Here is a 110,988-nt window from a genome sequence, read left to right as displayed (position 1 = left end):
CATGATCGAGGTGCTCGGCGAACATTTCACCAATCATGGCGTGACCGTGGGCGAAACGATCCGTGTTGTCGATCATGATGTGCTGCCGGGGGTAAGCTCCGACGAGGGCGAAGGCGACGAATGGCCGGCCATTCGCGAACGGATACTCGCTGCCGACATCCTCGTGTTCGGGACCCCGATCTGGATGGGGCAAGCGTCGTCGGTGGCGAAGCGCGTGCTCGAGAGGATGGATGCCTTCCTCTCCGAAACCGACGAGGCGGGGCGAATGCCGAGCTATGGCAAAGTCGCGGTCGCGGCCATCGTCGGCAACGAGGATGGTGCGCACTGGGTGAGTTCTCAGCTGTTTCAGAGCCTGAACGACACGGGCTGGACGATTCCGGCCGTCGCCGCCTGCTATTGGGTGGGCGAGGCGATGCATGCGACCGACTTCAAGGATTTGGAGCACCGTCCGCGCAAGGTGACGCAGACTGCTGAGATGGTAGCGAGTAATGCAGCGCACCTGGCGGGGCTGCTCAAGGCGGATCCTTATCCCGGCTGAAGCACGAGCTTCCCGATGATCTCGCCGCGCTGCATCGCCTCGAAGGCCTCGCGCCAGCGGTCGAGGGGGAGGGTGCGGTCGACATGCGGCTTGATGCGGCCTTCGGCGGCGAGTGCGTCCACGGCATCGGCGATCCTCGCCCCGCGATCGGGGAAGCGCCGGGCATATTCGCCCGCGCGCACGCCGACCACCGAGAAGCCCTTGATCAGCGGGATATTGACCGCGATTTCGGGGATGCGACCGGCGACGAAGCCGATCACCAGCAGCTTGCCGCCGAAGGTCACACAGCGCGTGCTCTCGTCGAAGACGTCGCCGCCGACGGGGTCGTAGACGAGATCGCAGAGCCTTCCGTCTGTCAGCGTCGCGATATCCTCGCGGAAACGGCCGGTGTTGAGGATCGCTGCGTCGGGCCGTGCGATTGTGCGCAAGGCCTCGACTTTGTCCTCCCGGTGCGTGGCGGCAATGACCTTGGCCCCCATTGCCTTGGCGAGGTCGCAGGCGGCGAGGCCGACCCCGCCGCTCGCGCCATGAACCAGCACGGTTTGCCCGGCCTCGAGCCCGCCGATCTCGACCAGCGCGACATAGGCGGTGTGATAGGCCGCGCCCATCGCCGCCGCCGTGGGGAAATCGAGGCCGTCGGGAATCTTGCGCAGCGAGGCAGCGGGCAGGGCGACATAATCGGCAAAAGCGCCAGTCTTTGCCCCGCCGCGCACCCGGTCGCCGGGGATGAAGCCGCTATCGGCCGGTGCCTCGACCACCTCGCCCGCCATCTCCAGACCCGAGACGAAGGGCGGCTCGGGTTTGAACTGGTACTCGCCGCGCGTCATCAGCAGGTCGGGGTAATTGAGCGAGGCTGCGCGCACCCGCACCAGAACCTCGCCCTTGGGCCGCCCGATTTCGGCCAGCTCGACACCCGAGAGGTCGGGCGACAGCTCTCGCACGAGAACGGCCTTCATGGCGGTCAAAAATTGTCCTTGGCGGCGCGCAGGGCGGCGAAGGTCTCGGCGGGGCTGCTGCCGCCCCAGCGGTCGCGCAGATCGGCGTCGTCGGCGCGCAGGAAGGGGTTGGTCGCCAGCTCGCGCGACAGCAGTGTCGGCACCGTCGGCTCGCCGCGCTCGCGCTTCTCGTCGATGCGCGCGGCATAGAGCCTGAGCTCGGTATTGTCGGGATCGGCATGGAGCGCGAATTTCGCATTGGCCTGCGTATATTCATGCGCGCAATAGAGCATGGTGTTGTCGGGCAGGCTGCGGATGCGCTCGAGGCTGTGCCAGAACTGTTCCGCCTCGCCCTCGAACATCCGCCCGCAGCCCAGTGCGAAGACGCTGTCGCCGACGAAGGCCATGTCCGCCGCGGCAATGTGATAGGCGACATGGCCGTTGGTATGGCCCGAGACGTCGATCACGCGCGCGGTCCATTCGCCCAGCGTCACCGCGTCGCCATTGCCCACGACGCGGTCGATCGGGCTGAGCTTCTCGACCTCTTTCGGTGCCACGATGGTGGCCCCGGTTGCCTCCACGATAGCCTTGTTTCCGCCAGCGTGGTCTGGGTGCCAGTGCGTGTTCCAGATCTGCGTGATCCGCCAGCCCTTCGCCTCGGCCTGGCGCAGGTATTCCGCGCCATCGGGCGTATCGATCGCCGCGGTTTCGCCGCTGGCGGGATCGTGGAGGAGGTATCCGTAATTGTCGGACAGGCAGGGGAACTGGTGGACTTCGAGCATGGGTTTCATTGGCCCTATCGCGCTACGTTGCGACGGCAGCCTAGGCTCGATCCTGCACATAGGAAAGGCCCGCCGCTCGAGGTGAGCGACGGGCCTTGCCTGTTACCCGGAAGCGGGCGGGAAGAGCTTAGTCTTCCTTCTTCTTCAGCGCTTCGCCGAGGATGTCGCCGAGCGAGGCACCCGAATCCGACGAACCGAACTGTGCAACGGCTTCCTTCTCTTCGGCGATCTGGCGAGCCTTGATCGAGAAGTTCGGCTTCTTCGAACGATCGAAGCCGGTGACCATGGCGTCGACCTTGCTGCCGACCTGGAAGCGGTCGGGGCGCTGTTCGTCGCGGTCGCGGCCGAGGTCGCTGCGCTTGATGAAGCCGGTCGCGCCGTCTTCGCCAACCTGCACTTCGAGGCCGCCATCGCGGACTTCGAGGACGGTGACGGTGACGGTTTCGCCCTTGCGGAGCGAGCCCGAGGCACCGGCTTCGGTCGGCGCGCCCTTTTCGAGCTGCTTCATGCCGAGGCTGATGCGTTCCTTGTCGGTGTCGACGTCGAGCACGACGGCTTCGACCTGCTCGCCCTTGCGGTGCAGCGCGAGCGCGTCTTCACCCGAGATGCCCCAGGCGATGTCCGACATGTGGACCATGCCGTCGACGTCGCCGTCGAGGCCGATGAAGAGGCCGAACTCGGTGGCGTTCTTGACTTCGCCCGAGACCTTCGAGCCGACCGGGTGCTTCTCGGCGAACTCTTCCCAAGGGTTGCGCTGGGCCTGCTTGAGGCCGAGGCTGATGCGACGCTTCTCGCTGTCGACCTCGAGAACCATCACTTCGACTTCCTGCGAGGTCGAGACGATCTTGCCCGGGTGCACGTTCTTCTTGGTCCAGCTCATTTCCGAAACGTGGACCAGGCCCTCGATGCCCGGTTCGATTTCGACGAAGGCGCCGTATTCGGTAATGTTGGTGACGGTGCCCGTCAGCTTCATGCCGACCGGGTACTTGGCGGCGACGCCGTCCCACGGATCCGATTCCAGCTGCTTCATGCCGAGGCTGATGCGCTGCGTGTCTTCGTTGATGCGGATGATCTGGACGGTCACGGTCTGGCCGATCTCGATCATTTCGCTCGGGTGGTTGACGCGCTTGTAGCTCATGTCGGTGACGTGGAGCAGGCCGTCGATACCGCCGAGGTCGACGAAGGCGCCGTAGTCGGTGATGTTCTTGACCACGCCGTCGATCACCTGGCCTTCGGCCAGCTTGTCGATCAGCTCGCTGCGCTGTTCGGCGCGGGTTTCTTCCAGAACCGCGCGGCGCGAGACGACGATGTTACCGCGGCGGCGGTCCATCTTGAGGATCTGGAAGGGCTGGGCCATGTCCATCAGCGGGGTGACGTCGCGCACGGGGCGGATGTCGACCTGGCTGCCGGGCAGGAAGGCCACGGCGCCGTCGAGGTCGACGGTGAAGCCGCCCTTGACGCGGCCGAAGATGCGGCCTTCGACGCGCTTGCCTTCGCCGAACTCGCTTTCGAGCTTGTCCCAGGCGGCTTCGCGGCGGGCGCGGTCGCGCGACAGCATGGCTTCGCCGTCGGCGTTTTCGACGCGGTCGACATAGACTTCGACTTCGTCACCGACACCCGGTGCGACATCGCCTTCGCCGCGCTGGAATTCCTTGAGGTCGACGCGGCCTTCGCTCTTCAGGCCGACATCGATGTGCGCCATGCCGTTTTCGATGGCGGTGACGGTGCCCTTGACGACGCGGCCTTCGAAGCCGCCATCGTCGGCGCCGCCGAGCTGCTCGTCGAGCATTTTCGCGAAATCGTCGCGAGTGGGATTGGCTGCAGTTGCCATGGTTGTGTAGTCCTAACGTTCGTTTTGCTACCGGCCGCCGGTTTTCCCGGGGTCTTTACCCGTCTGCCTGCGCACCATTGCACGGGCCGTACGGGGCAAGAGGCCGATGCCGCGCGGGGCCGGTTGCCATCGCGCGGGTCCTTTCAATCGACAGATTGCGAGAACGGGCGCGCGCCTAGGCGAAACCGGCGCCGAAGGCAAGGAAATTGCTTCGTGCGCCGCTATGTAACCGGTTCATTAGGAAAATCTTTGGGGTTGCCGCGCCACAAGCCGAATTCGACCTACGAGAAGTCAAACGTGGATCCGGGCTACCCGACAAAGCGCAAATGAAACACAGGATCTTACCCCAGGATGTCACGGCGGGCATGTTCATCTGCGGCTTCGGCGGCGGCTGGCTGAACCATCCCTTCTGGGTCAAGCGGTTCGAAGTAAAGCCCCGCCATCTTCGAAGGCTGGCGGAATCGGCAGTGCCCTTCGTGATCATCGATGACGAGAAGGGGCCGGGACCGGCAGAAGCCGCGCAGGACAGCCCTTCCACAGCGAGCGCGAGCGCACAAGCTAGGCCGTGCGACGACGGGAAGGAGTCGATCCGGCCCCTGCGTTCGAGGAAGCCCGGCGGGCCGTCGCGCGGGTCTTACAGTGCCGCGCCTGCCCGCAACAGCAAGCGCGCCGAGGCCAAGCGGCTCCTCGCACGCTCGCTTGCGGTGACGCGCGAAACCTTTGCGAACATCCGGTCGGGCAAACCGATTCGCATGGCGGAGGTGAGCGATGTCGTCGAAGACATCGTCGGCTCGACCGCGCAATGCCCGCGCGCCCTGCTCGAGGTCCTGCGTCTCAAGCAGAAGGACGAATACACCTATCTCCATTCGGTCGCCGTCTGCACACTGATGATCAATGTCGCACGCCAGCTCGGCAAGGACGAGGCAGAGGTCTTCGACTACGGCCTGGCCGGCCTGTTCCACGATCTCGGAAAGATGTGTGTCGACCAGGCGATCCTCGACAAGCCCGGCAGCCTGGACGAAGCCGAATTCGACGCGGTTCGCACCCACCCGATCCAGGGCTACGACATTCTGGCTCGGACATCCGGAGTGCCCGCGATCGCGCTCGATGTCTGCCGCCACCATCACGAACGCCCCGACGGCAAGGGCTATCCTTCGGGCCTGTCCGGGGCGGAGCTGTCCGAAGCCGCGCGGCTCGGCGCGATCTGCGACGTCTATGACGCGCTGACCTCGGACCGCGCCTACAAGGACGCCTGGAGCCCCAGCAAGGCGATGACGGCGATGTGGGGCTGGGAAGGGCAGTTCGACCGCGAACTGCTGTTCGCCTTCATGCAGAGCGTGGGCGTGTATCCCGAAGGCCTCGTGGTCGAACTCGACGGCGACCGGCTTGGCCTCGTCCTTGCGCCCCGAAGCGATGGGCAGCGTTCGCGCGTGCTGGTGTTCTTCTGCACCGCCACCGGGAGGCCGATCGCAGCAAAGGATGCGAGCACCGCGGGCAAGCGCGACAGCGTGGCGATTCTCGCGCCCGCCGATCCGCAGGCCTACGGGATCGCTCCCGAGCTGTGCAGCGAAGCGCATTTACGCGGGGTCGAGTGGACGCGGAAGCCTGTCGCCACGCTCGCCGTCTGAAACGAAGCGCTCAGTCGCCGGTGTAGAGCATGGCGACATCGCAGCGTTCGTAGCGCGCGCCGTAATCGGCCATGATGCCTGCATCATGCGTGAAGCCGAGCTTTTCATAGAGGTGGATCGCCGCCGCACAGGTGTGGTTGGTCAGAAGATAGAGCTTCTCCGCGCCCAGTGCCTGCGCACGATCGATCATCCCCTGCAGCAGGAACTCGCCCGCCTTCAGCCCGCGCGCGCTTTCACGGACCCCCATCTTGGTCAGCTCGAAGGCGCCGGGGCCGGTCTTCTGCAACGCGCAGGTGCCGACGATGCCGAGCCCCGCGGCCTCGACGAAGAGGATGTCGCCTCCGGGATCGATGATACGCTCCTGCGGGTGTTCGAGGACCTCGCGATCGGTTTCCTCGAGCACGAACATGCTTTCGATCCATTCGGCGTTGATGTCGTGGAATTCGCGGGCGAGGGCGGGGGAATAATCGCGCAGGGTGAGGGCGGAGGGCTGTACCCGGGCCGCGCGTTCGGCGATCGATGCCTCGGCCAGCGCATCCTCGATGATCGCCAGCTGGCGAAAGAAATCGCCCTCGACCAGAGAGAGGATCTCTTCCGCCGCCGCGCCGACGCGAGGCCAGACCAGTTCCGCGATCCGGCGAGCCATGCGCTCGCCTTCGTCGGTGAGGGCGATCATCCGGCTGCGCTGGTCGTCGCAGGCGACATCGCCCGCGAGGCCCAACCGCTTGAGCTGGCTCACGGTGCGCGTCATCCCGGGCTGGCTGGTACCGCTCGCCTCGGCCAGCTGCCCGACCGTCCGGGGGCCGGTGCGCAGTGCCGCCATGGCCGCCATGTGCCCGGGTTGCAGCGGGATACCCGCGTCGCTCAGCACGCTGGCGGCCCCCGCCTGCATGCGCTCTCCCAGTCGTTTTAGCCTGCTGCCGAGGAAAGCGGGACCCATCTGCGCGACGACATCGACCATCCGAATCTCCATAACGTGATATATAACACGATATAGGTCATCGCGGAACTCGGCAAGCGCCTTGGTCGGACATTAGCCTTGGTCGGACATTATGAAATCGCTTGAGTGACCGCCTCGATCGCGGCGGCAATCGCCTCGTCCCTGCCCAGCGCGCTGGTATCGATGATCATCGCGTCGGCTGCCGGGACCAGCGGCGCGACCGCGCGCTTGCTGTCACGCTCGTCGCGGCGGCGCAGATCGTCCTGGATTTCGAGCAGCGTCACGCCCGCACCGCGCTCGCGCATCTCGAGGAAGCGGCGCTGCGCGCGTGCCTCGACGCTGGCGGTGACGAAGAGCTTGGCCTCGGCCTCGGGCGCGATGACCGTGCCGATGTCGCGCCCGTCGAGTACCGCGCCGCCCTCCTGCGTGGCAAAGCTGCGCTGCCGCTCGTAAAGCGCCTGGCGCACAGCCGGGTGGATCGAGACGCGGCTCGCGAGCCCGCCGACCTCCTCGCTGCGTAGCTGCGGATCGTCGAGCAGGCTGTCGGGAAAGCTCGTCGCCGCCAGTGCATCGCCGCCGTCGTCGGGGTCGCCCCCGTCGAGGAACACCTGCCGCCCCACGGCGCGATAGAGCAGGCCCGTATCGAGATGCGGCAGCCCGAAATGCGCCGCAAGCGCCTTGGCGATCGTGCCCTTTCCGCTGGCAGTCGGTCCATCGACGGCGATGATCATGCTTTCGTCCCCCGCGCCTTCAGCGCCTTGGCCAAGCCCCACAGGGCGATCGCCGCCCAGAAGCCTTCGAGCACCAGGCTCGGCCAGTTGGTGTGCACCAGCAGCGAAACGGTCAGCAACGCCGCGCCGGCGAGATTGGTGCCGTGCAGCACGTAGGGGTTCGGCTCGTCCTTCCAGGTGAGGTAGCCATAGGCGCCGATGATGCAGGCCATGCCGACGAAACCGACGAGCGTGTAGATGTCGAGGTCGATCACGATGCGGCCGCGTCGAGCAGCGCGGTGAAATTGGGGAAGCTCGTCGCGATCGGTTCGATATCGTCGATCTCCACCCCGTGGCGGCTGGCGAGGCCCGCCACGGCCATGCTCATCGCGATGCGGTGGTCGAGATGCGTCGCGACGCGGGCGTTGGCGGTGCCGCGGAGCGGTTCGCCGCCGCTGCCGGTGATCACGAGGCCGTCTTCGCGTTCTTCGAGCGTCACGCCAGCAGCCATCAGTGCGGCGGCCATGGCGAACAGGCGGTCGCTTTCCTTGACGCGCAATTCGTCGAGCCCGCTGGTCACGGTCGTGCCCTCGGCCATGGCGGCGGCCACGAAGAGGACGGGAAATTCGTCGATCATGCTCGGCGCGATGGCGGGGTCGACCTTTATGCCCTTCAGCTTCGCGTGCCGTACGCGCAGGTCGGCGACCGGCTCGCCACCGACCTCGCGTTCGTCGAGCTTCTCGATATCCGAGCCCATCTGCCCGAGCACGCGGAAGATCCCGTCGCGCGTCGGATTGAGCCCGACGTTTTCGATCACGAGGTCGCTGCCCGGCACCACGCTGGCGGCAACGGCGAAGAAGGCCGCGGAGGATGGATCGCCGGGCACGGTGATGTCGCAGGGGTGGAGGTCCGCGGGGCCATGGATCCGGATGATCCGCTCGCCATCCGCTTCCTCGACTGTCAGTTCGGCGCCGAAACCGCGCAGCATGCGCTCGGTGTGGTCGCGCGTCGGCACGGGTTCTAGGACCGTAGTGATGCCCGGCGTGTTGAGCCCGGCGAGCAGCACCGCACTCTTCACCTGAGCGCTGGCGACGGGCAGGCGATAGGTGACCGGAACGGCGGGCTGCATGCCCTCCATCACCAGCGGCAGCGTGCCGCCGGGGGAGGGCGTGAAGCTCGCGCCCATGGTCGAGAGTGGATCGATCACGCGCCCCATCGGGCGCTTCGAAAGGCTCGCGTCGCCGGTGAAGGCGGCGGTGATCCCGTGGCTGGCGACCAGCCCCATGAGCAGCCGCGTCGAGGTGCCCGAATTGCCCATGTCGAGCGCCTGTTCGGGCTGGAGCAGCCCGCCGACGCCGACCCCGTCGACCACCCAGTCGTCGCCTGACCGCTCGATCCGCGCACCCATGGCGCGCAGCGCGGCGGCGGTGGCGAGCACGTCCTCGCCCTCGAGCAGCCCCGAAATCCGGCTGCGGCCCACGGCCAGCGCACCGAACATCAGCGCACGGTGGCTGATCGACTTATCGCCCGGCACGCGGATGCGACCGGTCAGCGGGCCTGAGGGGAGAAAGCGATGGGCGGTCACGAAGGCATATCCATATGAAGGCGGCGCTTTGACAGCGCACATGGGTTCTGGCAAGGCGCGCGCGCTGTTGATTCCTGCCCGGCAGGTTCCCATCAATACAATTACGAATTCACGGCTCCGCGCAGGTCGCGTGGGGCGGCAAATCCAAGGATTACACATGGTCAAACCGGAATGGGGCACCAAGCGGACCTGCCCGAACTGCGGCACCCGCTTCTACGATCTGAACAAGGAAGATCCCGTCACCTGCATCGAATGCGGTGAGGAATGGACTCCCGAGCCCGTGCTCAAGTCGAAGCAGCCGATCCTCGCCGAGGACGAATCCAAGAAGAAGAAGGACGCCGAGGCGGACAGCGATCTGGGCGGCGACGACGATGACGATCTCGATATCGACATCGACGAAGACGATGATTCGCCCGACAACGAAGTCGATCTCGGTGGCGACGACGACCTCGGCGTCGAGACCAAATCGAAGGGCGACGACGACGACGTCGACGAAAGCTGACGTGGCTTAAATTAGCTGTTGCATTGCGGGAGGGCTGCTTATATTGGGCGCCTCCCGCAAGGGTGACGCACCTCCCAGGATGCGTCGTTTGAAAAATGGTTCGGGGCCTTAGCTCAGCTGGGAGAGCGCTACAATGGCATTGTAGAGGTCAGCGGTTCGATCCCGCTAGGCTCCACCATTTTCACCGGTTCTGGTGGTAGCAGGCCGTGGCGACGGCTGCGGCTTGCTTCCACCACACCCGGGCATGAGTTTGGGTTTCATCGGGGAATTCCCCACGCTGGCCGACGAGTTCTCGTCCGCCGGCGTTTTTCGCGTTTAATCGGGCCAGCCATGGTTCGATGAGGAGTAACAGGCATGTTCGACAATCTGTCCGACCGCCTCGGCAATGTCTTCGACCGCCTGAAGGGGCGCGGCGCGCTGTCCGAACAGGACGTGCGCGATGCGATGCGCGAGATTCGCGTGGCGCTGCTCGAGGCCGATGTCGCGCTGCCCGTTGTCCGCCGCTTCATCGATGCGGTCACCGAAAAGGCGATCGGGCAGGACGTCCTCAAGTCGGTCACCCCCGGCCAGCAGGTCGTCAAGATCGTCGACGACGAGCTCGTCGCCATGCTCGGCGGGGGCGAGGATGCCGATCCCAAGGATCGCGAGCTCAATTTCGCCGCCAAGCCGCCGGTCGTCATCATGATGGTCGGCCTGCAGGGCTCGGGCAAGACGACCACCACCGCCAAGCTCGGCCGGCTGATCAAGCAGAAGCACGGCAAGAAGGCGCTGATGGCGTCGCTCGACGTCAACCGTCCGGCCGCGCAGGAACAGCTCAAGGTCCTCGGCGAACAGGTCGAGGTCGCCACGCTGCCGATCGTCGAAGGCCAGCAGCCGGTCGATATCGCCCGCCGCGCGATGGAAAGCGCCAAGCTGCAGGCCGCCGACGTGCTGCTGCTCGACACCGCGGGCCGCCTCCACGTCGACGAAGCGCTGATGGCCGAGATGAAGGCCATCGCCAGCGTCTCCGCGCCGACTGAGGTGTTGCTGGTGGTCGACAGCCTGACCGGCCAGGACGCGGTCAATGTCGCACAGAGCTTCACCGGCGAAGTGCCGCTGACCGGCGTGGTGCTGACCCGCATGGACGGCGATGCACGCGGCGGTGCGGCGCTGTCGATGCGCTATGTCACCGGCAAGCCGATCAAGTTCGCCGGCACGGGCGAGAAGCTCGATGCGATCGAGGCCTTCGATCCCAAGCGCGTCGCCGGCCGCATCCTTGGCATGGGCGATGTCGTCAGCCTGGTCGAAAAGGCTGCCGAGACGATCAAGGCCGACGAGGCCGAGGCGCTCGCCAAGAAGATGGCGCAGGGCAAGTTCGATCTCGAAGACCTGCGCATGCAGCTCCGCCAGATGCAGAACATGGGCGGCCTCGGCATGCTCGCGGGCATGCTGCCGGGGATGAAGAAGGCCAAGGCGGCAATGGCGGCCTCGAACATGGACGACCGCGTGCTGCTGCATATGGATGCGATCATCGGCTCGATGACGCCCAAGGAACGCAAGCGCCCCGAACTGATGAACGCCAAGCGCAAGAAGCGCGTGGCGGCGGGCTCGGGCACCGACGTGCAGACCGTCAACAAGGTGCTCAAGATGCACCAGGAGATGGGCCGCGCGATGAAGCAGATCAAGAAGATGGGCGGCCTCAAGGGCCTCGGCGCGCTGTTCGGCGGCGGGGGCATGGGCGCCGCCATGCCGGGGCTCGGCGGTCCTGGCGGCGGCATGCCCGGAATGGGCGGCGGCAAGGGACCCGGCGTGGATATGAACACGCTCCCCCCCGACCTCCAGGACATGCTCAAGAAGAAATAAGTTTCAGACGTTTACATTCGAAAGGTTATATCAAATGGCAGTTGCAATCCGTCTTTCGCGTGGTGGTGCCAAGAAGCGCCCCTACTACCGCATCATCGTCGCCGACTCGCGTTCGGCGCGCGACGGCAAGTATCTCGAGCAGATCGGCACCTACAACCCGATGCTGCCGAAGGATTCGGGCGAGCGCGTGAAGCTCAACGAAGACCGCGCGCGTCACTGGCTGTCGGTCGGCGCCAAGCCGTCGGACCGCGTCCACCGCTTCCTCGATGCCGCCGGCATCCTCGAGCGTGCACCGCGCAACAACCCGAAGAAGGGCGAGCCGGGCGAAGCCGCCAAGGAACGCGCCGAGGAAAAGGCCGCCAAGGTCGCTGAAGCCGAGGAAGCCAAGAAGGCTGCCGAAGAAGAAGCCAAGGCTGCTGCCGAAGCTCCGGCCGAAGAAGCTGCCGCTGAAGAAGCGCCGGCCGAAGAAGCCGCTGCCGAAGAAGCTACCGAAGACAAGGGCGAGTAATCCCGCCCATGTCGGACAAGCCCGTCACGCTGGCAGCCGTCACCGGTGCACATGGCGTGGCGGGCGAAGTCCGCCTGAAGCTCTTCGGCGAGGGGGTCGATGCCCTCAAACCGCACAAGAGCTTCAATGAGGGATCGCTGACCCTCGTCAAGATCCGCAGCGACAACAAGGGCGGTGCCATCGCGCGCTTTGCCGAGGTCACGGATCGGACCGCGGCCGAGCAGCTGCGTGGCACCGCCCTTTCGGTGTCCCGGCAGGCCCTGCCCGAGCTGGCCGCGGACGAATTCTACCATTCCGACCTGCTCGACCTTGCCGTGGTCTCCGACAACGGCGAGCCCGTCGGCCGCGTCTGCGCGGTCGAGAATTTCGGGGCAACCGACATCGTCGAGATCGAGAAGCCCGACGGCAAGAAATTCATGGTTCCGCTGACCAAGCAGGCGGTGCCCGAATGGGATAGCGAACGGCTGATGGTTGCCGCCGGTTTCGTCGACTAGCGCCGCAGCGGCCGCTTCTCGGCCAGGTGGTTGCGGATCGTGGTGGCAGCGACGCCGGCCTGGCCCATCGCATGGCTGATCTGGTCGAGGCCGATCACCACGTCGCCCGCGGCGAACAGCCCCGGCACGCTGGTTTCGAGATGGTCGTCGACGAGTATGCAACCGTCCTCGCTCACTTTCGCGCCGCATTTTTCGGCCAGACCCGAACGCACCACCGAGCCTAGCGCGGGATAGAGGCTGTCGAAGCTCAGGCGACCCTCGACCGTGTCGAAGGCGATCCGCCCGTTCTCGATGGCGAAGGAACCACAGGGCCCCGCCACGCGCGCGATCCCGGCCTCGTCGAGCGCTTTCGAGCACTGCTCCGACAGATCGTGATCGCCATCGGGTGAAACCAGCGTCACGTCGCGCGTATAAGTGCGGATGAACTGCGCCTCCGCCGTGCCGTGGTCGCTTGTGCCGATCACCGCGACACGCTTGTCGGTCACTTCGTAGCCGTCGCAGACCGGGCAATAGCGGATCAGGCCGCGGCGCAGCGCCTCGTCGTGCAACTCGCCGTCGATCCCATCGGGCCGGATATTGACCACGCCTGTTGCCAGCAGGACGGTTCGCGCGCGATATTCCTCGTCGTCGCAGCAGACGGTGAAATGCTCGTCTTCGCGTTGGAGGTCGGTGACGCGTCTGGGCTCGCGCAGCGCGCCGTATTTGGCGGCCTGCTCGCGCATCCGCTCGAGCAGTTCCTCGCCGTTGATACCCTCGGGAAAGCCGGCATGGTTGTGGCTCGTCGGGATCCAGCTCGCACGGCTGGTGCCGCAATCGAACATGCGGATATCGAGGTAGTAGCGCGCGAGATAGATCGCCGCGGTCAACCCGGCCGGCCCTGCTCCCACGATGATGCAATCGTCGATCTCTTTGGCGTGCGTTTCCATTCCGCTGATACGCGCGGGATGGCAAAGGGTGCCGCCTGCGGCTAGCAGGCTGACATGACCATGCTCCCCGTCGCCATAGTCCAGGCCGCTCCGATCCCGCTCGCGATCGGCGACGGGATCGACAAGGCGGTGCGCCTCGCGCGCGCGGCGATCGATGGCGGGGCGAGGCTGGTGGCCTTCGGCGAGACCTTCCTCGGTGGCTACCCGCTGTGGCTCGACGAGGCGCCCGGTGCGGCGCTGTGGGATCATCCGGGGAGCAAGGCGCTGCACCGGATCCTGATGGATCAGGCGGTGGTGGCGGATGACGAGCGGCTGCTGCCCTTGCAGGAACTGTGCGACGCCAGCGGCGCGGTGATCAGCATCGGCGCGCACGAGCGGGTGCGTCGCAGCCTCTACAACAACCAGCTGACCTTCCGCCCCGGGCTGCCGGTGCTGGACCACCGCAAGCTGGTGCCGACGCATGGCGAGCGGCTGGTGTGGATGCGCGGCGACGGCTCGACGCTCGGCATCCACCAGGCCGAGTGGGGCCGCGTCGGCAGCCTGATCTGCTGGGAACACTGGATGCCGCTGGCGCGCGCGGCGATGCACAATCTCGGCGAGAGCGTGCATGTCGCTGCCTGGCCCACGGTGCGCGAGCAATATGCCATCGCCTCGCGGCATTACGCGATGGAGGGGCGCTGCTTCGTGCTCGCGGCAGGGCTGGTGCAATCGAAGGACGATCTGTTCGACGGGCTCGAGCGTGCGGGCGGAAGCGATGAAGCGCGCGAGTTGATGGCGGCGATTCCCGAAGACGTGCTCAACCGTGGTGGTTCGCTCATCGCCGCGCCCGACGCGCGGATCGTTGCGCAGGCGGGCGAGGGCGAGGAGACGCTGTTCGCAGAGCTCGATCTGACCGAGATCGAAGAAGGCTTGGCATCGCTCGATACCGACGGCCATTACTCGCGGCCTGACGTCTTCGAGCTGCGCGTCGATACGCGCGCCAGAAACGGGGTGGAGTGGAATGATTGACGATCCGGTGACCTTGAGCGCCGCCTATGCAAGCGGCTCCGTCGCGATCAGCTGGGCGATGGCGCGTTTTTCTCCGACGATCGGGCCGCGCTTCAGGCATGTGCTCGCGGGCGGCGGACCACTGGCCGTGGTCTTCGCCTTCCTGGTGGAAGGGCATCAGAGCGTGACGCTCCACGGGATGGACCTGCTGGCGGGGGGAGGTCTGGTCGGTCTCGGCATCGCAAGCTCGGTCGCCGTCTCGAAGATCGGGCCGGCCAGGCACGACAAGCGCTTGAGGCTGGGGCGGCGCTGAGGCGCCTTCCCCGAACGAACGGGATGGAACTCGGCGCGCCGAGCCGCTAGGGCGCGGCGATGTTCGCCGCCACCATCCTCACCCTCTATCCCGAGATGTTTCCAGGCCCGCTCGGCGTCTCGCTTGCCGGACGGGCGCTCGAGCGCGGCGATTGGTCCTGCGAGACCGTCCAGATCCGCGATTTCGCCACCGACAAGCATCGTACGGTCGACGATACGCCGGCCGGTGGCGGGGCGGGCATGGTGCTCAAGCCCGACGTCATCGGCGCGGCGCTGACGAGCGTGGGCGAGGGGCGCCCGATCCTCGCCATGACCCCGCGCGGCAAGCCGATCACGCAGGAGCGCATTCGCGAGATCGCCGCTGGACCAGGTGTCGCGATATTGTGCGGCCGCTTCGAGGGCTTCGACGAGCGGATTTTCGAGGCTTTCCCGCAGGTCGAGCAGGTCAGCCTGGCCGATATCGTCCTCTCGGGCGGAGAACCCGCCGCGCTGGCGATTCTCGACGCTTGCATTCGCTTGCTTCCCGGAGTAATGGGCGCGCCCACAAGCGGGCATGAGGAGTCGTTCGAGGACGGCCTTCTCGAATACCCGCAATATACCCGACCTCAGGAATGGGAAGGGCGCACGATCCCTGAAGTGCTGCGATCGGGGGATCATGCGAAAATCGCTGCTTGGCGCAAGGCAAGGAGCGAGGAAGACACACGGTTACGCAGGCCGGACCTTTGGGAGCGTTACAGTGACGCTCGGGACCGACCTGCCTCTGGCGCGCGGCGAAAAGACTAGGGATACGGTTCGATGAACCTCATTCAGCAGCTCGAAGCAGAAGCTATCGAGAACCTCGGGAAGGACATTCCCGAATTCCGCGCCGGTGACACCGTGCGCGTCGGCGTCAAGGTTGTCGAAGGCAACCGCGAACGCGTCCAGAATTTCGAAGGCGTTGTCATCGCTCGCTCCAACCGCGGCATGGGCAGCAACTTCACCGTGCGCAAGATGAGCTTCGGCGAAGGCGTGGAACGCGTGTTCCCGCTCTACTCGCCGATCGTCGACAGCATCACCGTGGTTCGCCGCGGTATCGTGCGTCGCGCGAAGCTCTACTACCTGCGCGGCCGCACCGGCAAGCGCGCGCGTATCGCCGAACGTCGCGACAACGCGCCCAAGGCGTAAGCACGAAACAGTTTCTCTTCGCGAGAAGTTTGGGGGCGGCCTTCCGACTGGGAAGGCCGCCCTTTTTCGTAGGGGCCGTGATCGTAGACGTGAATCTGGCTTCCCATGCGCAACCCCGCCCGGCCGCAGAGCCATAGTGGCCGCCCGGAGTATGCGCCTTTCTCGCGCTCAGGCGTTAGCCGGATCATACCATTCGCGCTTAACCTGAATTTAGGCATGATTGCCGCGCCTCGGCTTGCGCGGACGCACGCTATTCTCCATCACCCCGCGACATCCACGGGGAGAGATCTTTGCGTCACCTGACCTTCGCGGCAGCCCTTGCTCTGGGCACCTGCCTTGCTACGCCGCTCGCCGCCCAAACCACCGCGCAGAATACGGAGACCGCGCCAATGGAGCTGAGTTTCGAACGCGTCTTCGCCTCGCCCAGCCTCGACGGACCGACGCCGCGCATGGTGAAGCTGTCGCCCGACGGACGCTATCTCACGCTCCTGCGCAATCGTGCCGACGACCGGGAGCGCTACGACCTGTGGGCCTACGACCGCGAGGCGGGCGACTGGGCGATGCTCGTCGACAGCGAGAAACTAGGCTCGGGCCGCGAATTGTCCGAAGACGAGAAGATGCAGCGCGAACGCGCGCGCGTGGGCAATCTCAAGGGCATCATCGACTATCAGTGGACCAAGCAGGGCGATGGGGTCCTCGTGCCACTCGACGGCGATCTCTATCTCGCGAGCATCGGCGGTGAGGTGGAACGCCTGACCGACACCGAGGAGAGCGAACTCAATCCCTCGCTCAGCGGTACGAGCGCCTATGTCGGTTTCGTGCGCGATCGGCAGCTGTGGGTCGGCGAGGTGGGCGCGGAAGCTCGGCCGATCACTCCGCAGGAAGGTGAGAACGTGCGCTGGGGCGAGGCCGAATTCGTCGCGCAGGAGGAAATGGACCGCCATACCGGCTATTGGTGGAGCCCCGACGATCGCCGCATCGCGGTCGAGCGCTTCGACGAAAGCATGGTCGGCGTGGTCACGCGCGCGGCGATCGGTGCGACGGGGACCAAGGTCTACGACCAGCGCTACCCGGTTGCCGGCAGCGCCAATGCCGCGGTCGACCTCTTCGTGATGGACCCCGACGGCGGCAACCGCGTGAAGGTCGATCTCGGCGAGGAGAGCGACATCTATGTGGCCCGCGTCGATTGGGCGGCCGACGGCAGCGCGCTCTACGTCCAGCGCGAGAACCGCGCGCAGACCGTCCTCGACATGCTCGAGGTCGATCCCGCCACCGGCGCCAGCGAGGTGCTGTTCACCGAGCGCGCGGCCAAACCGGATTACTGGGTCAACCTTTCCAACAACTACAAATGGCTGAAGGACGGCAGCCTCATCTGGTGGTCCGAGCGCGACGGCTACGGTCATCTCTATCGCTACGCCGGGGGTGATTGGACCCAACTGACCCGCGGCGAATGGGTCGTCACCAAGCTCGTCGGGATCGACCAGCAGGCGGGCCGGGTCTTCTTCCAGGGGACGAAGGACGACGTGCTGGCTCAGCAGGTCTACGCGCTCGACCTCGCCGATCCGGGCGAGCCGAGGCTGCTGACCGACACCGAATACGCCAATTCGGCGACAATGGACGAGAAGGGCCGGACGCTCGTCGTCACGCGCTCGAACGATACGAGTCCGCCGCAGAGCTATATCGCCGACCAGCAGGGCAAACGCCTCGCCTGGATCGAGGAGAACGCGCTCGACGCCGATCACCCCTATGCTCCGTACCTCGCGAGCCACCGGCCGACGCAATACGGGACCGTTCCCGCCGAGGACGGGACGCCGCTTCATTGGGAAATGGTCACGCCCGAGCTCGAGCCGGGCAAGCGCTACCCGGTGTTCTTCTATCACTATGGCGGCCCGCACGCGCAGGTCGTCACCAAGGCCTGGGACGGGGGGCTGCGCCAGGCGATCGTCGACAAGGGCTATATCTGGTTCGCGCTCGACAATCGCGGCAGCGCCAATCGCGGGGTCGAATTCGAACAGCCGATCAGCCGCGCGATGGGCGGCGTCGAGGTGCGCGACCAGAAGGCCGGGGCCGAATTCCTCAAGACGCTCGACTTCGTCGATCCCGGCAAGATCGCGGTGGATGGCTGGTCCTACGGCGGCTACATGACATTGAAGCAATTGCAGGCCGATCCCGGCCTCTATGCCGCGGGGATAGCGGGCGCCCCGGTGACCAAATGGGAGCTCTACGACACCCATTACACCGAGCGCTACATGGGAACGCCGCAGGCGGATGGCGCCGCATACGAGGCATCGAGCGCCATTCCCGACGCCGCCAGGATCGCCGATCCGCTGCTCATCATCCACGGAATGGCCGACGACAACGTGGTGTTCGAGAACGCCACCGCGGTGATCGCGAGGATGCAGGAGAGCAACGTTCCCTTCGAAATGATGCTCTATCCCGGTTACACGCACCGCGTCGCGGGCGAGCAGATCTCGCCGCATCGCTACAACACCGTGTTCCGCTTTCTCGAAGCCCATGGCGTGACCCCGCCGCAATGAGCGGGACCGACCGAGGCGAGGCCCAGCTCGGCCCGGGCGGCGCCTGGGCGATGGCCGTCGGCGGCATGATTGGCGGGGGCATCTTCTCGACGCTCGGCGTGGTGATCTCGGTGGCGGGAAAATGGGCCTGGGTGAGCTTCCTCGTCGGCGGGCTCGTGGCTCTCGCATCGGGCCATTCCTATTCCGCGCTCACACGCCAGATCGACCGGCCCGGCGGGTCCTATGCCTATCTGCGCGAACTGGGGTGGAACAGGCTCGCGCGCGTCGTCGTGTGGCTGCTGGTGGTCGGCTATGTCTTTACCGTCGCAGTCTATGCAGTGACCTTCGGCTCCTACGCGGCCTTCGCTCTCGGTGCGCCCGGCTGGGCCAAGACGCTGGCCGCGATTGCCGCGATCATGGTGCTCGCCGGGATCAACCTAATGGGCGCGGCCGAGGCGACACTGCTCGAGAAGGTCGCTGTCTGGGGCAAGCTCGCCATCCTGCTGGGCCTCGCGGGCTTCGGCCTCGCGCATTGGGACACCGCACAGCTTGTCGCCGATCCGGGCAAGCCAGTGGGGTTGGCAGGTGCGCTGGTGGGCATGGGCGTGGTGTTCATGGCCTATGAGGGCTTCCAGCTGCTGAGCTACGATTACGACGAGATGGTCCATCCCTCGCGGACGATCGCCATCGCCATGCCAGCGGCGATCCTCGTCACCATGGCGACCTATATCCTCGTCGCGCTGGGAGCCGCCATGCTCGCGGGCGCACCCGAGATCGTCCGCCGGGAGGAGGTGGCGCTGGCGATCGCTGGGCGCGAAGCGCTGGGGCAAACGGGCTTCCTCGCGGTCTCGCTTGCCGCGGTGTTCTCCGCCGGATCGGCGATCAACGCGACCGTCTTCGCCACCGCTCGGCTGGCGCTGGGGGCGGCACGCGATGGCGAGATGCCCGCGCTCTTCGCTCGGCTCGACGGCAGCGGCGTGCCCTGGTTCGGCACTTTGGTCATCTCGGGCGCGGCGATCGTCCTGACCGTCGTGGGCGGGTTGGAGGTATTGGTCGAGGGCGGCAGCTTCGTCTTCCTGTCGATCTTCGCGCTGGTCAATGGAATCGCCTGGCATCGCCGGGCAGGGCGCCGCTGGATTGCCGCAGTCGGATTGGCCGGCTCGCTCGTCGGGGTGGTGATGCTGGTGCTCTATCTTGCAGGGATCGTCTGAGCTTTCACCCGCGCAATCGAATGTGCGCTTGCGGGCGCGCATGCAATCGCTATCTCGGCGGCACACTCATTGTGGAGATTTGAATTGGGTTATCGTGTTGCCGTGGTCGGTGCGACCGGGAATGTCGGGCGCGAAATGATGCAGGTGCTCGCCGAGCGCGAGTTCCCGATCGATGAGGTGGCGGCGGTCGCCAGCAGCCGTTCGCACGGCACCGAAGTCGAATTCGGCGACACCGGCAAGATGCTCAAATGCAAGAATATCGAGCATTTCGACTGGTCCGGCTGGGACATAGCGCTGTTCGCCGCGGGCAGCGGCCCGGCCAAGGAATACGCACCCAAGGCGGCGGCGGCCGGCTGCGTCGTGATCGACAATTCGTCGCTCTTCCGTATGGACCCGGACGTGCCGCTGATCGTGCCCGAGGTGAATCCGGATGCGATCCACGACTACAAGAAGCGCAACATCATCGCCAATCCCAACTGCTCGACCGCGCAGCTGGTGGTCGCGCTCAAGCCGCTGCATGACGCGGCGACGATCAAGCGTGTCGTCGTCTCGACCTACCAGTCGGTCTCGGGCGCGGGCAAGGCGGGGATGGACGAGCTGTTCCAGCAGAGCCGCGCGATCTTCGTCGGCGACCCGGTCGAGCCGGTGAAGTTCACCAAGCAGATCGCCTTCAACGTCATTCCGCACATCGACGTCTTCATGGATGACGGATCGACCAAGGAAGAGTGGAAGATGGTGGTCGAGACCAAGAAGATCCTCGATCCCAAGATCAAGCTGAACGCCACTTGCGTGCGCGTGCCGGTGTTCGTCGGCCATTCGGAAGCCGTGAACATCGAGTTCGAGAACGAGCTGAGCGCGGAGCAGGCGCAGGAAATCCTGCGCGAGGCGCCGGGGATCATGCTGATCGACAAGCGTGAGGACGAGGGATACGTGACCCCCGTCGAAAGCGCGGGCGACAGCGCGACCTATATCAGCCGTGTGCGCGACGATCCGACGGTCGACAACGGCATCACGCTGTGGTGCGTCTCGGACAACCTCCGCAAGGGCGCGGCGCTCAATGCGGTGCAGATCGCCGAGCTGCTCGGCCGCGAATGCCTCAAGAAGGGATGATCCGGAAAGCGCTTCTCGTCGCCCTGCCGCTGGCGCTTGCCGCCTGCGGTCAGTCCGAACCCGCACCCGAAACCACCGAGAGCGCCGCGCCGGCGGGCGACCCGCTGGCCGGGGTGCAGGTGGTGGTCGATGCCGACGGTCTCGGTGCGAAGGGCGCGGAGCCGCTACGCTTCGGGGCACCGCGCGACGAGGTCGATGGAGCGATCGCCAAGGCTCTCGGCTCCTCGCCCGAGACCTCGCGCAACGAGGAATGCGGCGCCGGGCCGATGGACTTCAGCCAGTTCGGCCCGCTGCAGCTCGCCTATATGGATGGCGCGCTGCGCGGCTGGTTCCTGCGCAAGGGCGAGGGCGTGGCGACGTCGGACGGAGTGCGGCCCGGTGTGACGACGCTGGAAGGCCTCAAGCTCGAACGGCAGGTGCGCGAACTCGATACGACGCTGCCGGGCGAATTCGAATACACCACTGCTGATTACGGCACGATCACCGGCTTTGCCGAGGACGGGAACACCGTCACCGCGCTCCAGGCCGGAGTCAGCTGCTTCTCTCGCTGATCACTCGCCCGGGGGCGGCATGGGTCCCGTTCTCGGCTTCGGCTTGCGCATGATGAAGGCCAGCGGGACGGCGGCCAGCGTGATCCACATCATCATCCAGAAATCGTCGATATAGGCGACCATCGCGGCCTGCCTGTTGGCTTCGAGATCGAGCATCCTGAGCGCGATCTCGCCGAGGTTCTGGTAGCGGTCGACCGTGCTGACATCGATCATGCTCGAGACCGAGGCGCCGGTAAGGTTCGAGGCGATGTCGGCATGCGCGGTCTGGAGATTGCGCGCCAGCATGACGGTGGTGAGCGAGATGCCCGCCGATGCACCGAGCGAGCGGAACAGGTTGAGCAGGCTCGACCCGTCGGTGCGCAGGCGCGGGGGCAGTGTGCCGAAGGCGCTGACGTTGAGCGGAATGAAGACGAGGCCCATGCCAAGCCCCTGGACGAGGCCCGAGGCGACGATGTGGAAACGGTCGACGCCGAGCGACCACTGCGCCATTTCGTAGAGCGAAACCGCGCAAATGATGAATCCGGTGGCCACCACGGGGCGCGGGTCGAGATTGCGGCGCATGGCCATGCCGGCGAACTGCATCGAGATCAGCACGCCGATGCCGCGCGGCATCAGCACCAGGCCGGTATCGATCACGTCGTAGCCCATCAGCTGCTGCAGCATCGGCGGCAGCAGCGCCATGGTGGCGAACATGACCACACCGATCGCCAGCATGAAGCCCATGGCGATGGCGAAATTGCGATCGAGGAACAGCGCGCGGTCGAACAGCCCGTCCTTCGCGCTGCCGAGATGGATCACCGCCATCCAGGTCGAGGAGATGAACAGGAAGGTCCACAGCCAGATCTCGTAGCTGTCGTACCAGTCGAGCGTCTGTCCGCGGTCGAGCAGCATCTGAAAACTCGCGAGCGCCACGCCGAGCAGGACGAAACCGGATAGGTCGAACTTCCGCCGGATCACCTCGCGGTGCGGCAATTGCGTGACGAGAATGGCGAGGCTGAGGATGCCGATCGGTAGGTTGACGTAGAACACCCAGCGCCAGTTGGCCTGTTCGGTCAGCCACCCGCCCAAGACCGGGCCGAGGATCGGGCCGATCATGATGCCCATGCCCCACAGCGCCATCATCTGCGCGTGCTTGCTCGGCTTGTTGGTGTCGAGCATGAAGGCCTGGCTGAGCGGCGCGATGAAGGCCCCGGTCACGCCTTGCAGGGCGCGGAAGATCACCATCTCCTGGAGGTTCTGCGCCATGCCGCAGAGCATCGAGGAAAGGATGAAACCTGCGACCGACAGGATGAACAGGCGGCGCGCGCCAACCCTGTCCGAGAGCCAGCCGGTGATCGGCAGCGCCACGGCACTCGCGATGATGTAGCTGGTCAGGACCCAGGTGATCGTCTCGGTGGTCGCACCGAGCGCCGTGCGCATGTGCGGGATCGCGACGTTCGCGATCGTGGTGTCGAGGACCTGCAGCAGCGAAGCTGCCATGATCCCGACGATCAGTATTCCCGGATTGGCAACGGGTAGCTGTGCGACGTCATGCGCCGGGTCGGGCGCTGTGGCGCCTCCTGCGGGGACGGCACGGCTGGCCATGGATCAGCGCTTCTTGCCATCGGTGTAGACGGTGATCTCGGTCGACAGCCCGGCGATCAGCGGGCGCGGGCTCTTTTCGTCGATGGCGATGCGCACCGGGACACGCTGGGTCACCTTGACCCAGTTGCCGGTCGCGTTCTGCGCGGGGATGACCGAGAACTCGCTCCCGGTGCCCGCACCGATCGATTCGACGTGACCCTTGAGCGTCAGGCCCGGATAGGCATCGAAATGCACTTCGGCGGGCTGGCCCACCTGCATGTCGGCGAGGTCGGTTTCCTTGAAGTTGGCTTCGACATAGCTGCTGCCGTCGGCGACCAGCGTGAGCACGGGGAGGCCCTGGACGACCTGCTGGCCGCGCTGGAGGCGCTCGGCCTGCGCGACGCGACCCGAACTCGGCGCGCGCACTTCGGTGCGGCGTAGCGAGAGCTCGGCAACGGCCTTCTGTGCCTTGCCGGCGGCGACCTGGGGGTTTTCCCCGGGGACGGCGCTGCCGGTGGCAAGCTTGGCGCGAGCGGCCTGCTGGCGCGCTTCGGCCTGGCGCAACTCCTCGCGCGCCTGATTGACGCGGTGGCGTGCCGCATCGTGATCGGCCTTGGTCACGAAGCCGCGCTTGAACAGCGCATCCTTGCGCTCGAAATCGGACTGGGCGAAGGCAATGTCCTCGCGCGCAGCGGCAATGTCGACACCCGAGAGGTCGGAGGAATTGGCCAGCGCGGTGACATTGGCCTGCGCCCCGGCGATGGCTGCATCCGCCTGCGCGATCTGCAGGCGATAGGGTTCGGGATCGATGCGGAACAGCAGGTCACCCTTCTGCACCGTGTCGCCTTCGCCGACGAAAACCTCGACGATCTCGCCACCCACCTGCGCGCTGACCGAGACCTTGTCCTGCTGGACATAGGCATTGTCGGTCGAAACCTTGCCCTGCAGCGAGAGCCAGTAGATCCCGCCGGCAATGAGCAGCGCCAAGGGCACGCTGAGCATCAGCGTCAGGCGGCCCCACTTGCGCTTGGGTGCGGGCGCTTCGACGGGTTCCACGGTATCGACCGGGATCTGCGGATCGGCCTCAGCCATTGGCGACATTCCTGATTTCACGTTCGGCCGTGAGATTGGCCGAGACTTTTTCGAGGAGCCGCGCGAGCATGTCTTGCTCCTGCGCGGTGAGACCCTCCGCCATGTCCTCGACCAGCGCATTGACGATCACGCGCAGCGGTTCGACGATCTCGCGGCTCTTGTCGGTAAGATGAAGCAGGCGAGCGCGGCGGTCGTTGGGGTCGAAGACGCGCTCGACCCAGCCGGCTTCCTCCATCCGGTCGACAATGCGGGTGAGGGTGATCGGCTCGACCTCGATCCGCTCGGCATAGAAGGCCTGATTGTTGTCCGGGAATTTCACCAGGCTCATCAGCAGTCGCGCCTGCACGGCGGTGAGGCCCAGGCTGCGGACGCGTTCGTCGAAGGTCTTCCTCAGCAGGCGACCGCTGTCCGACAGGAGATAGCCGATGTTCGTTTCCATGGCGTCGCATATAATAACATGGCTTATTATTGCAAGTTGCAATTAAAGAAAGCTCTGTGCGAGAAACTGCAATCCATGCTTAGAAGAGGGCCATGACGCTGACCGCCGATCTCTATTTCAGCTTCCGCTCGCCCTATAGCTTCCTCGCGGTCGGGCGGTACCGGGCACTCGCCGAAGAGTACGCAGTCGATATCGCGCTGCGGCCGGTCTATCCGCTGGCGATCCGGCAGCCCGACTTCTTCGAGCGCAACCATCCCAACTGGATGGCCTATACGATCCGCGACATGATGCGGGTGGCGCAGTTCCACGGGATCGCCTTCGGGCCGCCGCGCCCCGACCCGATCGTCCAGAACCCCGCCACGCGCGAGATCGCCGCAGACCAGCCCTATATCCGCCGCGTCACCCGTGTGGGGCAGGCAGCGGCACGGCGCGGCAAGGGGCTCGCCTTCGCGCATGAAGCAGGCCAGCTCATCTGGGGCGGTCAGGAGGGTTGGCACGAGGGCGACCACCTCGCGGGTGCGCTGGCCAGGGCGGGGCTTGATGCACAAGAAATCGAGGCTGAGGTGGCGGCTCAAGCGCAGGAACTCGACGCCGAGATCGCCGCTAACCAGGATGCTCTCGAAGCGGCGGGTCATTGGGGCGTGCCGACGCTGGTGTTCGACGGCGAACCCTTCTTCGGCCAGGACCGTATCGAGATGGCGCAATGGCGCATGGAGCAAAAGGGTTTGGCGAGGCGATGAAGGGCGAGCTGACCGGAGGATGCCTGTGCGGTGCCGTGCGTTATACCTTGCGCGACGGCTTCCGCCTCAATCCCTATGCCTGTCACTGCACCGATTGCCAGAGCCGGACCGGCTCGGCGTTCAGCGAACACATGCTGTTCACCCTGGCCGATCTCGACATATCCGGCGATCTGGATGCGGGCGAATACGACCAGCCGAGCGGAGCCCACTCGCGCATCTTCGGCTGTGCTAGGTGCAAGGCGCGGATCTATGCCGTCAACGATAGCCGCGACGGTCTCGCCAGCCTGCGCTGCGGGACGCTCGACGACAGTGCTTCATTCGTCCCTTCCGCTCATCTGTGGGTGAGGAGCAAGCAGCGGTGGATCCGCCTGCCGGAAGACGCGAAGGCGATGGACGAGCAACCGCGATCCAGCGAGGACTGGGTCGCATTCGTGGGGATTGCAGGACGATGAAGGAGACGAAGACCGGAGGCTGCCAGTGCGGCGCGGTGCGCTACACAGCGCAGATCGACCCCGAGCAGGCCTATCTCTGCCATTGCCGCATGTGCCAGCGTGCGACGGGCGGGGTCTCGATCGCCTTTATCGGCCTGCCGAAAAGCGACATGACGTGGGAAAGCGGTCCTGACTGGTACGCCAGTTCGCCCATCGCTCGGCGGCCCTTCTGCAGTCGATGTGGCACGCCGCTCGGTTTTGCCTTCAACGAGGGTGAAAACATGGACATCACCGTCGGCAGCCTCGACGAGCCCTATGGCATCGAACCGCATTGGCATTTCGCCTCGGAGAAGATTCACGAGGGCTGGATCGACACCTCGGGCCTCAAACGCATTCCCTTGAGCGAGCACATCGCGCTGAGCCAGCGCTGGATCGACGCGACCGGCGAGGTGCCCGAGTGAGGACAGAGTTTTTCGAGAGCTTCGACGGCACGCGGCTGGCGGTCCACCGGCATGGCGAAGGACGGCCCTTCCTCCTGCTCCACGGCCTGTTCTCGAGCGCCGCGATGAACTGGATCAAGTGGGGGCACCACGAGACGATCGCGGCGCAAGGCTTCGAAGTGATCATGCTCGATTTCCGCGTCCACGGGGAGAGCGCGGCACCGCACGATCCGGAGAAATATCCCTCGAACGTGCTGGTGCGCGACGTCGCGGCGCTGGTCGATCATCTTGGCCTTGCGGATTACGATCTCGGCGGTTTCTCGCTCGGTGCGCGCACCTCGCTGCATGCGGTGGCGCATGGCGTGCTCGAACCTGCGCGATTGGTGATTGGCGGCATGGGTACGGCGGGGCTTGGCGAGTGGCATCGCCGGGCGGCCAAGTTCCGCCGCGTGATCGACAAGTTCGACGAAATCCCCCGGGGCGATCCCGACTATTTCTCGATGCAATTCCTCAAGTCGCAGGGCGTCGATCGCGTGGCGGCACGCTTGCTGCTCGACACCATGCCCGATCTCGACCTCGCGCTGCTCGACAATATCGCCATGCCGACGCTGGTGGTCTGCGGCGACGAGGACCGCGACAATGGCTCGGCAGAGGAACTCGCCGAAATGCTGCCCGATGCTACCTTCGTCGAGGTTCCGGGCACGCATATGAGCAGCGTGACCAAGCCCGATCTGGGGCAGGCGATCGCCGACTGGCTGGCAGGGCAACAATGACCGGTCCGAAGCCCGATCTCCGCTGGTGGCTGTGGGGCCTTGCCGCCTTCGGCATAGTGATCGCGTTGAGCGTCTCCATCACTGTCTTCGGCGACGGCGTGACCTGGGGTATCGGCGAGCACCAGGCGGCGGGAAGCGCCGCGCGGGTCGATGAAATCCAGACGCAATGGCGCGCGGGCGGGGTCCGGAACCTGGCGATCGTCGCCATGCTCGGCGACCTCGTGTTCATCGGGATCTACGGCTGGGGCAGCTGGCGCGCCGGGCGCAGTTTCATGGCGATGCCCGGCGCTTTGGGGCTTTTGGGCGTCCTTATCGCGGCCTCGGCGGTGGTCTTCGTGCTCTGCGACTACACCGAAACACTGCTACAATTGGTTCAATTGCTGCGCGAGCGCGGGTCGGACGCGATGGCCGCGACCGCGGCAGCAGTGCGCCCGATCAAATCCGTTGCCTGGCTGGCGAGTTTCTTCGGCGTGCTGGCGGCGCTCGCGATCGGTCGCGTGGGCGGACGAACGCTTGATTAAGCGACGCTGCAGGTGCAATCCGGTAGCACGTGAAACCACATCGCAGAATTCACTCCTGAGAGGACAATCATGAAACTCGCTTCCGTCGCGCTTTCCGCGCTCGCCATCTCGCTCGCCACACCGGCGCTCGCCAACCATCACGAAGGCATGGACCACGCCCAGATGGACCATGACGCGATGGCACATCCGCTGACCCCGCAGGGCGCGGCCGACTGGGTCGCGATGGTCGAGAAGGAAATGGGCGATTTCGGCGTCGAATACGCCCGTATCTCGTGGGTCAACGCGACCTATATCACCGATGACACCGACGCGCTGGCCGCGAAATACGGGGCCGAAGCGACCGAGATGTCGGTCCGCTACGCCAATGAGGCGGCGAAATATGCGCAGGTGAAGGGGCTCGACCCCGAAGTCGCACGCAAGCTCGACATCCTGCGCAACGGCATCGTCATGCCCGCCCCGGTGCGCGACGGTGCGGCGACCGAACTCAACGAGATCGCGACCAGCCTCAACAGCCAGTACGGCAAGGGCAAGGGCACCCTGAACGGCAAGGAGATCAGCGGTAGCGACATCGAGGCCGAAATGGGCAATCTCGATCGCACGCCTGCAGAGCTGGCCGAGATGTGGACCAGCTGGCACGACAATGTCGGCGCGCCGATGCGTGACGACTACCTGCGCATGATCGCCATCGCCAACGACGGTTCGAAGGAGCTGGGCTTCGCCGATCTGGGCGCCATGTGGCGTTCGAACTACGACATGGACCCCGATGCCTTCGCCGCAGAGACCGAGCGCATGTGGCAGGAAGTGAAGCCGCTCTACATGGCGCTGCACACCTATGTCCGTTCGAAACTTAACGAAAAATACGGTGCCGAGGTTCAGCCTGCCACCGGGCCGATCCGCGCCGACCTGCTGGGCAACATGTGGGCTCAGGAATGGGGCAATATCTATCCGCTGGTGGCTCCCGCCGGCGCCGGCGACATCGGCTATGACCTGACCGATCTCATCGAGAAGAAAGGGCTCGACGAGATCCAGATGGTCAAGACGGGCGAGCAGTTCTTCTCCTCGCTCGGTTTCGAGCCGCTGCCGGGTACCTTCTGGGAACGGAGCCAGTTCACCAAGCCTGCCGACCGGGAAGTGGTGTGCCACGCCAGCGCTTGGGACGTCGACAATGTCGACGATCTGCGCATCAAGATGTGCATCAAGAAGAATGCGGACGACTTCATCACCATCCACCACGAGCTGGGCCACAACTACTACCAGCGCGCCTACAACACGCAGGACTACCTGCATCTGAACGGCGCCAACGACGGCTTCCACGAAGCCATCGGCGACATGGTGGCACTGTCGATCACGCCCGAATATCTCGTCCAGATCGACATGCTCGAGAAGAAGGACGTGCCGAGCGCCGACAAGGACATCGGCCTGCTGCTGCGCCAGGCGATGGACAAGGTCGCCTTCCTGCCCTTCGGCCTGATGGTCGATCGCTATCGCTGGGGTCTGTTCGACGGTTCGATCCCGGCGGACGAGCTCAACCAGGGATGGAACGACCTACGCCTGCAGTACCAGGGCATCGTTCCGCCGGTCGCGCGCGACGAGACCGGCTTCGACGCGGGTGCCAAGTACCACATCCCGGGCAACGTGCCCTACACCCGCTATTTCCTCGCGCGGATTCTGCAGTTCCAGTTCTTCAAGGCTGCCTGCGACCAGGCCGGCTGGGAGGGCCCGCTGCACCGCTGTTCGTTCTACGGCAACGAGGAGGTAGGCAAGAAGCTCAACGCCATGCTCGAAATGGGGGCCAGCAAGCCCTGGCCCGACGCGCTGGAAGCCTTCACCGGTGAGCGTCAGATGAGCGGCAAGGCGATGGTTGAATATTTCGCTCCGCTCAAGGCCTGGCTCGACGAGCAGAACAAGGGCCAGCCGCAGGGCTGGTAAGCGGCATGGCCGGGGCGGTGGCATCGGCCGCCGCCCCGCATTGCCAACCCGGGTGCCGAGCCGCTAACAGCTTGCATCATGGGAGAAAAGAAGACCAAGCTGGAGGTCGTGGGCTGGCGCGAGCTGGTTCACCTTCCCGATCTCGGCCTGCATGCGCTGCCGGCCAAGATCGATACGGGGGCACGCACCTCCTCGCTCCATGCGACGATCCTCGAGCAGTTCGAACGCGATGGCGAACGCTATGTCCGCTTTGCGGTCGATTTCGAACGCCAGCACGTGCGCCAGGTGTGCGAGGCGGTGCATATCGACTGGCGCGGGATAACCAGTTCGAACGGCGAGACCCAGTGCCGGATGATCGTCAAGACGCCGCTGCGTATCGGCAATGTCACATTTCGCGCCGAGGTCAGCCTGGCCGACCGGAGCGACATGAAATTCCCGATGCTGATCGGGCGATCTGCGCTAAGGCGCCGGTTCGTCGTCGACTCGGGTCATTCCTGGCTCCAGAGCCCGGGACGCGACGTTGAAAAAGGTCACACATCATGAAAATCGCGATGCTGGCGCGCAACGCCAATCTCTATTCGCACCAACGCCTTAAGGAGGCGGCGGAAGCGCGCGGGCACCATTTCGACATTCTCAACACGACGCGCTGCACGGTCCACATCGCGAGCCATCGACCCGAGGTCTACTACAATGGCGAGCCCTGCGTCGGATATGACGCGGTGATCCCGCGTATCGGCGCTTCGATCACCAATTACGGCCTCGCGATCCTGCGCCAGTTCGAAATGCGCGGCTGCTGGCCATTGAACGAAAGCGTCGCCATCGGCCGCAGCCGCGACAAGCTCAGGAGCATGCAGATCCTCGCCAAGCACGGGCTCGGCCTACCGCTGACCGCCTATGCCAACGATCCCAAGCAGGCCGAGGAGATCATCAAGGCGGTCAAGGGGCCGCCGGTGGTGATCAAGCTGCTCGAAGGCACGCAGGGCATCGGCGTTGTGCTCGCGGAGACGATGAGCAGCGCCAAGTCGGTGATCGAGGCCTTCCGCGGCGCCAACGTCAACATCCTGGTGCAGGAATTCATCAAGGAAGCCGGCGGCACCGACATCCGCGCGCTGGTGGTCGGCGGCAAGGTCGTCGCGGCGATGAAGCGCACCGGTGCGCCCGATGATTTCCGCAGCAACCTCCACCGCGGCGGCAGCGCGCAGCTGATCAAGATCACGCCAGAGGAACGCAGCACCGCGGTGCGCGCGGCCAAGCGCATGGGCCTCAACGTCTGCGGCGTCGACATGCTGCGCAGCAATCACGGCCCGGTGATCATGGAGGTCAATTCCTCGCCCGGTCTCGAAGGTATCGAGAACGCCACCGGCAAGGATATCGCCGGGATGATCATCGACTACATCGAAAAGAACGCGCGCGACGGCAAGACCAAGACCAAGGGAAAGGGCTGATGCGCGGGAAAATCATTGCAGCGCTTGCTCTCACATTGCTTGCGTCACCTTCGTTCGCTCAGTCCGCGGATCCAGCTCCGGTCGTTTCAGCCAACGAAACGATCCTGCGTGTGAGCGGCGAAGGCACATTGAGTGTCGCGCCGGAGATGGCCAAGATTTCCGTCGGTGTGAGCACGACCGGTGCGACAGCCTTGGATGCTCTGTCCGAAAACAATCGGAAATCCGGTAGTCTGGTAGAAGCTATCCGAGCAGCTGGGATTGCGGGTAAGGACGTGCAAACGAACGACCTTTCGGTAGAGCCTGAGTATGCTGAGGACGAAGAAGTCGATCGCATAATCGGTTGGCGCGCGACGAATACGCTAACTATCACAACTTCCGATCTCGAAAATCTAGGTGATCTCATCACAGTTTTGTTCGAGGCAGGTGGAAATACCGCAGACACACCCGATTTCGGCCTTACCGAACGATCGAAACTGCGTGCGACACGCCAAGCAGAGCGCAAAGCCTTGGAAGAGGCGCGTGACCAAGCGGAGGCGACAGCCGAAGCGTTGGGAATGAGAATTGCCCGCACTTTGCTGGTTTCAGATAGCAAGGTGAGTTTTACGGGTGGGGGTAGATATATTGTCGTTACTGGAAGTCGGATGGCGAGATCGGCCGTTCCGATCGAGCCGGGCCTGATTGAAGTCGAGGCCAAATACTCGGTGGAGTACGCTCTCGTACCACTTTAGGAGTTGCGGCACCTACGCATTCCGCGCCATGAGTCCGCCGTCGACCGGGATCACCGCTCCGGTGATGTAGCTCGCCGCGGGCAGTACCAGCGACAGCGTCATGTGCGCCACCTCCTCGGGGTCGCCGTAGCGCTTGAGCGCGGTGCGGCGCTTGGCGAAGATCACCTTGTGCTCGTCGGGCACCGCCTCGGTCATCGCGGTACGGATCGGGCCGGGACAGATGCAGTTGCAGGTAATGCCTTCGGGTCCGAGATCGACCGCAAGCCCGCGCGTCAGCCCGGTCACGCCGGTCTTGGCCGCGACATAGGGCGTGTCGCCGGGCGTCGCGCCCAGTCCCTCGGTGCTGGCGATATTGACGATCCGCGCGGCGTCGCTCTCGCGCAGATGCGGCAGTGCGGCGCGCACCATGCGCTGCTGCGCGGTGAGCATCACCGCGAGCGCGCGGTGCCAGATTTCCTCATAGGCATCCTCGTCGAGCGCGCAGAAACTCGACACGCCGGCATTGTTGACGAGGATGTCGATCCCGCCGAAATCCGCGGCGATCTGCGCGACGACGCGCGCGATCGTATCGCCATCCGCCACGTCGAGCGCATAAGCGCGGGCGTCCCCCCCGCATTCGCGCGCCACCTCCTCGCAGGCCACCAGGTCGAGATCGGTCACCGCCACCCTCGCGCCCTCGGCCGCGAACAGCAGGGCGGTCGCCCGCCCCATACCGCTCGCCGCCCCGGTGACGATGGCTATGCGCCCCGCGATCGAGCGCGAGCGGTTGGGCATATCGGTCATGTCTCTCTCCCTTGCGGGAGCGAGATTACCTAAACGGCGGTTCGTTGAAAGCGCGCAGTTTGCGGCTGTGGAGCCGCGGGCCTTCCTCGCGCAGCCGCTTGCAGGCGGTCACGCCGATCTGGAGGTGCGCGGCGATCGCTTCCTCGTAGAAGGCATTGGCCTGGCCCGGCAGCTTGATCTCGCCGTGGAGCGGCTTGTCCGAAACGCACAGCAGCGTGCCGTAGGGGACGCGGAAGCGATAGCCCTGGCCGGCGATGGTGGCGCTTTCCATATCGACGCCCACCGCGCGGCTGAGGCTCATGCGATGCGCCGAGCTGGTGTAGCGCAGCTCCCAGTTGCGGTCGTCGGTGGTGACGACGGTGCCGGTGCGCATGCGCTTCTTGAGGTCCGCGCCGTGTTCGCCCGATACTTCCTCGGCCGCACCGGCGAGCGCCTGCTGCACTTCGGCGATGGCGGGGAGGGGGATTTCGGGCGGGAGCACCGGGTCGAGCACATGGTCGTCGCGCAGATAGGCGTGCGCGAGCACGTAGTCGCCGATCTTCTGGCTCGGGCGCAGGCCGCCGCAGTGGCCGATCATCAGCCACGCCTCGGGCCGCAGCACGGCGAGGTGGTCGCAGATCGTCTTGGCGTTGGACGGACCGACGCCGATATTGACCAGCGTGATCCCTTCGCGGTTGGGGCCGACGAGGTGGTAGGCGGGCATCTGGTGCCGCCGCCAGGCTGTGTCCGACAGTTGCGCGCGGGCATTGTCGGTCTTCTCGGTCAGCATCAGGCCGCCCGCACCGGCGAGCGCGGTATAGCCGTTCGCGCCCAGCTGTTCGCCCGCCCAGTCGACGAATTCGTCGACATAGCGGTGGTAGTTGGTGAACAGGATGAAGCGCTGGAAGTGCTCGGTGCTGGTGCCGGTGTAATGCGCCAGCCGCGCGAGGCTGAAATCGGTGCGCAGCCCGTCGAACAGCGACAGCGGGATCGGGTCCTCGGCATTTTCGAGCACGATGCCGTCGGCCAGTTCGTCGCCGATATCGGCCAGCTCGGTCGAGGGAAAGTGCCGCGCGATGAGGTTGGGATCGACCCCGACAAGCTCGGCCCCGGCCTCGCCGTCGAGGACATAGGGGAAGGGGATTTCCTGCCGCGAGGAGCCGACTTCCATCTCGACTTCGTAATTCTCCTCGATCAGTTCGAGCTGCTCGCGCAGATAGTCGCGGAACAGCGCGGGGCGCGTGACCGTGGTGGCATAGAGCCCCGGCGCGTTGAGCCGGCCGAAGGCGCGGTTGCGGTCCTCGGGCTGGTCGCCGCCGCGAAAGCGCAGTCGCAGTTCGGGATAGGCATAGCTGCCGTCGCTGCGGCGTTCGGGCGCGGGCAATGTGCGCTCGCGGCCGAAGGCAATGACATCCTCGCGCAGCCGTTCGACGGCAGCGTCATACATTTTCTCGAGCCGGTCGAGAGTCTGGTCGATCGAATCCATGGGCGTTTCTCCTGCCTCTTATTGTTTTCGGTACTGTGTCGGCACCCCACATAGGATGCGCCGACGCTTCTTACAAAAAGGGCGCGGTGACCGAAGCCGCCGCGCCCTTTTCATGGTTCATTGCCGTACGAAGATCAGCCCTCGGCGGTCTCTTCGTTCGCTTCGGCCGCGTCTTCGAGCAGGTCGGCGGGAATTTCGCCGGGCTCGAGCGTCGGGTCGATGCGGTTGGCTTCGGCCTGTTCCTCGATCTCGCGCTGTTCGTCTTCGAACATCTGCGCCATCACATCGATGCCCTGGCTCTGGAGCTCGGCTTCGTCGTCCGAACGGGCGACGTTGGCCTTGATCGTGACCGAGACTTCGGGGTGAAGGTCGATGCGGACTTCATGCATGCCGATCGTCTTGATCGGGTCACCCATGATGACCTGCTTCTTGTCGATGTCGTGACCCTTCTCGGCGAGCGAGGCGGCGATGTCGCGGACATTGACCGAACCATAGAGCTGGCCGGTGTTCGACGAAGCGCGGATCAGGACGATTTCGACGCCCTGGACCTTTTCGCCGGCCTTCTCGGCATCGCTGCGGCGTTCCGCGTTTTCCTTTTCCAGGCGGTCGCGGTTCGCTTCGAAGACCTTCTTGTTGGCTTCGTTGGCGCGCAGGGCCTTCTTCTGCGGAAGCAGGAAGTTGCGGGCATAACCGTCCTTCACGGTGACCACGTCACCGATCGAGCCGAGCTTTTCGATCCTCTGAAGGAGAATGATATCCATGGATTTTCTCCTTACTTCACGATGTACGGCAGCAGGCCGATGTGACGCGAGCGCTTGATGGCCTTGGCCAGTTCACGCTGCTTCTTGGCGCTGACGGCGGTGATGCGGCTGGGGACGATCTTGCCACGTTCGGACATGAAGCCCTGAAGGAGGCGGACGTCCTTGTAGTCGATCTTGGGGGCGTTCTTGCCCGAGAACGGGCAGGACTTGCGGCGGCGGAAAAACGGACGGGCCATCAGTTACGCTCCTCGCGGTCGCGGCGCTTCTTCGCATCGCGCTCGTTCTTGCGCATCATGACGCTCGGGCCATCTTCGTGCTCGTCGACACGGATGGTCATGTAACGGATGACGTCTTCGTTGATGCGGGTCTGGCGCTCGAGCTCGGCCACGACGGCGCCGGGGCCCTCGATGTTGAGCATCACGAAATGCGCCTTGCGGTTGCGGTCGATCTTGTAGGCGAGATTCTTGAGGCCCCAGGTCTCCGTCTTGGTGACCTTGCCTTCGTTGTTCTCGACGATTTCGGTAGCCTGCGCTGCCAATGCATCGACCTGAGCCTGACTCAGATCCTGGCGCGCAAGGAACACGTGCTCGTAAAGAGCCATGTGGTCTTCCTTTCACTTCGGGCCGATCGCTGGCTGATCCGCGGGATTGCGGGGCCCCTCCGGCTTTCTTCGAATCCCTTGGGCGGAGCCGAGGGATGCGCGCACATAGCGGGATTGGCACATAATGCAAGCCGCGTTCTGGGCTTGGCAGCGGGGAACGAGGCGGGCAGGGGCACATTGCGACTGAAACGAAGGAGTATGTGCGTGCCCGGTGGACTTGTAGCCCTGCTCGACGACGTCTCGGTGATCGCCAAGGCCGCCGCTGCGTCGGTCGACGACGTGTCGATAGCCGCGGGGCGAGCCGGCAGCAAGGCGGCGGGCGTGGTGATCGACGATGCGGCGGTGACGCCGAAATACGTCACTGGCATCACCCCGGCGCGCGAGCTGCCGATCATCTGGGGCATCACCAAGGGGTCGCTCCGCAACAAACTGCTGATCCTGCTGCCCGGCGCGCTGGTGCTGAGCTGGGTCTTTCCTGCGGCGATCGTCTTCCTGCTGATGCTGGGTGGTGCCTATCTGTCGTACGAAGGGGCTGAGAAGATCCTCGAGAAACTCGGCGGCGAGCACCATGGCGAGACTCTGGAAGATCCGATCGAGGACCCGGCAAAGTTCGAGAAGGAACGCGTCAGCGGCGCGATCCGTACCGACCTCATTCTCTCGGCCGAGATCATGGCGATTTCGCTCAACGAGATCGCAGAGGTCTCGGACCAGTTCTGGGTTCGTGCGGCAGCGCTCGCGGCTGTCGGCATCGGCATAACCTTCGTCGTTTATGGCGCGGTCGCGCTGATCGTGAAGATGGACGACATCGGCCTCCATCTGGCCGAGAAGGACTCGGCGCTGGCGCGCAAGACCGGGACAGGGCTGGTCCATGCCATGCCGCACGTGCTCACCGTACTCTCCGCGGTCGGTACCGTGGCCATGCTGTGGGTCGGCGGCGGCATCATCCTGCACAGCCTAGAACAGCTCGGAGTTCACGCTCCGGCCGATCTGGCGCACGGGATCCAGCATGCCGTCGAAACTGCGACCGGTGCACTCTCGGGTGTGCTCGGCTGGCTCAGCTATGCCGCCAGCTCGGCGCTCCTCGGGCTTGTCCTGGGGGCCGTCCTCGTCCTCCTGATCCACAAGGTGCTTAAACTGGGCAACACGCACGATGGCTGATCGCCCGACCCTCTACACCTGCGCCGGGTCGCGCGGGCTGCGCGCCACCTGGGCGGCGGCGGAGGGTGGCGTCGACATCGCGCTCGAACTCCTGCCGTTCCCGCCGCGTTACCAGGCGCCCGAATATCTCGAACTCAACCCGCTTGGTACCGTACCCCTGCTGGTCGAGGGCGAGACGCGGATGACCGAAAGCTGCGCCATCGCGCATTACCTTGCGACGAAGAGCAGCGATGCGTCGCTGGTGGTGGCGCCGGAGGAAGGTGATTACCCGGCCTATCTCGATTTCACCTATCACGCCGATGCGACGATCACCTTCCCGCAGACGGTGTTCATGCGCTTCGCGCTGTTCGAGAAGGACAAGGGCTGGAGCGAGGCGGGCGAGGCCTATGCCAAATGGTTCTGGAAACGGCTGGTGAAGCTCGAACAGCGGCTGGACGGCCGCGAGTTCCTCTGCGCCGACCGCTTCACCGTGGCCGACATCTGCTGCGGCTATGCGCTCATCTTGGCGGGCAAAGTGGGGCTCGACGAGGGCGTCCCGCAGGTGCTCCGGGACTACCGCGAGAGGTTGGTTGCGCGCGAGGGATACCGGCGCGCGGTGGAGCGCGAGTCCGCAGGCCCGGCCGCGCTCTAGGACAGCCTGTCGAACAGGTCGCGCGCGAAGCTGCTCAGCGTATCGTCGCGCGCGCCCATGATGACGATGCGGTCGCCGGGCCGCGCGACATTGACCAGCCGGTCGCCCACCGCCTTGCGCGTGGGGATGTATTCGGCATGGCCCCCGGCCTGTTCGATCAGCCGCACGATGCGCTCGCTGCCCTCGCTGCGATCGACCGTGCCGCCGAAATAGACCGGGTCGCACAGGATGACGCGATCGCCGTCCTCCAGCTCGTTCGCGAAGGTCTCGGCGAGCTCGTCGCCCATCTGGCGCAGGGGGCCGTAGCCATGCGGCTGGAAGAAGGCGAGTACGCGCCCCGGATGCGCGCGCAGCGTGCGTAGCGTGGCAGCGCATTTCTCGGGATTGTGGCCAAAGTCGTCGATCACCGTGATGGCGGATACGCTGGTGCCGATCACGTCGAAACGCCGCGCGAGACCTTCGAAGCCCGCAAGTGCCTCAACCGCTTTGGCCACCGGAATGCCCGCCGCCGCCGCGCCCGCGATGGCGGCCAGCGCGTTGGAGAGATTGTGGCGCCCGGGCATCCGCAGCGTCAACGCATGTTCGCTGCCGTCGTGGCGGTCGATCACCAGCGCCGCCTGGCGCATCGGCCCTTCGGCGATCGAGCCGGGCACCACGCCGATCTGCGCCTTCTCCTGCTCGATGCCGAAGGTGATGACCTCCTTCGCCTGCGGGAGCAGCGCCAGTGCCTCTGCGTCGTCGGCATTGATGACCGAGATACGGCTGCGCGACAGATAATCGCCAAACAGCCGGCGCAATTCGTCCATGCCCATGTGATCGAGGCTGACGTTGAGCAGGACGCCCACCGCAGGACGATAGAGCGCGATCGAACCGTCGCTCTCGTCGACTTCGCTGGCATAGAGGCTCTGCCCGCCGACCACCGCGCTGGCGAAGGGGCGCTCCGGCGAGACGAAGTTCTTCATCACCGCGCCGTTCATGATCGTCGGCTCGCGCCCGCAGGCGTGGAGAATCCAGCCGAGCATGCCGGTCACCGTCGACTTGCCGCTGGTCCCCGCCACCGCGAGGCCCGCGCCGCTGGTGTTGAAGAGGATCGAGTTGAGCTCCGCCCGCGTCAGCCGCAGGCAATCGAGTTCCTTGGCGCGCTGGACCTCGGGCACACTGTCCTCGATCGCGGCGCTGGCGACGAGGATCTGCTCACCCGAGACGATTCCGCTGCCGTCCTGCGGATGGAGCGCGAAGCCCTGCCGCTCGAGCGCGGCAAACTTCTCGGGCGTGCGGCCCTGGTCGTTGCTGCGATCGGATCCTTCGACCGTGCAGTCGCGTCCCTGGAGGATCTGCGCCAGCGGCAGCATTCCCGACCCGCCGATACCGCAGAAGAAGAACGGGCGGGCGAACAATTCGTCAGGGGTGGGCATATCGCTCATGCGCGTGCAGCTATTGAGTTGTGCCGCGCGATACAAGCGCGCTAGCAGGGCGCATGGTCAGAATTGCGATCTGCGCCCCCGGAAAACCGGTGAAGCGCGAACGAGCCGACATGGTCGAGGCGCTGGTGGCGGGGCGCGACGATGTTTCGCTCCAGTTCCACGAACAGTGCTTCGTCCACGAGGGGCATTTCGCCGGCAGTGACGATGTGCGGCTCGCCGCCCTGCTCGAATGCGCCAACGATTCGAGCGTCGACGCGGTGTGGTTCGCGATGGGCGGTTACGGATCGAATCGCATTGCCGCGGAGGCGGTGGCGCAGATGAACGATGCGGCGCGCGCCAAGTCCTACCTCGGTTATTCGGACACCGGATTCCTGCTCGCCGCGCTCTACAAACACGGCATCGGGCGCGTGGCGCATGGCCCGCTGGCGGGGGACATCAAGCGCGATGGCGGCGTGGAAACGATCGAGCGCGCGCTCGGCTGGCTCAAAGGTGGCGAGGCGGGGCTCGAACCGCATCTCGACGATCGTCCCGCCGTCGCCTTCAACCTGACTACTCTGGCCATGCTGGTGGGCACCGAACTAGCGCCCGACCTCACTGGCCATGTCGTCATGGTCGAGGAAGTGGCCGAGCATCTCTACGCCGTCGACCGGCTGTTCTTCCACGTGACGCAGCATCTGCGGGGCATTGCCGGCCTGCGTCTCGGCCGGATCGGCGATGTGCCGGAAAACGACCGTCCCTTCGGCAGTGACGAAGTTGCGATCGCGCAGGACTGGTGCGGCCGTAGCGGCATTCCCTACCTCGGTCGCGCGGATATCGGCCACGACGCTGCCAACAGGATTGTCCCATTCGGACTTGAGGCGCGCGGCCCACGCGCCTAGGCGCGCCGTCTGAGGAGATATTCATGACTGCATTCATCTTTCCCGGCCAGGGCAGCCAGAAGGTCGGCATGGGCGTCGAGCTCGCCGAGGCCAGCGCGCACGCCCGCGAGGTCTTCCAGGAGGTCGACGAGGCGCTGAAGCAGAACCTTTCGGCGCTGATGAAGGGTGGACCCGAGAGCGAACTGACGCTGACCTCGAACGCGCAGCCCGCAATCATGGCCAATTCGGTTGCCACCGCGCATGTGCTCGAGAAGGAATTCGGCGTCGCACTGGCCGACGCGGCGCAATGCGTCGCGGGGCACTCGCTCGGCGAATACAGCGCGCTGTGCGCCGCGGGTGCGTTCTCGCTGACCGATGCCGCAAAGCTGCTGCGCCTGCGCGGCATCGCGATGCAGGACGCCGTCCCGATCGGCGTCGGCGCGATGGCCGCGCTGCTCGGCGCCGATATCGACAAGGCGACCGCGCTGGCCGAGGCCGCCGCGCAGGGCCAGGTCTGCGAGGTCGCCAATGACAACGATCCGACGCAGGTGGTGATCTCGGGCCATGCCGAGGCGATCGACCGCGCGATCGAAATGGCCAAGGACCACGGTATCAAGCGCGGCATCAAGCTGCCCGTCTCGGCGCCCTTCCACTGCTCGCTGATGGGCCCGGCGGCACTGCGCATGAAGAACGCGCTCGCCGATACGCCCCCGCAGGCCTCCACCATCCCGCTCTATGCCAATGTCACCGCCGCGCGCGTCACCGACCCGGCAGAGGAACAGGCGCTGCTGGTCGACCAGGTCACCGGCCGCGTCCGTTGGCGCGAAAGCGTGCTCGCCATGAACGAGGCGGGGATCGAGCGCTTCGTCGAACTGGGTGGCAAGGTGCTCGGCCCGATGGTCGGCCGCATCGTCAAGGAGGCGACCACCGTGAGCCTGGTCACCATGGAAGATCTCGAGAATTTCGCGAAGGAGAACGCGTGATGTTCAGCCTCGAAGGCAAGACCGCCCTCGTGACCGGTGCCAGTGGCGGGATCGGTTCGTCGATCGCCTATGCGCTGGCGAAGCAGGGCGCGCGGCTCGCACTGTCGGGCTCGAACGCGGCCAAGCTGCGCGCCTTTCGCGAGCAGCTCAACGACGAATTCGGTCACGACCACGTCGAGATCACCTGCGACCTGTCGAACACCACGCAGGTCGAGGAACTGATCCCGGCTACGGTCGACACGCTCGGGCGCATCGACATCCTCGTCAACAATGCCGGCATCACGCGCGACAATCTCGCGATGCGGATGAAGGACGAGGAATGGGACGATGTCATCCGCATCAATCTCGAGGCGAGCTTCCGCCTGATGCGCGCCAGCGCACGGCCGATGATGAAGGCCAAGGGCGGGCGCATCATCTCGATCACCAGCGTGGTCGGCCACACGGGCAATCCGGGCCAGATGAACTACACCGCGGCCAAGGGCGGCCTCACCGCCATGTCCAAGAGCCTCGCGCAGGAGCTCGCCAGCCGCAACATCACCGTCAACTGCGTCGCCCCGGGCTTCATCCGCACCGCGATGACCGATGCGCTGACCGACGACCAGAAATCCGCGATCAACGCGCGTATCCCGATGGGGCGTATGGGCGAGGGCGACGAGATCGGCGCCGCCGTGGCCTATCTCGCCAGCGACGAGGCCGCCTATGTCACCGGCCAGACGCTGCACGTGAACGGCGGCATGGCGATGATGGGCTGATTTTCCCAGTTTTCCCCAAAGGAAATAGGGGGCGGGGCGCTTGCGGCTTGCCCCCCATGGCCGCCCCGCTAGGGTGACAATCCGTATTCCGGCGCTTCAGGGGGCGATTCCGGCCCTGCATGCGCCCAAGAGGGACGAAAGTAGGACCATGAAGGCCACCATCGAACGCGCGACGCTGCTGCGTTGTCTCAGCCACGTCCAGTCGGTCGTGGAGCGCCGCAACACCATCCCCATCCTCTCGAACGTGCTGATCGAGGCGGAAGGCGACAATTCGCTCAAGGTCATGGCGACCGATCTCGATCTGCAGGTGGTCGAGCACATGGGCGCGAGCGTCGACAGCCCGGGGGCGATCACGGTCTCCGCGCACCTGTTGTTCGACATTGCGCGCAAGCTGCCCGAAGGTTCGCAGGTCAGCCTCGAAGCGGCGGAAAACCGCCTTGCGATCAAGGCCGGGCGCAGCCGGTTCTCGCTGCCCACGCTGCCGCGCGACGACTTCCCGGTGATCGTCGAGGGCGATCTGCCGACCAGCTTCGAACTGCCTGCCAGGACTCTGGCCGAACTGATCGACCGCACGCGCTTCGCGATTTCGACCGAGGAAACGCGCTACTACCTCAACGGCATCTTCTTCCACGTCTCGGACGATGCCGAGCCGGTGCTCAAGGCGGCCGCCACCGACGGCCATCGCCTGGCACGCTTCACCCTGCCGCGCCCCGACGGCGCCGAGGGCATGCCCGACGTGATCGTGCCGCGGAAGGCCGTGGCCGAACTGCGCAAGCTGCTCGAGGAATCGATGGACGGCAACGTCCAGATCGACCTCTCGGCGAGCAAGGTTCGCTTCACCCTCGGCGGCGAGGGCGGGGTGGTCCTGACCAGCAAGCTGATCGACGGCACCTTCCCCGATTATTCGCGTGTTATTCCAACGGGTAACGACAAGCTCCTGAAGCTCGATCCGAAGAGCTTCCACGAGGGTGTCGACCGCGTCGCGACCATCGCCACCGAGAAGACCCGGGCGGTCAAGATGGGGCTCGACCGGGACAAGGTGACGCTCACCGTCACCAGCCCCGACAACGGCACCGCGACCGAGGAAGTGCCTGCCGAATACTCGGCCGACGGCTTCGAGATCGGCTTCAACGCCGGCTATCTCAAGGACATCCTCAACCAGATCGATTCGGACACGGTCGAGATCCATCTCGCCGATGCCGGTGCGCCGACGCTGATCCGCAAGGACGAGAACGCGCCCGCGCTCTACGTGCTGATGCCGATGCGGGTCTAAACCCTCGCTTCGGTAGCGCACTGCCGCTAGCGTCTCTCGCGAAGGAGAGAGGCGAATGCAGCAGGTACATGTCCGCAAGGATGCGATCGGGGACGCCGAACTCGTCGAGCGAGAGCTTGGCGAGCTGGGTGAGGGTGCGGTGCGGCTTGCGATCGAGAGCTTCTCGGTCACATCCAACAACGTGACCTATGCGGTCGTCGGCGACGGGTTCGGCTACTGGAACTTCTTTCCCGCGCCCGAGGGCAAGGGCATCGTGCCCATGTGGGGCCATGCGCGGGTCATCGGGAGCAACCATCCGGACATCGCCGAGGGCGAGCGCGTCTATGGCTATTTGCCGATGGCGACGCATCTCGACGTGATGCCTGGCAAGGTGTCGGCCTCCGGCTTCACCGACATGGCGGCACATCGCCAGCCGATGAGCCCGATCTACAACCAGTATTCGCGCCTCGCCGCCGATCCCGAGCACGATCCGGCGCGCGAGGGCGAGCGGATGATCTTCGGGCCGCTGTTCAAGACCGGCTTCCTGATCGAGTATTTCATGCGCTCGGAAGAGTGGTTCGGCTCCTCTCAACTCATTCTCACCAGCGCCTCCTCCAAGACCGCGATGGGCCTTGCTAGCGTGGCACGGCACCGCTCGCCGCAGGTGAAGTGGATCGGACTCACTTCCGCAGGCAATGTCGATTTCGTGAAGGCGAGCGGCCTCTACGACCAGGTGCTGGCCTATGACGAGATCGGTAGCATCCCGACCGAGTCCAGCGCCTCGGTCGACTTCGCCGGCAACGCCAAGCTGCTCGGCGCGATCCACGCGCATCTGGGCGACGCGCTCAAATATTCCTGCCTCGTGGGCGTCACGCATATCGACGAGCGGGGCGGCGACGCGTCGCAGCTTCCCGGCCCGACGCCGACGCTGTTCTTCGCGCCCGACCATGCCGTGGCACTGTTCAAGAGCGTCGGTCCCGGGGAAGCGGGCAGGCAGATGGCGGAAAGCTGGCGTGCCTTCCTCGCCGATGCGGGCGACAGCGTGACGATCGAGCGCCACAAGGGGCTCGCCGCCGCGCGCGACGTCTTCGTCGAGATGGCAGGCGGCACGGTAGATCCCGCCAAGGGGATCGTGATCGAGCCCTAGATCTCGACCGCGATCTTGCCGAAGTGGCCGCCGCTTTCCTGGTGGCGGAAGGCATCGGCGAGGTTCTGCAGCGCGAAGGTATCGCTGATCACCGGCCTGATGCCGTTCGCCTCGATCGCCGCGATCATGTCCTGCTGCATCGCGCGGCTGCCGACCGTCAGGCCCTGGACCTTCAGGTTCTTCGAAAACAGCAGCGCGGTCTGCACCGGGCCGGCGAAGCCCGCGAGCACGCCGATCAGCGCGATATGTCCTCCCACGCGTGTCGCCAGCATCGACTGGTCGAGCGTTCCCGCGCCGCCGATTTCGACCACGCAGTCGACCCCGCGACCTCCGGACAGCTCGAGTGCCTTGGGTCCCCAGGCCTGGACTTCCCTGTAGTTGATCAGGTGGTCGGCGCCCATCTCCTTGACGCGTTCGAGCTTGTCGTCCGAAGAGCTGGTGGCGATCACCGTCGCGCCCGCCGCCTTGGCGAACTGCAGTGCGAAGATCGACACGCCGCCGGTGCCCTGAACCAGCACGGTGTCGCCGGGCTTGAGCGCATAGTCGACGAACAGCGCGCGCCAGGCGGTCAGCCCGGCGCAGGTCAGCGTCGCCGCTTCGGCATGGCTGAAGCCCTTGGGCGCGCGGGTGAACCAGTGCGTCGGCGCGGTCACGGCCTCGCGCGCATAGCCGTCGATCCCATCGCCCGGCACGCGGGTAAAGGCGCTCGCGGGCGGGGCCCCGTCGAGCCAGTCTGGAAAGAAGGTGCTGACGACATGGTCGCCCACCGCGAATTCGCTCACCCCGTCGCCCACTGCGGTGACGACGCCAGCCCCGTCGGACATGGGAATGCGGCCCTGGGCAGCGGGGATCATCCCCTTGACCACGGCATAGTCGTGATAGTTGAGCGAGCTCGCCTTCAGGTCGACGCTGATCTCGCCCGGCCCGGGGGCGGGGGCATCGTCGACATCGCAATATTCGAGAGCTTCGAGGTTCGATGGCGTGGCGCCGGTGCGAATCGCCTTCATTCCGCCGCCTCGAGCAGTTCGACGCGCTGCGGGCCGCGGATCAGCCCGCCGGGCGTCTCGCCGGTCCACTCGCCCTCGCGGAAGGTGACCTTGCCGTTCTTGATCGTGGCGACATAGCCTTCGGCCTTCTGCAGCAGCCGCTTGCCGCCCGCGGGCAGGTCGAAGGCGAGCCAGGGTTTGCCGAGCCTCAGCCGGTCCATGTCGATGATGTTGAGATCGGCGAGATAGCCGGGGGCGAGCACGCCGCGATCCTCGAGGCCGTAGAGCCGCGCGGTGTCGGCGCACTGGCGTTTGATGGCATTCTCGAGCGTGATCGTGCCGCGCGAACGGTCGCGCACCCAGTGCTGCAGCATGAAGGTGGGTGAGGCCGCGTCGCAGATCGTGCCGCAATGCGCGCCGCCGTCGGACAGCGAATTCACCGTGTCGTCTGACTGCTGGAGATCCATCAGGAAGTCGAGATTGCCGTCGGCATAGTTGAGGATCGGCAGGTAGATGAAGCCCTTGCCGTCGTCGCGACACAGCAGGTCGTAGGCGTATTCGTCGCCCGAGACGGCCGCCGCCTTGGCCCGTTCGAGAATGCTCTCGGCCGCGGTCGGTTCGTAGTTGAAGTCGGGATCCATCTCGAACTGCATGTTCCAGCCGCCGCAGACGACCATGATCAGGCCGATGATGTCCTGGTTGACCTCGGAGAAGTCATGCTGCTCGGCGAGCATCCGCGCTTTGAACTCGGGATCGAACAGCCTGGCCTTCTGCTCTTCCCACGGCAGGTCCTCGATTTCCTTCCAGCTCGGCTTGAGGCGGAAGGGGTGGACGGTCCCTTGCCAGGCCATGACGATGCCGTTGCCGCGCAGCGCGATCTGCGCGACGATATTGGCGCCATTGTCGTTCTCGGCGCGCATGCTCTCGATCTGCTCTTCGAGCGGCAGCTCCTTGGCGATCGACTGCAGCGCGGCGAAAGTGACGGGCAGGCCGGTCTCGCGGCTCATCTTGCCCATCCAGCCGAATTCGTCCCATTCGCGCATCATGTCGCTGGCCATCTCGAACACGCCGTGGCCGGCGCGGCCCATGGCACGGCCGATCTCGACCAGTTCCTCTGCTGTAGCCGTCGTGCCGGGGACGACCTCGCCATCGATGTCTCGGTGGAGCACGGTACGCGAGGTCGAGAAGCCGAGAGCGCCTGCACGCACGCCTTCCTCGACGATACGGCTCATTTCCTTGATGTCGTCCTCGGTCGGGACGGCGCCGGGGCGCTCGCGATCACCCAGCACATAGGCGCGCACCGAGCCGTGCGGGACATGCGTGCCGACATCGACCGTGCGCGGGAGCTTCTCGAGCGCGTCGAGATATTCGGGGAAGGTTTCCCAGTCCCAGCTCATCCCTTCGGCCAGCGCGGTGCCTGGAATGTCCTCGACACCCTCCATCAGGCCGATCAGCCATTCGTGCTTGTCGGGCTTGGCCGGGGCGAAGCCGACCCCGCAATTGCCCATCACCACCGTGGTCACACCGTGCCAGCTGCTCGGGGCCATTTCCTGGTCCCAGGTTGCCTGCCCGTCGTAATGCGTGTGGATGTCGACGAAGCCGGGGGTGACGAGGTGCCCGCCAGCATCGATTTCCTCCGCGGCGTCGCCGCTGACCTGGCCGACCTGGGCGATCAGCCCGTCCTTGATGGCGATGTCGCCGGTGAAGCGGTCCTGTCCGGTGCCATCGACGATGGTCCCGTTGCGAATGATCAGGTCGTATGCGGGCATGGCTGCGTGCTCCTCTCTCCATGGAAGAAGGTTCCACAATGCAACCGATGAGTCCAGCGGTGTTTAGGTAGTGCGTTCGGGCATTCGGACGGTCAGCAGGACACCGAGACCGATGAAGAAGAGCAGGTTGATGGAGACCATGCCCACGCGCTGGTCGCCGGACCAGAGGGTGAACTGCTCGACCAGCAGCGGTCCCATCCAGACGGTGATTGTGCCGGCGATGGCATAGAGCCCGAAGAACTCCCCGCTGCGCCCGGGTGGGGCGAGCGTCACCAGCATCGTCCTACCCGACGAGATACTGGCTGTCGCGGTAACCGCGACCACGCTGATGAGGCTGAGATACACGATGTCGGAAAGCGTCGGGAAGACCGGCCCGGCCCAGACCTCGCGGTTTTCGACGAGGCCGAGGAACAGGCTCTCCTGCGTGATGCTCAATTGCACGAGGCCGGTCGCCACCATCGCGAGGATCTCGACCACCAGCGCGCGCTTCACCCCGATCCGATTTTCGAGCCATCCGCCGAAAATGCCCCCCGCGAAGGCGCAGGCGCTGGCGAAGATCGCGTAGCAGAGCATTTCGAGGAAATCCCAGCCGAGGAAGAGCGCGACATAGACTGCGCCCAGCGCCAGCAGCGCCGCCATGGCATCGGCATAGAACATGCGCGCGACGAGGAACTTCATCAGCTGGCGGTATTGCGACGCCGCCCGCAACGTGCGCCAGACGCTGGCGGCACCTTCGCGGAAGGCTTTCGGCCAGCTCGCGCCCGGCACCCCGGGATCGCGCGCATTGAGGAAGAATGGGATCGAGAACAGCGCCAGCCAGGCTGCGCAGATCGGGCCCGCGAGGCGGGCATGTTCGAACTTGGCGAGGTCGACGCCGAATTGAGGCGTGGCAAAGGGCCAGCCGGTGGTCGCCGGCAGGACGAAGAGCATGGCGATCGCGAGGAAGATCAGTGTCGCCGCGCCATTGCCGAGCCCGAGGCCAAGCCCGGAGATCATCGCCAGCCGCTTGGGTTCGCCAGCGACGCTCAGCATCGCGTTGTGCGTTACCTCGGAGTAGGTGTAGCTGACATAGGCGATCACGAGCAACGCCATGATGGTCCCGACGCCGAGGCCTTGTCCGCCCGGCATCGCGAACCACAGCATGGACGAGCAGATCACGATCGATCCGAGAAACAGGCCGAGGATCGGCTTGAGAGGTCCCCCCCGGTCGAGCGCCGCGCCGAGGAAGGGCGCGGTCATCGCGGCGATGAAGCCGGCCCATTTGGTCACCGAGGCGATGGTCGCCTGTCCCTGCGCGTTGGCCGCGGCGAGCGCCTTGTCGGGCGGCAAGCCGTCGAGCGCGCCGCTGGCGAGCAGGTCGGCCCCGATGATGTCGCGCGCGAAATAGGGCGCGAAAATGTAGATGACGATCAGGATGTAATAGGGATTGCGCGCCCATTCGAAGACCGCCCAGGCGAAGCCCGTCTTGCCGAGTGCACCGCCTTCACCCTTGCTCGCGCGGACCGGCTGGTTGGCGAGGGGGTTCGCAGCGAGTGCAGGATCGGTGGCCATCGTCGCTTTCCCTCCCGATCGCGTGACCCGTGCCCTCAGGCGGCGCGGTCGAGTTCCGCCGGTGTGGCCGGGGCGTCGAGGAAGGCGCGCAGCCTCGCGACGCTCTCGTCGGCATGAGTCAGCAGGAACAGGTGCCCGCCACCCTCAACCACCTCGAGCTGCGCATTGGGGATCGCACCGGCGAGGATGCGGCCGTTGATGAGCGGGACGATCTGGTCGTCGTCGCCCATCATCACCAGCACCTCCTTGCTCAGGAAGGGCAGCGCGGGGAGGCTGGTCCAGCCAAGCATGGCGATGAGCTGGTACAAGTATCCGCGCGGGCTGGGCGGCTTCAGCCGGCCGATATGGCCATCCTTCTGGTGCGCCTGCCCGTCGCGATCGGTCCCGCCGTAGAGCGTCTGGAAGTGCTCGTTCATGAAATTTGGATCGATATAGCGGCGCGGATTGGCCATCTTGGTCAGCGCCGCGGGATTGCCCGGTACCATCAGCATGCCCGCCGTCGTCGCGGCGAGGACGAGGCGGCGGGTGCGTTTGGGATATTGCAGCGCGAAATGCTGCGCCATTGCGCCTCCCCACGACACGCCCATCACGTCGACTTCGTCCACGCCGAGCTGGTCGAGGATCAGCCGCGCGGTCCAGCTCATGGTGAAGGGATTGTAGGGCAGTGTCGGATCGGGGCTTTCGCCCGTGCCCGGCATGTCGAACATCACGAAGGCGCGCTCGGTGAGCATTTCGGCGAGCGGGGCGACCGCCTCGATATTGGCGCCGATGCCGTTGAAGAAGAGGATCGGCGGATGGTCGAGCGGTTCGTCGAGCCGCCAGTGCGCCACGCGCAGGCTCCGTCCGCCGGCCTCCATCATGCGGAAGGTTGCGGTCGGGGTCTGGGATTTCGATGCGGTCAAGCTGGGGTCCTTTGCACTGCTGTTCAGCAGGGTTCCATAACGTAGAGCCCCGGCGCGGGGTCCAGCGGCTTGTATGCGGCATTGCCGAGTTTGGCCGGTGCCTTGCTCTTGTCACCGCTGCGCTTCTGCAGCCATTCCAGCCAGAAGGGCCACCAGCTGCCGGCGACTTCCTCGGTGCCCTTGAGCCATTCGTCGGCGGTTTCGGGCAGCGGCTTGGTCGCGTCCTTCTGGACGTAGTACTTGGCCTTGGGATTGCCCGGCGGGTTGAGGATCGCCTGCATATGGCCCGACTGGCTGAGCACGTAGGTCACGTCCTTCGAGCCGAACAGCTGCGTCGAGCGATAGGTCGCCTTCCACGGGGTGATGTGATCGGTCACCCCGCCGAGGATGAACAGATCGCCGGTCACCTTGGACAGGTCGATCCTGTGGTCGACCATCTCGACCTCGCCCTTCTTGGTGAAGGCCAGCGTTTCGAAGATGGTCAGGAAATCGCCCATCAGGCTGGCCGAGAGATTGGTCGCGTCGGCATTCCAGAACAGCACGTCGAAGGCGGGCGGGTCCTGTCCGAGCAGGTAGTTGTTGATGACGTAGTTCCAGATCAGGTCGTTGGGGCGCAGCCAGGCGAAGCCGCGCGCCAGGTCGTCGCCCTTGATGACGCCCTTCTTGGAGGCGCGCTGCCGGGCGAGCTCGAGGCCGTTCTTGCTGACCAGCGACCCTGCCTCGATATCGTTCTGCTTGGGGTGGAGGACGCAGACCATCAGCGTCAGGGCCCCGAGCAGGTCGTCGCCGTCGGCGGCGAGCTTGCTCGCCAGCATCGCCGCGGTCTGGCCGCCGGAGCAGCCGGCCGAGACATTGACCTTCTTGCTGCCGGTGATCTTCGACACCGCCTCCATCGCCTCGCGGCAGGAGTTGACGTAATCGGCCATGTCCCAGTGGCCCTGGTCCTTCGACGGGTTTTTCCAGCTGATGACGAAGGTCTGGATGCCGTTGTCGACCTGGTATTTCACCACCGATTTTTCCGGTGACAGGTCGTTGATGTACATCTTGTTGATCTGCGGCGGGATCGTCAGCTGCGGGATCGCGTAGACCTCGTCGGTCGTCGGGGCGTAGTGAACCAGCTCCATCATCTCGGTGCGCAGCACTACCGAACCTTTCGAGGTCGCGACATTCTCGCCCAGCTTGAACGGCTTCTTGTCGACCTGGCTGACCATGCCCTTGTTGTGGACCATGTCGTCATAGGCGTTCTTGAGCCCCTTGATCAGGCTCAGGCCGCCACTGGTGATCGCCATCTTCTGCGCGCTGGGATTGCCCGCCAGCGTGTTGGTCGGCGCGAGCGAGTCGATGATGATGGTCGAGATGAAGCGCGCGCGATCCTTCTCCAGATCGTCGAGTTCGAGGTCCTCGAGCCAATGCGCTGCGCCCTTCTGGACGGCGAGGTAGTACTGCATTCCGGCGCGCATGAAGGGATTGTACTGCCACGCCGGGTCCTGGAAGCGCTTGTCCTTGGGGTGGGGGGCGAGCTCGCTCTTGCCGGTCATGATCTTGATCATGTCCTCGCCCATCGACTGGCTATGCTTGATCAGTCGTTGCGGGTCTGATGCGGTTTCGCGCAGCAGAACGGCCACCGCCCCGAAGATGTCCTCGCGTGTCAGCCCGACAAGCGGACCTAGCGCGCTGGTATGCTGGGCTGCTTCATCTTCGAGCTGGCTCATATTCGTCGCTGTCTCCGGTCTGGTCGGGCCCTTCTCGCGGGGCCGGTTGCATGGTCATGCTTTGCTCGTGGGGCGATTGCAAGCGCGCCCTAGGCGCCACGCGCGGCGATCATGCTTTCGATGTCGACGAATTTCTCGCGTGGGGCGCCTTCGCGCGCCGCCGCGATCTCCGCTTCCTCGATTTTCTGCCAGTCGCGGAAAGTGACTACATCGAGCCCGCGCTCGGCGATGAGTTCGTCGAACCCCTCGCGTCCGCGCTTGCGCGCGCCCGGGCCGATATCCTCATCGACGAGGTCGATCACGGCATAACCGTCGGGGCGGTTGGTGCCGATCGTGCCGCTGGGGCCGCGCTTCGCCCAGCCGACGCAATAGAGCCCCGGCAGGATGCGCCCGCCGTCATTGGCAAAGCGGCCCGCGCGCTGGTCGAAGGGGACCCCCTCGATCGCCGAGGTCTGGTAGCCGATGCAGCTGACGAGCAAGTCGGCGGGCAGGCGGTAGGTCTCGCCCGTGCCGACCGCGCGGCCGAGCTCGACCTTGGTACGTTCGACCTCGATGGCCGAAATCCTCCCATCGTCGCTCACGATCGCGCGCGGGCTGGCAAAGAAATCGAAGGTAATCGTGATGGGTTTCTCGCTGCGGGCTGTCTCGGGAAGTGCGGCGAATTCGCGCACCAGGGTGACCGACTTGCGCAGACCCGGCTCAAGGATCGCGTCATCGCCCTCGGGTGGTAAATCGGCGGCATCGACTTCGGGGGCGGCACGCTCGAGATGCAGCAGTTCGCCCAGCTCCTTGGGCGTCATCATGATCTGGTGCGGCCCGCGACGCCCGAGGATTGTAATGTGCTCGATCCGGCTGTCCCGCAAGGCATCGAGCGCGTGCGCGACGATGTCGGAGCCGGCAAACTCCTCTTCGGTCTTGGCAAGGATGCGGGCGACATCGAGCGCAACATTGCCCATGCCGATCACCACTGCATGGCTGCCCGACAAATCGGGGGCGAGCGCGGCAAAATCGGGATGGCCGTTGTACCAGCCGACGAAGGCCGCGCTGCCGAAGACATTCGCCGTGTCTGCGCCCTCGATGGCGAGCGTGCGGTCCTTGGGTGCGCCCGTCGCAAGTATGACCGCGTCGTAGAGCGACCCGAGTTCCGCGATGGAAATATCGGTGCCGATGTCGACATTGCCGACGAAGCGGACGGTTTCGCCGATGGCAGTCTTTTCATAGCGCCGCGAAACCGCCTTGATCGACTGGTGATCGGGGGCGACGCCGGTGCGGATCAAGCCGTAGGGAACCGGGAGACGGTCGATCACATCGATCCTGGCTTCCTCGCCCCACTTCTTCACCGCTGCCTCTGCGGTGTAGTAGCCGGCCGGACCCGAGCCGACGATTGCGATATGCCGCATGTCCCTCTCCCACAAGACAGTCAGCTCATGCACGCACGCCGAACGGCTGGCAAGCTGGGCGAGAAGGGCGCCGACAGTTGCGAACATGGTTATGCGTTTGGAAAGGAATTTTCCCTATGACCGAGACTGCCGCGTGGCATCGAGCTATCACCAGCTGGGCAACATTCGGGAGCGAAGGCGAACATGGCAGGGTTTTTCTCGCGTTCGGCGCGGGCCACGGCTGAGGACGATACTGCGCTCGAATCCGCTCCGCTCCGGCCCATCGAAGCCACCGACGCGGCGCGGCGCGTGGAAATGCTCGACAGTTTCGAGGCAGCGGGTCTTGGTTGGTTCTGGGCGACCGATGCCCAAGGGCGCATTATTTACCTGTCCCATGGGGCTTCCCGGAATCTCGGCTGGAGCGATGACGAAGCGATCGGCAAGTCGCTGTCTGAGCTTTTCATTCCCGAGAAGGTGGACGATCCCGACAAGCCGCAGCGACCCCTCGCATTCCTGTTGAGGGCTCGTAATTCGATCAGCCAGCTCAACGTACGATTGGCCATCGAGGCCAAAGAGGTCTGGTGGGAGATCGCCGGCAAGCCTCAATTCGACGAGCAGGATCGTTTCACGGGCTATCGCGGCAGTGCCAAGGACATCACCGCGACCCGCGAGAAGGATCGCGCTGCCCAGCGCATGGCCGAGTACGATCCCGTAACCGGGCTCGCAAACCAGCAGCGCATGGCGCAGCGGCTGACCGAAATGCTCAAGGCCTATCGCAATTCCAAGCGGTCGTGTGCGCTCATGATCCTCGATCTAGAGCGCTTCCAGCATGTCAATGACACGCTTGGCCGTGCAGCGGGCGACGAACTCCTCAAGCAGGTCGCGACGCGGATTGGGCGGATCCTCGGCAACAAGGGCGAAATCGGTCGCATGAGCGGTGACGCGTTCCAGATCGTCCTTCCCGACATCGACGATCGCGGTGCGCTCGGCGACCTGGGTCAACGGCTCATCCAGATGGTCTCACAGCCCTACATCGTCAGTGGTGCACGAGCGATCATCGGAGCATCGAGCGGCGTGGCGATCGCCCCCTATGACGGTCTCGATACGGAGGAATTGACTGCCGCGGCAGATCTCGCGCTTCAGGCGGCGAAGGCCGGCGGGCGGGGACAGTACCGCTTCTATTCGAGCGACCTCAAGGATGGGGCGAAGAATCGTCACCAGATCGAGGAAGACCTGCGCGACGCGATCGACAATCATCAACTCGCGATGCACTACCAGCCGCTGGTGTGCTCCAAGACCCATATGGTCAAGGGTTGCGAGGCGCTGATGCGCTGGACGCACCCCGAGCGTGGCGAGATCTCTCCTGCCGATTTCATTCCGGTGGCCGAGGAAATCGGCATCATCCGACAGATGGGCGAATGGGCCCTCAACGAAGTCTGCCGCCAGGCGATGAGCTGGCCGGTCGAACTGCGCGTTGCGGTCAATGTCTCCGCCATGCAGTTCAGCCAGGACGACTTTCCAAGCGTCGTCAAGAGCGCGCTGGCCGAAAGCGGGCTCGCGCCCCACCGGCTCGAACTGGAAATCACCGAAAGCGTCTTTCTCGGCGATACCGGCCGAACCCAGCGCATGTTCGGCGAACTGAAGGCGATCGGTGTCAGGCTCGCATTGGACGATTTCGGGACCGGGTACAGTTCGCTGAGCTATCTCCGCAATGCACCCTTCGACAAGATCAAGATCGATCAGAGCTTCGTTCGCGGCGCGACCGAGGAGGGCAGCAACAACGCAGCGATCCTAAGCGCCATCGTGAGCCTGGCGAACGCTCTGGAAATGGAGACCGTTGCGGAGGGAGTCGAGGCCAAGGACGAACTCGACCTCGTCACCCAGCGTGGCGCCACGCTGATTCAGGGGCATATCTTCTCGCGTGCCATTCCAAGCGAGGACTTCCTCGAGCGCCTCAAGGAAGGGAAGCTCAAATACGAACCACTCGGACCGGACAAATATCGCGCGGCGCGCAAGACCGTGTTCCGGCGGATCGGCCTGATCCACGAAGACAGCCGCTACAAGGTCGTGATGCGCAACCTGTCGAAGACCGGCGCGATGATCGAGGGCTTGCTCGATGTGCCGCTTGGCACCCAGATTGTCCTCGATCTCGGCGGGGGACAGCTCGCGGTGGCGACCGTGCGCCGCTCCAAGGGGCCGATGCAGGGCGTCGAATTCGAAACGCCGTTGATTAGCGACGGCGCGGACGGGCTCTGCACGCGCCACCGCGTCTCGCCCTATCAGATCGAAGCTGCAGGCCGGCCGCTCGCGGCTTTGCCGCAGGACCCTTACTCGCTGATCATGGCCGAGCAGATTGGGGCGAACTCGCGAAAGAAATTCGTCGAAGTCGAGGTGGGGGGCCCCAAGACCGGCTCCGGTTACTGATCGTTAGCCCTGCCCGTTAGGGCAAAACTAACCATTGTGGCCTAGTCGACAGGGACAGGTTTCAACCCTCTTGCAAGGCAGGAAAACGATGGGGGCTTTGCCCTTCACCGAATATTTCAGAAAAGGCAGGAGCGAAGTAGAAACTCCGGTCGAAGGCCCTCCGTCACAGCCTGTCGATCCTCTCGAACCAGCGGGCAAGCTGGCGGTGATCGACGAGATCGAGCGCAGCGGAGCGCTGGCCTTCTGGGCGACCGATGCCGACGGCCGTGCGGTCTACCTGAGCCCCTCGATCTGCGAACGGTTGGGCGCGACGTCCAAAAACCTCGTAGGTGAGAGACTCCAGCGCCTTCTGGTACCGGTCGAAGGGGATGGAGAAGGGCGCTCTCTCGGCCTCAAGCTCAATACCCGCAAAAGGTTCACCAACCTCACGGTTCGCGCGGCGGACGAACAGCACGATGTCGTGTTGAAGCTCTCGGGCCATCCGCTGCGCGACGACGCCGGCGAATTCCTCGGCTTTCGCGGGAGCGCGCTCGATATCACCGAGGAATTCCGCAGCGAGGAAGAGGCCAATCGTCTGGCCAAGTTCGATTCGCTGACCGGTCTCGCCAATCGGCACCGGATGGAGCAGCGGATCGATTCGACTCTGCACGCCTTCAAGGCCGCCAAGCGCAGCGCCGCCTTGATGATGCTCGACCTCGACAAGTTCAAGCAGGTCAACGACACGCTGGGCCATCCGGCGGGCGACCAGTTGCTGCAGCAGGTCGCCGAGCGGCTGCGCGGCGTGATTGGCGGGCGCGGCGAGATCGGGCGTCTAGGCGGCGACGAATTCCAGATCCTCGTCCCCGACATGGACGATCGCGGCGAACTGGGCGCGATCGCCAAGAAGATCATCCAGATCCTTTCGCAGCCCTATCCCGTCGAGGAAGGTCGCGCGATCATCGGCTGTTCGGTCGGCATCGCCATTGCGCCTTACGACGGCTTGGGACGCGACGAACTGACTCGCGCGGCCGACCTGGCGCTCTACGCCTCCAAGAACGGCGGTCGCGGCCAGTTCCGCTTCTATGCCGCAGACCTCGAACACGAGGCCAATCTGCGCAGGCGCATGGAAGAGGACCTCGCCGAAGCGATCGAGGCAGGCCATTTCGCGCTCGAATACCAGCCCGTCGTTACGCCGGCGGACGACCGTGTCGTCGCGCTCGAAGCCCAATACTGTTGGGTCGACGAGGAACGCGGCCGCGTTGCGCCCGAGACCTTCCTGCCGGTGGCCGAAGGCAGTCGCCTGATCGTACCGATAGGCGAATGGGCGATCCGCCGGGCCTGCGAGGATGCACTCGGCTGGCCCGAGAGCCTGTCCATCTCCTTTCCCGTCAGCCGGGTCCAGTTCGAAGCGACCGGCTTCGTCGCGGGGATCGAGAAGGTCCTCGAGGAAACCGGCTTCGATCCGGCGCGGCTCGAATTGCGCCTGCCCGAAAGCGTCTTGCTCGGCGAGCCCGCCAAGGTCGACCAGGCGCTCGCCACGCTGTTCAAGCTCGGTGCCCGGCTGGTGCTCGACCAGTTCGGCTCGGGGCTCTCCTCGCTCTCCTACCTCCGCCGCGCACCGCTCGGCGCGCTTCGCATCGGCGGCGAATTCTTCGAGCCGGTCATGGGCAACGACCTCGGGGACATGGAACTGGTCCGCGCGGTCGTCGCGCTTGGCGGTGCCATGGGCATGGAGACCGTCGCCTCGGGCGTGCACGCGCTCGAGCTGATGCACGAACTCAAGCGGCTCGGCATCGACCGGGTCAGCGGCTTCGTCTATTCCGAAGCGCTGACCGCCGAGCAGGTCGGCGAGGAGATCGCCAAGGGCGAATGGACCCTCGCGCCGACCGACAACGGGACGCAGCGTGCCTCGCGCCGTACCGTCCTGCGCAAGATCGGGCTGATCCACGAGGATCACTATTACGACGTGACCCTGCGCAACCTCTCGCGTTCGGGGGCGATGATCCAGGGGCTCGAGGGCGTGCCGGTGGGTACCCTCTTCGTGCTCGATTTCGGCCAGGGCCAGCTCGCCGTCTGTTCGGTCAAGCGCACGATGGGCGATACGCAGGGGCTCGAATTCGAACAGGAGCTGGTCGACGACGGGGCGGGGGGGCTCTGCACGCGGCACCGCGTCAGCCCCTACGAACTCGCCGCCGCCGGAGCGCCGCTCACCGCCTTGCCCCCGGGCAAATACGCGATGGCGCCCGACAATGCCGCGGGCAGCAGTTTCGCCCAGTTCGCGCTGTCGGCCAACGCGCCCCGCCAGACGGGCGGGAAAGACGCCGCCTGACGCTTGCGCTTTGCCTGCTGACAGCGGGATGCGGCGCGGCTAATGGGGCGGCGCAATGACTGACCTTTCCAAGATCCGCAATTTTTCGATCATCGCCCATATCGACCATGGCAAATCGACCCTCGCCGACCGGCTGATCCAGCACTGCGGCGGGCTGACCGAGCGCGAGATGTCCGAGCAAGTGCTTGATAACATGGACATCGAGAAGGAGCGCGGGATCACCATCAAGGCCCAGACCGTGCGCCTGAACTACACCGCGCGCGACGGCGCGACCTACGAGCTCAACCTCATGGATACGCCCGGCCATGTCGACTTCGCCTATGAGGTCTCCCGCTCCCTCGCCGCCTGCGAGGGCGCGCTGCTCGTGGTCGACGCCGCACAGGGGGTCGAGGCGCAGACGCTCGCCAATGTCTACCAGTCGATCGAGCACGACCACGAGATCGTCCCCGTGATCAACAAGATCGACCTCCCCGCCGCCGAACCGGAGCGGGTCGCCGAGGAAATCGAGGAAATCGTCGGGATCGAGGCGACCGGCCCGTGGGAAGAGGGCGGCGCGGTGCTCACCTCCGCCAAGTCCGGCATCGGCATCGAGGACACGCTCGAGGCGCTGGTCAAGCGCATTCCCGCCCCCACCGGCGACCGCGACGCGCCATTGAAAGCCATGCTCGTCGACTCCTGGTACGACCCCTATCTCGGCGTCGTCATTCTCGTGCGCGTGATGGACGGGGTCATCAGGAAGGGCCTCCAGGTCAAGTTCATGCAGGGCGGCACGCAACACCTGATCGACCGCGTCGGCTGCTTCACCCCCAAGCGCACCGACCTGCCCGAACTGGGCCCGGGCGAGATCGGCTTCATCACCGCGCAGATCAAGGAAGTCGAGCAGGCGCGCGTCGGCGACACCATCACCACGGTCAAGAACGGCGCGCCCACCCCGCTGAAGGGCTACAAGGAAGTCCAGCCGGTGGTGTTCTGCGGCCTGTTCCCGGTCGACGCGGCGGATTTCGAAAAGCTGCGCGAGTCGATCGGCAAGCTGCGCCTCAACGATGCCAGCTTCAGCTACGAAATGGAGAGCAGCGCCGCGCTGGGCTTCGGCTTCCGCGCCGGCTTCCTCGGCCTGCTGCACCTGGAAATCATCCAGGAACGGCTCAGCCGCGAATACGATCTCGACCTCATCACCACCGCCCCCAGCGTGGTCTACCGCGTCCACCTCGGCCATTCGAAGACCGAGGACGCGAAGACGATCGACATCCACAACCCCGCCGACTGGCCCGACGTCAACCGCATCGAGACGATCGAGGAGCCGTGGATCAAGGCGGTGATCTACACGCCCGACGAATATCTCGGCGCGATCCTGAAACTGTGCCAGGACCGCCGCGGCATCCAGACCAACCTCACCTATGTCGGCGGCCGCGCGCAGGTGAGCTACGAGCTGCCGCTGAACGAGGTGGTGTTCGACTTCTACGATCGCCTGAAGTCGATCTCGCGAGGCTACGCCTCCTTCGATTACGAGCAGATCGGCCTGCGCGAGGGCGACCTCGTCAAGATGAACATCCTCGTCAATGCGGAGCCGGTCGACGCGCTCAGCCTGATCGTTCACCGCAGTGTGGCCGAGGAACGCGGCCGCGGCATGTGCGAGCGATTGAAGGACCTCATCCCGCGGCACCTGTTCAAGATCCCGATCCAGGCCGCGATCGGCGGCAAGGTGATCGCCCGCGAAACCATCGCCGCCTTGCGCAAGGACGTGACCGCCAAGTGCTACGGCGGCGACATCACGCGCAAGAAGAAGCTGCTCGAGAAGCAGAAGAAGGGCAAGGCGCGGATGCGGGAGTATGGCAATGTGTCTATCCCGCAGGAAGCGTTTATAGCCGCACTTCGTATGGGAGAAGAATAAGGGGGTAAAAAGTGCGACTCGCAAGCTACGATGAATTCGTAAGGGACTCTGATTGGACTAACGAGAAACCGACTGAAGAGCGTTTTCGAATTGCGAGATATGGCTTGGCAGCAGAGATAGGTGCCCTAGCTTCAGCACTTAAGAAAAAAGTTCTACATCACGAAGCTGAGCATTGGAATATCAGCAACGAAGAGATCATCGAGGAACTTGGCGACAGTCTTTGGTATGTTACTCAACTCGCTTCCATGGAGAATGGAGGTGGCTTAGCTTCAATAATCAAGGCCGATTTCGAGGCCTTGGCTTCGAAGATCGAGTCTAATAAAAATTTTCAAAATGCTATCGATGATGGTGATTTTGAGGATTTCTGCAAAAATTCTGCAGAATTGATAAAAGAAGGCAAGGGCGCTTCCTTAGATGCCTATCAGTCGGTTGCATTCCTAACGGCACGGACGCAGGGGCAGGAGCTCTTAGATGTTTGCCTAACGCGCTTAATGCTCCTTTCAACTGCGATTATGGGGCAGCAGTTTCCTACGGCTGAAGCCGGATTGAGAGATGATATCCCGCCATTCGTTCAAGATCGTACACTTGGTGCAATATTATGGCATTTAAGCGCTATCGCTTCTCTTTATGACCTATCCCTTTGCAAAGTCGCCGAAGCGAATGAATTAAAAATTACGGAAATTTCCAATCGAACGGATTCACAGCCGACTGCTTTGTATGACCGTATCGAGGGAATTCCAGAAGAACAACAATTTCCGCTTAAGTTCGAGATCTCTTACGTCTCGACCAAGCGCGACCGATTGCAGATGTTCTATCGAGGACGTCCTCTAGGAGACGAGCTCGACGACAATGCAAGAACCGATGATGGGTATAGGTTTCACGACGCACTGCATCTGGCTAACATTGCGGTACTAGGTTGGTCCCCGGTGATGCGATCATTGATGGGATTAAAGCGGAAATATAATCCTATCATTGATCGAACAGAGGATGGCGCAAGAGCGCGAATAGTAGAAGAAGCAATCGTTAAGGCTGTCCACTCGTACGCCATACTGATTGGTGAGTATGAGGGATTGAGTACCGACGAAGCACGCCGTCGTTTGTTCACCGATGCTGGACAGATACCCTATCACTTCCTAAAACTTGTCAGGACCTTTGCCAAAGATCTCGAAGTTGAAAAAAGCAGAGATTGGGAGTGGCGAAAAGCGATAGTAGCGGGGCATCGCCTCTATGCCCAGTTGCACGAAGAGAAGCAGGGCACTGTATCGATTGACCTTGAGAAACGCCAAGTGACATATTCGCCGATGGTCATCGCTGATGTCCATGGCCCCGTAGTCGACACTGCAATCGAAATTTTTCGACCGAAATCGCTTCTTTCACGAGATATTACAGACGCCGAGAGGGCGCAGGTAGAAGCAGCTGCAATACTCCGTATTCTGAGGGTTGAGGCGAGTTTCGAGAATCTATCTAAAATAAAGGTCGCCCACTCAAGAAGTAAGCAAATAAGCGTAAAAGCCCACGGCGATGTGCAAGAGGCGATTTGGGAACGTTCTATTGTTGGCTTCCGGACGCAATGGACCAAAACTGGAAGGCGCTGGATTTGCTTAGCGATGGCTATCGGAGTTCCTTCTTAAATGCTTAGCTCAAGTTGGGCTTGAGTATCACCGCAATGGGAAGAAGAGTATGACAGCTCAATCTTGTCGTTTATCTTCCATTTCGGAGGGAAGAACGGCGCGGGCATTGCCGAGCGGCGCGAACTTGAAAAACTCTGCTTTATGCGCTTTCGGCCACTTATGCCTTGTAGGCTCGGATGAGCGACGCGGCAGTATTTAGAAATTTCGCAAAATATATTCTGGCAGTCGATTGCACGTAATTTGCGGCCGAAAAGCCCTTCAAAATCTATGCCAAGCCTCTCGAATTCCCGGTCCTGCCTTTCAACCATCCAGTGGATGATATCCTCTGCATCGTTGGGCGCAGCGTCAGGAAATACCTTGCGTATTCCGTCATGAGCTCCAGGTCCGGCAACCACAAATTCATTTTCTTCAAAATCTGTAAGCTGAGAGTAATTTATATCGATTGCGTATTGGAATGCCAAAAATGGCCCAAGCCCTTTGTAGTTAAGGAGCGTGTGATAGAGACTCTGAAGGGAATTCGCTGAAGTTACGTGTTGCGTTAGCCGTTCTTCCATCATCGACTTCAATAAACGTAGATGATTGGTATGCTTTCGCTTTGCACCGAACGCTGGTGACGGCATTATGTATGCTGCAGAGTAAATCGTTCTGCCAGAGCTTATGGCGGCTTCGAGCAGATCGTTTGCCAGGCCGAAGTTAAAATCTATCCAGCGGATTTGTCCAAATTCTCTCTCGAGGGATTTCCAAGTATCGATATTGTTGAAAATCTTGAACAGTAGTGTGCGGAACAAAATGTCTTCGTCGCTTAAATCATTAGAGCGATCATATTGGATGTGACGAATGAGAAATTGGCTTACTCGATCGGCGGCGCGAAATGTGTTGGTGAATCTGAATTTTGCAATGATTGGATCGTCGGTCCATGGACCGGGCTGACCCTGCGCCCGACTCAGGTATGCTTCATGCCGCTTCGCCGCGAATTTCCAGTAGTCGTCAAACGCTGGGCTGCGAGACAGGTGATCCATAGCGCTTGGACCTATCGAAACCTGAACGATTCGTCTCGAATCATGGGCTGATCAGTGGTGGATATCCGCCCAATCTGTTGGCAATCCTACAATGCCTCTCGGATTGCTCACATCAAGCCACTCGAGCAATGCGTCTTTTTTTTTTGGCGATAATATACTTTGCAAACACACCCGTTGGTGCTATAAAGGGTTCACCAACGGAGAAGTAGAAATGTCTGTCCTTTCAAAGCCCTATTTCCACAACGAGGAAGCGGCCTTCGCTTACCTTGAAAGTGTGATTTGGACGGACGGAGCCGTTTGCCCTCACTGTGGTGGCGTAGATCGCATCACGAAGGTGAAGGCGAACCCCGAGAAGCGTATTCGTGTCGGCCTCTGGCGCTGTGGCGACTGCAAGAAGCAGTTCACCGTCAAGGTCGGCACGGTTTTCGAACACGCCCGCATTCCGATGCACAAGATGCTTCAGGCGGTCTATCTGGTAACGAGCAGCAAGAAGGGTATCAGTGCTCACCAGCTGCACCGCACGCTGGAAATCACCTACAAGTCGGCATGGTTTCTCCTGCACCGCATTCGCGAGGCAATGCGCGACGGTGGCGAGCTTCCCCCGATGGGCGGCAACGGCGGTATCGTGGAAGTGGACGAGACTTTCATCGGCAAGAAGAAGGGCATGAAGAAGCGCCGTGCCTTCCACCACAAGATGAAGGTTCTGGCCCTAGTGGACCGCGACACCCGCAAGGCCCGCACGATGGTGATTGACGATGTGAAGGCCGAAACCCTCATGCCGCTGGTGATCGCCAACGTTGAGCGCGAAGCACGCATTATGACGGACGAACACAGCGGCTACCGCGACGTGAAGCACTATTTCGCCGGTCACGGCACCACCAGCCACGGCAAGGGCGAATACGTGAACCTTGAGGACCGCACGGTCCACAGCAATACGGTTGAGGGTTATTTCTCGATCTTCAAGCGCGGCATGAAGGGCGTTTACCAGCATTGCGGCGAAGATCACCTTCATCGGTATCTGGCCGAATTCGAGTTCCGGTATAACAACCGCGTTGCACTCGGCTTCAACGACGTTGACCGCGCTGGGAATGCTCTTCGCGGTATCGTCGGCAAGCGCCTTACGTATGGGGGGCCTATTGCGGCGTAACGAGTCAAAATCGAGTCAGGCTGAGTCCGTTCAGCTTGAGTTCGATTGGGATGATGTTAGTTTGATCTCGCAGGACTGAACCGTTCTTTAGCGGGCGGTGTAGGCCCTGCTTACTTAGGGCGGCCCCTCGGGGTCGCCCTTACCGTATCACCCCCATAGGGTCTGATAGACTGGCCTCTCGCGCGGCTACATCGGTTAAAATATCGAAGCACTCGTGGTATCCGTAGGCGTTCTTCGAAGCGAGGGGCTGCTCTTTCCGTAATAACGAGTAGGCGACGAAGTCTGCCATTTGAACGAAGTATGAGCGCTCAGAGTCTTTGAACACGGGGTCCTCAAGTATGCGATCCAATTTGAGGTTGCGCAGTTCGGTTACTCCAGGAGCAACGTAGACGGGGACGGGATTGAACGCGCCCATGCGCCTCAGAAGCCGCGTAATCTCGGCCTCTTTGCCCTCGTCGAACATGAGAACTGCGTGGCTATCCCAAGTTTGCATGGTCTTGTTGATGCGAGTGAGAAGTCGCTCCATCGCCCAATCAAGATTGGACGAGCGACACACGTTGAACACCTTCACCCCCTCCATCCCGTTCAGCAATTCAAGGGCTTCACGAAAAATGAGGGACCGGCGGTATTTGCCAACGACTTGAGGACCCAGCCTCCCTCGCCCCGCGCAAAAGCTGGTGGCGTGAAACTCCTTGGTGATAAGAATGCCGTCGCTTTCTTTGAGTTTGCGTCGCCATGCTTTAATCTCGGCAAAGCAAGCGGCCCACCTATTCGCGGGTATCGCCACAGCCGAATATATCTGGCGCGGCTTCTCATAGGAGTCGTCAATATAAACGAGGTGCATATGACAGGATCAACGCAGTCAGACTCCAAGAGTCAATCCGACAAATTCAAAGAGGCCGCTCGCGAGCACGAAGCGGACGAGGACGAAGCGCGCTGGGAAGAGCGGCTTCGCAAGGTGGTGAGGGGTGGTCGCGATGAGTCCGACGAAGCTAAACAGCGTCCTTAGGCTGGCCGCCATCATCGAGAAGCGCGGCGCGAAGCTGTTCCACTACCTCTGCAATACTGGCGACATGAGCGCCGTGCCCTGTCCCAGAGAATTTAGTCGCAGCGATTTCAACCATGCTCTCCGCATAGCGGAAGGCATCTTCGACGACAGGGGCGTTGCGCCCGTCCAGCCCAACGATCCCGCGGCATAGGCCAATTAAGAGATACTGTTGGGCCATGTTCTCGGCGGCTAGCCGCCTAATTTCAGCATCGTAATCCACGCATCCGACTCCACGGTGATTGGTCGGAAACAATGCCGCATGGCCAGCGTGTTTGCAAACTATACAATCACCTTTTTTTTAGGGGAGTGGTGACATCGCCGATTTCGGCGCGGGAACATCGCTCGGAGCTGGTCGGGAATTTTTGGGCCTTCGCCGCCAAAATATGTGAACTGCCGACCCAGGAGCACATTGGTGGTGGTGCCTGTATCGGTCTGAATGTCGGTCGGGCTTTGGACACCATCTTCGTTGCTGTGGAAAGAATCGCGCTGGATGAACTGGCCTGTTACCGGGTCACGGAAGTAGATATTGTCGCCAAATCGAACCATGGTGCTTCCGCTCATATCCGGAATTTTCGCCGCATAAGCTGGGTCAGCGTCGTAATCCTCGAACTGGATAATGTTCTCGATCAACATCCAGTAGACAAGATTATTTGGGCGGCCCGCCCTGACACTACCTCGTCCTACGACCAAGTCTCCTTCTTCAGCATGCTTGCGAAGCTGAGGGGCGCAACACGCAAGAGAGCAAATTCCATGAAAGGGATTGGGCGCAAATCCGAGGTCATGCTCGACGCAGTATGTATGAACTTGCATCAGCAGCAGTGCCGATCAGTTTTTGGTGCTGGTAGCCTTCCGCCCCCAGGGCCGTCATTCCGACCATTCTTATTGCATATGACGTCGTGTAGCGCCTCTGAATCAAACTTGATGAGGGCTATTCGAATCTTCCGCAGAATGTCAGGCAGGGCTAGGTGTGGCCCCTCAAGAGGCCATACCACGATGATTTTCGCTCCCTTAGCAAGAGCGCTCATCATGGCTGTTTCCAGCCCCTCATCTTCAGCGATCTCTTGGTTGTTGACTACGATCAGGAAGTGCTCGTTTTCACCGAGTTCACAATCGATCGTTGCAAGAAGCTCTGCAAGCCCGCCCACTTCCCTGGCATTGTAGATGCCAATTTGTTCCATGAGAATTCCCCGTTTGTACCGCACGCAATATCTGGGAATTGGAAAAGATCTTTCAAGCAATTCTTTTCTTGAGATAGTCCAGAGCCTTGGCTTGTGTCTAGTCCCACCCACCATCCCTGAGCGATCGTAGGCGCGGTACGCCGGGCGCGGGCGCCTGATCCTCGCTCGGCGCGTCGCCATCGCCCTCCGCCGCCTCGTCCACCTCCTCGCCCTCCCACACGATCCCGAAATCGTACTCGCGCCCCGGCAGCGCGCGCTCGCCGCGATAGAGTTCGTGGTCGGGATCGCGCGTGGGGTCGTAGCGCTCGGCGCGGTCGGCGGCGATGGCCTCTTCGAGCGCCTCGCGCGCGGCGCGCACGCGGGGGCTTTCGAGGCCGGCCTCCTTGGCGCGGACCATGTCGATCTTGGCGTTGATCGAGGCCATGGTCTCGCATTCGCGCTTCATCTGCTCGGCGCCCCATTCGCGCTCCCACTGCTTGCGCCATTTCCTGCGCAGCCGCTCGAGCTCCATCTTGCCCACCGCGTCGGGGCCCTTCGCGCCGTGTTCGCCGAAGCGGTCGGCGGCGCGGTTGCGCAGGATGAACATCACCAGCCGCTCGTTGTAGCGACGGCGGGTGGCGACATGCTCGCCGTGGTAGTGGATCGTCTCCTCGGTGCCGTTGAGCGCGCGGTCCATCGCCGCGTCCTCGATCCGCTGGACGCCGAGGTCGAGCGCGGCCTCCCACGCCGCGCGGAAGCTGTCGGCGCCCGGCTGGCGGCGCAGGTGATAGGCGCCGACCGTGCTCATATTGACCGTGCGGCAGGCGGATTCGACGCTGCCGCTGTCGGCCAGCGCCTCGATGAAGCGGCGCTGGCGGGTGGCGGTCCAGCCGTCGTGGCGCGCGCATTTGCGCGGCACGGGGTCGAAGGGGGGCAGCTCGCCCCGGGGGACGGGCAGGCGGGTCTCGTGCGGGTCGGCCTTGCGGGTCATTTTTTGTGTTCCGCACCTGGTTGTCCCGGCTTCGCCGGTTCAGCTGCGCTTCCCGCAGGTGCGAATTCCTCGCTCATACGCCCTGCGGGCGGGTGGCCTTCGGCCATCTTCGCTGTCGCTTCGATTCCGCTGCGGGCGGCCGTGCAGGTGGCCTCTGGCCAGCTGCGGCTTTCGCCTTGCTTCCGCGCTTGCCTCGCTTCGCTCGGTTGATCCTCTTCCATCGGACAGCTTGGATCAGAAAATGACCGAGTAGGAAAGCACCGCTTCTAACCAATTCTTAACCCCGCAGGGATAGCGGGGGAATGGGGTTTTGCGTCGTGGATCGGGGCGAGGCCCCGCTGGTATCGAGATTGGGGACCGATGGCATTTTTCCGACGTCTGCTTGCGAGCCTTTCGCGCGACAACAGGGGCAACGTGCTGGCGATCGTCGGCGCGGCGCTGGTGCCGCTCACCATCATGATCGGCAGCGGGATCGACCTCAGCCGCGCCTATATGGCCAAGAGCAAGATGCAGAGCGCCTGCGACTCCGCCTCGCTGGCCGCGCGCCGCGTGCTCCTCAACGACACGCTGACCACCAGCGTCGAGACCACCGGCAAGGAATTCTTCGGCTTCAACTTCCCGCAGGGACTCTATGGCACCGCGGCCTTCACCCCGACGGTGACCAAGCCTTCGGCGGGCGTGATCCGCGTGGCCGCCAACACGACCATCCCGACGGTGGTGATGAAGCTGTTCGGCTTTGGTTCGCTGCCCGTGGCGGTGACCTGCGACGCCTCGCTCAATTTCGTCAACACCGACATCGTGCTGGTGCTCGACGTCACCGGCTCGATGGCCAACGATCTCAACGGCACGCCCAAGATCGAGGCGCTGCAGGATGCGGTGCTGGCGCTCTACGACGAGCTCGCCCCCGTCCAGACGCAGCTGGAATCGCAGGGGCTGCGGCTGCGTTACGGCATCGTGCCCTATTCGAGCACGGTCAATGTCGGGCGGCTGCTCTATGCGAAGGATCCGAGCTACATCCGCTCGAGCGTGACCATCCCCTCGCGCGTCGCCAATTTCAACGCGGATGTCTATACGCCGCAGACGCCGACCTCGAGCGGGTCGTGGGAATATGCCAGCGGCAGCTACACGAGCTCCGCCTGCCAGAGCTGGGTCGAATCATCGAGCACGACCGGCGGCGGGCCGGCGCCGACGGCGACCACGGTGACGCGCTACCAGGGCACCTCGTCGAGCAGCGGCTACAGCCAGTCGAACGATTGGGGCTATTCGGGCGCATCGGACACCTCGGGCACCTATCGCAGCTGCCGCCGGTGGAAGGTGGTCGAGACCACGACCTATGCCACGGGCAGCCAGAAGGCCTTCAGCAGCTGGACCTACCAGCAGACCACCTACGACCTGTCGAACTACATCACGCCCACGGGCACGATGACCTATGCGACCAGCGGCGCCGGCACCGTTCCTGCACCCGGCGGAACCTACAACCTCCGGCAGCTCGCCGCGAGCGGGACCGGGACGAGCACCTCCACCGCGACCTGGAACGGCTGCATCGAGGAGCGTGACACCACCACCTCGATCGACGGCGGGACCAGCCTGACGATCCCCTCGGGTGCCAAGGATCTCGACATCAATTTGATCCCGAGCAGCGATGCGACGCGCTGGCGGCCGATGGTGCCCGATCTCATCTACACCCGCTCCGGCGGCACGACCTCGCAGACCAGCACCAACTCGACCACCACCAGCGGCTGGATCCTGAACTACGGCTACAGCCAGGGTTACTGGGCCTGCCCGACCGAAGCGCGTCGACTGGCGGTGTGGGATCGCACCTCGCTCGACACCTATCTCACCGGACTCCAGACCGTGGGCGGCACCTATCACGACATCGGCATGATCTGGGGCGCCCGGATGGTCTCGACCGGCGGGGCCTTCGGCGATGCCTGCACCTATTACAACTCGATGCCCTGCAACCGCCACGTGATCTTCATGACCGACGGCCAGCAGACCGCCTACTGCAACGTCTACACCGCCTATGGCGTCGAGCAGAACGACATGCGCGTGACGGGCTCGGGCAGCTGTACCGACCAGCTGATCCGGCACGAGCAGCGTTTCCGCATGGCCTGCAACGCGGCCAAGAACCTCGGCGCCTCGGTCTGGGTGATCGGCTTCGACACCGCGCTCAACAGCAATCTCAGCGGCTGCGCGAGCAGCTCGGAGCAGGCCGATACGGCCAGCAACCGTACCGCGCTGATCGCCAAGTTCCAGCAGATCGGCAACAAGATCGGCGCGCTGAGGCTGACGCAATGACCCGGTTCGCGCGAAATCTGCGGCGCGACGAGCGCGGGGCGGCGATCGTCGAATTCGCACTCGTGCTGGTGCCGATGCTGCTGTTCATCCTCGGCGGCTTCGACCTCGGCTACCAGGCCTATCTGCGCTCGGTGGTACAGGGCGCGCTCAACGACGTGTCGCGCACGGGCTCGCTCGAAGGGCCGCAGCTCAACTGCACCGGGGCCACGGTGGAGCTCCAGATCGAATGCGCCATCAAGGCGCGGTCCGACCTCGTCGCGCGCAACGCGACCTACACGATCACGACCAAGAACTTCTATGACTTCTCCACCGTCGGACGCAGCGAGAAGCTGGTGACCGACTACAATTCGAACGGCCAGTACGACACGGGCGACTGCTTCGTCGACCTGAACGGAAACGGCTCCTTCGACACCAGTGCGGGACGCACCGGCGTGGGCGGCGCGGACGATGTCGTGTTCTACACGGTCAAGCTGATCATGCCGCGGCTGTTCCCGATCCACAAATTCATCACCGCGACGCCCAATTACGAAATCAACGCCACCGCTGCGGTGCGCAACCAGCCCTATACCACGCAGCAGACGCCCTCGACGGTATGCGTATGATCCCGAGCCCAGCCACGGATGTCCGGGGCCTGCTGAGCCGGTTGCGCCGCTCGCAGCGCGGCATCGCGCTGACCGAATTCGCCTTCGCGCTGCCGATCTTCGTCACCCTGCTGTTCGGGGGGCTCGAGGTCATCAATCTGGTGATGGCGCATATGCGCGTCAGCCAGATCGCCATTTCGGTGGCCGACAATGCCGGGCGCGTGCGGCAGAGCATCGACGAATCCGACATCTACGAGATTTTCGCGGGCGCCGACCTCGTCGCAGGCTCCACCGATTTCGCGCAGAATGGCAAGATCGTCCTGTCATCGCTCCAGCCCAACACCATGCCGCCGCAAAGCGGCAAGAGCGGTCAGATGATCGGCTGGCAGCGGTGCCACGGTTCGCTCGCGGTCGAGCCTGCGTACGGGAAAGAGACCAAGGGCAACAGCGACTATTCGCTGATCGACGGGATGGGCCCGACTGGCAACAAGATCAGGGCCGCCGACGGGACCGCGGTGATGTTCGTCGAGGTGTCCTATCGCTACACGCCGCAGATCCTGCCGAGCATCGTCACCGGCGGCCTGGATCTGCGCTACGAGAGCGCGTTCAACGTGCGCGAGCGGAGCAACCAGTCGATTTCCAACGCGCAGAACCTCACCGTCAATTCCTGCTAGGCGAAGGGGCGCTTCGGGCGCCGGAGGTATCGAAGCATGAACATGAAAACCGCGCTGGCCATCGTTGCCACCGTCCTGCTGCTCGTGGCGCTCACGATGGGCGAGGGCGGCACGGTGTCGCAGCTGGCGCAGCGTCCCGTGCGGGCCGATGCCGCGCCGGCGGCGCAGGGCGAAGCTGCGCCGGCCCCTGCTCCGCGGAGCACGAACACGCAGGCAAGCGCCGACTGGTTCGCCCCCGCACCGGCGGCACCGCGGCCCGCGATTCCGGTCTACGAGTACAAGGAAGTGCGCATCCCCGTGCCGCAGGCGGTGGTCGATCCCAAGGTCGCGGCCGCCAGCGAGATCCAGTAGCGCGACGCGTCGGGAGACCGATGCAAAATCCAGGGGGTGGCCGCCGGGAGGTGGGATCGCCCGTGCGATGCGGCTTGAACTTCGGCCAGCGCGTCATAGGATCGCAGCCGGGGAGGGCCCGCCATGTTCCACCGCTTGCGCAGATTGCGCGATGCACCCGCGATCGTCGCCGGGCTGGTCGCGCTCGCGCTGGTGGTCCTGCTACAGCTTGCCCAGCCAGGATCGCTCGGGCGCGTCGGGCTGGCGGTGTTCGACGCCTATCAGCGCGCCGCGCCGCGCCAGGTCGATGAAGACGCCCGCGTGGCGGTAGTCGATATCGACGAAGCCTCGATCGAGCGTCTCGGCCAATGGCCCTGGCCGCGCACCGAACTGGCCGCACTGACCGACCGACTGGCCGCGGCGGGTGCGGCGGCGGTGGTGTTCGATATCGTGCTCTCCGAACCCGACCGCACCTCGCCTGCCGAAGTGGCCGCGCTCCAGCGGCGACTGGGGACCGAGGCGGCGCTCACCGAAGCCTTCGCGCAGCTCCCGAGCCACGACGCCTTGCTGGCGCGCAGCTTCGCTCGCGCGCCCGTGGTCGCGGCCTATTTCCTCGATCGCGGGGGCCATGGTGTGGCCATCGAACCCAAGGCCTCCTTCACCCTCCACGGGACGCTGCCCTCGCGCGAGGTGCGACATTACGACGGCGCGATCCAGCCGCTGCCCGCGCTCGAGGCGGCGGCACGGGGCAGCGGCTTCGTCAGCCTCGAAAGCGATGCCGACGGGATCGTGCGCCGCGCGCCGCTGGTGGCGATCCATCGCGGCGTGCTCGTGCCTTCGCTCAGCCTGGAGGCCTTGCGCGTGGCCGAGGGCGCGGGATCGCCCGATCTGCTCGCCAGCGACGGCAGCGGCGAGACGCTGGGCGCAGGTGGAGCGGCGGTCGCGGTGCGGCTGGCAGGGCGCGCGATCCCGGTCAACGGGGCGGGCGAGATGTGGGTCCATTTCCCTTCCGCCGAGCGCATGGTCCTGCCCGCCTGGCAGGTAATCGACGGGGCGCTCGACGATGCCGCGCTGGCGCGCGCGGTGCGCGGCAAGATCGTCTTCATCGGCGGCAGCGCGGCGGGGCTGCAGGATCTCGTCTCGACCCCGCTGGCGGAACGCGTCGGCGGCGTCACCGTCCATGCCGCAGCGACCGAGCAGATGCTGGCGGGCGATTTCCTCGAACGGCCCGACTGGGCATTCGGGCTCGAACTGGTGCTGGTGCTGCTGCTCGGCGGCGGGCTCGTGCTGTTGCTGCCCCGGCTCGGCGCCGCGTTCGGGGCACTCGCGGTGCTTGGAGGCATCGCGCTGGTCGGCGGGGGCAGCTGGCTGGCCTTCACTCGCGCGAACTACCTGCTCGATCCGACCTGGCCGGTGCTCGCGCTGCTCGCGGTCTATGCGGTGCAGACGGTCGCCGTCTTCTACCGCGAGGAGCGTCGGCGCGCCTATATCCACTCGGCCTTCGACCGCTATCTCTCGCCCGAAATGGTGCGCCGCATCGCCGAGGATCCCGACCAGCTCGAACTGGGCGGCGAGGAGCGCGAGATGAGCGTGCTGATGTGCGACATTCGCGGCTTCAGCCGCATGTCGGAGCGTTACAGCCCGCGCGAGGTGATCGATTTCCTGATCGAGTTCCTGACCCCGATGAGCGACATATTGCTCGCCCGCCAGGCGACGCTCGACAAATATATCGGCGACGCGATCCTCGCCTTCTGGAACGCGCCACTCGACGATCCCGACCACCCGCGCAATGCCGCGCGCGCCGCACTGGAGATGGTCGCTGCGACCGCCGAGCTCAACCGGACCATGCCCGGGCGCAAGGGCGTCGTCTGGCCGGGTGAGGTGAGCATCGGCATCGGGATCAATGCGGGGCTGTGCTGCGTCGGCAATATGGGCTCGCGCCAGCGGCTGTCCTATTCGCTGATCGGCGATACGGTGAACATGGCCTCGCGGCTCGAGGGGCTGACCAAGCAGTATCATGTGCCGATCGTGGTCGGCAGCGCGCTGGCGGCCGAGCTGCCCGGTTTCGCGCTGGTGGAGCTCGACCGGGTGCGCGTGGTGGGCCGCGATGCGCCCGAGACGATTTTCGCGCTGCTCGGCGACGAGGGTCTGGCGGACGAGAGCGGTTTCGTGCGGCTCGCCGAGACGCATTCCGCGCTGCTGAAGGCTTATCGTGCGCAGGAGTGGGATCGGGCGGAGGCGCTGCTCGACGACGGGGAGGGGGCCTATGCGGCACTCGGCGTAGCCGGGCTGGCCGCGCTCATGCGCGAGCGGATCGCCAGCCTGCGCGGCGACCCGCCGGGAGAGGGCTGGGACGGAGTCTACCAGGCGGTGAGCAAGTAGCCCGAGCGGCTCAGGGCTGGTCCTGGCGATCGTTCGGCTTGCGGGTCTGCGGTTCGGCCTGGCTGTCGGTCCTGTCGCGTCCGCCGCTCAGCAAGGAGCCCACCGCGATCGCGCCGGCGAGCGGCAGCAGCGCGCGCAGCAACCCGCCGCCACCGCCTCCCTGCGCGGCGCGGGCGACTTCGGGCTGAAGCTGGTCCTGCAGCTCGGCGAGGCCCGGATTGGAGAGGAAGAACGGCCCGATCGGGGGCGCGCCGTTACGCGGGATGTAGGCCGCGAGGCCGGGCTGGTCGAGCACCACGGTCTTTCCCGCGGCGCTGACCTCGGCCCGCCCCGGCATGAGCCCGCCGGCAGTGGCTGCGCCGGGGCCGCGCAGGACGACGAGGGTCGCCTCGTCCTCGTCGCTGTCGACATTGCCGACGAAGTCCTCGTCTTCGGCGATCGCCTCCGCCTCCTCGCCGACCAGCAGGTCGAGCGCGGTGCCGCGAATGCCGATGCGGCCCGAGGGGGTCTGGATCTCGCCGCTGTTCTCGCCTTCCTCGCGGCCCGAGAAGAAGCGCAGTGCGCCCTTGACCATGGTCGCGAAGAAGCTGCGCCCGGCCTCGGGATCGTAGACGAAGCGGTCGATCCGCACGCGCGAGGAGGCGCCGATACCGAAGCTCGAGCGGTCGAGCAGGAGGATCTGCAATTGCGATTTTCGGGCCGTGTCGATCAGATCGCCCCAGGCCAGACGCTGCTTGCGCGCGATTTTCTTCGGCTTGCGGATCTGGGCATTGCTCATCCGCACATCGCCGACGACGGTGGCGGCATTGCCCACCTCGACCCGCTGCTGCGCGGCGAGCGGGCTGGCGAGCAGGCTGGTGGCGAGCAGCGCGGCGACGAGGGGGGAGGGCTGGCGCATCATGGCACCTCTCCACCGGCTTCGCAGGCGGCGCGGGCATCGGCGAGCGTCTGGCTGCCGAATTCCCGCTCCTTGAGCTTGCCGATCTCGACCTGCCCGCCGCGCTGGTCGTCGACGCGACACAAATAGAGCGCGTGAAGCAGGCGGCCCTCGGGCGATTTGGGATGGACCGCGAGCATGCGCTCGAGCGTCGCCAGCGCCTCGAGATAGGCGCCGTCCGCGGCCAGGTCCTGCGCCGCCGCGATCGCGCCGCCTTCGTCCTGCGCGGCATCGGACAGGGCGTCGAGCTCGGCCAGCGTTTCGGCATGCAGCGCGCCTGTTGGCAGCAAGAACGCTGCCATCACCGCTGCTCGTGCCCAAAGCTTCAGTGCCATAACGCAATCCTCCCCGGAAACGCGCGATGCGACCGGGGAGGATCATAGGGCAGTTGCGTCGAATTCTCCAGCCGCACAGGCGGCGGAGGGGTCAGGGGCGTGTCTGGCCGTCGCCGTGGACGAGGTATTTGAAGCTGCACAGCTGCTCGAGCCCCACGGGCCCGCGTGCATGCATCTTGCCGGTCGCGATACCGATTTCGGCGCCCATTCCGAATTCGCCGCCGTCGGCGAACTGGGTGGAGGCGTTGTGCATGACGATGGCGCTGTCGATCGAAGTCATGAACTTGCGGGCTGCGTCGTCGTCCTCGGTGATGATTGCGTCAGTGTGGTGGCTCGAATGTTCTTCGACCCAGGCGATGCCTTCATCGAGCCCGTCGACCACCTTCACGCTGGCGATGGGATCGAGATATTCGGTGCTCCAGTCGTCCTCGCTGGCAGGCTTGAGCCGGTCGTCGATGGCGACCGCTTCGGCATCGCCGCGCAATTCGCAGTCGCTGCCCATCGTGTCGGCGAACCGCGGGATGAAGGCCCCGGCCACCGCGCGGTCGACCACCACGCTCTCGGTCGCCCCGCAGACGCCGGTGCGGCGCAGCTTGGCGTTGCGGATCACCCGGACCGCCTTGTCGATGTCGGCGGCCTCGTGGACATAGCTGTGGCAGTTGCCGTCGAGATGGAGGAGGGTGGGGACGCTCGCCTGGTCGCGCACCAGCTCGACGAGGCCGCGCCCGCCGCGCGGGATCACGAGATCGACGAATTCATCGGCCTTGAGCAATGCGGCGACGGCGTTGCGGTCGGTGGTGCCGACGGTCTGGACGGCGTCCTCGGGCAGGCCTGCGGCCTTGAGCCCGGCGCGCATGCATTCGACGATCACGCGGGTCGAATGGCGGCTTTCGCTGCCGCCGCGCAGGATCACCGCATTGCCCGACTTGAGGCACAATGCGCTGGCGTCGGCGCCGACATTGGGGCGCGATTCGTAGATCATCCCGATCACGCCGATGGGCACGGCGACGCGTTCGATGCTGAGACCGTTGGGGCGCTCAAAACGGGCGAGCTGGCGACCGACCGGGTCGGGCAGCTCGGCGATTTCCTCGAGCGCGCCGGCCATCGCCTCGACGCGGTCCTCGGTCAGGCGCAGGCGGTCGATGAAGCTTTCGGGCTTCTTGCCCGCGACGCTCTCGACGTCGCTTGCATTGGCTTCGAGCAGTTCGCCCGTGCGGCTGCGCAGCGCCTTGGCGGCTTCGCGCAGCGCGGTGTTCTTCGCCTCGGTGCTGGCCGACAGCAGCCCGCGCGCTGCCTTGCGGGCGCGCTGGCCGAGGTCGTGGATATGGATCTGCGGGTCGAGTGTCTGGTCGTTCATGTGCTCTCTCGTCTTGGTTCGTCGGGGGCGGGAGGCGCGGTGGTCAGCGCAGCTCGACCGCCCGTTCATATGCTGCCTGCAGCGTATCATGCAGGCGGGTGGTTAGGCCACCGTCGCCGTTGAGCGCGGCGAGGCCGGCGGCGGTGGTGCCGCCCTTGCTGGTGACCGAATTGCGAAGCTCCTCGAGGCTCGGCGCGCCGGGCTCGCCGGCCATGGCCACCGCGCCGCCGATGGTCCCGAGCACCATCTTGCGTGCCTCGTCCTCGTCGAAGCCCTGCGCCATCGCGGCTTCGGCATAGGCGCGGGCGATCTCGAAGACGTAGCCCGGACCCGAGCCGGCGACCGCAGTCACGCGGTCGAGCTTTTCCTCGCTGTCGACGGTGATCGTCGTTCCTGCGCGGCGCATGAAGTCTTCGGCATGCTCGGTGTGGGCAGCGGTCGCGAGCGGGCCGGGGCAGATGCCGCTGACGCCGCGACCGATGGCGGCGGGCAAATTGGGCATGGTGCGGATGACGGGGGCATTGCCCATCACCTTGGACAGGCGGCTCGCCGAATAGCCCGCGGCGATCGAGAGGACGTAGCCTTCGGGCGCGAGGTGGGCGGCATAGTCGGGCAGGACATCGTCTATCAGCTGCGGTTTGACCGCGGCCACGATGAGGTCGAAATTCCGGTCGGCGATGGCGGCGCGGTCGGTCACCAAGGTCACGCCATCGGGCACATCGCTTCCCGCGGGATCGACCACGGTGATCGCCTCGGGACCCTCGACCCACTGCGAAAGCAAAGCGGAACCCATTTTTCCGCATCCCACAATACAGACAGTTTTGATGATGACTAAAATCCGTTTCCGAGCCGTATGACTCTTTTTAATTCTTCGACTTACTTGCCAATAGAATATCCGCCCTCTGCAATATGCATTATGACTATGGCAGTAGTCATGTTCTTCGCGCTGGTCCGATATTCATAAAAGGTGGTTGTGCGCTGCACAATCACTATCTATATTGCGACTCAGAAATTTCAAGCCTCCGCAACTTTGGGATAGTATGACCAAGAAGCGAAACGTCGTCGTCAAAATCGGTTCGGCCCTCCTTGCGAACCTCGAACTGCTCACGCCGCGCTACGGCTTCCTCCAGCGCCTGCTCGAGGATATCGCCCAGCTGCGGTCGGAAGGCACGAATGTCATTCTGTGCTCCTCCGGCTCGGTGGCCCTGGGCCTGCGCATCATTGGTGAAACGCCCGAGAGCGCCGGGGTTTCCGACAAGCAGGCGGCCGCCGCCTGCGGCATGCCGCTGCTGCTCAACGCCTACAAGCAGGTCGGCCACGAATTCGGCTTCGAGATCGCGCAGGTCCTGCTGACTCTGGGCGATTTCGAGGACCACCGCCGTTTCCTCAACACGCGCAACACGGTGCACCGCCTGCTCGAGGCGGGAGTGATGCCGATCGTCAACGAGAACGACACGATCACCACCGAGGAAATCCGCGTCGGCGACAACGACCGGCTCGCGGCCAAGGTGGCGCAGATGGTCGGGGCCGACGATTTCGTCATCCTGACCGGTGTGGACGGTCTGTACGACCGCAATCCCGACGAACCCGGCGCGCAGTTCATTCCCGAGGTGGAAGACGTCGCGCCCTATATGGAAGCGACCCGCGGCAAGAGCACGCTGGGAACCGGGGGGATGGAGACCAAGCTGCTCGCCGCGAACATGGCGCAGGAAGCCGGCGTGACCACCTGGATCGCGCAGGGCGATGCCGACAGACCCGTGTCGAGCGTGCTTTCGGGTGCGCGTCGCGCGACCAAGATCCTGCCGCATCCCAACCCGCTGTCAGGCTGGGACAGCTGGATCGCCAACCGCCTGCAGATGGCGGGCAGTATCGTGATCTCCGATTCGATCGCTGCGGGACTGGGCCGAGACCGGCCGATCCGGCGCGAGGATATCGTGTCGATGACGGGGGATTTCACCCGCGGCGACGTGCTGCACATATACGACAGCAAGGGCATCGAGCGCGCCCGCGGCCTGAGCGATTTCACGTCGGAGGAATTGCGCGTGCTGACGAACAACCCCGATACCGGGGCCGAAAGGCTGCTCGGTTACCGCACCAAGGGCGAGGTCATCCGCAGCGCGAATCTGGTCATGTTGGAGACGCGCCACCTTCTGTGGGACGCGCCGGAGGAAATTGCCGGGCCGAACTAACGGCCCGGCACTTCCGCGCGGAGATCAGACGTTACCCGAGCTCATGGTGGTCGAGACCTTGTTGAAGGTCGTCGACAGCTGGCCACCGAGCGACTGCAGCGCGGTGATGGCTGCCACAGCGATGAGCGCTGCGATCAGGCCGTATTCGATGGCGGTAGCACCGCGTTCGTCGTTCCAGAATTTCTTCAGATGTTTCATGTCGATCCCCAAGGGTTATGTCTGCCTTACTCGAGCAGGAACATCGCACCGCCACGGTTAAGGCGGAACGCAAGGGTACGGTTAATTTCGATTTAATGGCCGGTTAGTCCGGTGAGGCGGGGGACAGGCGGGCGAACTTCACTTGGCGTTCATGGGGACGCTGGTTATAGGCTGCTTCCCATGACGACCCAGACCCGTTCCAGCACCAAGCTGTTCTTCGGCGCCGCGCTTGCCGGTGCGAGCCTCCTCACCGCCGCATGCGCCGGTCGCGACAACGGGCCCAAGGACACGGCCTATGTCGCGCGCGACGTGGAAACGCTCTATTGGGAGGCCAAGCGCAGGCTCGACAACGGCCAGGCGCAGATGGCCGCGGCCCTGTTCGACGAGGTCGAGCGCCAGCATCCCTATTCGCCCTGGGCCCGCCGCGCGCAGCTGATGAGTTCGTTCAGCTATTACGTCGCCAAGGATTACAACAAGGCGATCCAGTCCGCCCAGCGCTTCCTGCAGATCCACCCGGGCAACAAGGACGCGCCTTACGCCTTCTACCTGATCGCGCTGAGCTATTACGAGCAGATCAGCGATGTCCAGCGCGACCAGAAGATCACCGACCAGGCGCTCACCGCGCTGCAGGAGATTAACCGCCGCTATCCCAATACCGACTACGCGGCCGACGCGCGGCTCAAGATCGACCTCGTCCGCGACCACCTCGCGGGCAAGGAAATGGAAATCGGCCGCCATTACGAGCGCTCGGGCAAGTGGATCGCGGCGCAGATCCGCTTCCAGAACGTGGTCGACAATTACCAGACCACCAGCCACGCGGCCGAAGCGCTCTATCGCCTGACCGAAACGAGCCTAGCGCTCGGCATTCCGGACGAAGCGGTGAAGTATGCGTCCGTGCTCGGGGCCAATTACCCGGGCAGCGAATGGTACGACAAGGCCTATGAGCTGGTGCAGGACCACGCAGCGGGCGTCCATCCCAGCTAATTTCCTCTGGAAAACAATTTCATGGGTGACAAACCTTAGGGCGAGTCGAGATTGGTGCACGCGAGTGACGCGTGAGTGAACTCATCCCCTTGCGGGACAGCCTCATGAAATATCGCGCGGGGGGATGATTCATTGGCGGCGTGAGGGCAGTCTGGGGAGATGCGCTGGCCGTGTCTTTTCCTTTTCCTTTGCCTTTGCCTGGCCTTCTCGATGCCGGGCATGGCGATTGCCGGCGAAGCGGGAGCCGCCTCCAAGTCGAGCGGTGAAGAGGCGGTGGCGCCGGGCGATGGGCGGCCCATCGTCGTCACTGGCCGGGACCCGCGTGGTACCGTGCCGACCGACGTGCCGCCGCTGGTCGAGATCGACGAAGACCAGATTGCGGCGCTTGCGGCCTCGACGATCGGCGAATTGCTGCGACTTCTTTCCGGCGAGGCGGGGAACGCCCCGCTGGTGCTGGTCAATGGCAAGCGTATCGCCAGCCTGTCGAGCATCGATGCCTTCGCGCCCGAGGCGGTGCGGAGGATCGAGATCCTGCCCGAGGAACTGGCCCTGCGTTATGGCTTTCCGGGCGATCGCAAGGTGCTCAACCTGATCCTGCGCGAGCGGTTCGGGGCAGTGACCACCGAGGGCCAGCTCGGCGCGGCAACCGAGGGGGGAAGGGGCATCTATCGCGGCGATCTCGGCTATGCACGCGTGGTATCGTCTCGGCGCTGGAGCCTGTCGGGTTTCCTCGAACGGCGAGACAGTCTCGACGAGGCGCAGCGGTCGATCCCGCGCGGAGAGGGGCGCTTCCGGACCTTGCTGTCGCAGAGCGATCGCGCCCGGATCGGCGCAAGCTGGGCCATGGAATCCGATGCCGGGGTGTCGTTCGACCTGGCGAGCACGCTGGATGTGCGGACCACCGAAGGCCGGACAGGCAGCGTTGGACCGCCGGAGGATATGCGGGCGCTCAAGCAATCTTCGCGCAGCCGATCGCTGGGCTTGGCTGCGAGCGCGAGCGGGATGCTGGAAGAATGGACCTGGTTCGGCCGGGCCGCACTCGATCATTTTGCCGACCGCAACCGCTTCGATCGCGCCGAGGGCGTTTCGGTCGCGCGAGAAACCGCCCGCGACACGACCACCTTGGCCGAGGCCGAACTCGTCCTGAGCGGCGATCTCGCATCGTTGCCAGCCGGTGCGATCTATGCCGACATCGCGATGACGGCAGGACATGAGCGGACCGAGGGGAGGAGCAGCATCGCCGGTGCTGCTCCTCGCACGGCTGCGCGGAGCACTTTCGGCGCCGAATTCGGGCTTAGCCTGCCGTTGCTAGGGGGCGAACTCGATCCCGGTGTAGGAAGCCTTGTCGGCGAGTTGCGCTATGGTCTCTCCGATCCGTCCGATTTCGCCGCGCTCGAAAGCCATTCGGCGGGGTTCACCTGGCGACCCGCCCGCCCGGTTCGGTTGCGGGCGCTATGGTCGCGTGACGAAAGTGCACCCGGGGTGAGCGATCTTGCCGCACCACTGGAGGTCATTCCCAATGTGCGCGTCTACGATTTCGTCACCGGACAGACCGTGGATGTGGAGCGGATCGAAGGCGGCAACCCGCTGCTCGCACCTTCGCTCGAGCGGCGGTTCGCAGCTACGCTCTCGATCACGCCGCTCTTCGTGCGGGACCTGCGTTTCGAAGCCAGTTACCGGCGCTCGCGCGGGAGCAATGCGGTGGGGAGAGTCGCAATTCCGAGCGAGGAGTTCGCGGCGGCCTATCCCGGGCGCTTCCTGCGCGATCCTGCGGGGCGGCTGCTGCGGATCGACACCCGTCCGGTCAACTTCTACCGCCGCGATCGCGACAGCCTGGCATGGTCGCTCAACTTCTCGCGCACCTTCCTGCCACCGTCGATGGGCGACGACACGATTGATGCGGTGTCACGCCGGTTCGACCGGCTGCGCGGAGGCGGGGCCCTGCTGCTGGGCATCTCGCACACGATAGCGCTGCGGGACGAACTACAATCCTTCGCGCACTTGCCGGTGATCGACTACCTCGATGGCAGTGCGGGGGCCAATCCACGCCACCGGGTGAGCGCCGACGCGAGCTATCGCCGCAATGGGCTCGGCGGGGCGCTCGATCTGCAGTGGGAGAGCAGGAGCACGGTGCGCGATGCGCTGCAGGCCGATGGCACGCGCGGCAGCTTGCGTTACCCCGCGCTGGCGAGGATCGGGTTCAAGGCGTTCGTCGACCTTGGCGAACGGTTCCCGCCCGAACCGCGCTATCGCTGGAGCGAGGGTCTGCGGGTCAGCATCGAGATCGACAACCTCTTCAACGCGCGACGCACCGTACGCGACGCGAGCGGGGCGACCCCGCGCGCCTTGCTGCCGGCCTATCTCGATCCCGAAGGCCGCGCGGTCCGGCTGCGCATTCGCAAGCTGTTCTAGGTGCAAGAAAAAGGCCCGCGCGGATCGCTCCGCACGAGCCCAGTTCTACGACGCCGGATCAGCGCAGGTAGACGCGATAGGGTCCGTCGTCTTCCGACCGGCATTCGAACCGATCGAGCATGTCGCGCTGGAAATCCGAAGCCTTCTGGTCCTGGCGGGAGGCCACGCGCTCTTCGGGATTCTGCCGCTGGCGATTGATTTCGGCGCTGAGAGCCGACTGGCACTGGCCGCGATTCTTGAAACCGTCGGGGTTGGCCTGGTTCACCTGGCCGCCGGGCCCATTCCCCAGCGGGTGGTTCGCCATGGCAGTGCTCGGCAGCACCAGCGCAGCCACGGCTGCGGCAACGATCAGCTTTTTCATGATATCTCTCTCCATTTGAACATCCGGCTCCGTTCAGGCGGAGCCGCTTGGGTCGATGCGACCGGAGGCCGATTGTGCCCGGCCCCTCAGATGTTCATGAACGCCCGATATGCAGCCCTTCGTGCCGAGGGCTTGCAACCATGAAGCGTTAACCATCTACCAGTCTGAATTCATTGTGTCGACCTGGGGGTGCGACCTGTCGCAGAATGGCACGCTCTGATGCGCCGGGGGCCGGCTCAGGCGTTCGAGACGCGCGCCGTCCGGATTTCCTCAGGGGAGTGCGATTCGGGCGGTTCGCACGAGGCAACACGGTTGCGTCCTTCGTTCTTCGCGCAATAGAGCGCCCGGTCGGCCTGCGCATAGAGCGGGTTCCAGTCTTCCGGGCTCGAGACCACCGCATCGGCCACGCCGATGCTCGCGGTGATCGTTTCGCCATGCGGCATCTCGGCGCAGCCGATCTCGCGCAGCAATTGCAGCGCGATGGCGGGGTCGAGCGCTTCGGCGCTGCCGAGCAGGCCGAATTCCTCGCCGCCGAGTCTCGCAGCACAGATTTCACCGCGCGCGTGGCTGGCCAGCAGCGTGGCGAGCGTTTGCAGGACCCGGTCGCCCATGTCGTGGCCGAAGCGGTCGTTGATGCCCTTGAAGCGGTCGACATCGACCACCATCAGCCGCACCGCCATGTCCCGGCGCGCGAAGCTTTCGAAGCGTTCGATCAGCGCGCGGCGGTTGGCGAGGCCGGTGAGCGGATCGCGCCGCGCCAGTTCGGCCGATCGGTACCGTTCCTCGACGAGGTTCAGCAGCAACCGCTGGTGGCGCACCATCATGGTCAGCTGGAACCCGACCCCGATCGCCATGGCGACGGCAAGGACCACATCCATCACCATGCCGGTGCTCGCCAGGACCGCGATCGGCGGGCCCATGGTGACGACGACGACCGTCATGCCGACGCTGCGTTCGGCCATCAGGCAGTAACCGAGCACGAGCCCCCCGATCGACATGATCGCGGGGTAGTAGATGCGGGTCTGGAGCGGTGCGCTGGCCCAGCTGGCAATGCACCAGATGCTGCCGATGGCGGCGGTCACCAGGCACAGCTTCCACACAGTATCGATGACCCGCAGCGCCTCTTCGCAATTCGGTACCTTGGCGCGCGGGCGCGACAGGGCGAACAGCCCGGTGGACGACAGCACGAAGATGGCCAGCGGGAGACCGTAGGCGACGATCGGGCCGGCGCCGGGGCTGGCACCATAGACCACCATCGGCAGGCTGAGGATGAAGCCGAGGAACAGCAGCTGCGCCTGGCCGCGCATGTGATCCGCAGTGAGCAGCGTGAAGTCGGCGCGCAGGTGCGCGGGAACGTCCGGCCCGGACAGGCCTGCGAGGATGCGTCGCCATAACACCCCGCAGCCCTAGGATATCAATTGCTAAGGCGCGGTTACGACGCCCGGCGAAACTTGCGGGGCGCGCTTGTCGATAGGATTTGCTGGCCTGCTGACTTGGGGTTCCGCTTTGGCTAGGAAGCAAGGGCATGCTGACCCGGTTATCCATCCGCAACATCGTGCTGATCGAGTCGCTCGACCTCGCCTTTGGGCGCGGGCTCGGCGTGCTCACCGGCGAAACCGGGGCGGGCAAGTCGATTCTGCTCGATGCGCTCGGCCTCGTGCTGGGCAACCGTGCCGACAGCGCGCTGGTGCGTGGGGGCGAGGACAAGGCGAGCGTGACCGCGACCTTCGAATTCGCCGCGCTGCCCGCCGGGCTCGCCGCGGTGCTCGACGATGCCGATCTCGAGATCGAGGAGGGCGAGCCGCTGATCTTGCGCCGCCAGCTGAAGGCCGACGGCAAGAGCAAGGCCTTCGTCAACGACCAGCCGGTGAGCGTCGGCCTGCTGCGCGAGATGGCGGGCTTCCTCGTCGAACTGCATGGCCAGCACGACGATCGCGGGCTGGTCAATCCACGCGGCCACCGCGCCCTGCTCGATCGCTTCGCGGGCGGCGAGACCGAGCGTGTCGCGGCATGCTGGACGAAATGGCGCCGCGCCGAGGAGGCGCTGGCCGAGGCGCGCGAGGCGGTCGAGAACGCCAAGGCCGACCAGGACCTGCTGCTCGCGCATCTCGCCGAACTGACCGCGCTTGAGCCGCAGGCGGGGGAAGAAGCCCGGCTCGCCGAGACGCGTGCGAGCATGCAGAAGGGCGAGAAGCTGTCGGGCGACCTCGAGGAGCTGCGGCATGTCTGGGAGGGCTCGGATTCGCCGCTCGCGGCACTGCGCGTGGCGGCGCGGCGGCTCGACCGGATCGCGCCCGAACATCCCCTGCTCGCCGACGCGCTCGCCGCGCTCGACCGCGCGGTGATCGAGGCGGGCGAGGCGGAGGACAAGCTCCAGGCCGCGGCCGAGTCGTTGGAGCACGATCCGGCCGCGCTCGATGCCGCCGAGACGCGGCTGTTCGAATTGCGCGCGCTTGCCCGCAAGCACCGCTGCGAGGTCGACGAGCTGCCGCGAATCATGCGCGAGATGCGCGCCGCGCTCGAATCGATCGAGGGCGGCGAGGCGCAGCTCGATGCGCTCGAGGCCGCGGCGAAGGATGCCGGCCAGCGCTATCGTGCGGAGGCCGAGGCGCTCCATGCGACGCGCGTCGCGGCGGCGATGCGGCTCGACGAGGCGGTCGCGCGCGAGCTCGCGCCGCTGAAGCTCGATGCCGCGCGCTTCCACACCGCGGTGAGCGAATTGCCCGAGGAGAAATGGGGCGCGAGCGGCATGGACAGCGTCGAATTCCTCATCGCCACCAATCCCGGCGCCGATTTCGCCCCGCTCGCCAAGATCGCGAGCGGAGGTGAATTGTCGCGCTTCATCCTCGCGCTCAAGGTCGCGCTGGCCGAGCAGGGCGGGGCGGCGACGGTGATTTTCGACGAGATCGACCGCGGCGTCGGCGGCGCGGTGGCGAGCGCGATCGGCGAGCGGCTCGCGCGGCTCTCGGCCGACGGGCAGTTGCTCGCAGTGACGCACAGCCCGCAGGTCGCCGCGCGCGGGCGCACGCATTACATGATCGCAAAGTCCTCCGACGGCACCGTCACCAAGACCAGCGTGGTCCTGCTCGACGAGGCCGGCCGCCAGGAAGAGATCGCCCGCATGCTCTCGGGCGCGGAGGTCACGCCCGAGGCGCGCGCGCAGGCGGATCGGCTGCTGGAGGGGGTGTGATGGCAACGCCACACGCGGCGGCGACCGATCTCACCGAGGCCGATGCCGCCAACGAGTTGATGCGGCTGGCGAAGCAGATTGCGCATCACGACCGGCTCTATCATGCCGAGGACGCGCCCGAGATCAGCGACCAGGAATACGACGCGCTGGTGCGGCGCAACGCCGATCTCGAGGCGGCGTTTCCGCATCTGGTGCGCGCGGATTCGCCGAGCCGCAAGGTCGGGCACGCCATCGCCGCCTCGCCGCTGAGCAAGGTGACGCACGAGGTGCGCATGATGAGCCTCGACAATGCCTTCTCGGCCGAGGAGGTCGAGGAATGGGTCGCGCGCGTGCGGCGCTTCCTCGCGCTCGACGCGGATGCGCCGCTCGCCTTCACCGCCGAAGACAAGATCGACGGGTTGTCCTGCTCGCTGCGCTACGAGAAGGGCGCTCTGGTGCGCGCGGCGACGCGCGGCGACGGGCAGGTGGGCGAGGACGTCACCGCCAATGTCGCGCATATCGCCGACATTCCGCAGCAACTTGGCGACGATGCGCCGGAGGTCTTCGAGATCCGCGGCGAGGTCTACATGGCACGCGCCGATTTCGAGGCGCTCAATGCGCGGCTGATGGACGATGCGCGCGCAGCGGCGGAGCAAAAGGGCGAGGACTTCGACCCGGCCAAGGTCCGCCAGTTCGCCAATCCGCGCAATGCGGCGGCCGGATCGCTGCGCCAGAAGGATGCCGGCGTCACCGCGCAGCGTCCACTCCGCTTCTGGGCGCATGGCTGGGGCGCGGCATCGGAGGTGCCGGGGAAGACGCAGACCGAGGTCGTGCGCCGGATCGAGGCCTGGGGCGTGCCCGTCTCGCCGCTCTTCGACCGTTTCGAGAGCGCTGCGGGCATCCTGAAGCATTACGAGAAGATCGCCGCTCAACGTGCTGATCTGCCGTATGAAATCGACGGCGTGGTCTACAAGGTCGACAGCCTGGACTACCAGCAGCGACTCGGCTTCGTCGCCAAGGCGCCGCGCTGGGCGCTGGCGCACAAGTTCCCTGCCGAACAGGCCGAGACCATGCTCGAGGCGATCGACATCCAGGTCGGCCGCACGGGCAAGCTGACCCCGGTCGGCCGGCTCGCACCCGTGCTGGTCGGCGGGGTGACGGTGACCAATGTCACGCTCCACAATCGCGACGAGATCGCGCGGCTCGGCGTGCGCCCGGGCGACCGCGTGGTGGTCCAGCGCGCGGGCGACGTTATCCCGCAGCTTGTGGAAAACCTCACCCGCGAGGCCGATCGCGAGCCCTGGCATTTCCCCGATCATTGCCCCGAATGCGGCAGCGAGGCGGTGGCCGAGGAGGGCGAGGTCGATGTGCGCTGCACAGGCGGTCTCATCTGTCCGGCACAACGCACGGAAAGATTGAAACATTTCGTCAGTCGCGGCGCGCTCGACATCGACGGGCTGGGCGAGAAGACGATCGACCAGTTCTTCGCGCTCGGCTGGCTCGAAAGCCCCGCCGACATCTTTCGGCTGAAAGACCGGCGCGCGGATATTCTCGCGCTCGACGGATGGCAGGACAAGTCTGTGGACAACCTGTTGGCTTCTGTGGAAGCCCGGCGCGAGCCCGAAGCCGCGCGGCTCCTCTTCGGGCTCGGCATCCGCCATGTCGGCGCGGTCACCGCGCGCGATTTGATGAAGGGGCTGGGCGATATCCGCCTGCTGCCCGAAAAGGCCCGCGAATTCGCCGCCTATCGTGCCGAGAACCCGCGCGGCGAGGACGAGAAGGAAAGCCCCTTCAACAACCGCATGGTCGAGGCGGTGAAGCGCATCTTCGAGGTCCGTACCGACGGCATCGGCACGGCGGTGGGCCACGCGCTGGCCGACTTCTTCCACGAAGACCACAACCGCGCGGTGTGGGACGATATCCTCTCCGAAGTTCGCCCGCCACGCTACGAAGTCGAGACGAGGGAAAGCCGGGTCAGCGGCAAGACCGTGGTCTTCACCGGCAAGCTCGAGACGATGAGCCGCGACGAGGCCAAGGCGCAGGCCGAACGGCTGGGCGCCAAGGCCAGCGGCTCGGTCAGCGCCAAGACCGATCTGCTCGTCGCCGGGCCGGGCGCGGGCAGCAAGCTCAAGAAGGCCGCCGAACTCGGAATCGAGGTGATCGACGAGGCGGGCTGGGCCGAAATCGTGGCGGCGGCGGGCTAGCATGCTCGAGGAACTGCACCCGCAGGCGCTGCGCATTGCCGATCTGTTGCGCGAGCGGGGCGAGAAGCTCGCCGTGGCGGACGGTGCGACCGGCGGGCTGCTCGCCGCCTCGCTGCTCACCGTTCCGGGTGCGCTCGATTTCTTCGTCGGGGGCGGGGTGGTCTATTCCTTCCGCGCGCGCGACGTGCTGTTCGACCTCCCGCGCGAGGCCTATAAAGGCATGCGCGGGGCAAGCTCGGACTATGCGATGCTCCAGGCGCGCGCCATCCGCGACAATTTCGGCGCCGATTGGGGACTGGCCGAGAGCGGTTCGGTCGGCGGATCGACGCACCCGAGCGGCGCGCCTGCGGGTCGTAGCTGCGCCGCAGTGGTCGGGCCCGACGGTTTCGAATTTGCCCGCCTGACCGAGACCGGCAGCGACGACCGCATCGCCAATATGGAGGCCTTCACCCGCGCCGCGCTGCAGGCGCTCGAGGACGCGCTGTCGCGCTGATCAGTCGTTGGGCATGATGTGGATCTCGCGCACCGCGGCCGTCTTCGGCTGCGCAAGCGCGAAGACCACCGCATTCGCGACGTCCTCGGGCTGGATCTTGTCCGGCTTGGGCTCGTCGAAGAAGGGCGTGTCGACCATGCCCGGGGTGATCACCGTGCAGCGTCCGCCCCATTCGCGCATTTCTTCGGCGAGATTGCCCGCGAAGCCCTGCACGAACCACTTGGTCGCGCCATAGACCGAGCCCTTGAGATGGTCGCGCCCGGCCTTCGACCCGGTCACGACGAACTGGCCCCCGGTCTTGCGCAGATGCGGCAGCGTGGCATGCGCCGTGGACAGCACGGCGAGCACGTTCAGATGGATCATCGCGTGCCATTCGTCGGGATTGCCCGTCTCGATGCCCGGGCTCGAAACGCCCGTGCCGGCATTGGCGAAGACCGCATCGAGCCCGCCGAAATGCGTCACCGCCTGCTCGACCGCGGGCTCGAGTTCGTCGCGCTTGGTGATGTCGCACGGCAGCGCCAGCGCGCTCGCGCCGATGCCGCCGGCGAGCTCCTCGAGCTTGTCCTTCGAACGCGCGAGCAGCGCAACATTCCATCCCTCGGCGGCCGCGGCACGCGCGGTGGCGGCGCCGATGCCGCTCGATGCGCCGGTGATGAGCAGGGTTCTGGGCATGTGTCCTCCTTGGCGATTTCGCTTCGCTCGAAGAGCGTCCCCGCGCAGCGGAAGTTCCCTTCCGGGCCATGTCGTTCCTGTCCTCGCATCCGCGCGCGGAACCGGTTATGACGCGCGTACAGGGACTTGGCAGGGGGGGACGCCATGATCGCACTCTATCGACGCACCATGCGGAAACGCGCCGACGCGCGCGCCGTGGGGACCGACGGTAAACGCTGGGTCCGCTCGTGGATCAACGTCTATCGGACCGAAACCGAGGCGCGCGTGCCCGCCGACGAGGGGGGGCTCGGTCGCCTGATCGGCGAGGGGCTCTACAGCTGCGTCGGCAAGTCGCACAGCTACAACGGAGTGCAGGTGGTGCCCGGCGTCACCGCGATGATGATGCGCGAGGGCGGGCTCACGACGCTGTCCTACGATCCGGCAACCGGAACGGTGCGCGTCGGTGCCTCCGTCTCGGTGCGCGAGCTCAAGACTTACCTGCGCGACGAGCATGGCCGCGGCCTGTTCAATTCGGGCAATTACATGGAACAGTCGGTCATCGGGGCGCTGGCCACCGGGACGCACGGTTTCGGCCCGCGCGCGGTGATGGCCGACAGCATCGTCGAGCTGACCTTCCTCGACGGCGCGGGCAAGCGCGTGACGCTGAAGCGCGGCGACCCCGATTTTCGCTATGTCGCGCTGTCCTTCGGCACGATCGCGCCGATCATCGAACTGGTGCTCGAGACCAAGCCGCTCGAGCCCTATGTCTCGGTCAGCTCGATGAGCCGCCTGTCCAAGCTCGACGAACTCAAGCAGGGAGCGATCGCCGCCAATTGGGCCGTGATGCCCTATACCGATCCCGAGGACCCGGTGATCATGCTCCACGCGCTCGCCGAATGCCACGAGGCGGAGAAACTCCAGGCGCATCCGGAGCCCAAGGGAGGAAGCGGCAAATTCGCCGCCTGGGTGCTCAAGCGCTACTACGCTCTGGACCGCTTCCTGCCCGCCTTGCGGCGCCCGATGCAGCGCTTCATCGACTGGCTCGATCTGAAGCAGAGCGAGCGCGTGATCACCGATCCGGGCGATCTCGATTATCTCTACGACCCCAAGCCGGGGCTCAAGGAGAACCGCGCGCCGAGCATCACCCGCGGGCTCTTCTCGACCACTTACACGGGGTACAATCTCGCCTTTTTCGTCCCGCTCGAAAGGGCGCCGGCGGTGGTCAAGTTCATCATGCGCGAGGCGGACGCGCTGCGCGATCTCGGCTTCTACCTCAAGGGCATCATCTCGGTGCGCGAGCTGCCGGGGACGGCGGGTCCAGTCTTCGCCGCCAATGCGCATTGGCCGGTGGCCGCGATCGACCTCTTCGCCGACCCGCGCGACTATGCCTGGCTCGAGCGGCTGCAGCGGCTGGTGATGCATTACGAGCCCGCCACGCGGCCGCATTTCGGCAAGAGCGCGCTGGGGCCCGATTTCTGCTCCGCGCTCGACGATAGCCATCTTGCCGAGCTGATGCGCATTCACCGACAGCACTATCCGCAAGGGCGGCTGATGTTCTCCGAACGCGTGCGGACGATGCTCGGCGTCGGGCGACCGCTACCCGGCGAATCGGCGGCGGATGCCGGCTTCGCCTGAGCGGCGGAGGGGTCAGGAGGTGAGAGGTTCGACCGGCGTGGGGTCGGGCACGGGCGCGAGCGTGATCGGCGAGGCGGTGACGAGGCCGTAGCCGATATGCGCCCAGGCGCGCTCGTGGAAGAAATAGAGCACCAGCTTGGTCGCCACTTCGAGCCCGCCGATCGAAGCGGCGGTGGCGACATTGCCGGTGAAGAGCCAGGCGAGCAGCGTGGTATCGAGCGAGGCGAGCACGCGCCAGGTCGCGGTCTTGGTGGTGCTGCGGCTGTAGCTTTCGCGGCGCCGGTTGCCGTTGGGACTGGTCCCCCAGCTGGTCCATTCCCAGAATCGTTCGTGCAGATAGTAGAGCACCATCTTGGTCGCGACCTCGGTCGCCGCGATCAGACTCGCCGCGCCGAGCGCCTGGCGGGAACTGTGTTCGAGCCCGACCAGCGGGCCGAGATAGGTAATCAGCAGATAGGACAGCAGCAGCGTGTCGAGCGATCCAACGGTGCGCCATGAAATCGCCTTGGCCAGCGACCTGCGACGCGTGGCCTGGTGCTGCACCGGGAGCGCGGCCGGCGTGTCGGATCCGGTCATCGGAGGCTCGGCGGCAGTGCGCATTACCTTGTTTTAACCGTGAACCCAGTGGTTTGTCGAGCGTTTGCGTGCTCAGCGCCGGGCAGGCGGCCTACCTCACGCGGCTCCTGCGCAACCACAGGATCGACCAGTCGCCCTTGACCAGCCGGCGGGCGAGACGGAAGCCGAGCGCGCGATAGGCGCGGCGCACGCGCGCCTCCTGCGTTTCGAGCAGGCCGGCGAGCAGCAGATTGCCCCCCGACGGGATCGCTGCGGCGAAGGACGGGGCGAGTTCGACTAGCGGGCCGGCGAGGATATTGGCGATGAACAGGTCGTATGGGCCGCGCAGTTCGAGCAGCGGATCGTCCATCCCGTCGGCGATCACCATGGTCAGCTCGCCCGCACCGCCGCCCTCGGCCACGCCGTTGAGCGCCATGTTGTCGCGCACCACTCCGGCGCAGACCGGGTCGATATCCGAAGCGGTCGCCTGCGCGCCCGGCCACAGATGCATGCCGGCGAAGGCGAGCAGACCCGTGCCGGTGCCGATATCGGCGATCCTGCGCGCCAGGATCCCCTCGCGCTTCATCAGGTCGAGCATGGCGAGGCAGCCGGCGGTGGTCTGGTGCTGGCCGGTACCGAAGGCCTGGCTCGCTGGGATGACGAAATCGACCATCTCCGGATCGGCTTGGTGTTCGGGGGTGCGGATGTGGAATCGCCCCGCGCGGATCGGATCGACCCCTTTCTGGCTTTCGGTCACCCAGTCGGTCTCGGGCAGCTTCTCGACGGCGAACCGGGGCGGCTTGCCCTCGAAAAGGCGGCCCACGCGCTTGAGATCGCAGCAGGTCGGTTCCTGGTCGAGATAGACCTCGAAAACCCATTCCTCGGGCAGGTGGTCGGCCACTTCCATGCCGGTCACGACCCAGGTGTCGGGCCAGTCGGTCGCATCCTCATGCGCGACCAGCGCCGCCCGCGCGGCGGTCTTCGAGACCTCGGCGGAAATCTTCCAGGTGTCAGTCATCGCCGCGCTCCTTGGCGAGGCGCTGGTCGAGGCGTTGGGCCACGGCGGCGGCGTAGGCGCGGCAGCCGCTGCGATCGACCAGCGGCGCTTCGCCGAGCAGCCGGTCGCGCATCTTCGCTGCGCTCGGGTGCGGGGCCAGGACGATGTCGCAATCGAGCGCGGCGATGTCGGCAATCCCCTTGCGGAACGCGGCGAGGAGTGCGGGATGGTCGGAGAAGCGATAGGTGTCGTCGCTGATCGGGTTCATGCTGTCGACATAGACGATCCGCTTGCAGTCACCGCCTTCGCACTCCTCCCACGTCCAGCTGGTCGCGCCGAGCGTATGCCCGGGGGTGGCGATGGGGACGAATTCGTGCCCGGCGGCGGTGATTGCGCGCCCTTCGGGGTCGAGGACCTCGAGCGCGTCGTCCTCCACCGGCGAAAACGGCGGATGGCCGCTGCCTGCCTGCGGGTCATCGACCGAGACACGTCCCGTGCGCAGCACCGCGGCAGCCGGAGCGCTGGCGGTAACTTTCGCGCCAGTCGCCGCCAGGAACCGCGCCATCCCGCCGACGTGATCGAAATGCTCGTGGCTCATGAACACGCTGCGCACATTTCGTGGGTCGACGCCGAGCGCGCGGATATTGGCGAGGACGATTTCCGCCCCTTTCTCGGTGCCGGTATCGATCAGCACATCGCCCTCGGGTCCGCCGACGACGAGGATCGCGCTGATCCCGCAGGTCCCGACGTAATAGGTATCGCCGTAGATGCGGAACGGAGGCGCGGGTTTGTCCCATTCGTCGAAATCGGTGCAGCGTTCCACCCACGCACGGCGTGCAGCCGCGTTCGCCGCATCCTCCGCCGCCGCATCCATCTCCGCGGTTTCGGTGGTGGTACAGGCGGCCGAGATCAGCGCGAGCGCAAACCCGAAAATCCTAGCGGACATAGCTGGCCCCGTTCGCGTCGAGCGTTGCGCCGGTCAGGCTGGGCGGGGCGTCGAGCGCGCAGAATTCGATCAACTTGGCGATCTCCTCGGGCTCGGCTACGCGGCCGAGCGGGATGTCGGCGAGCAGGCCAGGGCCGCCACGGCTCGCGAGATAGTCGCCCGCCATCGCCGTGTCGGTGAAGCCGGGAGTGATGGCGAAGCTGAGGATGCCTTCGCCGGCATAGGCCCGAGCGATGCTCTTGTGCATCGCCAGCATCCCGCCCTTGCTCGCGGCATAGTGCCAGTGCGCGGGCGAATCGCCGCGATGGCCGGCGCGGCTGGCGACATGGACGATACGTCCGGGGATCCCGCGCTCCTGCCAGTGTTTCACGGCGAAGCGGCTCAGTTGCGCCGCGGCGGTGAGGTTGATCCGCATCGTGTCTTCCCAGGCGTCGAGCCATTCGATGTCCGAGCGCTCGATCGGATTGGGATCGAACAGTCCGGCATTGTTGACCAGCACGTCGATCTGGCCGCCCGCGCGGGCGAGCGCGGCGAGCCACAATTCCTGCGGCGCGGTGGGCTCGGTGAAATCGGCTGGTACGGTGTCGACCGAGGAGCTGTGTGTCGCCTGGCCGACGACCCTGGCGCCGCGCGCCTCGAGCGCCGCCTTGGCTGCGGCGCCGATCCCGCGGCTCGAGCCGGTGAGAAGAATGCATGTCATGCAAAGCCTCTTCGAAAAATTTGCGCAACTTGTCGAGGCCGCGCGCCTTGTCACGCACGTTCACATCGCTAAGGGAAGCACACCAATTCGTTTGAACCGGAAGATGACCATGGCCAATCGCCCGATGGCGCCGCACCTGCAAATCTGGAAATGGGGGCCGCACATGGCGGTCTCGATCCTCCACCGCATCACCGGCGACGGGCTCGCCCTGGTCGGCCTCGGCGTGCTGCTGTGGTGGCTCGGGGCGATGGCGGCGGGGGCCGAGGCCTATGCCGTCTTCGCCGAGGCGATGGGATCACCGCTCGGCCTGGTCGTGCTGGTCGGCCTGTCCTGGGCCTTCTTCTCCCATATGATGAGCGGCCTCAGGCACTTCGTGCTCGATATTGGCGCGGGATACGAACTCGACACCAACAAGACCTGGTCGATCCTCGCGCCGCTGCTCGGCATCCTTCTAACCGCGGGCTTCTGGGCCCTCATCCTGCTTCGCTAAAGGCAAAGACCCATGGCTAACGGAACCCCCATTGGACGCGTTCGCGGGCTCGGCTCGGCGCATGAGGGCGCGCATCACTGGCTGCTGCAGCGCTTCACCGCGATCGGCAATCTCGTGCTGATGCTGTTTCTCGCGATCAGCCTCGCGCTTCTGCCCAACTACAGCTTCGGCACGGTCACCGCCTGGGCCGGGCAGACGCTGCCCGCGACCGCGCTGGCGCTGCTGGTGGTCTCGGTCTTCTGGCACGCGCGCCTCGGCCTGCAGGTGCTGATCGAGGATTATGTCCACGACGCCGGAACCAAGTTCGGCGTCCTCGCCCTTCTCAATCTTGCAACCATTGGCGGCGGCGCCTTCGGCCTCGTCTCGATCGCCCGCATCGCCCTTGGAGGAGCCGCCTGATGGCCCGGAACGAAACCTTCAGCATCAACGGTCGCGAATACCCGATTACCGACCACACCTATGACGTGGTCGTCGTCGGCGCGGGCGGTTCGGGCCTGCGCGCCACCATGGGCGCGGCCGAGAGCGGCCTCAAGACCGCCAATATCACCAAGGTCTTCCCGACCCGCAGCCACACCGTCGCCGCACAGGGCGGCATCGCCGCCAGCCTCGGCAACAACACGCCCGATCACTGGACGTGGCATATGTACGATACCGTCAAGGGCTCCGACTGGCTCGGCGACCAGGACGCGATCGAATACATGGTGCGCGAGGCGCCGCAGGCAGTCTACGAGCTCGAGCACGCCGGCGTGCCCTTCAGCCGCAACGACGACGGCACGATCTATCAGCGGCCGTTCGGCGGGCACATGCAGAACATGGGCGAAGGCCCGCCGGTGCAGCGCACCTGCGCCGCCGCCGACCGTACCGGCCATGCCATGCTCCACGCGCTCTACCAGCAGAGCCTGAAGTACGACGCCGACTTCTTCATCGAATATTTCGCGCTCGACCTGATCATGAAGGACGGCGCCAACGGCGAGAAGGAATGCGTCGGCGTCATCGCCATGTGCCTCGACGATGGTACCATCCACCGCTTCCGTTCGAAGGCGGTGGTGCTGGCGACCGGCGGCTATGGCCGCTGCTATTTCACCGCGACCAGCGCGCATACCTGCACCGGCGACGGCGGCGGCATGGTGCTACGCGCCGGCTTGCCGCTGCAGGACATGGAATTCGTCCAGTTCCACCCGACCGGCATCTACGGCGCGGGCGTGCTCATCACCGAAGGCGCGCGCGGCGAGGGCGGCTACCTCACCAATTCCGAAGGCGAGCGCTTCATGGAGCGCTATGCCCCGAGCGCCAAGGACCTCGCCTCGCGCGACGTCGTCAGCCGCTCGATGGCGCTCGAGATGCGCGAAGGCCGCGGTGTGGGCCCCGAAAAGGATCACATCTACCTCCACCTCGATCACATCGATCCGGCGGTGCTCGCGCAGCGCCTGCCGGGCATCACCGAGAGCGGCAAGATCTTCGCCGGGGTCGACCTGACCCGCGAACCGCTGCCGGTCACGCCGACGGTCCATTACAACATGGGTGGCATCCCCTGTAACTATCACGGCGAAGTGATGGCGGGCGACTCCAGCGATCCCGAGAAGATCGTTCCCGGCCTGTTCGCGGTGGGCGAGGCTGCCTGCGTCTCGGTTCACGGCGCCAACCGCCTCGGCTCCAACTCGCTGATCGACCTCGTGGTCTTCGGCCGCGCCACCGGCCATCGCCTCAAGGAACTGATCACCCCGGGCACGAGCTTCGACGAGCTCCCCGCCAACAGCGCGGACCTGGCGCTGACCCGGCTCGACCACTTCCGCTATGCCGACGGCGGCACCTCGACCGCCGCGCTGCGCGCCGACATGCAGAAGTCGATGACCCGCCACGCGGCGGTGTTCCGCGACAGCAAGTTGCTCGCCGAGGGCGTCGAGCAGCTGAAGGAAATCAACAAGCGGATGACGGACATCAAGGTCCACGACCGCTCGCTGATCTGGAACAGCGATCTGATCGAGACCCTCGAGCTCGACAATCTCATGGCGCAGGCCAATGTCACCATGGCCTCGGCCGAGAACCGCAAGGAAAGCCGCGGCGCGCATGCGCACGAGGACTTCCCCGAGCGCGACGACGCAAACTGGATGAAGCACACCATCGCCTGGTTCGACGGCTGGGGCGGCAATGGCGGCGGCGTGAAGATCGACTACCGCCCGGTCCACGAATACACCCTGACCGACGATGTGACCTATATCCAGCCGAAGAAGCGGGTGTACTGACCGGATGGGCGACGAACGCGATGCTTTCGTCGCTCACCACTCTCGCAAACGACTATACCTGCTTCTGCTTGGTTCTTTGGGGTTTGTCGTAGGCCAGCTTTGGATGCTCGGGGTCTTCGGAGATGTGGAGGTGCCGGCAACCGGAAGACGCATGATCTTCGCGGAGCTGGCTACTTCCCCGTACTTCGGTTGGCCTGCCGTAGCCTTCTTTGTTTGGGCCGCGACAATCATTGTTCGCAGAATTGCTTCGCCCAACAACGCAGTTCGTGTCGACGCTCTGGGCATTTCGTGCGCGCAGCACTACAATCGCGCCTTCTCTTGGGACGAAATCACGTCCATCAAGTTTGCCCCTCGCTTTGTCCTATTCGAGGTAACTCGAGATGTTCGCCGCGATCTGTCAGGGTGGCACAGAGTTCTAGCGGCCACAAACCGAACTCTGGTGGGCTCCTCCCTAGCGATTGCCACGGGGTCGATGGATGCCGATCGAGAGGCGTTGAACGATGCAATCAGACGTTTTGCGCCAGTCCATCTTACTCGGATAGCAGGTTGACTCAGCGTCGCTTCACCGGCCAGTTCTTCACATGCGTATTCTGATCCCTGCGCTTCTTTGCGCCGCCGTATTTGCCAGTCCCGCAGCTGCCCAGCTTTCCGCACCCGAACAGGCGATCGTCGCCTCGGTCGAGGCGGACTATGAAACCGACGTCGCGCTGCTCGAGAGGATCACGCTGATCAATTCGGGCTCGCACAACCATGCGGGCGTGAAGGCCGTGGCCGAAGCTCTGGTGCCCGAATTCGAGGCGCTGGGCTTCACCACCGAATGGATCGATCAGTCCGCCGCGGGGCGGGCAGGGCACCTCTTCGCGCGGCACGAAGGTGCACCGGGCAGCACGAAGATGCTGCTGATCGGGCATCTCGACACGGTCTTCGAACCCGATTCTCCCTTCACCGGTTTCGTCCGCGAGGGCGATACGGCGGTCGGCCCCGGGATTCTCGACGACAAGGGCGGAGTGGTGGTGATCCTCTCCGCTCTGCGCGCGATGAAGGCGGCGGGGACGCTCGACGATGCGAACATCGTCGTCGCGCTGACCGGCGACGAGGAGGATGCGGGTGACCCGCTGGAGGTCGCGCGCAGGGATCTGATCGAGGCTGGCCAATGGGCCGATGTCGCGATCGGCTTCGAGGCGCTGTCGATCCTCGACGGCAAGGACACGGGCGTCGTCGCGCGGCGTTCCTCGGGCAGCTGGACGCTGACCACCAGCGCGCGGAGCGGGCACAGCTCGGGCATTTTCGCCGAGGGCGTCGGCTATGGCGCGATCTATGAAATGGCGCGCATCCTCGATGCCTTCCGGCGCGAGTTGCCGGAGGAGAACCTGACCTACAACGTCGGTTTCATGGCGGGCGGGACTCCGGCGGAGATCGGCGAGGACGGCCTTTCCGCCACCACCACCGGCAAGACCAACATCATTCCGTCGACCGCGGTGGCGCGCGGGGACCTGCGCGCGCTGACGCAGGAGCAGAACGAGCGCACTGCGGCGAAGATGCGCGCCATCGTCGCCGAGCACCTGCCCGGGACCGAGGCGGAGATCGCGATCGAGTTCCGCTATCCGCCGATGGCGCCGACCGCGGGCAATGATGCGCTGCTGGGCAGGCTCAATGCGATCAATGCCGATCTCGGGCTCGAGGTGATGGCCCCCTATCCGCCCTCCCGCCGCGGCGCCGCCGACATCAGCTTCGTCGCGCCCTATGTCGACGGGCTCGCGGGCATGGGCCCCTCGGGCAGCGGCAGCCATGCCGCGGGCGAGTCGATCGACCTGCGCTCGATGGTGCGCCAGGCACAGCGCGCCGCGATCCTGATGAGCCGACTGGCGAAAGTGTCCTCGTCCGAGTAGCTGCGGCTATGCGGTCGCTTGCCCTCGCTGCCGCTACCGCGCTGCTCGCGGCCTGCGCGACCAACGCCGGTGCGCCGCCCGCGCGTCTGGGCACCGCCCCGTTCTATGCCAAGCATGTCGATGCGGCGGGGATTCCCGTGCTGTCCTCCGCGCGCGTGCCCGATGCGGCACTCTTCGCGGCGCGCGACATGATCCGCGGGATGCTCGCACACCGACCGGATCTTGCCCGCTGGCTGGTAGCGCACGACTACCGCGTCGCGCTGATCGCGCAGGACGAGGCGCTGCTCGACTTGCCCGAGAACGCAGACTGGACGAAGCCCGCGCGCGACGATCCACGGCTCACCCGCTGCGAGATAAAGCATTACGACGAGAGGATCGGGGCCAAGACGACCCGCGAATATTGGGAAGAGCGGGCGCGCGGGATCGGCGGCCGGCGCATGGTCGGCTCCGAAGAGGATGTGCTCGGCCTGCCAACCTCGCGCTACTGGGGCGAGACGATCTTCGTCCACGAATTCGCGCACAATGTGCTGTTCGCGATCGAGGGCGCCGATCCGGCGCTCTATGCCAGGGTCGAAGCCGCCTATGCCAATGCGCTGGCCAGTGAGCTGTGGTTCGAGGAATACACCACCACGACGATGCAGGAATACTGGGCCGAGGGGACGCAGTTCTGGTTCGATTCGAACCGCCTGCAGGTCTTTGACGGGCGGCGGATTCTCGACCACGAGGATCTCGCCACCTATGATCCGCAGCTTTATGCGGTGCTCGGCGAGGCCTATGGTTCAAGTCACACATTGAAGAGCGACCCCTTCCACCTGCATCCCGGCCGCGTCCCGCCGGGCCCGCCGCCGGAAAACACCGCCGAGGTGTGCTAGCCGGTCGGATCGGCAGGCGCCTCCACCCGTCGCAGCTCGACTATCTCGACCGGGTCGGCGGGCAGCTGCCCCTCCATGCAACCTTCGGCCTCGCCGGATAATCCCGCCATGGCCTGTTCGAGAGGTTTCAGTTCGCGTGGCTCGCGAGCTGGCGAAGCAACTTGGCCGGGCTGCCGGTTATGTCCGCGAGCGTATAGCCTTCGAGATGGCCGAGAAACGCCTCGAGCGCGCCCGAAAGTGCCGGCTTGAGGCCGCAGGATCCGTCGATCGCGCATTCGGCCTTGCCGCCCATGCAGGCCACGAAGCCCTCGAAATGTTCGAGCCGGCGCACGACGTCGCCGACATTGATCTGCTCTGCCGGGCGCGCCAGCCGCAGACCCCCGCCGCGACCGCGCTGCGTTTCGACGAATCCCGCCGCGGCAAGATCCTGCGCCACCTTGGCGAGATGGTTGCGCGAGATGGCATAGCGTTCCGCGATCCAGTCGATCGAAATCGTCTCGTCGGTCGCGGCCAGCGCCATGAGCGTGCGGAGCGCGTAATCGGTGCGAAGGTTCAACTGCATAAAAGAGGTATATTGAATATTGCTTTTCGCGGCAAGGCCGATAAAAGGTATCTCATATACCTGATAATGAGTCGGTAAGAATCCATGCAGCAAGTCCGGGAACGATCGCGGGAAGAGGTTCAGGCGGCCCGCGCCGCCAAGCGTGCCGAGGCCGAAGCGCTCGGCGTGGACGAGGCTTTCGTCGCGCGACTGGTCGAGAGTTTCTACGCCGCCGTGCGCGAGGACCCACTGCTCGGGCCGATCTTCTCCGACAGGATCGCGGACTGGCCGATACATCTCGAACGGATGAAGAGCTTCTGGCGCTCGATCCTGTTCAACAGTGGCGAATTCTCGGGCAACCCGATGCGCCAGCACATGGCCATTCCCGGACTCGAGGAGCGGCATTTCAGCCGCTGGCTCGACTTGTTCTACGCCACATTGCGCGACCTCGAGGAGAGCCCCGGGGGAACGCTCCTCGTCGCGGCGCGCGCGCGTTCCATAGCCGACAGCCTGCTGACCGGGATCGCCGTCCGCCGCGACGGGCTGGTCGGCTCGCGAGCAGGAAAGGACCTCCCGCATGTATGAGCAGCACGATTTCCCGAATGTCGACGTAGGCGATGCAGCCGCGGAACTGGAGGCGCTCGATGCCGCCTTTCTTCCCCATGCCGCGCCGCTCGTCCCACCGGCCAACCCCGGCTTCCAGTTGCCGCGCAGGCTGTGGCTCTCGATGCTCGCCTGCTATGGCGTCTTTTTCGGTGCCATCGCGATCGCGACCGGCGGCAGCGGGGCGGCCCGTTTCGCCATCGTGATCTCGGTCCTCTACACTTTCGTCTTTTTCGGGGTGGCACGGATCGGTGCGCGGCAGGCGGGCCCCGAGGCACGCTCCCCGCTCGACCGGGGGCAGGCCTTGTCGACCTGGACGGGTCCGATGGAATCGCGCACGGTCTTTGCCCAGGTGCTGATCGTACCGGTTGTCCTTGCCCTGTTCGCCATCGGGATCGCGATCATCTGCGCCCTTTCCGCATGAACGCGGCGCGGCTGGAGACCTACCGAACCATCGGGCCGTTCGACGAGCGCACCCTGCCGCAGGGCTTGCTGAAGGAGCACCGCCTCAAGGCGGGTTGCTGGGGGCGTCTCGACATGATTGCCGGCGAAGTCCTGCTCGTGTGGGACGACGGGAATGGCGCTCCTGTCCGCCTTGGTGAGGGCGACATTGCGGTCATTCCGCCGGCGCGCCCGCATCATCTCGAACCACAGTGCGCCTTCAGCCTATCGATTGCCTTCCAGCACCAGTTCTGAGCGGCGCGTCACCCGCCTTCCGCTGGTGCTTCCTCGGGCAACGTCTCCACCCGCCGCATGTCGACGATCTCGACCGGATCGGCGAGCAGCTGCCCCTTCATCCAGCCTTCGCCCTTGTCGGGATCGGGCGGCATGGCGTGGATCGCGTTGACCACGTCCATCCCCGCGACGACATGGCCGAACACGGCGAAACCGGCCTGCAGGCTCGGATCGGACGAGCCGGGCGTGGCGTCGAGCCCCGTCTGGTCCTTGATCATGATCGAGAAGTCTCCGGTCGCGCTGCCCGGATCGTAGCGCGCCATCGACAGCGCCCCGTCGGTATGGCTGAGCCCCGTTTCCGTGGTCGGTTCATGCGCGATCGGCGGCAGGACGCGCTCGGGGTCCATCTGCGTCCCGCCCTGCAGCAGCCCGTTGGGCGGCTCGCCCCAGTCGAGATGCATCGCGCGGTAGAAATGCGTGCCGTCGAAGCGGTCCTCGTCGACATAGCGCAGGAAATTGGCGGCGGTAATCGGCGCGCGCTCGGTCTCGATCGCCACGGTAATGTCGCCCTTGGTGGTCTCTATCACCACCAGTTGCGTCGTGAATTCGTGCGGCGCATCCGGGGCAGCCTCCTGCGCGAGCAGCGGTGAGGCGAGGAACGCAAGGGGGGCGAGCAGGGCGACGGCGCGTGTCATTCATCCACCCTGATAGGGCGTTGGTCGAGAAGCAAGCGCGTTTCGCGCCCGTTCATCCAGGCTACAGGTTTACAGGCGTAGTCGTTGCGGCTACAGACGTAATCGAAGAATTACGCTTACGGAGTGGGAAATGGCCAAGCGCAAGGATGCACCCGGAGAACGGATCAGCGAGGCCGAACACGCGGTGATGGAAGTGCTGTGGGACCAGAATCCCATCTCCGCTTCCGAAGTCTGCGATGCGATCTGCGCCCAGCGCGACTGGTCGATCCCCACCGTCAAGACGCTGCTCAGCCGCCTCGTCCAGAAGGAGGTTGTCGGCACCGAACCCGAGGGTCGTAAATTCCTCTATCGTCCGCTGATCGAACGCTCCGACTATGTCGGAGGTGAAAGCCGTCGCCTGGTCGACCGGCTGTTCGGCGGGCGCGCAGCACCGCTCTTCGCGCAGCTTGCCGAGAGCGAGGCGCTGAGTGACGAGGATCTCGCCGAAATCGAAGCGCTCTTGAGGGAGATGCGCAAATGACCGAGCTATTTCGCGACTATTGGGACTGGTTCCTGTTCGATACGCTACTGTGGACCGGCGTGCTCATCGGCGTCGCGCTGCTGCTGCGCCGCCCCGTCGGGCGCCATCTCGGCGCTGGCGCCGCCTATGCTCTGTGGTTCCTGCCGCTCGCCCGGCTGCTGTTCCCGCCGGTCCAGTTGCCCGCCTGGATGCAGCCTTCGTTCCTGCAGACCGAGACCGCCTTCGAACCGGCCATGGCCGAGTTCGATCCGGCGATGGCCGATTTCGCCGCCGCCGCGCCCGCTGCTGACGCCGGACTGTCGCAGGCATCATTCGTTGTCCCGGTCGCGCCGGTGCCGCTCGAATCGCCGATCGACTTCGTCACCCCGCTGGTGTTCCTGTGGCTGCTCGGCGCCGCGATCTTCCTCATTCGCCGCTTCTGGCTCTATGGTGAGCTCCGTCGCGAGCTGCTCGAGGACGCCCGCCCGATGGGCGAGGTCGGCAGTATCCGCCTGGTCGAGACGCCCGCGATCTCGGGACCGATGGCCTTCGGCGTCTTCGACAAGGTCATCGCACTGCCCGACGGCTTCATGGCCAGCCGCCCGCGCCAGGTCCGCGATCTCGCCATTGCGCACGAGCTGGCGCACCATCGCGGGCACGATATCCTCGTCAACGTGCTGATCCAGCCGCTCTTCGCCGTGCACTGGTTCAACCCGCTCGGCTGGATGGGCTGGACCGCCATGCGCCGCGACCAGGAGGCCGCCTGCGACGCCCGCGTGGTCGCCAGCCGCAGCCGCGACGAGCGCGCCGCCTACGCCGCGGTGATCGCCGATTTCGCGCGTCGCCCGCAAATATGCCCCCGACCCGCGCTGGCTGCTCCGATGGCCTGCCCCGTGCTCGGCGACAAGTCGATCATCCACCGCCTGCGGAACCTGCCCATGACCGACGACTCGCGTCGTCGCCGCATGGCCGCGCGCGGGGCCGTTGGCGCCGCGCTTCTGGCGCTGCCGATGACCGCTAGCATCTGCTATGTCGGCGCCGCGCCGGCGCTGGCGGGCGAGGCGCAGCCCGAAATGACGGGGATGGTGAACCCGGTGGCCGAACCGGACATGCTGGCCGATCCCGCGCCGATCGCCGAGCACGCCCAGCTCGCCTTCCTCGATTCCGAGGCCTTTGCCGATGCCCTGCGCGACCGCATGGAGGAAAGCCGCGAACGAGCCGAAGAAGCGCGTGAGCGAGCCGCAGAGGCGCGTGAAAGAGCCCAGGAAGCGCGCGAAGAGATGGCCGAAGCGCGGGCGGAACTTCGCGAAATCGAGCGCGAGATTGCGCGAGGCGACCACGATGCGCTCTCCCACCGCCAGATCAACTGGAACGGCAAGGATTGGGACGAGATGTCGGCCTCCGAACGCAAGGCGTTCGAAAAGGAAATGAAGAAGCTGCGGCTCAAGTTCGCCGAGGGCGGTGAATTCAGCGTCGAGATGGAGAGAGCGCTCGACCAGATGCGCGCCGATGGTGAAATGCAGCGTGAACTGCGCAAGGCTACCGCCAGGGTGCATGCCGAGAGCCGCGTCGCGATCGCCGAAGCGCATGCGTCGGCGGCTGCCGCGAGGGCATCGGCACCGCGTGTCGTCGAGAAGTGCATCGATAACGAGTCGCCCGTGACCAGCCGAACCGACAGCAGGGGCCGGACCGTGCTCTACGTCTGCGAGGAGTTCGGCGATCGCGTCGCGCTCAAGGCCATGCAGTCCGCGCGCCATGCGATCGCGCGCGACCGCAACCTGTCAAGCGAAGCGCGGGCCGAGGCCTTGCGTGAACTCGACGAGGAAATCGCCGAACATTCGCGCTGACCCCTGCAGCGCGGCCCTGGGAGGGCGCGGCCGGCTGGCCCGCGCCCTTTCCCATGGATGTGCCGGGACTCAGCCGACTGCTGTGATCCGGTCGCAGGCGCGGTCGTCGCCCTGGAGGCCGAGCCGCAGCGCATCGCTGCGCTGCTGGCTGGTGCCGTGGGTGAAGTTCTCGCTCGAGACGCGTCCCCCGGTCAGGCGGTCGTCGCCGATCGCGGCGGCGGCCTGCATGCCTTCCTCGATATCGCCCGGCTCGATGAGGTTGCGGTTCTTGCCCGCCCACACGCCCGCGTAGCAATCGGCCTGCAGTTCCATCAGCACCTGCAGCTGGTTCGCGCGGCGGGGGTTCTGTTCCTGCGCGCTGCGGATCTGGTTCGAAACCCCGGTGAGCGTCTGGACGTGGTGGCCGTATTCATGCGCGAGCACGTAGTAGCGCGCGAAATCGCCGCCCGCGCCGAGCTGGCGTTCGAGCGTGTCGTAGAAGCTGGTATCGATATAGATCGTCTGGTCGCCCGGGCAGTAGAACGGGCCCATCGCCGAATTGGCGCTGCCGCAGGCGGTGCGCACCCCACCGCCGCCGTAGAGATCGAGCGTAGGCTGCTTGAACTGGTCGCCATAGCCCTGCGCCGAGAAGGTCTGGCCCCAGGTCTCGTTGAGCGACTGGAGGCCGTTGCAGGTCTCGCGCGCATAGGCGCTGCTGGTACAGATCGCCTGCTCGTCGGTATTGGCGGGCCCTGCCTGCTCCTGGCCCTGCTGGACGCTTTCGACCATCCCCGCAGTCTGCATCGGATCGAGGCCGAAGACGAAATATCCCAGCGCGGCGATCACGATCGTGCCGCAGCCGATGCCGCCGGCCTTGCCCCCGGGCATGCCGCCACCGCTCGAACGCACGTCGATATTCCCGGTATTGAACGGATTGAGCCGCATGCGCTCCCCCTTTGGCATGGCCGCTTTACAGCGCACCCCATGTGCGCGATGTCGGCCTTCGATTATCGACATAACGCCTGGAGCCCCGAATGTTTCTCGAAGGAAAACGCGCACTCGTCACCGGATCGACCAGCGGTATCGGCCTCGCCATCGCGCGGGCGCTGGCGGGCGAGGGGGCCAGAGTGGTGCTCAACGGCTTCGGCGACGAGGACGAGATCGCGAAACTGTGCGAGGAACTGGGCGCCACGCATTCGGGTGCCGACCTGACCGACGTCGCGCAGGTCGGGGCGATGATGGAGCAGGCGGGCGAGATCGATATCCTCGTCAACAATGCCGGGATGCAGCACGTCGCCCCGGTCGAGGAGTTTCCGGTCGACAAGTGGAACCTCATCCTCGCACTCAATCTGAGTGCCGCCTTCCACACCACGCGCCTCGCGGTGCCGAGCATGAAGAAGAAGGGCTGGGGTCGCATCATCAACACGGCGAGCGCGCATTCGAAGGTCGCGAGCCCGTTCAAGGGCGCTTACAATGCCGCCAAGCACGGGCTCGACGGCTTTACCAAGACCATCGCGCTCGAACTCGCCGAGCACGGAGTGACGGCGAACTGCATCAGCCCCGGCTATGTCTGGACCCCGCTGGTCGAGAACCAGATCCCCGATACGATGAAGGCGCGCGGCATGACCCGCGACGAGGTGATCAACGACGTGCTGCTGGTGAAGCAGGCGACCAAGAAGTTCGTCCAGCCCGAGGAAATCGGCGCGCTGGCCGTGTTCCTTTGCCGCGACGAGATGCAGAACGTCAACGGCGCCAACTGGAGCATCGACGGCGGCTGGACTGCGGAATAACGCTCCATGACTACGGTCGAGATTGCCTTCCTCGCCGCCATGGCGGGCAGCCTGCTTGCCAGCCTGGCGGCGATGGTGCTCGCGCTCCGCGAACCGGGCCTTCCCCGCAAGCCGCTCTGGTCGATCCTTGCACTTTTCGGCGTCGGGGGAGGGGCACTTGTCCTCGCGCGGCCCGACCGGGTCTACTGGCTCTTCGGGATAGCGCTGCCGACCGCGTCTTTCACTGGCCTCGATGCTCGCTGGCAACCGCAGGTGCTGCAGTTCCTGTTTCCCGTCGGGGCGCTGCTCGTCTTCCTCCGCCTGTATCGCCACCGCGCAAGTGGCAAGGAAGTCGGGAGAGGCACTAGCTAGTTTCCCATTCCGTCGTTACATGGGCCGCCACATTTCCCCCGGCAGGCGATTCTCCACGTGGCACATCTCGACATCCCCCTCGGTCTCACTTTCGACGACGTTCTTCTCGTTCCTGCCGAGAGCGATATCCTCCCCTCGATGGCCAACACCGCCACGCGGCTGACGCGCGAGATCGCGCTCAACATCCCGGTCGTCTCGAGTGCGATGGACACGGTGACCGAGGCTGACATGGCCATCGCCATGGCGCAACTGGGCGGCATCGGCGTGCTCCACCGCAACCTCGAAGTCGACGAACAGGCCGCCGCAGTCCGCGCGGTCAAGCGCTACGAGAGCGGCATGGTGGTCAACCCGATCACCATCCACCCCGACGCCATCCTGGGCGAGGCGCAGGAAATCATGGCCAAGAACCGCATCAGCGGCATCCCCGTGACCGATCGCGGCGGCAAGCTGGTCGGCATCCTCACCAATCGCGACGTCCGCTTTGCCGACAATCCGCGCCAGCCGGTGAGCGAGCTGATGACCACCGAGAACCTCGCTACCGTTCCGCTCGGCACCAGCCAGGAGGAAGCGCGCAAGCTGCTCCACCAGCGGCGGATCGAAAAGCTGCTGGTGGTCGACGACAGCGGCCGCTGCGTCGGGCTGATCACGGTCAAGGATATCGAGAAGGCGGTCGCCTATCCCCATGCCACCAAAGACGCGACCGGCCGCCTGCGCGTCGCCGCCGCGACCACCGTCGGCGACAAGGGCTTCGAACGGACCGAGGCGCTGATCGATGCCGAGGTCGACGTGGTGGTGATCGACACCGCGCATGGCCACAACAAGGACGTCGCCCGCTCGGTCGAGCGCGTCAAGAAGCTCTCGAACAGCGTCCAGGTGATCGCCGGCAACATCGCCACCGGTGAAGCGGCCAAGGTGCTCGCGGGCGCTGGCGCCGATGCGGTTAAGGTCGGCATCGGTCCGGGCTCGATCTGCACCACGCGCGTGGTCGCCGGCGTCGGCGTTCCGCAGCTCACCGCGATCATGGACTGCGTCGCGGAAGCCGAGAAGCTGGGCGTACCCGCGATCGCCGACGGCGGCCTGCGCACCAGCGGCGATGCCGCCAAGGCGCTCGCCGCCGGGGCTTCGTCGATCATGGTCGGCTCGATGCTCGCCGGGACCGAGGAAGCGCCGGGCGAGACCTTCATCTACCAGGGCCGCAGCTACAAGGCCTATCGCGGCATGGGCAGCGTGGGCGCGATGGCGCGCGGCAGCGCCGACCGCTATTTCCAGGCCGATGTCAGCCAGCAGAAGCTGGTCCCCGAAGGGATCGAGGGCCAGGTGCCCTACAAGGGCCCGGCCAGCGCGGTGGTCCACCAGCTGGTCGGCGGGATCAAGGCAGCGATGGGCTATACCGGCAGCGCCACGATCGAGGACCTGCGCAAGAATGCCAATTTCGTGCGCATCACCAATGCGGGCCTGACCGAGAGCCACGTCCACGATGTGGCGATCACGCGCGAGGCGCCGAACTATCCGACGCGCTAGGCCCGGAGCTCAGGCATGACCCCCTCTGCCAGGGTCCAGACCGCGATCGAGCTGCTCGACGCGATCATCGCGGCGGCGCGCGCCAAGGCCGCACCCGCCGACCGCATCCTCGCCGACTGGTTCCGCAACAACCGCTTCGCCGGATCGAAGGACCGCCGCGCGATCCGCGAGCTGGTCTTCGCCGCGATCCGCGCCTGCGGGCCGGTGCCCGAGACGGGGCGGGCGGCGATGCTACGGCTTGCCGAGACGGATGACAGCCTCGTCCCGCTGTTCGACGGCTCGAATTACGGCCCGGCGCCGCTGGGAGAGGGCGAGCATGCCGCCGAGGGCGGCGTGGCACCTGCGTGGCTCGCCCAGCGCCTTGCCGCTGCCGATATCGCCGGGCCCGAGGCCGAAGCGCTGCTCGAGCGCGCGCCGCTCGACCTGCGCGTGAACACGCTCAAGGCCGAGCGCGCGACGTTGGCGCTTCCGGCAGAGGCCGTCCCCACCGATGCACCGCACGGGCTGCGGCTCGAACCCGGAACGCCGGTCGAGCAGTGGGCGGAATTCCGCGAGGGCAAGATCGAGGTGCAGGACACCGGTTCGCAGCTCGCCTGCCTCGCTGTCGGTGCACAGCCGGGCGAAACGGTGATCGACCTGTGCGCGGGTGGCGGCGGCAAGACGCTCGCACTCGCCGCGGCGATGGACAATCTCGGCCGGCTGATCGCCTCCGACACCGATCGGGGCCGCCTCTCGCGCCTTGCGCCGCGCGCCGAGCGGGCGGCGGCGTCGAATGTCACGACCGTGCTGCTCGACCCGCGGCGGGAACTCGAGGCGCTCGCCGCTGTCGCGGGCCAGGCCGATGCGGTCCTGATCGACGCACCCTGCTCGGGCACGGGAACATGGCGGCGCAATCCCGAGGCGCGCTGGCGACTCGACGGGAAGGAACTGGAGCGGCTGACCGCGATCCAGGCGCATTTGCTCGATGTCGCGGCGAAGCTGGTGAAGCCGGGCGGGCGGATCGTCTATGTCACCTGCTCGCTGCTCGACGAGGAAGGGGCGGACCAGTTCGATGCCTTCCTCGCGCGGCATCCGAACCTCGCGGCCCAGGCACCGGATATCCCGCTTGGCCGGCCGCGCGGGAAAGGAACGCGCCTGACGCCGTTCCATGACGGCACCGACGGATTTTTCATCGCCTGTGCAGAGTGAACATGTTAGCCGTGCCGATTATGGCTGACATGCCTACCCTTGGACGGACTTCCCTTTTGGAGACGATCATGCGCTTCGCACCCGCCGCCGCCGCCCTTTCGCTGGCGCTTGCCATGACTTCCAGCATGAGCTGGGCAGGGCAACGCGAGCCTGCGCCGCGGGCCGCCGTGCTGATCACCGAGGGCCAGGCGGCGCTCAGCCAAGGCGACACACAGGGCGCGATCGATGCTTATGAGGCGGCGCTGGCGCTCGATCCGGGCTATACGCCGATCTTCCTGCGCCTTGCCGAAGCCGCGCGCGCCGAGCGGCTGCAGGGCAAGGCGATCCGCTATTATCGCGAAGCGCTCGTGCGCGACCCGCGCAATCTCGCCGCGATCGCGGGCGAGGGCGAAGCGCTGGTCGAAAAGGGTGCGGTCGAAAAGGCCAAGGGCAATCTCGCCAAGCTCGAATCGCTGTGCGGATCGAACTGCGCCGAAACGCGCACGCTCTCGGCGCGCATCGCCGCCGGCCCCCCGCCGCGGGTCCAGACCGCCGAAGCGGTCCTGCCCGACGCGACGACACCACAGGCAAATTGATCTTGGCCAGTCCGCTGCCGAAGCAGGGGCTCGTGGTCAAATCAGGTCGCGGAAGGCCTCGACCACCGTGCGGTAGACGCGCTTCTTGAACGGGACGATCAGTTCGGGCAGTTGCTCGGGCTCGGCCCATTTCCAATCGCAGAATTCGGGCGGATCATGCGCCTCGAGATCGATATCGGCGTCGCTGCCGATGAAGCGCGCGAGATACCAAACCTGCTCCTGCCCGCGATACTTCCCGCCCCACAGCTTGCCGATCAGCTCTTCGGGCAGGTCGTAGCGCAGCGGCTCGTCCATCGCCTTGAGGATGGCGACATGCTCGGGCCGGGCGCCGGTTTCCTCGGCGAGCTCGCGTAGAGCCGCATCCCTGAGGTCCTCGCCCTCGTCGACACCGCCCTGCGGCATCTGCCACCAATCGCCTTCCTTATTGTCGATGCGGCGGCCGACGAAGACCTTGCCGTCGCCATTCACCAGCATCACGCCCACGCAGGGGCGGTAACCGAGTTCTTCGTTCACCTGTACCGTTCCACCATCAGTTTCGTCGCGTCGAGGAAGGCCTCGAGATCCGTCTGGCCGCTCGGTATCGCTTTTCGCAGCGTCGTAAACCCGTGAATGATGCCGGGAAACTCGAGATAGACCACTTCCGTGCCGAGCTGCACCAGATGTGCGGCATATTCCCGGCCCGAATCGCGCAAGGGGTCGAGCCCCGCGGTGCAGACGACCGTCGGCGGTGTGTTCGAACAGTCGCCCACCATCGGCGTGTGGCGTGGATCTCTGGCATCGCCGCCGTACTGGTCGGTGAACCACGCCATCGCCGCACCGGTAAGCAGGAAGCCTTCGGCGAACATGGCGAGGCTCGAATGCTGGGTGACGTCGGACGCGACCGGATAGATCGGCGCCTGGACGATCACCGGCACCTCGGCCGGGTCGTTCATCAGCTGGTTGGTGGTGACGATGGTCAGATTGCCGCCCGCGCTGTCGCCGGTGATGACGAGACCGGTGATCGTGCGGCCGAGCTCGGCGGGCGAGGAGGCGACCCAGCGCGCCGCCGCCTCGCAATCGTCGGGCGCGGCGGGGAAGGGGTGCTCGGGCGCGAGGCGGTAGTCGACCGAGACCACCGGCAGGTCGAGATGATGCGAAATCTCGGTGCACAGCGCGTTGTAGACCTCGAGGTCTCCGATCACGAAGCCGCCGCCGTGAATGAACAGCACGCAGGGGCCCGGATCGCGCTCGGCCCTCACGTCGTAGAAGCGCACCGGGATCGGGCCCGCAGGTCCGGGGCAGGTCAGATCCTTCTGCACCGCCATTGTGCGCGGCTCCGCCTCGGCCACCGCGCCCAGCGTGCGCATCTGCTGGCGGCCTTCCACCGCACCGACCTCTTCGACGCCCTTGCCGCCCATTTGCTCGAGCATGTCGAGGAAGCCGCGGACATCGTCGCGGACATAGTGTTCGGTATTGGCCATCGTGCTCTCTCCCACATACGTTTCTTTTCGGGACTTAGCGCGTTCGCGGAGCTTTTCCACGCGCCTTTTTTGGCCTAGCAGAGAAACTTCATTGCGAGAGGGTGGGGCGCGGCCTAGGTGGCGCGTCCCTGAGAGAAACGGCGCCACGAGAGGTGGCGCAGACAAGGATCTACCGGATGGCAACAGCCGCCACCGCGCCGCAGGACGGCCTCCCCGCAACTCCCGAGAGCGTCGTGGTGCGCTTCGCCGGCGACTCCGGCGACGGGATGCAGCTGACCGGGGGCCAGTTCACGCTGTCGACCGCGCTGGCGGGTAACGACCTCGCGACCTTTCCCGATTTCCCCGCCGAAATCCGCGCGCCGCAGGGCACGCTGTTCGGCGTTTCGGCCTTCCAGATCAATTTCGGCAGCCGCGAGATCAATACCGCGGGCGATGCGCCCGACGTGCTCGTCGCGATGAACCCGGCGGCGCTCAAGGTGAATCTCGCCGCGCTGAAGCCGGGCGGTCTGATCATCGCCGACACCGGCGCCTTCACCAAGCGCAACCTCGACAAGGCGCATTACGATGCCAACCCGCTCGAGGACGGAAGCCTCGCCAAATACGACGTGCTCGCCTTCGACATCAGCGAGAAGACGATCGAGGCGGTCAAGCCCTACGGCCTCGGCAACAAGGACGCGCTGCGCTCGAAGAACATGTGGACGCTGGGCCTGGCGCTGTGGATGTTCGACCGTCCGCGCGAGCCGATCCACGACTGGCTCAAGGCCAAGTTCAAGAGCAAGCCCGATATCGCCGACGCCAATATCGCGGCGCTCGATGCGGGGCACGCCTATGGCGAGACCGCCGAACTGGCGGGGCCGCTGAAGCAGCTCCATGTCGATCCCGTGCCGAGCGCACCGGGTCTCTATCGCACGATCACCGGCGCCGAAGCGGTCTCCCTGGGCCTCGTGGCGGGCGCACAATTGGCTCAACTGCCGATGTTCTTCGGCGGCTATCCGATCACCCCGGCATCGGCGATCCTCCACCACCTCGCGCGGCTCAAGGAATTCGACGTCACGACCTTCCAGGCCGAGGACGAGATCGCCGCGATCTGCGCGGCGATCGGGGCGAGCTATGCCGGCAGCCTCGGCGTGACCAGCTCCTCGGGTCCGGGGATCGCGCTCAAGACCGAGGCGATCGGCCTCGGCATCATGACCGAACTGCCGCTGGTGATCGTCAATTCGCAGCGCGGCGGCCCTTCGACCGGCCTGCCGACCAAGACCGAGCAGAGCGATCTCTACCAGGCGGTCTATGGCCGCAACGGCGATGCGCCGATGCCGGTGATCGCCGCGAGCAGCCCGGGCGACGCCTTCGAAGTGGCGATCGAGGCCTGCCGCATCGCGGTCGAATACATGACCCCGGTGATGCTGCTGACCGATGGCTACATCGCCAATGCCGCCGAGCCGTGGAAGGTGCCGAACCCGGCCGATTTCGCGCCGTTCCCGGCGACGTTCCTCGACAAGCCAAACGCAGTCGACGACGAGGGCGGCGAAACCTTCCTCCCATACAAGCGCGACGCCAAGGGCGCGCGTCCCTGGGTCAAGCCCGGCACGCCCGGCCTGATGCACCGCATCGGCGGGATCGAGAAGCACGAGCTGACCGGCAATATCGATTACTCGCCCGACAATCACCAGCGCATGACCGATGCCCGCAAGAGCAAGGTGGAGGGCATCGCCGTGCCCGACCAGCAGGTCTGCCTCGGCGAGACCTCGGGCAGGCTCGCGGTGGTCGGCTGGGGTTCGACCTTCGGGCCGATCCACCGCGCGGTCGACAATGCCCGCCGCAAGGGGATGGACGTCAGCCATGTTCACGTCCGCCACATCTGGCCGCTGCCGAAAAACCTCGGCGCGCTGCTCAGGGGCTTCGACAAGGTGCTCGTGCCCGAGATGAACACCGGCCAGTTCAAGACCGTGCTGCGCGACCAGTTCCTGATCGATGCGCAACCTCTGACCAAGACCAGCGGGCAGCCCTTCCAGATCGCCGAGCTCGAGGCCGCGATCGACAAGTATTTCGACGGCGTCGATGGCAATGAGGGCGGACAGGTCGCGGTAAACGACGAACAACTGCCGAGCCCCAAGGCGGAGAACGACTAATGAACGCACCCGTCAAAATCGAAACCACGCTCAAGGACTGGGAAACCGACCAGGAGGTCCGCTGGTGCCCCGGATGCGGCGACTACGCGATCCTCAAGGCCGTGCAGCGCACGCTCCCGCAATTGGGCGCCGACCCCAAGAACACCGTGTTCATCAGCGGCATCGGCTGCTCGAGCCGTTTCCCCTATTACGTCGAGAGCTACGGCTTCCACACGATCCACGGCCGCGCGCCCGCCTTCGCGACCGGCGCGAAGCTCGCCAATCCCGATCTCGACATCTGGCTGGTGACGGGCGACGGCGACGGGCTGTCGATCGGCGGCAACCACTTGATGCATGTTCTTCGCCGGAACG

General features: G+C 65.2%; 111 protein-coding genes and 1 tRNA gene (2 of these 112 cut by a window edge). 66 read left to right on the top strand and 46 right to left on the bottom strand.

What is annotated here, in order from left to right; translation table 11 throughout:
* Window positions 1-538, top strand: partial view of a flavodoxin family protein gene (locus K3181_RS00820; RefSeq protein ID WP_221599918.1) — the 3' portion only. Its footprint begins 71 nt before the window's first position; the window shows 538 of its 609 coding nt (coding positions 72-609); the start codon falls outside the window, past its left edge; it ends in the stop codon at window positions 536-538.
* Here K3181_RS00820 and K3181_RS00815 read toward each other — a convergent pair.
* The 3 genes from K3181_RS00815 to rpsA all read right to left on the bottom strand — a co-directional run bounded on the left by K3181_RS00815 (window position 526) and on the right by rpsA (window position 4,086).
* The gene (locus K3181_RS00815) at window positions 526-1,494 is read right to left on the bottom strand and encodes an NADPH:quinone oxidoreductase family protein (protein ID WP_221599916.1); all 969 of its coding nucleotides are present in this window, start codon (window positions 1,492-1,494) and stop codon (window positions 526-528) included. The genes K3181_RS00820 and K3181_RS00815 overlap by 13 nt on opposite strands.
* A gap of 5 nt (window positions 1,495-1,499) precedes the next feature.
* Window positions 1,500-2,255, bottom strand: a complete 756-nt coding sequence (gene gloB / locus K3181_RS00810; protein ID WP_221602773.1) for a hydroxyacylglutathione hydrolase — start codon at window positions 2,253-2,255, stop codon at window positions 1,500-1,502.
* A gap of 127 nt (window positions 2,256-2,382) precedes the next feature.
* Window positions 2,383-4,086, bottom strand: a complete 1,704-nt coding sequence (gene rpsA, locus K3181_RS00805) for a 30S ribosomal protein S1 (protein WP_221599914.1) — start codon at window positions 4,084-4,086, stop codon at window positions 2,383-2,385.
* Window positions 4,087-4,412: 326 nt separating this feature from the next.
* Here rpsA and K3181_RS00800 point away from each other — a divergent pair, with 326 nt between their 5' ends.
* Window positions 4,413-5,714, top strand: a complete 1,302-nt coding sequence (locus tag K3181_RS00800) for a cyclic di-GMP phosphodiesterase (protein ID WP_221599913.1) — start codon at window positions 4,413-4,415, stop codon at window positions 5,712-5,714.
* Window positions 5,715-5,724: 10 nt separating this feature from the next.
* Here the strand turns inward: K3181_RS00800 and K3181_RS00795 are convergent, their stop codons facing one another.
* The 4 genes from K3181_RS00795 to aroA form a co-directional block, all read right to left on the bottom strand.
* The gene (locus tag K3181_RS00795; protein WP_221599912.1) at window positions 5,725-6,675 is read right to left on the bottom strand and encodes a bifunctional helix-turn-helix transcriptional regulator/GNAT family N-acetyltransferase; all 951 of its coding nucleotides are present in this window, start codon (window positions 6,673-6,675) and stop codon (window positions 5,725-5,727) included.
* Between the two features lie 89 nt (window positions 6,676-6,764).
* Entirely contained in the window at window positions 6,765-7,385 is a 621-nt protein-coding gene (locus K3181_RS00790) for a (d)CMP kinase (RefSeq protein WP_221599911.1), read from the bottom strand.
* Window positions 7,382-7,642 (bottom strand): CBU_0592 family membrane protein, encoded by a 261-nt coding sequence (locus tag K3181_RS00785; RefSeq protein WP_345725474.1) that lies wholly within the window; start codon window positions 7,640-7,642, stop codon window positions 7,382-7,384. Before K3181_RS00785 ends, K3181_RS00790 begins: the two co-directional genes overlap by 4 nt.
* Window positions 7,636-8,991 carry a 3-phosphoshikimate 1-carboxyvinyltransferase gene (aroA, locus tag K3181_RS00780; protein ID WP_221599910.1) on the bottom strand — a complete coding sequence of 452 codons (1,356 nt, stop codon included), beginning with the start codon at window positions 8,989-8,991 and terminating at the stop codon, window positions 7,636-7,638. The genes K3181_RS00785 and aroA overlap by 7 nt, the downstream gene beginning before the upstream one ends.
* A 115-nt stretch (window positions 8,992-9,106) precedes the next feature.
* Between aroA and K3181_RS00775 the strand changes: the two genes are divergently transcribed.
* The 5 genes from K3181_RS00775 to rimM all read left to right on the top strand — a co-directional run bounded on the left by K3181_RS00775 (window position 9,107) and on the right by rimM (window position 12,295).
* Window positions 9,107-9,451 carry an FYDLN acid domain-containing protein gene (locus K3181_RS00775; protein WP_221599908.1) on the top strand — a complete coding sequence of 115 codons (345 nt, stop codon included), beginning with the start codon at window positions 9,107-9,109 and terminating at the stop codon, window positions 9,449-9,451.
* 102 nt (window positions 9,452-9,553) lie between these two features.
* Window positions 9,554-9,629, top strand: a tRNA-Ala gene (locus K3181_RS00770).
* Window positions 9,630-9,805: 176 nt separating this feature from the next.
* A complete protein-coding gene (gene ffh, locus K3181_RS00765; protein ID WP_221599906.1) occupies window positions 9,806-11,293 on the top strand; it encodes a signal recognition particle protein in 1,488 nt (495 codons plus the stop codon).
* Between the two features lie 34 nt (window positions 11,294-11,327).
* A complete protein-coding gene (rpsP, locus tag K3181_RS00760; protein ID WP_221599904.1) occupies window positions 11,328-11,801 on the top strand; it encodes a 30S ribosomal protein S16 in 474 nt (157 codons plus the stop codon).
* A gap of 8 nt (window positions 11,802-11,809) precedes the next feature.
* The gene (gene rimM / locus K3181_RS00755; protein ID WP_221599902.1) at window positions 11,810-12,295 is read left to right on the top strand and encodes a ribosome maturation factor RimM; all 486 of its coding nucleotides are present in this window, start codon (window positions 11,810-11,812) and stop codon (window positions 12,293-12,295) included.
* On the opposite strand, the gene K3181_RS00750 is transcribed toward rimM, so the two are convergent.
* Window positions 12,292-13,221 carry an NAD(P)/FAD-dependent oxidoreductase gene (locus K3181_RS00750; RefSeq protein WP_221599900.1) on the bottom strand — a complete coding sequence of 310 codons (930 nt, stop codon included), beginning with the start codon at window positions 13,219-13,221 and terminating at the stop codon, window positions 12,292-12,294. The genes rimM and K3181_RS00750 overlap by 4 nt on opposite strands.
* A gap of 54 nt (window positions 13,222-13,275) precedes the next feature.
* On the opposite strand from K3181_RS00750, the gene K3181_RS00745 reads away from it, so the two are divergent.
* The 8 genes from K3181_RS00745 to K3181_RS00710 all read left to right on the top strand — a co-directional run bounded on the left by K3181_RS00745 (window position 13,276) and on the right by K3181_RS00710 (window position 21,072).
* Window positions 13,276-14,229 carry a carbon-nitrogen hydrolase family protein gene (locus tag K3181_RS00745; RefSeq protein WP_221599898.1) on the top strand — a complete coding sequence of 318 codons (954 nt, stop codon included), beginning with the start codon at window positions 13,276-13,278 and terminating at the stop codon, window positions 14,227-14,229.
* Window positions 14,222-14,521, top strand: coding sequence for a hypothetical protein (locus K3181_RS00740; RefSeq protein WP_221599896.1), 300 nt, complete (start codon window positions 14,222-14,224; stop codon window positions 14,519-14,521). Before K3181_RS00745 ends, K3181_RS00740 begins: the two co-directional genes overlap by 8 nt.
* Before the next feature lie 59 nt (window positions 14,522-14,580).
* Entirely contained in the window at window positions 14,581-15,303 is a 723-nt protein-coding gene (gene trmD, locus K3181_RS00735) for a tRNA (guanosine(37)-N1)-methyltransferase TrmD (RefSeq protein WP_221599894.1), read from the top strand.
* Between the two features lie 12 nt (window positions 15,304-15,315).
* Entirely contained in the window at window positions 15,316-15,684 is a 369-nt protein-coding gene (gene rplS / locus K3181_RS00730) for a 50S ribosomal protein L19 (protein ID WP_247714815.1), read from the top strand.
* 290 nt (window positions 15,685-15,974) lie between these two features.
* A complete protein-coding gene (locus tag K3181_RS00725; RefSeq protein WP_221599892.1) occupies window positions 15,975-18,221 on the top strand; it encodes a S9 family peptidase in 2,247 nt (748 codons plus the stop codon).
* A complete protein-coding gene (locus tag K3181_RS00720) occupies window positions 18,218-19,411 on the top strand; it encodes an APC family permease (protein WP_221599889.1) in 1,194 nt (397 codons plus the stop codon). Before K3181_RS00725 ends, K3181_RS00720 begins: the two co-directional genes overlap by 4 nt.
* A gap of 84 nt (window positions 19,412-19,495) precedes the next feature.
* A complete protein-coding gene (locus K3181_RS00715; RefSeq protein WP_221599887.1) occupies window positions 19,496-20,521 on the top strand; it encodes an aspartate-semialdehyde dehydrogenase in 1,026 nt (341 codons plus the stop codon).
* The gene (locus K3181_RS00710) at window positions 20,518-21,072 is read left to right on the top strand and encodes a hypothetical protein (protein WP_221599885.1); all 555 of its coding nucleotides are present in this window, start codon (window positions 20,518-20,520) and stop codon (window positions 21,070-21,072) included. The genes K3181_RS00715 and K3181_RS00710 overlap by 4 nt, the downstream gene beginning before the upstream one ends.
* Here K3181_RS00710 and K3181_RS00705 read toward each other — a convergent pair whose 3' ends face one another.
* From K3181_RS00705 to K3181_RS00695, 3 genes are read right to left on the bottom strand one after another with little or no spacing between them, the layout of a single operon-like run.
* Entirely contained in the window at window positions 21,073-22,656 is a 1,584-nt protein-coding gene (locus tag K3181_RS00705; RefSeq protein WP_221599883.1) for a DHA2 family efflux MFS transporter permease subunit, read from the bottom strand.
* Between the two features lie 3 nt (window positions 22,657-22,659).
* Window positions 22,660-23,727, bottom strand: coding sequence for an HlyD family secretion protein (locus K3181_RS00700; protein WP_221599881.1), 1,068 nt, complete (start codon window positions 23,725-23,727; stop codon window positions 22,660-22,662).
* Window positions 23,720-24,166, bottom strand: coding sequence for a MarR family winged helix-turn-helix transcriptional regulator (locus K3181_RS00695; RefSeq protein ID WP_221599879.1), 447 nt, complete (start codon window positions 24,164-24,166; stop codon window positions 23,720-23,722). The genes K3181_RS00700 and K3181_RS00695 overlap by 8 nt, the downstream gene beginning before the upstream one ends.
* Before the next feature lie 92 nt (window positions 24,167-24,258).
* On the opposite strand from K3181_RS00695, the gene K3181_RS00690 reads away from it, so the two are divergent.
* The 9 genes from K3181_RS00690 (at window position 24,259) to K3181_RS00650 (ending at window position 31,173) form a co-directional block, all read left to right on the top strand.
* On the top strand, window positions 24,259-24,906 hold the full coding sequence (locus K3181_RS00690; protein ID WP_221599877.1) for a 2-hydroxychromene-2-carboxylate isomerase: 648 nt from the start codon (window positions 24,259-24,261) through the stop codon (window positions 24,904-24,906).
* Window positions 24,903-25,358, top strand: coding sequence for a GFA family protein (locus K3181_RS00685; RefSeq protein ID WP_221599875.1), 456 nt, complete (start codon window positions 24,903-24,905; stop codon window positions 25,356-25,358). Before K3181_RS00690 ends, K3181_RS00685 begins: the two co-directional genes overlap by 4 nt.
* Window positions 25,355-25,798 (top strand): GFA family protein, encoded by a 444-nt coding sequence (locus K3181_RS00680; RefSeq protein ID WP_221599873.1) that lies wholly within the window; start codon window positions 25,355-25,357, stop codon window positions 25,796-25,798. The genes K3181_RS00685 and K3181_RS00680 overlap by 4 nt, the downstream gene beginning before the upstream one ends.
* Window positions 25,795-26,550, top strand: coding sequence for an alpha/beta fold hydrolase (locus K3181_RS00675; RefSeq protein ID WP_221599871.1), 756 nt, complete (start codon window positions 25,795-25,797; stop codon window positions 26,548-26,550). Before K3181_RS00680 ends, K3181_RS00675 begins: the two co-directional genes overlap by 4 nt.
* Entirely contained in the window at window positions 26,547-27,071 is a 525-nt protein-coding gene (locus K3181_RS00670; protein ID WP_221599869.1) for a hypothetical protein, read from the top strand. The genes K3181_RS00675 and K3181_RS00670 overlap by 4 nt, the downstream gene beginning before the upstream one ends.
* Before the next feature lie 69 nt (window positions 27,072-27,140).
* Window positions 27,141-29,000 carry a M2 family metallopeptidase gene (locus K3181_RS00665; RefSeq protein WP_221599867.1) on the top strand — a complete coding sequence of 620 codons (1,860 nt, stop codon included), beginning with the start codon at window positions 27,141-27,143 and terminating at the stop codon, window positions 28,998-29,000.
* A 78-nt stretch (window positions 29,001-29,078) separates the two neighbouring features.
* Window positions 29,079-29,543 (top strand): ATP-dependent zinc protease family protein, encoded by a 465-nt coding sequence (locus K3181_RS00660; RefSeq protein ID WP_221599865.1) that lies wholly within the window; start codon window positions 29,079-29,081, stop codon window positions 29,541-29,543.
* Entirely contained in the window at window positions 29,540-30,445 is a 906-nt protein-coding gene (rimK, locus tag K3181_RS00655; protein WP_221599863.1) for a 30S ribosomal protein S6--L-glutamate ligase, read from the top strand. The genes K3181_RS00660 and rimK overlap by 4 nt, the downstream gene beginning before the upstream one ends.
* Entirely contained in the window at window positions 30,445-31,173 is a 729-nt protein-coding gene (locus K3181_RS00650) for an SIMPL domain-containing protein (protein WP_221599861.1), read from the top strand. Before rimK ends, K3181_RS00650 begins: the two co-directional genes overlap by 1 nt.
* 12 nt (window positions 31,174-31,185) lie before the next feature.
* Here the strand turns inward: K3181_RS00650 and K3181_RS00645 are convergent, their stop codons facing one another.
* The 5 genes from K3181_RS00645 to rpsF all read right to left on the bottom strand — a co-directional run bounded on the left by K3181_RS00645 (window position 31,186) and on the right by rpsF (window position 34,783).
* Complete coding sequence (locus tag K3181_RS00645; protein WP_221599859.1) at window positions 31,186-31,956, bottom strand: SDR family NAD(P)-dependent oxidoreductase; 771 nt, start codon at window positions 31,954-31,956, stop codon at window positions 31,186-31,188.
* Window positions 31,957-31,981: 25 nt separating this feature from the next.
* On the bottom strand, window positions 31,982-33,421 hold the full coding sequence (locus tag K3181_RS00640) for an AMP nucleosidase (RefSeq protein ID WP_221599857.1): 1,440 nt from the start codon (window positions 33,419-33,421) through the stop codon (window positions 31,982-31,984).
* Between the two features lie 134 nt (window positions 33,422-33,555).
* Complete coding sequence (gene rplI, locus K3181_RS00635) at window positions 33,556-34,182, bottom strand: 50S ribosomal protein L9 (protein WP_221599855.1); 627 nt, start codon at window positions 34,180-34,182, stop codon at window positions 33,556-33,558.
* Between the two features lie 11 nt (window positions 34,183-34,193).
* Window positions 34,194-34,418 (bottom strand): 30S ribosomal protein S18, encoded by a 225-nt coding sequence (rpsR, locus tag K3181_RS00630; protein WP_160729637.1) that lies wholly within the window; start codon window positions 34,416-34,418, stop codon window positions 34,194-34,196.
* Entirely contained in the window at window positions 34,418-34,783 is a 366-nt protein-coding gene (rpsF, locus tag K3181_RS00625) for a 30S ribosomal protein S6 (protein ID WP_221599853.1), read from the bottom strand. The genes rpsR and rpsF overlap by 1 nt, the downstream gene beginning before the upstream one ends.
* Window positions 34,784-34,987: 204 nt before the next feature.
* Here rpsF and K3181_RS00620 point away from each other — a divergent pair, with 204 nt between their 5' ends.
* On the top strand, window positions 34,988-35,941 hold the full coding sequence (locus K3181_RS00620) for a DUF808 domain-containing protein (protein ID WP_221599851.1): 954 nt from the start codon (window positions 34,988-34,990) through the stop codon (window positions 35,939-35,941).
* A complete protein-coding gene (locus K3181_RS00615) occupies window positions 35,934-36,572 on the top strand; it encodes a glutathione S-transferase family protein (RefSeq protein WP_221599850.1) in 639 nt (212 codons plus the stop codon). The genes K3181_RS00620 and K3181_RS00615 overlap by 8 nt, the downstream gene beginning before the upstream one ends.
* Here the strand turns inward: K3181_RS00615 and K3181_RS00610 are convergent.
* Window positions 36,569-37,996 carry a glutamate ligase domain-containing protein gene (locus K3181_RS00610; RefSeq protein ID WP_221599849.1) on the bottom strand — a complete coding sequence of 476 codons (1,428 nt, stop codon included), beginning with the start codon at window positions 37,994-37,996 and terminating at the stop codon, window positions 36,569-36,571. The two genes, K3181_RS00615 and K3181_RS00610, sit on opposite strands and share 4 nt — an antisense overlap.
* A gap of 53 nt (window positions 37,997-38,049) precedes the next feature.
* Between K3181_RS00610 and K3181_RS00605 the strand changes: the two genes are divergently transcribed.
* The 5 genes from K3181_RS00605 (at window position 38,050) to K3181_RS00585 (ending at window position 42,987) form a co-directional block, all read left to right on the top strand.
* Window positions 38,050-38,874: an LD-carboxypeptidase gene (locus tag K3181_RS00605; RefSeq protein ID WP_221599846.1), complete on the top strand. Its 825-nt coding sequence runs from the start codon at window positions 38,050-38,052 to the stop codon at window positions 38,872-38,874.
* Between the two features lie 23 nt (window positions 38,875-38,897).
* Window positions 38,898-39,836: an ACP S-malonyltransferase gene (gene fabD / locus K3181_RS00600; protein ID WP_221599844.1), complete on the top strand. Its 939-nt coding sequence runs from the start codon at window positions 38,898-38,900 to the stop codon at window positions 39,834-39,836.
* Window positions 39,836-40,588 (top strand): 3-oxoacyl-[acyl-carrier-protein] reductase, encoded by a 753-nt coding sequence (gene fabG / locus K3181_RS00595; RefSeq protein WP_221599842.1) that lies wholly within the window; start codon window positions 39,836-39,838, stop codon window positions 40,586-40,588. Before fabD ends, fabG begins: the two co-directional genes overlap by 1 nt.
* A gap of 148 nt (window positions 40,589-40,736) precedes the next feature.
* Complete coding sequence (gene dnaN / locus K3181_RS00590; RefSeq protein ID WP_221599840.1) at window positions 40,737-41,861, top strand: DNA polymerase III subunit beta; 1,125 nt, start codon at window positions 40,737-40,739, stop codon at window positions 41,859-41,861.
* Window positions 41,862-41,916: 55 nt separating this feature from the next.
* Window positions 41,917-42,987, top strand: coding sequence for a DUF2855 family protein (locus tag K3181_RS00585; RefSeq protein ID WP_221599837.1), 1,071 nt, complete (start codon window positions 41,917-41,919; stop codon window positions 42,985-42,987).
* On the opposite strand, the gene K3181_RS00580 is transcribed toward K3181_RS00585, so the two are convergent.
* The 6 genes from K3181_RS00580 to K3181_RS00555 all read right to left on the bottom strand — a co-directional run bounded on the left by K3181_RS00580 (window position 42,984) and on the right by K3181_RS00555 (window position 51,307).
* Entirely contained in the window at window positions 42,984-43,994 is a 1,011-nt protein-coding gene (locus K3181_RS00580) for a zinc-dependent alcohol dehydrogenase family protein (protein WP_221599836.1), read from the bottom strand. The genes K3181_RS00585 and K3181_RS00580 overlap by 4 nt on opposite strands.
* Window positions 43,991-45,742 carry an N-acyl-D-amino-acid deacylase family protein gene (locus tag K3181_RS00575; RefSeq protein ID WP_221599833.1) on the bottom strand — a complete coding sequence of 584 codons (1,752 nt, stop codon included), beginning with the start codon at window positions 45,740-45,742 and terminating at the stop codon, window positions 43,991-43,993. Before K3181_RS00575 ends, K3181_RS00580 begins: the two co-directional genes overlap by 4 nt.
* A 63-nt stretch (window positions 45,743-45,805) precedes the next feature.
* On the bottom strand, window positions 45,806-47,293 hold the full coding sequence (locus K3181_RS00570; protein WP_221599831.1) for an MFS transporter: 1,488 nt from the start codon (window positions 47,291-47,293) through the stop codon (window positions 45,806-45,808).
* A gap of 35 nt (window positions 47,294-47,328) precedes the next feature.
* Window positions 47,329-48,153: an alpha/beta fold hydrolase gene (locus K3181_RS00565; RefSeq protein ID WP_221602770.1), complete on the bottom strand. Its 825-nt coding sequence runs from the start codon at window positions 48,151-48,153 to the stop codon at window positions 47,329-47,331.
* Between the two features lie 65 nt (window positions 48,154-48,218).
* A complete protein-coding gene (locus K3181_RS00560) occupies window positions 48,219-49,907 on the bottom strand; it encodes a PHA/PHB synthase family protein (RefSeq protein WP_221599828.1) in 1,689 nt (562 codons plus the stop codon).
* A gap of 89 nt (window positions 49,908-49,996) precedes the next feature.
* Entirely contained in the window at window positions 49,997-51,307 is a 1,311-nt protein-coding gene (locus K3181_RS00555; RefSeq protein WP_221599826.1) for an FAD-dependent oxidoreductase, read from the bottom strand.
* A 183-nt stretch (window positions 51,308-51,490) separates the two neighbouring features.
* Between K3181_RS00555 and K3181_RS00550 the strand changes: the two genes are divergently transcribed.
* From K3181_RS00550 to K3181_RS00535, 4 genes are all read left to right on the top strand, one after another.
* The gene (locus K3181_RS00550) at window positions 51,491-53,710 is read left to right on the top strand and encodes an EAL domain-containing protein (RefSeq protein ID WP_221599824.1); all 2,220 of its coding nucleotides are present in this window, start codon (window positions 51,491-51,493) and stop codon (window positions 53,708-53,710) included.
* Between the two features lie 88 nt (window positions 53,711-53,798).
* Window positions 53,799-56,018: a putative bifunctional diguanylate cyclase/phosphodiesterase gene (locus K3181_RS00545; protein WP_221599822.1), complete on the top strand. Its 2,220-nt coding sequence runs from the start codon at window positions 53,799-53,801 to the stop codon at window positions 56,016-56,018.
* Window positions 56,019-56,073: 55 nt separating this feature from the next.
* Window positions 56,074-57,909, top strand: a complete 1,836-nt coding sequence (gene lepA, locus K3181_RS00540; RefSeq protein WP_221599821.1) for a translation elongation factor 4 — start codon at window positions 56,074-56,076, stop codon at window positions 57,907-57,909.
* Window positions 57,910-57,920: 11 nt separating this feature from the next.
* Window positions 57,921-59,540: a hypothetical protein gene (locus tag K3181_RS00535; protein WP_221599818.1), complete on the top strand. Its 1,620-nt coding sequence runs from the start codon at window positions 57,921-57,923 to the stop codon at window positions 59,538-59,540.
* Here the strand turns inward: K3181_RS00535 and K3181_RS00530 are convergent.
* Window positions 59,537-60,559: a nucleotide kinase domain-containing protein gene (locus K3181_RS00530; RefSeq protein ID WP_221599816.1), complete on the bottom strand. Its 1,023-nt coding sequence runs from the start codon at window positions 60,557-60,559 to the stop codon at window positions 59,537-59,539. The genes K3181_RS00535 and K3181_RS00530 overlap by 4 nt on opposite strands.
* A 211-nt stretch (window positions 60,560-60,770) precedes the next feature.
* Here K3181_RS00530 and K3181_RS00525 point away from each other — a divergent pair, with 211 nt between their 5' ends.
* Window positions 60,771-61,706 carry an IS1595 family transposase gene (locus tag K3181_RS00525; RefSeq protein ID WP_221599814.1) on the top strand — a complete coding sequence of 312 codons (936 nt, stop codon included), beginning with the start codon at window positions 60,771-60,773 and terminating at the stop codon, window positions 61,704-61,706.
* Window positions 61,707-61,845: 139 nt separating this feature from the next.
* On the opposite strand, the gene K3181_RS00520 is transcribed toward K3181_RS00525, so the two are convergent.
* From K3181_RS00520 to K3181_RS00500, 5 genes are all read right to left on the bottom strand, one after another.
* Window positions 61,846-62,550: a DUF3800 domain-containing protein gene (locus tag K3181_RS00520; RefSeq protein WP_221599812.1), complete on the bottom strand. Its 705-nt coding sequence runs from the start codon at window positions 62,548-62,550 to the stop codon at window positions 61,846-61,848.
* A 148-nt stretch (window positions 62,551-62,698) separates the two neighbouring features.
* Complete coding sequence (locus K3181_RS00515; protein WP_221599810.1) at window positions 62,699-62,974, bottom strand: hypothetical protein; 276 nt, start codon at window positions 62,972-62,974, stop codon at window positions 62,699-62,701.
* A 59-nt stretch (window positions 62,975-63,033) separates the two neighbouring features.
* Window positions 63,034-63,564 (bottom strand): Nmad2 family putative nucleotide modification protein, encoded by a 531-nt coding sequence (locus K3181_RS00510; RefSeq protein WP_221599808.1) that lies wholly within the window; start codon window positions 63,562-63,564, stop codon window positions 63,034-63,036.
* Window positions 63,564-63,956 (bottom strand): hypothetical protein, encoded by a 393-nt coding sequence (locus tag K3181_RS00505; RefSeq protein WP_221599806.1) that lies wholly within the window; start codon window positions 63,954-63,956, stop codon window positions 63,564-63,566. The genes K3181_RS00510 and K3181_RS00505 overlap by 1 nt, the downstream gene beginning before the upstream one ends.
* Before the next feature lie 73 nt (window positions 63,957-64,029).
* Complete coding sequence (locus tag K3181_RS00500) at window positions 64,030-64,902, bottom strand: hypothetical protein (protein WP_221599804.1); 873 nt, start codon at window positions 64,900-64,902, stop codon at window positions 64,030-64,032.
* Window positions 64,903-65,262: 360 nt separating this feature from the next.
* On the opposite strand from K3181_RS00500, the gene K3181_RS00495 reads away from it, so the two are divergent.
* The 5 genes from K3181_RS00495 (at window position 65,263) to K3181_RS00475 (ending at window position 71,167) form a co-directional block, all read left to right on the top strand.
* The gene (locus K3181_RS00495) at window positions 65,263-67,200 is read left to right on the top strand and encodes a TadE/TadG family type IV pilus assembly protein (protein ID WP_221599802.1); all 1,938 of its coding nucleotides are present in this window, start codon (window positions 65,263-65,265) and stop codon (window positions 67,198-67,200) included.
* On the top strand, window positions 67,197-67,802 hold the full coding sequence (locus tag K3181_RS00490) for a TadE/TadG family type IV pilus assembly protein (protein WP_221599800.1): 606 nt from the start codon (window positions 67,197-67,199) through the stop codon (window positions 67,800-67,802). Before K3181_RS00495 ends, K3181_RS00490 begins: the two co-directional genes overlap by 4 nt.
* Entirely contained in the window at window positions 67,799-68,455 is a 657-nt protein-coding gene (locus K3181_RS00485; RefSeq protein ID WP_345725429.1) for a TadE/TadG family type IV pilus assembly protein, read from the top strand. Before K3181_RS00490 ends, K3181_RS00485 begins: the two co-directional genes overlap by 4 nt.
* A gap of 36 nt (window positions 68,456-68,491) precedes the next feature.
* The gene (locus K3181_RS00480; RefSeq protein ID WP_221599796.1) at window positions 68,492-68,806 is read left to right on the top strand and encodes a hypothetical protein; all 315 of its coding nucleotides are present in this window, start codon (window positions 68,492-68,494) and stop codon (window positions 68,804-68,806) included.
* Window positions 68,807-68,929: 123 nt separating this feature from the next.
* Window positions 68,930-71,167: a CHASE2 domain-containing protein gene (locus K3181_RS00475; protein WP_221599794.1), complete on the top strand. Its 2,238-nt coding sequence runs from the start codon at window positions 68,930-68,932 to the stop codon at window positions 71,165-71,167.
* A gap of 10 nt (window positions 71,168-71,177) precedes the next feature.
* On the opposite strand, the gene K3181_RS00470 is transcribed toward K3181_RS00475, so the two are convergent.
* The 4 genes from K3181_RS00470 to K3181_RS15765 form a co-directional block, all read right to left on the bottom strand.
* Window positions 71,178-72,068: a FecR family protein gene (locus K3181_RS00470; protein WP_221599792.1), complete on the bottom strand. Its 891-nt coding sequence runs from the start codon at window positions 72,066-72,068 to the stop codon at window positions 71,178-71,180.
* Entirely contained in the window at window positions 72,065-72,439 is a 375-nt protein-coding gene (locus tag K3181_RS00465) for a hypothetical protein (protein WP_221599790.1), read from the bottom strand. Before K3181_RS00465 ends, K3181_RS00470 begins: the two co-directional genes overlap by 4 nt.
* 91 nt (window positions 72,440-72,530) lie before the next feature.
* Window positions 72,531-73,796: a glutamate-5-semialdehyde dehydrogenase gene (locus tag K3181_RS00460; protein ID WP_221599788.1), complete on the bottom strand. Its 1,266-nt coding sequence runs from the start codon at window positions 73,794-73,796 to the stop codon at window positions 72,531-72,533.
* Window positions 73,797-73,839: 43 nt separating this feature from the next.
* The gene (locus tag K3181_RS15765) at window positions 73,840-74,604 is read right to left on the bottom strand and encodes a pyrroline-5-carboxylate reductase family protein (protein WP_345725428.1); all 765 of its coding nucleotides are present in this window, start codon (window positions 74,602-74,604) and stop codon (window positions 73,840-73,842) included.
* A 232-nt stretch (window positions 74,605-74,836) separates the two neighbouring features.
* Here K3181_RS15765 and proB point away from each other — a divergent pair, with 232 nt between their 5' ends.
* Entirely contained in the window at window positions 74,837-75,985 is a 1,149-nt protein-coding gene (gene proB, locus K3181_RS00450; protein ID WP_221599784.1) for a glutamate 5-kinase, read from the top strand.
* 24 nt (window positions 75,986-76,009) lie between these two features.
* Here the strand turns inward: proB and K3181_RS00445 are convergent, their stop codons facing one another.
* Entirely contained in the window at window positions 76,010-76,183 is a 174-nt protein-coding gene (locus K3181_RS00445) for a Flp family type IVb pilin (protein WP_221599782.1), read from the bottom strand.
* Between the two features lie 180 nt (window positions 76,184-76,363).
* Here K3181_RS00445 and K3181_RS00440 point away from each other — a divergent pair, with 180 nt between their 5' ends.
* Window positions 76,364-77,167 carry an outer membrane protein assembly factor BamD gene (locus K3181_RS00440; RefSeq protein ID WP_221599780.1) on the top strand — a complete coding sequence of 268 codons (804 nt, stop codon included), beginning with the start codon at window positions 76,364-76,366 and terminating at the stop codon, window positions 77,165-77,167.
* A 219-nt stretch (window positions 77,168-77,386) separates the two neighbouring features.
* Window positions 77,387-79,579, top strand: coding sequence for a TonB-dependent receptor domain-containing protein (locus K3181_RS00435; RefSeq protein ID WP_221599778.1), 2,193 nt, complete (start codon window positions 77,387-77,389; stop codon window positions 79,577-79,579).
* A gap of 58 nt (window positions 79,580-79,637) precedes the next feature.
* On the opposite strand, the gene K3181_RS00430 is transcribed toward K3181_RS00435, so the two are convergent.
* Together K3181_RS00430 and K3181_RS15760 are read right to left on the bottom strand one after the other, a co-directional pair.
* A complete protein-coding gene (locus K3181_RS00430) occupies window positions 79,638-79,940 on the bottom strand; it encodes a hypothetical protein (RefSeq protein WP_221599776.1) in 303 nt (100 codons plus the stop codon).
* Window positions 79,941-80,176: 236 nt separating this feature from the next.
* Window positions 80,177-81,337 carry a GGDEF domain-containing protein gene (locus tag K3181_RS15760; protein ID WP_221599774.1) on the bottom strand — a complete coding sequence of 387 codons (1,161 nt, stop codon included), beginning with the start codon at window positions 81,335-81,337 and terminating at the stop codon, window positions 80,177-80,179.
* 128 nt (window positions 81,338-81,465) lie between these two features.
* Between K3181_RS15760 and recN the strand changes: the two genes are divergently transcribed.
* The 3 genes from recN to K3181_RS00410 are packed head-to-tail and all read left to right on the top strand — an operon-like array spanning window position 81,466 to window position 85,806.
* Window positions 81,466-83,130, top strand: coding sequence for a DNA repair protein RecN (gene recN, locus K3181_RS00420; protein ID WP_221599772.1), 1,665 nt, complete (start codon window positions 81,466-81,468; stop codon window positions 83,128-83,130).
* Complete coding sequence (gene ligA / locus K3181_RS00415) at window positions 83,130-85,313, top strand: NAD-dependent DNA ligase LigA (RefSeq protein ID WP_221599770.1); 2,184 nt, start codon at window positions 83,130-83,132, stop codon at window positions 85,311-85,313. The genes recN and ligA overlap by 1 nt, the downstream gene beginning before the upstream one ends.
* Before the next feature lies 1 nt (window position 85,314).
* Window positions 85,315-85,806, top strand: coding sequence for a CinA family protein (locus K3181_RS00410; RefSeq protein ID WP_221599768.1), 492 nt, complete (start codon window positions 85,315-85,317; stop codon window positions 85,804-85,806).
* On the opposite strand, the gene K3181_RS00405 is transcribed toward K3181_RS00410, so the two are convergent.
* Window positions 85,807-86,478 carry an SDR family oxidoreductase gene (locus tag K3181_RS00405; protein WP_221599766.1) on the bottom strand — a complete coding sequence of 224 codons (672 nt, stop codon included), beginning with the start codon at window positions 86,476-86,478 and terminating at the stop codon, window positions 85,807-85,809.
* Window positions 86,479-86,622: 144 nt separating this feature from the next.
* Here K3181_RS00405 and K3181_RS00400 point away from each other — a divergent pair, with 144 nt between their 5' ends.
* Window positions 86,623-88,092 (top strand): FAD-binding protein, encoded by a 1,470-nt coding sequence (locus K3181_RS00400; RefSeq protein ID WP_221599764.1) that lies wholly within the window; start codon window positions 86,623-86,625, stop codon window positions 88,090-88,092.
* Between the two features lie 12 nt (window positions 88,093-88,104).
* Here the strand turns inward: K3181_RS00400 and K3181_RS15545 are convergent, their stop codons facing one another.
* From K3181_RS15545 to K3181_RS00380, 4 genes are all read right to left on the bottom strand, one after another.
* Window positions 88,105-88,692, bottom strand: a complete 588-nt coding sequence (locus K3181_RS15545; RefSeq protein WP_247714813.1) for a DUF2061 domain-containing protein — start codon at window positions 88,690-88,692, stop codon at window positions 88,105-88,107.
* A 67-nt stretch (window positions 88,693-88,759) separates the two neighbouring features.
* Entirely contained in the window at window positions 88,760-89,665 is a 906-nt protein-coding gene (locus K3181_RS00390; RefSeq protein ID WP_221599763.1) for a 50S ribosomal protein L11 methyltransferase, read from the bottom strand.
* Complete coding sequence (gene bla, locus K3181_RS00385; RefSeq protein WP_221599761.1) at window positions 89,658-90,590, bottom strand: subclass B3 metallo-beta-lactamase; 933 nt, start codon at window positions 90,588-90,590, stop codon at window positions 89,658-89,660. Before bla ends, K3181_RS00390 begins: the two co-directional genes overlap by 8 nt.
* Window positions 90,580-91,290: an SDR family NAD(P)-dependent oxidoreductase gene (locus K3181_RS00380; protein ID WP_221599759.1), complete on the bottom strand. Its 711-nt coding sequence runs from the start codon at window positions 91,288-91,290 to the stop codon at window positions 90,580-90,582. The genes bla and K3181_RS00380 overlap by 11 nt, the downstream gene beginning before the upstream one ends.
* Before the next feature lie 109 nt (window positions 91,291-91,399).
* Between K3181_RS00380 and sdhC the strand changes: the two genes are divergently transcribed.
* From sdhC to K3181_RS00355, 6 genes are read left to right on the top strand one after another with little or no spacing between them, the layout of a single operon-like run.
* Window positions 91,400-91,780 carry a succinate dehydrogenase, cytochrome b556 subunit gene (gene sdhC / locus K3181_RS00375; RefSeq protein WP_221602768.1) on the top strand — a complete coding sequence of 127 codons (381 nt, stop codon included), beginning with the start codon at window positions 91,400-91,402 and terminating at the stop codon, window positions 91,778-91,780.
* A 12-nt stretch (window positions 91,781-91,792) separates the two neighbouring features.
* Window positions 91,793-92,179 (top strand): succinate dehydrogenase, hydrophobic membrane anchor protein, encoded by a 387-nt coding sequence (sdhD, locus tag K3181_RS00370; RefSeq protein WP_221599757.1) that lies wholly within the window; start codon window positions 91,793-91,795, stop codon window positions 92,177-92,179.
* Entirely contained in the window at window positions 92,179-94,023 is a 1,845-nt protein-coding gene (gene sdhA / locus K3181_RS00365; RefSeq protein ID WP_221599755.1) for a succinate dehydrogenase flavoprotein subunit, read from the top strand. Before sdhD ends, sdhA begins: the two co-directional genes overlap by 1 nt.
* 4 nt (window positions 94,024-94,027) lie before the next feature.
* Window positions 94,028-94,573: an STM3941 family protein gene (locus tag K3181_RS15825; protein WP_425594530.1), complete on the top strand. Its 546-nt coding sequence runs from the start codon at window positions 94,028-94,030 to the stop codon at window positions 94,571-94,573.
* Window positions 94,574-94,604: 31 nt separating this feature from the next.
* Window positions 94,605-95,912: a M20/M25/M40 family metallo-hydrolase gene (locus K3181_RS00360; protein WP_221599753.1), complete on the top strand. Its 1,308-nt coding sequence runs from the start codon at window positions 94,605-94,607 to the stop codon at window positions 95,910-95,912.
* An 8-nt stretch (window positions 95,913-95,920) separates the two neighbouring features.
* A complete protein-coding gene (locus tag K3181_RS00355; RefSeq protein ID WP_247714812.1) occupies window positions 95,921-96,784 on the top strand; it encodes a glycoside hydrolase in 864 nt (287 codons plus the stop codon).
* 127 nt (window positions 96,785-96,911) lie between these two features.
* On the opposite strand, the gene K3181_RS00350 is transcribed toward K3181_RS00355, so the two are convergent.
* Window positions 96,912-97,346, bottom strand: a complete 435-nt coding sequence (locus tag K3181_RS00350; RefSeq protein ID WP_221599751.1) for an RrF2 family transcriptional regulator — start codon at window positions 97,344-97,346, stop codon at window positions 96,912-96,914.
* Window positions 97,347-97,430: 84 nt separating this feature from the next.
* On the opposite strand from K3181_RS00350, the gene K3181_RS00345 reads away from it, so the two are divergent.
* Genes K3181_RS00345 through K3181_RS00335 form a run of 3 tightly spaced genes read left to right on the top strand, consistent with a single transcriptional unit; the run spans window position 97,431 to window position 98,624 of the window.
* Entirely contained in the window at window positions 97,431-97,910 is a 480-nt protein-coding gene (locus K3181_RS00345; RefSeq protein WP_221599749.1) for a group III truncated hemoglobin, read from the top strand.
* A complete protein-coding gene (locus K3181_RS00340; protein ID WP_221599747.1) occupies window positions 97,903-98,352 on the top strand; it encodes a hypothetical protein in 450 nt (149 codons plus the stop codon). The genes K3181_RS00345 and K3181_RS00340 overlap by 8 nt, the downstream gene beginning before the upstream one ends.
* On the top strand, window positions 98,349-98,624 hold the full coding sequence (locus K3181_RS00335; protein ID WP_221599745.1) for a TehB-like domain-containing protein: 276 nt from the start codon (window positions 98,349-98,351) through the stop codon (window positions 98,622-98,624). The genes K3181_RS00340 and K3181_RS00335 overlap by 4 nt, the downstream gene beginning before the upstream one ends.
* Before the next feature lie 8 nt (window positions 98,625-98,632).
* Here K3181_RS00335 and K3181_RS00330 read toward each other — a convergent pair whose 3' ends face one another.
* On the bottom strand, window positions 98,633-99,298 hold the full coding sequence (locus K3181_RS00330; protein ID WP_221599743.1) for a peptidylprolyl isomerase: 666 nt from the start codon (window positions 99,296-99,298) through the stop codon (window positions 98,633-98,635).
* A 130-nt stretch (window positions 99,299-99,428) separates the two neighbouring features.
* On the opposite strand from K3181_RS00330, the gene K3181_RS00325 reads away from it, so the two are divergent.
* Both K3181_RS00325 and K3181_RS00320 read left to right on the top strand, forming a co-directional pair.
* Complete coding sequence (locus K3181_RS00325; RefSeq protein WP_221599741.1) at window positions 99,429-99,818, top strand: BlaI/MecI/CopY family transcriptional regulator; 390 nt, start codon at window positions 99,429-99,431, stop codon at window positions 99,816-99,818.
* The gene (locus tag K3181_RS00320) at window positions 99,815-101,644 is read left to right on the top strand and encodes a M56 family metallopeptidase (protein WP_221599739.1); all 1,830 of its coding nucleotides are present in this window, start codon (window positions 99,815-99,817) and stop codon (window positions 101,642-101,644) included. The genes K3181_RS00325 and K3181_RS00320 overlap by 4 nt, the downstream gene beginning before the upstream one ends.
* A gap of 69 nt (window positions 101,645-101,713) precedes the next feature.
* Here the strand turns inward: K3181_RS00320 and ypfJ are convergent, their stop codons facing one another.
* Complete coding sequence (gene ypfJ / locus K3181_RS00315) at window positions 101,714-102,568, bottom strand: KPN_02809 family neutral zinc metallopeptidase (protein ID WP_221599737.1); 855 nt, start codon at window positions 102,566-102,568, stop codon at window positions 101,714-101,716.
* 89 nt (window positions 102,569-102,657) lie between these two features.
* On the opposite strand from ypfJ, the gene K3181_RS00310 reads away from it, so the two are divergent.
* From K3181_RS00310 to K3181_RS00290, 5 genes are all read left to right on the top strand, one after another.
* Window positions 102,658-103,413 carry a 3-hydroxybutyrate dehydrogenase gene (locus tag K3181_RS00310; protein WP_221599735.1) on the top strand — a complete coding sequence of 252 codons (756 nt, stop codon included), beginning with the start codon at window positions 102,658-102,660 and terminating at the stop codon, window positions 103,411-103,413.
* Between the two features lie 6 nt (window positions 103,414-103,419).
* A complete protein-coding gene (locus K3181_RS00305; protein ID WP_221599733.1) occupies window positions 103,420-103,764 on the top strand; it encodes a hypothetical protein in 345 nt (114 codons plus the stop codon).
* Window positions 103,765-103,821: 57 nt separating this feature from the next.
* Window positions 103,822-105,285, top strand: coding sequence for an IMP dehydrogenase (gene guaB / locus K3181_RS00300; protein ID WP_221599731.1), 1,464 nt, complete (start codon window positions 103,822-103,824; stop codon window positions 105,283-105,285).
* A gap of 15 nt (window positions 105,286-105,300) precedes the next feature.
* Window positions 105,301-106,473 carry an RsmB/NOP family class I SAM-dependent RNA methyltransferase gene (locus K3181_RS00295; RefSeq protein ID WP_221599729.1) on the top strand — a complete coding sequence of 391 codons (1,173 nt, stop codon included), beginning with the start codon at window positions 105,301-105,303 and terminating at the stop codon, window positions 106,471-106,473.
* 68 nt (window positions 106,474-106,541) lie between these two features.
* On the top strand, window positions 106,542-107,048 hold the full coding sequence (locus K3181_RS00290) for a tetratricopeptide repeat protein (protein ID WP_221599727.1): 507 nt from the start codon (window positions 106,542-106,544) through the stop codon (window positions 107,046-107,048).
* Between the two features lie 36 nt (window positions 107,049-107,084).
* Here K3181_RS00290 and K3181_RS00285 read toward each other — a convergent pair whose 3' ends face one another.
* Together K3181_RS00285 and K3181_RS00280 are read right to left on the bottom strand one after the other, a co-directional pair.
* Window positions 107,085-107,561: an RNA pyrophosphohydrolase gene (locus K3181_RS00285; RefSeq protein WP_221599725.1), complete on the bottom strand. Its 477-nt coding sequence runs from the start codon at window positions 107,559-107,561 to the stop codon at window positions 107,085-107,087.
* Entirely contained in the window at window positions 107,558-108,508 is a 951-nt protein-coding gene (locus tag K3181_RS00280; RefSeq protein ID WP_221599723.1) for an alpha/beta hydrolase, read from the bottom strand. Before K3181_RS00280 ends, K3181_RS00285 begins: the two co-directional genes overlap by 4 nt.
* Before the next feature lie 176 nt (window positions 108,509-108,684).
* Between K3181_RS00280 and K3181_RS00275 the strand changes: the two genes are divergently transcribed.
* Window positions 108,685-110,637: a 2-oxoacid:acceptor oxidoreductase subunit alpha gene (locus K3181_RS00275; RefSeq protein ID WP_221599721.1), complete on the top strand. Its 1,953-nt coding sequence runs from the start codon at window positions 108,685-108,687 to the stop codon at window positions 110,635-110,637.
* Window positions 110,637-110,988, top strand: partial view of a 2-oxoacid:ferredoxin oxidoreductase subunit beta gene (locus K3181_RS00270; protein ID WP_221599719.1) — the start only. It continues 683 nt past the right edge of the window; 352 of the gene's 1,035 nt are visible here — the first part of the coding sequence; it begins with the start codon at window positions 110,637-110,639; its stop codon lies off the right edge, out of view. The genes K3181_RS00275 and K3181_RS00270 overlap by 1 nt, the downstream gene beginning before the upstream one ends.

It is taken from the genome of Qipengyuania mesophila (genome assembly GCF_019711655.1).
GTDB classification, from domain to species: domain Bacteria; phylum Pseudomonadota; class Alphaproteobacteria; order Sphingomonadales; family Sphingomonadaceae; genus Qipengyuania; species Qipengyuania mesophila.
The sequence above is the reverse complement of the archived record's forward strand: the minus strand, read 5'-3'. Positions and strand labels throughout refer to the sequence as shown.

Bases quoted from the DNA above. Each gene is read 5' to 3' on its own strand.
- K3181_RS00815 (WP_221599916.1), bottom strand. From the start codon at position 1,494: ATGAAGGCCGTTCTCGTGCGAGAGCTGTCGCCCGACCTCTCGGGTGTC.
- gloB (WP_221602773.1), bottom strand. From the start codon at position 2,255: ATGCTCGAAGTCCACCAGTTCCCCTGCCTGTCCGACAATTACGGATAC.
- rpsA (WP_221599914.1), bottom strand. From the start codon at position 4,086: ATGGCAACTGCAGCCAATCCCACTCGCGACGATTTCGCGAAAATGCTC.
- K3181_RS00800 (WP_221599913.1), top strand. From the start codon at position 4,413: ATGAAACACAGGATCTTACCCCAGGATGTCACGGCGGGCATGTTCATC.
- K3181_RS00795 (WP_221599912.1), bottom strand. From the start codon at position 6,675: ATGGTCGATGTCGTCGCGCAGATGGGTCCCGCTTTCCTCGGCAGCAGG.
- K3181_RS00790 (WP_221599911.1), bottom strand. From the start codon at position 7,385: ATGATCATCGCCGTCGATGGACCGACTGCCAGCGGAAAGGGCACGATC.
- aroA (WP_221599910.1), bottom strand. From the start codon at position 8,991: ATGTGCGCTGTCAAAGCGCCGCCTTCATATGGATATGCCTTCGTGACC.
- K3181_RS00775 (WP_221599908.1), top strand. From the start codon at position 9,107: ATGGTCAAACCGGAATGGGGCACCAAGCGGACCTGCCCGAACTGCGGC.
- ffh (WP_221599906.1), top strand. From the start codon at position 9,806: ATGTTCGACAATCTGTCCGACCGCCTCGGCAATGTCTTCGACCGCCTG.
- rpsP (WP_221599904.1), top strand. From the start codon at position 11,328: ATGGCAGTTGCAATCCGTCTTTCGCGTGGTGGTGCCAAGAAGCGCCCC.
- rimM (WP_221599902.1), top strand. From the start codon at position 11,810: ATGTCGGACAAGCCCGTCACGCTGGCAGCCGTCACCGGTGCACATGGC.
- K3181_RS00750 (WP_221599900.1), bottom strand. From the start codon at position 13,221: ATGGAAACGCACGCCAAAGAGATCGACGATTGCATCATCGTGGGAGCA.
- K3181_RS00745 (WP_221599898.1), top strand. From the start codon at position 13,276: ATGACCATGCTCCCCGTCGCCATAGTCCAGGCCGCTCCGATCCCGCTC.
- K3181_RS00740 (WP_221599896.1), top strand. From the start codon at position 14,222: ATGATTGACGATCCGGTGACCTTGAGCGCCGCCTATGCAAGCGGCTCC.
- trmD (WP_221599894.1), top strand. From the start codon at position 14,581: ATGTTCGCCGCCACCATCCTCACCCTCTATCCCGAGATGTTTCCAGGC.
- rplS (WP_247714815.1), top strand. From the start codon at position 15,316: ATGAACCTCATTCAGCAGCTCGAAGCAGAAGCTATCGAGAACCTCGGG.
- K3181_RS00720 (WP_221599889.1), top strand. From the start codon at position 18,218: ATGAGCGGGACCGACCGAGGCGAGGCCCAGCTCGGCCCGGGCGGCGCC.
- K3181_RS00710 (WP_221599885.1), top strand. From the start codon at position 20,518: ATGATCCGGAAAGCGCTTCTCGTCGCCCTGCCGCTGGCGCTTGCCGCC.
- K3181_RS00705 (WP_221599883.1), bottom strand. From the start codon at position 22,656: ATGGCCAGCCGTGCCGTCCCCGCAGGAGGCGCCACAGCGCCCGACCCG.
- K3181_RS00700 (WP_221599881.1), bottom strand. From the start codon at position 23,727: ATGGCTGAGGCCGATCCGCAGATCCCGGTCGATACCGTGGAACCCGTC.
- K3181_RS00695 (WP_221599879.1), bottom strand. From the start codon at position 24,166: ATGGAAACGAACATCGGCTATCTCCTGTCGGACAGCGGTCGCCTGCTG.
- K3181_RS00690 (WP_221599877.1), top strand. From the start codon at position 24,259: ATGACGCTGACCGCCGATCTCTATTTCAGCTTCCGCTCGCCCTATAGC.
- K3181_RS00685 (WP_221599875.1), top strand. From the start codon at position 24,903: ATGAAGGGCGAGCTGACCGGAGGATGCCTGTGCGGTGCCGTGCGTTAT.
- K3181_RS00680 (WP_221599873.1), top strand. From the start codon at position 25,355: ATGAAGGAGACGAAGACCGGAGGCTGCCAGTGCGGCGCGGTGCGCTAC.
- K3181_RS00670 (WP_221599869.1), top strand. From the start codon at position 26,547: ATGACCGGTCCGAAGCCCGATCTCCGCTGGTGGCTGTGGGGCCTTGCC.
- K3181_RS00665 (WP_221599867.1), top strand. From the start codon at position 27,141: ATGAAACTCGCTTCCGTCGCGCTTTCCGCGCTCGCCATCTCGCTCGCC.
- K3181_RS00660 (WP_221599865.1), top strand. From the start codon at position 29,079: ATGGGAGAAAAGAAGACCAAGCTGGAGGTCGTGGGCTGGCGCGAGCTG.
- rimK (WP_221599863.1), top strand. From the start codon at position 29,540: ATGAAAATCGCGATGCTGGCGCGCAACGCCAATCTCTATTCGCACCAA.
- K3181_RS00650 (WP_221599861.1), top strand. From the start codon at position 30,445: ATGCGCGGGAAAATCATTGCAGCGCTTGCTCTCACATTGCTTGCGTCA.
- K3181_RS00645 (WP_221599859.1), bottom strand. From the start codon at position 31,956: ATGACCGATATGCCCAACCGCTCGCGCTCGATCGCGGGGCGCATAGCC.
- K3181_RS00640 (WP_221599857.1), bottom strand. From the start codon at position 33,421: ATGGATTCGATCGACCAGACTCTCGACCGGCTCGAGAAAATGTATGAC.
- rplI (WP_221599855.1), bottom strand. From the start codon at position 34,182: ATGGATATCATTCTCCTTCAGAGGATCGAAAAGCTCGGCTCGATCGGT.
- rpsR (WP_160729637.1), bottom strand. From the start codon at position 34,418: ATGGCCCGTCCGTTTTTCCGCCGCCGCAAGTCCTGCCCGTTCTCGGGC.
- rpsF (WP_221599853.1), bottom strand. From the start codon at position 34,783: ATGGCTCTTTACGAGCACGTGTTCCTTGCGCGCCAGGATCTGAGTCAG.
- K3181_RS00615 (WP_221599850.1), top strand. From the start codon at position 35,934: ATGGCTGATCGCCCGACCCTCTACACCTGCGCCGGGTCGCGCGGGCTG.
- K3181_RS00610 (WP_221599849.1), bottom strand. From the start codon at position 37,996: ATGAGCGATATGCCCACCCCTGACGAATTGTTCGCCCGCCCGTTCTTC.
- K3181_RS00605 (WP_221599846.1), top strand. From the start codon at position 38,050: ATGGTCAGAATTGCGATCTGCGCCCCCGGAAAACCGGTGAAGCGCGAA.
- fabD (WP_221599844.1), top strand. From the start codon at position 38,898: ATGACTGCATTCATCTTTCCCGGCCAGGGCAGCCAGAAGGTCGGCATG.
- fabG (WP_221599842.1), top strand. From the start codon at position 39,836: ATGTTCAGCCTCGAAGGCAAGACCGCCCTCGTGACCGGTGCCAGTGGC.
- dnaN (WP_221599840.1), top strand. From the start codon at position 40,737: ATGAAGGCCACCATCGAACGCGCGACGCTGCTGCGTTGTCTCAGCCAC.
- K3181_RS00585 (WP_221599837.1), top strand. From the start codon at position 41,917: ATGCAGCAGGTACATGTCCGCAAGGATGCGATCGGGGACGCCGAACTC.
- K3181_RS00580 (WP_221599836.1), bottom strand. From the start codon at position 43,994: ATGAAGGCGATTCGCACCGGCGCCACGCCATCGAACCTCGAAGCTCTC.
- K3181_RS00575 (WP_221599833.1), bottom strand. From the start codon at position 45,742: ATGCCCGCATACGACCTGATCATTCGCAACGGGACCATCGTCGATGGC.
- K3181_RS00570 (WP_221599831.1), bottom strand. From the start codon at position 47,293: ATGGCCACCGATCCTGCACTCGCTGCGAACCCCCTCGCCAACCAGCCG.
- K3181_RS00565 (WP_221602770.1), bottom strand. From the start codon at position 48,153: ATGATGGAGGCCGGCGGACGGAGCCTGCGCGTGGCGCACTGGCGGCTC.
- K3181_RS00560 (WP_221599828.1), bottom strand. From the start codon at position 49,907: ATGAGCCAGCTCGAAGATGAAGCAGCCCAGCATACCAGCGCGCTAGGT.
- K3181_RS00555 (WP_221599826.1), bottom strand. From the start codon at position 51,307: ATGCGGCATATCGCAATCGTCGGCTCGGGTCCGGCCGGCTACTACACC.
- K3181_RS00550 (WP_221599824.1), top strand. From the start codon at position 51,491: ATGGCAGGGTTTTTCTCGCGTTCGGCGCGGGCCACGGCTGAGGACGAT.
- K3181_RS00545 (WP_221599822.1), top strand. From the start codon at position 53,799: ATGGGGGCTTTGCCCTTCACCGAATATTTCAGAAAAGGCAGGAGCGAA.
- lepA (WP_221599821.1), top strand. From the start codon at position 56,074: ATGACTGACCTTTCCAAGATCCGCAATTTTTCGATCATCGCCCATATC.
- K3181_RS00530 (WP_221599816.1), bottom strand. From the start codon at position 60,559: ATGGATCACCTGTCTCGCAGCCCAGCGTTTGACGACTACTGGAAATTC.
- K3181_RS00525 (WP_221599814.1), top strand. From the start codon at position 60,771: ATGTCTGTCCTTTCAAAGCCCTATTTCCACAACGAGGAAGCGGCCTTC.
- K3181_RS00520 (WP_221599812.1), bottom strand. From the start codon at position 62,550: ATGCACCTCGTTTATATTGACGACTCCTATGAGAAGCCGCGCCAGATA.
- K3181_RS00510 (WP_221599808.1), bottom strand. From the start codon at position 63,564: ATGCAAGTTCATACATACTGCGTCGAGCATGACCTCGGATTTGCGCCC.
- K3181_RS00500 (WP_221599804.1), bottom strand. From the start codon at position 64,902: ATGACCCGCAAGGCCGACCCGCACGAGACCCGCCTGCCCGTCCCCCGG.
- K3181_RS00495 (WP_221599802.1), top strand. From the start codon at position 65,263: ATGGCATTTTTCCGACGTCTGCTTGCGAGCCTTTCGCGCGACAACAGG.
- K3181_RS00490 (WP_221599800.1), top strand. From the start codon at position 67,197: ATGACCCGGTTCGCGCGAAATCTGCGGCGCGACGAGCGCGGGGCGGCG.
- K3181_RS00485 (WP_345725429.1), top strand. From the start codon at position 67,799: ATGATCCCGAGCCCAGCCACGGATGTCCGGGGCCTGCTGAGCCGGTTG.
- K3181_RS00480 (WP_221599796.1), top strand. From the start codon at position 68,492: ATGAACATGAAAACCGCGCTGGCCATCGTTGCCACCGTCCTGCTGCTC.
- K3181_RS00475 (WP_221599794.1), top strand. From the start codon at position 68,930: ATGTTCCACCGCTTGCGCAGATTGCGCGATGCACCCGCGATCGTCGCC.
- K3181_RS00470 (WP_221599792.1), bottom strand. From the start codon at position 72,068: ATGATGCGCCAGCCCTCCCCCCTCGTCGCCGCGCTGCTCGCCACCAGC.
- K3181_RS00465 (WP_221599790.1), bottom strand. From the start codon at position 72,439: ATGGCACTGAAGCTTTGGGCACGAGCAGCGGTGATGGCAGCGTTCTTG.
- K3181_RS00460 (WP_221599788.1), bottom strand. From the start codon at position 73,796: ATGAACGACCAGACACTCGACCCGCAGATCCATATCCACGACCTCGGC.
- proB (WP_221599784.1), top strand. From the start codon at position 74,837: ATGACCAAGAAGCGAAACGTCGTCGTCAAAATCGGTTCGGCCCTCCTT.
- K3181_RS00445 (WP_221599782.1), bottom strand. From the start codon at position 76,183: ATGAAACATCTGAAGAAATTCTGGAACGACGAACGCGGTGCTACCGCC.
- K3181_RS00440 (WP_221599780.1), top strand. From the start codon at position 76,364: ATGACGACCCAGACCCGTTCCAGCACCAAGCTGTTCTTCGGCGCCGCG.
- K3181_RS00435 (WP_221599778.1), top strand. From the start codon at position 77,387: ATGGCGATTGCCGGCGAAGCGGGAGCCGCCTCCAAGTCGAGCGGTGAA.
- K3181_RS00430 (WP_221599776.1), bottom strand. From the start codon at position 79,940: ATGAAAAAGCTGATCGTTGCCGCAGCCGTGGCTGCGCTGGTGCTGCCG.
- recN (WP_221599772.1), top strand. From the start codon at position 81,466: ATGCTGACCCGGTTATCCATCCGCAACATCGTGCTGATCGAGTCGCTC.
- ligA (WP_221599770.1), top strand. From the start codon at position 83,130: ATGGCAACGCCACACGCGGCGGCGACCGATCTCACCGAGGCCGATGCC.
- K3181_RS00410 (WP_221599768.1), top strand. From the start codon at position 85,315: ATGCTCGAGGAACTGCACCCGCAGGCGCTGCGCATTGCCGATCTGTTG.
- K3181_RS00405 (WP_221599766.1), bottom strand. From the start codon at position 86,478: ATGCCCAGAACCCTGCTCATCACCGGCGCATCGAGCGGCATCGGCGCC.
- K3181_RS00400 (WP_221599764.1), top strand. From the start codon at position 86,623: ATGATCGCACTCTATCGACGCACCATGCGGAAACGCGCCGACGCGCGC.
- K3181_RS15545 (WP_247714813.1), bottom strand. From the start codon at position 88,692: ATGCGCACTGCCGCCGAGCCTCCGATGACCGGATCCGACACGCCGGCC.
- K3181_RS00390 (WP_221599763.1), bottom strand. From the start codon at position 89,665: ATGACTGACACCTGGAAGATTTCCGCCGAGGTCTCGAAGACCGCCGCG.
- bla (WP_221599761.1), bottom strand. From the start codon at position 90,590: ATGTCCGCTAGGATTTTCGGGTTTGCGCTCGCGCTGATCTCGGCCGCC.
- K3181_RS00380 (WP_221599759.1), bottom strand. From the start codon at position 91,290: ATGACATGCATTCTTCTCACCGGCTCGAGCCGCGGGATCGGCGCCGCA.
- sdhC (WP_221602768.1), top strand. From the start codon at position 91,400: ATGGCCAATCGCCCGATGGCGCCGCACCTGCAAATCTGGAAATGGGGG.
- sdhD (WP_221599757.1), top strand. From the start codon at position 91,793: ATGGCTAACGGAACCCCCATTGGACGCGTTCGCGGGCTCGGCTCGGCG.
- sdhA (WP_221599755.1), top strand. From the start codon at position 92,179: ATGGCCCGGAACGAAACCTTCAGCATCAACGGTCGCGAATACCCGATT.
- K3181_RS15825 (WP_425594530.1), top strand. From the start codon at position 94,028: ATGGGCGACGAACGCGATGCTTTCGTCGCTCACCACTCTCGCAAACGA.
- K3181_RS00360 (WP_221599753.1), top strand. From the start codon at position 94,605: ATGCGTATTCTGATCCCTGCGCTTCTTTGCGCCGCCGTATTTGCCAGT.
- K3181_RS00355 (WP_247714812.1), top strand. From the start codon at position 95,921: ATGCGGTCGCTTGCCCTCGCTGCCGCTACCGCGCTGCTCGCGGCCTGC.
- K3181_RS00350 (WP_221599751.1), bottom strand. From the start codon at position 97,346: ATGCAGTTGAACCTTCGCACCGATTACGCGCTCCGCACGCTCATGGCG.
- K3181_RS00345 (WP_221599749.1), top strand. From the start codon at position 97,431: ATGCAGCAAGTCCGGGAACGATCGCGGGAAGAGGTTCAGGCGGCCCGC.
- K3181_RS00340 (WP_221599747.1), top strand. From the start codon at position 97,903: ATGTATGAGCAGCACGATTTCCCGAATGTCGACGTAGGCGATGCAGCC.
- K3181_RS00335 (WP_221599745.1), top strand. From the start codon at position 98,349: ATGAACGCGGCGCGGCTGGAGACCTACCGAACCATCGGGCCGTTCGAC.
- K3181_RS00330 (WP_221599743.1), bottom strand. From the start codon at position 99,298: ATGACACGCGCCGTCGCCCTGCTCGCCCCCCTTGCGTTCCTCGCCTCA.
- K3181_RS00325 (WP_221599741.1), top strand. From the start codon at position 99,429: ATGGCCAAGCGCAAGGATGCACCCGGAGAACGGATCAGCGAGGCCGAA.
- K3181_RS00320 (WP_221599739.1), top strand. From the start codon at position 99,815: ATGACCGAGCTATTTCGCGACTATTGGGACTGGTTCCTGTTCGATACG.
- ypfJ (WP_221599737.1), bottom strand. From the start codon at position 102,568: ATGCGGCTCAATCCGTTCAATACCGGGAATATCGACGTGCGTTCGAGC.
- K3181_RS00310 (WP_221599735.1), top strand. From the start codon at position 102,658: ATGTTTCTCGAAGGAAAACGCGCACTCGTCACCGGATCGACCAGCGGT.
- K3181_RS00305 (WP_221599733.1), top strand. From the start codon at position 103,420: ATGACTACGGTCGAGATTGCCTTCCTCGCCGCCATGGCGGGCAGCCTG.
- K3181_RS00295 (WP_221599729.1), top strand. From the start codon at position 105,301: ATGACCCCCTCTGCCAGGGTCCAGACCGCGATCGAGCTGCTCGACGCG.
- K3181_RS00290 (WP_221599727.1), top strand. From the start codon at position 106,542: ATGCGCTTCGCACCCGCCGCCGCCGCCCTTTCGCTGGCGCTTGCCATG.
- K3181_RS00280 (WP_221599723.1), bottom strand. From the start codon at position 108,508: ATGGCCAATACCGAACACTATGTCCGCGACGATGTCCGCGGCTTCCTC.
- K3181_RS00275 (WP_221599721.1), top strand. From the start codon at position 108,685: ATGGCAACAGCCGCCACCGCGCCGCAGGACGGCCTCCCCGCAACTCCC.